The sequence below is a fragment of the Brevundimonas sp. UBA4553 genome (assembly GCF_002387245.1).
Taxonomy (GTDB): domain Bacteria; phylum Pseudomonadota; class Alphaproteobacteria; order Caulobacterales; family Caulobacteraceae; genus Brevundimonas.
Map to the genome: position 1 here is coordinate 53,366 of NZ_DGLD01000019.1, position 110,589 is coordinate 163,954.

Sequence of the window (110,589 nt, forward strand, 5' to 3'; positions counted from 1 at the left end):
GCGCAGCTTCGTGGAAGGCCAGGTCGCGCGACGCTGGCGACAGGGCCTGCCCGACGAGGTCCGCGTCGACGTGACCGCCGGGGCTCACGTGAGCGAGAACTGGATGCTGATGGCGCAAGGTTTCGGCGGCACGGCCGACGATGACGGCGCGCGGTGGCTGTCGGTGGAGGTCTCGGCGGTTCGGGATTTCGGCGCCTGGAGCCTGCAGGGCGGCTGGCGTCAGGCGGTCGCCGGGCGGGATACGCCGGCGGCTGGCGGGCCGGTCATCTCCGTGTGGCGGCGTTTCTGATCCGGTTGTCGCGACGGAAACCAAACGCTGCGTCGTTACAGATACTTTATTTGCGTAACGACCATGACCCGCTAAGCGGGACCGCTTGTTGTCGGGGAGACTGCGTCGCGTGTTCAAACGCCATTTTTTCATTATCGCGGCGGCGTGTCTGGTAGGGCTGATGGTCCTGGCGGCGGTCCTGAAGATCACGCTTCCTGACGACAGCAAGGGCGGCGCGGGCGGTCCGGGACGAGGCGGTCCGGGCGGCGGACGCGGTCAGGCCGTGGCCGAGGCGATCGCCACGCCACGCGAGTTTGCTGACCAGATCCGGGTTCTGGGCGTGGCGCGCAGCAAGCGCTCGGTCAACATCACCTCCAACACCACCGAACTGATCACCCGCGTCATGTTCGCGGATGGACAAAGGGTCGCAGCAGGCGCGCCGCTGGTCGAGCTTCAGGCGCGCGAGGAAGACGCCGACCTGATCCAGGCGCGGGCTCAACTGGCCCAGGCCCAGCGTGAATACGACCGCTTCAGGATCCTGGCGGAACGCGGCGTGGCGCCGCGCGTGACGGCTGAAACCGCCGAGACCGCATTGGAGACCGCCCGCGCCGCCGTCGCGGCCTCGGAGGCCCGTCGGGGCGATCGCGTGCTGCGCGCGCCCTTCGCCGGGGTGCTGGGCCTGACGACCGTGACGCCCGGCACGTTGATCTCGCCGGGATCGGTCATCACCACACTGGACGACACCAGCGCCATTCGCGTCGATTTCCCCGTGCCAGAGCGCTATCTGGGCGTGTTGCAGGTGGGGACGCCGCTGAGCGCCACGGCCGACGCCTATGCCGATGAGACCGTCTCGGGCCGCATCGCCTTGCTGGACACGCGGGTGAACGAGCAGACGCGTGCGGTCATCGCCCGCGCCGAGTTCGCCAATCCCGGCAATCGCATTCGCCCCGGCATGATGATGCGGGTCGCCGTCCATCAGGGCCGTCGCCAGAGTCTGTCGGTGCCCGAGGCCGCCGTTCAGTATGAAGGGCAGGGCGCCTTCGTCTATCGCATCGCGCGCGGCGAGAACGGCTCGACCGCCCAACGGGTCGAGGTGCAGGCGGGAGCCGTCGAGGGCGGCTACGTCGAAATCCTGTCGGGCCTGGACAACAACGATCGCGTGGTGGCGTCGGGCCTGAACCGCATCCAGCCCGGAGCGCCCGTGACGGTGGGCGGCGCCGGCGAGCAAAAGGGCGGCGCCCGCGCGCCTCAGGCGGCCCGCCCATGATGCTGTCCGATGTTTCGGTCCGTCGCCCCGTCTTCGCGGCGGTGGCGGCCATTGTCTTGTGCGTGATTGGTCTGGCGGCCTTCTTCTTCCTGCCGGTGCGCGAGTTGCCGGACGTCGATCCGCCGGTGGTGTCGGTCAGCACCAGCTACGCCGGGGCCTCGGCCGAGGTGATCGAGAGCCGGATCACCGAGCCGATCGAGCAGCAGATCGCCGGCATCCAGGGCGTCGAGCGCATCAACTCGACCAGCCGCGATGGTCGATCCAGCGTCAACATCGAGTTCTCGCTGGACCGCAATATCGACGACGCCGCCAACGACGTGCGCGATCGGGTGTCTCGCGTGCAGGGGCGCTTGCCGGATCAGGCCGATCCGCCCGAGGTGGCCAAGGCTGATTCCGACAGCCAGCCGATCATGATCATGTTCCTGCGCTCCACGACGATGAACCGTCTGGAGCTGACGGACTACGCCGATCGCTATCTGGTGGACCGTTTCGCCACCGTGCCGGGCGTGGCCCAAGTCAACATCTTCGGCGAGCAGCGCTACGCCATGCGGATATGGCTGGATGCGTCCGCCATGGCGGCGCGGGGTCTGACCGTCAACGACATTGAAACCGCGCTGACCAACCAGAACGTCGAACTGCCCGCCGGTTCGCTGGAGTCGACGCAGAAGGACTATACCGTCCGCGTGGCGCGCACCTATGCGCGGCCGGCCGACTTCGCCCAACTGCCGATCGGCACGCGCGGGTCTGCCTCCACGGCGACGGGCGCGCAGAGCTCCGGCACGCTGGCCGCCGCAACCACCGCCATGACCAATGGCGTGACCGGCGCCCTGCTGGGCAACGCCGCCTATGTGACGCGCCTGGGCGACATCGCCCGTATCGAGGAAGCGCCCGCCGAGGACCGCCGCCTGTTCCGTGGCAACGGCATCGACCAGATCGGTCTGGCCATCACGCGCCAAGCCCAGTCGAACGATCTGGCGATTTCCGAAGGCGCGCGCGCGCTGATGGAGCAGGTCACGCCGACCCTGCCGCCGGGCACGACATTGGAGGTCGGCTCCGACAACTCGGTCTTCACCTCGCACGCCATCGACGAAGTCTGGATCACCATCGGCATCTCGATGGCGCTGGTCGCCCTGGTCAACTTCATCTTCCTTGGCAGCCTGCGGGCGGCGATCATCCCTTCGGTGGTGGCGCCCATCTGTCTGCTGGCGACCTTCATTGTTCTGGCGCCGCTGGGCTTCTCGCTGAACCTGCTGACCCTGCTGGCCCTGGTGCTGGCGATCGGCCTGGTGGTCGATGACGCCATCGTGGTGGTCGAGAACATCCAGCGCCGTCTGGATCATGGCGAGCCGCCGCTGATCGCTGCGGAGCGTGGCGCGCGTCAGGTCTTCTTCGCCGTCGTGGCGACGACGGTGGTGCTGCTGTCGGTGTTCGCGCCGCTGCTGTTCCTGCCCGGATATGTGGGACGACTGTTCGTCGAGCTGGCGGCGGCGATCGCCGCGGCCGTGGCCTTCTCGGCCTTCCTGGCGCTGAGCCTGTCGCCCATGCTGGCCTCCAAGATCCTGAAACCCGCCCATAGCGGCGGCTGGGTGGCGCGCCGCGTGGATCGGGCGATGGACGCGCTGAAGAACTCCTACGCTAACTCGCTGAACGCGCTGCTGGGCCGTCGCATCGCCGTGGGCGGTGTGATCGGCCTGATCGTGCTGGTGGCGGCGGGGGCGACCGGCATCTTCCTGCACCTGCCCAACGAACTGGTGCCCAATGAGGATCGGGGGCGCGTGACGCTGCGTATCGCCGGCCCCGAGGGCGCGGGCTTCGACTACACCCGCAAGATCATGTTGGGGTTGGAGCCCATTCTGGCCGAGTACCGCGACAGCGGCGAGGCGGCCAACTTCCTGATCTCGGCCCCGGGTTTCGGCGGCTCGGGCTTCAGTTCCGGCAGCGCCGTCCTCAATCTTGCCGACTGGTCGGAACGCAGCCGGTCGGCCGACGAGATCGCCCAGGAACTGAACGGCAAGCTGAGAGGGCAGACCGACGCCCAGGTCAACGCCTCGACGCCCGGCGCCTTCCAGCGCGGCGGCGGCAATTCCAACTCGGTCGAGATGATCGTGACGGGATCCGAATACGGGCCGATCTACAACTGGCTGCAGCCGATCCTGACGGCGGCGCTGGAAAATCCGGGCCTGTCGCGGCCCCGCCTCAACTATGAGCCCAACGCCCCGCGTCTGCTGGTCGATGTCGATCCCCAGAAGGCGGCGGCTCTGGGCGTGTCGTCGCAGCAGATCGGTCGCGCGCTCGAGACCATGTTCGGGTCGCGCCGAGCCACCACCTACATCAAGGGCGGTCAGGAATACGACGTCATCCTGCAGACCGACCGCGACAATCGCCGCGGCGTGGCTGATCTCGAGGCGCTCTATGTCTCGACCGGCGCAGGCCAGTTGGTGCCGCTGTCGGCGGTGGTCACGACCCAGACATCGGGCGATACGCCTGACCGTCGTCGTCTGGACCGTCAGCGCGCCATCACTCTGCAGGCCGATCTCAATCCCGGCATGACGATCGACGACGCCGTCGCCTTCCTCAACGCCGAGGTGGCCAAGCAGCCGCAGGGCGTCGGAACCATTCGCTGGGGCGGCGCGGCGCGTGATCAGCAGGAGGCGGGCAGCGCCGTGGGCTGGGCCTTTGCTCTGGCCCTGCTGCTGGTCTTCCTGGTTCTGGCGGCCCAGTTCGAAAGCTGGATCACGCCGGCGGTCATCATGCTGACCGTGCCTCTGGCGGCGGCCGGCGGCCTGTTCGGCCTGTTGATGGCGGGCTCCAGCCTGAACATCTACAGCCAGATCGGCTTGATCATCCTGATCGGCGTGGCGGCCAAGAACGGCATCCTGATTGTGGAGTTCGCCAACCAGCTGCGCGATCAGGGACGGACGATCCGCGAGGCGATCATCGAATCCTCGTCGCTTCGCCTGCGGCCGATCATCATGACCTCGATCGCCACCGCCTTCGGCGCCCTGCCGCTGATGCTGTGGCAAGGCGCGGGCGCGGGCAGCCGCCAGACCATCGGCGTGGTTATCTTCACGGGGGCGATGTTCGCCACCATGCTGACGCTGTTCGTGGTGCCGGTGATCTATGGCGTTCTGGCGCGCTTCACCAAGTCGCCGGAATACACCGCGCGCAAGATCGAGGAGTGGGAAGCCCAGGAAATCGCCGACGGCAAGACGCCGGACATGACGCCCGGTTAGGTCTGTCCGAACGTGCGATCAGTAAGCGGGGGCCGTCGCAGGTGCGGCGGCCTTCGTCGTTTCCGGCTTGAAGCCCGTTTCCACCTTGAGGAAGGCGATGACGTCGCGGCGATCCGTGGCGTCGGGCAGGCCGGGGTAGGTCATCTTGTTGCCGGGCAGGAAGGTGCGCGGGTTCTGCAGCCAGTGATCCAGCTTGTCGGCGTCCCAGGTGAAACCGGCCGACCGCATGGCGTGAGAATAGCTGAACTTGGCGTCGGCGCCGGCCGCGCGGCCAAAGACGCCATAAAGGTTCGGGCCCGTCATGTTGGGACCGCCCGGCGTTATGGTGTGGCAGGAACGGCAACGGGCGAAGGCGCGTCGGCCATTCTCCAGATCACCGGCGTTGTAAGGGGCGGGCAGGGTCGCCAGCGCCGCGATCTTCTCGGCTTCGGTCGGGGCGGGCGGCGGCGGAGCCTTGGACGCCGTATCGGTCGTTGACGCGGCGTTGTCGCCGCAGCCCGAGACGCCCAGCGCGACGACGAAGGCGGTCAGGATTGAAACATTGCGCATAGTGGTCTCCATCGACTCCCTCCTTAGGCCGGACCGCCCCGCTTGCCGATGGGCATTTGGTCCCACGGCGATGCGCTATCGCTACTGGACGCGCAAGGCGCGCGACTGATAGTCGCTTTCGTAATATGTGAACGGCGTGAGTTGCCGTCGTAATGAGCGCCATGACCGACACCATCAAACTCAGCCAGGCCCGACGCGGCGATCGCGGCGTCATTGTTCAGGTCGGCGGCGACTGCCACCATCAGGAGCACGAGGCCGAACTGGAACGCCGCCTGCTGGAACTGGGGTTCGTGGAGGGCGCGCGGGTCGAACTGCTGCACGAAGGCCTTTTCGGACGCGATCCCATCGCCATCAAGGTCGACGACATGCGGGTGGCTCTGCGCCGGCACGAGGCCGCCAGTCTTACCGTTTGTCTGGATGCGGGAGCCCTCTGATGGACATGGCTGTTCGCACCGCCCGTATCGCCCTGGTCGGCAACCCGAACAGCGGCAAGACCGCGCTGTTCAACGCCCTGACCGGCGCCCATCAGAAGGTGGCCAACTACGCCGGCGTCACGGTCGAGCGCAAGGAGGGGCGCATCCACGCCGCCGACGGCCGCACCCTGTCGGTGCTGGACCTGCCGGGCACCTATTCCCTGCGTGCGCGCAGCCTGGACGAGGAAGTCACCCGCGACGCCGTTCTGGGCGCCCTGCCGGGCGAGAGCCCTCCGGACGTGGTGGTCTGCGTCGCCGACGCCACCAACCTGCGCCTGGTTCTGCGTCTGGCGCTTGAGCTGAAGCAGGTCGGCCGTCCGATGGTGCTGGCCCTCAATATGTACGACATCGCCCAGCGTCAGGGTCTGCGCATCGATTTGGAGAAGCTGTCCGCAGAGATCGGCGCGCCGGTCGTCACCACGGTGGCGACCCGCAAGCGCGGCATTGATGAACTGGTCGCCGCGGCTCAGGCTCAGGCGGATCTGGCGGTCGGCGAAACCCGCAGCCAGTGGCACGCCCCGTCCGCCGCCGAGATCCGGGCCGCGCATCGAGAGGCCCAGCGCATCGTCAAGGCCTGCGTTCGCCCGCCCGAGCGGCCGGACACGCTGACGGGCAAGATCGACAGCGTCCTGCTGCATCCGGTCGCCGGCCTGATCATCCTGCTGGGCATCCTGTTCGTCATGTTTCAGGCGGTCTTCACCTGGGCGACGCCTGCGATGGACGGCATCGAGGCCTTCTTCGCGCTGGTCGGCGGCTGGGTGGCGACCGTTTTGCCCGACGGGCTTGTGCAGAGCCTGATCGTCGACGGCCTGATCGGCGGGGTCGGCAGCGTGCTGGTCTTCCTGCCTCAGATCCTGATCATCTTCTTCTTCATCATCGTGCTGGAAGACTTCGGCTACATGGCCCGCGCGGCCTTCCTGATGGACAAGATCATGGGCGGAGCGGGGCTGCACGGCCGAGCCTTCATTCCCCTGTTGTCCAGCTTCGCCTGCGCCATCCCCGGCATCATGGCGACAAGGGTGATCGAGGCGAAGCGCGACCGGCTGACCACCATCCTGATCGCGCCGCTGATGACCTGTTCAGCGCGCATTCCGGTCTATGTCCTGATCATCGCCGCCTTCATTCCCAATGAAACGGTCTGGGGCTTTGTCAGCCTGCAGGGCCTGGTGATGTTCGGTCTCTACGCCAGCGGCATCATCAGCGCGCTTCTGGTCTCGGTGGTCATCCGCAAGGTCTTCTGGCGCGGCGCGGTCGAGCCCTTCATGATGGAACTGCCCGCCTACAAGACGCCCGATATCAAGAGCGTGCTGTTCAATCTGTGGCTGCGCGCCAAGATCTTCATGCGCCGGGCGGGCAAGATCATCCTGCCGTTGATGATCATCGTCTGGGCCCTTTCAACCTTCCCCTATCCGCCCGAGGGCGCGACGGGACCGGCCATCGACTATTCGTTCGCCGGCATGATCGGCAAGGCGCTTCAGCCGCTGTTCGCGCCCATCGGGTTCAGCTGGCAGATGGTGGTGGCTTTGGTGCCGGGCATGGCCGCGCGTGAAGTCGCTGTGGCGGTTCTGGGCACGGTCTACGCCGTCGCGGGGGCGGAAGAGAACGTGGGGGCTCTGGCCTCGGTTCTGTCGGCCGACTGGTCGCTGGCCACGGGTCTGGCCTTCCTCGCCTGGTATGTCTTCGCGCCTCAGTGCCTGCCGACCATCGGGGTCGTGCGCCGCGAGACCGGCTCGATGAAATGGACCCTGATCATGGTCGGCTACATGTTCGGTCTGGCCTACCTGGGCGCCTTCATCGTCTATCACACTGCGGTGGCGCTGGGCGGCGGCTGAGGCGTCCTCGGGGTCTTCACGCTGGCGGCCGCCTGGGTCGTCAGCGTCCGGTCGTCAGCTTGACGACAATGTGGGCGGTCGTATCGATAATGGCCTCGGCGGTGTCGGCGCGTCGCATCAGGGCGAAGCCCGCGGCGACGGATTCAACCAGATTGGCCGTCTCATAGGACGTCAGGCGCGGGTTTAGGCCTTCGGGGTGATAGCCGCTGGCGCGCGCCTGGGCGATGCGCCGTTCCAGGGCAAGGTGAAGCCGCCGTAGTCGCCGGATACGGCTTTCAGCGAAGGCAGGCTCGCCCTTGTCGGCCAGCATATGTTCGACGCGCAAGACCGGACCATGCTCGTCCCAGAGGGCCAGAACCTCGGTGACATAGGTGCGGATCGCCTCGAAGGCCCGGTCGCCCGACCAGTCTGCGTGGATATGCGAAGCCAGTCGCTGGAAGTCTTCGCCGGCTTCTTCGCACAACACCAGCAAGGCTTCCTCGACCGACTTGAAGTAGGTGTAGAAGGTCGGCGCCGAGACCAGGGCGGCCTGTGCGACGTCGGCCGCGCGGATTTCTCCCAGATGCCTCTGGTTCAGAAGGCTGCGCAAAGCGTAGAGGATGGCGCGGCGGGTGCGCGCTCCGCGTTTGCCGATCTTGTGGCCCAGCTTGTTGGTCGTCTCTGACATGGGAGAAGGTGGGGCGGCCGGAGGGATATCGCAGGCGGAAGACGCCCATGATTCCACGGTTGCAGGGGCGCAGGCCCCCTGGATCAGCGCGTTTCACAGTCTTTCGGACGTCGGTCAAGCTCAAGGCCGCCGCAGGCGTTAAACGGACAGGGTTCCGGTCCAGCCGCGCCCCCGCTCGCCTCAGAAGCCCATGGACACCACGACCGCCGCCATGGTGTGCCGATCGTCGGCTCCGGGGGCGCGCCGGAGTTGAGGTCTATCAGGTCAATCCCGGACACTTGTCAGACGGGAAGCGGTCAGGCGCAGAAGGTTGAGCCCGGGCGGGACCGGGGCGGGCCAGGCGACGGCGCGGTTCTCGCGGTTTTGGAGGAGGGTCAGCCTGGGCGCTTAACTGCGCCAGGGAGTGGTGCCGGTTGCAGGAATCGAACCCGCGACATCCAGTTTACAAAACTGGCGCTCTACCAACTGAGCTAAACCGGCGATGCGCGCCTTATGCTGGCGGAATCTCCTGGATGCAAGCACAGTCCGCGCATGCCGATGACGCCCTATCTCACGCCGGTCCTTCTTCTGGCCCTGTCCAACGTCTTCATGACCTTCGCGTGGTACGGACACCTGAAATTCGGGTCGAAACCGCTATGGATCGTGGTCATCCTGAGCTGGGGGATCGCCTTCTTCGAATACTGCCTGGCGGTGCCAGCGAACCGCATCGGTCATCAGGTCTATTCCGCTGCCGAGCTGAAGACCATGCAGGAGGTGATCACCCTGCTGGTCTTCGCTGCCTTCTCGGTGCTCTACCTCGGCGAGAAGCTGACCCTGAACCATCTGGTCGGCTTTGCGCTGATCGCCGGCGGGGCCTTCTTCATCTTCAAGGGGCCGCTCTGATTTAGTCCAGTTCAGCGGCGATCCGAGAGGCCAAGGCTTTCAGGTGCTCGACGTCAGCCATGGGCAAGTGGCCGTGGCCCTCCATGGCGCGGTCGGCCCATCGGGGGACGATGTGGAAATGCAGGTGGAAGACGGTCTGGCCGCCAGCCTCGCCGTTGAACTGCATTAGGCTGAAGCCCTCGGGTTTCAGGGCCTTTTCGACGGCGCGGGCTGTACGCTGAACCGCAGCGGTCAGCCTGGCGAGAACCTCTGGTTCCATGTCCAGCAGGGTGCGGGCCTTCGAGGTCTTGGACACCACGAGAACGTGGCCCTCGGACTGAGGAAAGACGTCCATGAAGGCCAGGACCTCGTCGTCCTCCCACACTTTCACGCTCGGAATCTCGCCGCGCAGGATCTTGGCGAAGATGTTGTCGGGGTCGTAGGCGCCGTGAAGGCTCATGGGAGGCTCCGTCAGAGGGTTCTCATCGAGGCTAGCAGGGCCGGGCGGATTTCGCACGGGAGCGAAACGCGATCTGGCGCGCTATATGGTCAAGGTTCAGGGAGACTGCGTTTCATGCTGCGTTTCATTGTTCAGGCGATCGTCACCGCTCTGGGGCTGTGGTTGTCCGCCAAGGTCGTGCCGGGGGTGGACTTCACCTCTACGGGATCATTGGTCGCGGCGGCGGTGATCCTGGGTCTGGTCAACGCCATCGTGCGGCCGATCATGGTGATCCGGACCCTGCCGCTGACCATCGTAACCCTGGGGCTGTTTCTGCTGGTGGTGAACGCGGCGATGATCGGTCTGACCGCCTGGTTCCTAGGCGGGTTCGCGGTCAACGGTCTTTGGGCCGGGATCGGGGCCGCCATCGTCACGGGCGTTGTCAGTTGGATCGCCGCCTCGGTGTTCGGCGAGGGCGAGCGTGCGCGTTAAATAAATCCGGGTAATATTGACGCAGATATAATATCCGGGTAAAACATCTTCATCTGTCTCGGAGATGATGATGACGACTGCAAGCTGCACCGCCTTCGCCGGAGATCGCCTGATCGCCAGCGGCTCGCCGGCCGTGGTGGCGTCCGCCGCCAAGGCGGCGCACGATAGCGGAGAGAGGGTGCTGGTCTTCGACAACGCTGACGCTCGCCCGGTGGAGTTCGACCTGCGCGGCGATCTGGCGACGGTCCTGGCGCGCCTGCCGTCAGAGCCGGTCGAGAAGCGCGGCCCGGGACGGCCCAGGCTGGGGGTGACAGCGCGGGAGGTGACCTTGTTGCCGCGGCACTGGAACTGGCTGACGTCTCAGCCGGGCGGCGCCTCTGTCGCGATGCGCAAACTGGTCGAGGCCGCCATGCGCGACGGCGAGGGCCCGGATCGCGTCCGTCGCAGCCGCGAAGCCGCCTATCGCTTCATGACAGCCATGGCGGGTGATCAACCCGCCTATGAGGAAGCGACGCGGATGCTGTTCGCCGGCGACTGGGTCGCCTTTGACGCGGCGATCGAGGCCTGGCCGTCAGACGTGCGCGATTACGCCCGGCGTCTGGCCGAGGAAAGCTGGCGCAACGGCCGGGGCAGGGCGGGCTAGCTCGGTCGGATGACCATGCAGGTCACGCGACGTTCGCCAAGGGCGTCGCAGGCGGCCTCGGCCGCCGCCTGGGTCATGCCGGTGAAGCGCGAGCGATACCAGCCGTTGGCGACCTGAACGTCGCGCTGAGCGTCGCTGAACTGGGTGCGGAAGCGACGGCTGACGTCGTTCAGCCAGTCCCGCGCCACTGATTCCTCGCGGAAGGCGCCGACCTGAACGGTCCAGCGACCGGCCGGCGCGGTTTCGCGTGCCGGCGCCCGAGCAGGCGCCGACGCAGTGCGACGGGTGGTCGAAGACGCGCCGCCATTCAGCGAGGCGGTCAGGCTTTCCGCCGTGCGTGGAGCCTCGGCGCGCTGGATCGGCGCCGTGGCGCGAGGCGTGGCCGCAGCCGCCCGGGCCGACGGCGGCGGCGTGACCTCGGTCGGCAGGCTGGCGGGCGGCGGCCCGGAAACATAGGCTACGGCGGTCGAGCTGACGCCCTCGCCGTCCTCGTCCGAAACAGAGGCGTATTCGACCGGCGGGTTGGGATCGGCGCTGATTCCGTAACCGCGCTGTTCGAAGAAGGTCTGGGCCACTTGAATCCGCTCGCCCTGACCGCGACGGCGCTGAACCTCGAAGCCGGTGTCCATCAGTTCGGCGACGTGCTCGTTGCGGCTCTTGGTCGAGCGACCGCCCATGACGATGGTGATGATCCGCTTGCCGTCACGCACCGAGGAGGCCGCCAGGTTGTAGCCGGAGGCGTTGGTGAAGCCGGTCTTGATGCCGTCATAGCCGCGCCCGGTGGCCAGCAGGCCGTTGGTGTTGCGGTAGTCGCGGCCGTTGTAGAACCAGTCGTGCAGGCCGAGGTAGCGATAGTATTGAGGATAGTCGCGCATCACCGCGCGGCTCAGAATCGACAGGTCGCGGGCGGTGGTCGCCTGGCGCGTGTCGGGTAGGCCGTTGGCGGTGGTGAAGCGGGTGTGATCCATGCCCAGTTCGCGGGCCTTGGCCGTCATGCGGGCCGTGAACTGGGCCTCGGATCCGCCGATGTGTTCGGCCAGCACCACCGCCATGTCATTGGCGCTGCGGACCGCCGTGGCCTTCATGGCGTCTTCCAGGCTGATCGACTGGCCGGCGGCCAGACCCAGCTTGGACGGGGGCTGCGAGGCCGCGCGGGGCGAGACCGTCAGGTTGTCGGTCAGCTTGACCTTGCCGGACTCCAGCGCCTCGAAGACCAGATACAGGGTCATGACCTTGGTGATCGAGGCCGGGTATCGCCGTGCGTCGGCGAAGCGGGAGAAGAGCACCTCTCCCGACGCAGCGTCGACCACGATGGAGGCGTAGCGCGAGTTGTCAGAGGACTGGGCCACCGGGGGCGGCGCGCCGAGGGCGGGCGTGAGGACCACGCCGCCCACAACGAGGGCGGCCAGGAAGCGACGGCTGAATGCTGCGTTCATGGTCAATCTACTAGCCTCGTCACTGTGGCGCGAAGACGACCGTGATCACCGCGCGTTACAAAGGCTAACATCGGCGGGTCGGGTTTCGAGAGGGTTAACAAGCCGTCAACGGAGTTGTGATCGGCTTGGCCGCATAAGGGTGATCGGCGTTCATATGTTGCGTCGCACAATTTTCACTTGAAGTCATTTCGCAGTTGCACCATATGACCCCTGTCGCGATGGACGCCGTTCGTCGTGAAACCCCTCATCGCTTCAGGAGAGTCCCCATGGCCGACGCCGCAGAGACTGTTAAGAAGACCGTCGAACAGACCACCGCCAAGGCCAAGGCCCAGGCCGAGAGCATCCAGGCCGCCGGCGCCAAGGCCTTCCGCGAAGGCGTGGACAAGTCGGTCGCCTCGCTGACCGAACTGAACGCCCACGGCAAGAAGAACCTGGAAGCCGTCGTCGAGTCGGCCGCTGCCGCCCAGAAGGGCGCCGAGGCTCTGTCGCAAGAGACGCTCGCCTTCTCGAAGAAGTCCTGGGAAGACGGCGTCGCCGCTGCCCAGTCGCTGAGCCAAGCGCGTTCGGTGCAGGAACTGGTCGAACTGCAGACCTCGTGGGCCAAGTCGGCCGCTGAAGCCTATCTGGCCCAGTTCGGCAAGACCACCGAGATCTTCACCGCTTCGGTGAAGGACAGCTTCAAGCCGATCAACGAGCGCGTCACCGCGACCGTCGAGAGCTTCCAGGCCGCCCGCTAAGCCTGACGCTTTTCAGTAGCGTAAAATCAGGCCCCGGCAGAACTGCCGGGGCCTTTTGCGTCCGGGGCTCAGGGTGCGCCGGGCGATATGGCGGCATGGTCGATGCTGAAGGCGCGGGCCAGCCGCCACTGGCCGTCCTCCAGCCGCCACAACATGGAGAAGCGGGCGCGACCGACCAGGGTTTCCGGCCCGTCTCCCTGACGTTCGTAAAAGAGGTGGCTGGCTTCCTCGACCGCGCCGACGCCGGGGATGGCGTAGACCTTCATCGTGCCCGGTACAAGTTCGCGGCGTGAGCGCCAGGCGTCGGGGGCCTTCCTGGCTTCGCAACCCTTGGCGTAGTCGGCGACGAAGGCGGTCCGCGTCGCCGTCAGCCCGCCCCGGTCGTGATAGAATTCGAGGTCGTCGGTGACCAGATCAGCCAGGGCCGCTGGATCGCAGCGGTCGAACATGGTGGTGAACAGGGCGGTGTCGCGCTCGGCGATGATCGGGGTCAGCGTCGCCTCATCCGGAATGACGACCACAGGGGCGGTTGTCTGGATCAGTGCGGCGATAAGTGCAGCGATCAGGGTCATGGAGGCGTCCAGCAGCGCGAAACCGAGCCGCATTGGTGCTGCCCCGACACGCCGGTGTCCCGTGAATCTTTGGTTAGCTGGGCCGCTCACGCAACGCGTGACTGGACGCCTCTACAAATCAGGCCATCATCACCTATCTGAGCTATCGACTCCCCCCGAAGACGGATGACTAATGCCTACCAGACGGCCAGGTGAACAAGGCGGAGGCGCAGGCGCCGCCGTCGTCACCGAGACAAAGCCGAAGCTTCAGCGGCCCTCGCTCTATCGAGTGCTGATCCTGAATGACGACTACACGCCCATGGAGTTCGTCATCTATGTGCTGGAACGGTTCTTCCAGAAGAGCCGGGAAGACGCGACCCGCATCATGCTGCATGTGCACCAGCATGGCGTCGGGGTTTGCGGCGTCTTCACCTACGAAGTGGCCGAAACCAAGGTCGCCCAGGTGGTCGAGACGGCGCGCCGTCACCAGCACCCTCTGCAATGCACGATGGAAAAAGACTGAGAGGATCTCCCATGCCCTCCTTTTCTCGTCCTCTCGAAGAGACCCTGCACCGCGCGGTCCACTATGCGAACGAGCGCCGGCACGAATATGCGACGCTTGAACACCTGCTGCTGGCCCTGATCGACGACACCGACGCCTCGGCGGTCATGACGGCCTGCAACGTCGATCTCGGCGCGCTGAAGACGGCGCTGACCCTCTATGTCGACAACGATCTGGCCGCCCTGGCCACGGCCGACGGCGACGACGCCAAGCCGACGGCGGGCTTCCAACGTGTGATCCAGCGCGCGGTCATCCATGTCCAGTCGTCGGGCAGAGAAGAGGTGACGGGCGCCAATGTCCTGGTGGCCATCTTCTCCGAGCGCGAAAGCCACGCCGCCTACTTCCTGCAAGAGCAGGACATGACGCGCTATGACGCCGTTAACTTCATCGCCCACGGCATCGCCAAGAAGCCTGGTGCGGCCGAGGCTCGTCCGGCCAAGGGTTCGCCCGAGGAGGCCGAGGACGCCGCTGCCGTCAAATCGGGCGGGGAGGCGCTGGAAGCCTATTGCGTGGACCTGAACGAGAAGGCGCGCAACGGTAAGATCGACCCCCTGATCGGCCGTCACGCCGAGGTCGAGCGCTCGATCCAGATCCTGTGCCGCCGGACCAAGAACAACCCGCTGCTGGTCGGCGATCCGGGCGTCGGCAAGACCGCCATCGCCGAGGGTCTGGCCCGCAAGATCGTCAACGGCGAGGTGCCCGAGGTCCTGAAGGACGCCACCATCTACAGCCTCGACATGGGGGCGCTGCTGGCCGGCACCCGGTATCGCGGGGACTTCGAAGAGCGGCTGAAACAGGTCGTCAAGGAACTGGAGACGCATGAGAATGCGGTCCTGTTCATCGACGAGATCCATACGGTGATCGGCGCCGGCGCGACTTCAGGCGGGGCGATGGACGCCTCCAATCTGCTGAAGCCGGCCTTGGCCTCGGGCAGCCTGCGCTGCATGGGCTCGACCACTTACAAGGAATATCGCCAGCACTTCGAGAAGGATCGCGCCCTGGTGCGTCGCTTCCAGAAGATCGACGTCAACGAGCCGACGATCGAGGACACGGTGAAGATCCTCAAGGGCCTGAAGACGACCTACGAGACCCACCACAAGCTGCGTTACACTGACGCCGCTATCCGCACGGCGGTGGACCTGTCGGCGCGCTACATCACCGACCGCAAGCTGCCGGACAAGGCGATCGACGTGATCGACGAGGCGGGGGCGTCGCAGATGCTGCTGCCGGAATCGAAGCGCAAGAAGGTTATCGGCCAGAAGGAGGTCGAGGCCGTCATCGCCAAGATGGCGCGCATCCCGCCGAAATCGGTGTCGAAGTCGGATACGGAGTCCCTGCGCGAGCTGGAATCCGATCTGAAGCGCGTGGTCTACGGCCAGGAGCAAGCCATCGACCAGGTCTCGGCCGCGATGAAGCTGGCGCGCGCGGGTCTGCGGGATCCGAACAAGCCCATCGGCGCCTTCCTGTTCAGCGGCCCGACCGGCGTCGGTAAGACGGAAGTGGCCAAGCAACTCGCGTCCACCCTGGGCATCGAGATGCAGCGCTTCGACATGTCGGAATACATGGAGCGCCATACGGTTAGCCGCCTGATCGGCGCCCCTCCGGGCTATGTCGGCCACGACCAGGGCGGCCTGCTGACCGACGCCGTCGATCAGCACCCGCACTCGGTGGTGCTGCTGGACGAGATCGAGAAGGCCCACCCCGACGTCTACAACATCCTGCTGCAGGTGATGGACAACGGGACCCTGACGGACGCGATCGGCAAGAAGGTCGACTTCAGGAACGTCATCCTGATCATGACCACCAACGCCGGGGCCGCCGACAACGCCCGCGCCTCCATCGGCTTTGGCCGAGGCAAGGTCGAGGGCGAGGACGACAAGGCCATCCAGCGTCTGTTCGCGCCGGAGTTCCGCAACCGTCTGGACGCCATCGTGGCCTTCAAGCCGCTGGGCGCCGAGACGATCCGCTCGGTGGTCGGCAAGTTCATGATGCAGCTGGACGCCCAACTGGCGGACCGCAACATCACCATCGAACTGACCGACGAGGCGACCGACTGGCTGGCCAAAAACGGCTTCGACGAACTGTATGGCGCACGGCCCCTGGCCCGCGTCATTCAGGAGCACATCAAGAAGCCGCTGGCCGACGACATCCTGTTCGGCCGCCTGACTCGCGGCGGACACGTCAAGGTCGAGTTGAAGGACGGCAAGATCGCCTTCGACATCACCCCGGCCAAGGGCGCGGCGGTGAAGGAAGCAGAAGAAGAAACGGCCTGATTTCAGGCTGAAAAACGGGTCGCTCCTCCCTCGTTCAGGCGGGGGAGGAGGTCCCGATCCAGAATCGACCGGGGGGCGATAATGAACAAACTCATTCTGGCGGGAGCCTTGGCTCTGGGGATGGCGCCGGCCGCCTATGCGGGAACCCCGTATCCCATCAAGGTGGAGTGTCCGCTCACCGGCGAAACCTTCACGCATACGGCGACGGCGTCCTATTCCACCTACGGAATGCATATGGACGGGATGCCGGTCGGGTCGTGGACGTTTCCGATGCCTGTGCCACAGTGTCCGGGCAGCCGTTTTCCGGTGACCAAGGAAGTCTATAGCGATGCGGAGAAGACTGCGCTTCGCGCTCTGGTGCTGACGCCCGAATACGCGGCGGTCCAGAACGAGGCATCCTACTATGTGATGGACTTTGTCATGGCCAAAACGGGCGAACAGACGCCTTAAAGCCATGTCTGGTTGTTGTTGCAGGCCACATGGCAGGTTCGATCGGATATGACGGCCTATGCCCGCTATGCTGCTGAGTTGGCGCCGGCGATGGACGCCGCCAGCGACCAGCTCAAATCGGAAGACCCCGAGAACTGGTATTTCTATCAGCTATCGACAGCCAACGTGCTTCGTCAGTCTGGCGACTTTGACGGGGCAGCCCAACGTTTGGCGGTGGTGGAGGCCGCGCCATCCGACCAGCCAATGATCAATAAATGGATCGAGCTGTCCCGCGCCATGATCGTGGCACGGGACAGCAGGTCCGAGGAAATCCCCAGAGAAGATTAGCGTTTGCGGCCCAGGCTGCTGAGCAGCACCGCCGCCCCGGCAAGGATGCCGGTGGTCAGCAGGGGTTTGCGGCGAGCGAAATCCAGACCCTTGCGGGCGGGATCGCGCAGGTCGGCGGGCGCCTTGTCGACGATACCGTCCAGGCCGTCGATGACGCGGCCATAGGCGTCCAGCGCCTTGCCCTTGACCTCGTTCAGCTTGCCTTCGACCTGCAGCTTGCTGTCGCCAGTCAGGCGGCCGAGGCCGTTCTGGGCCTTGCCCTGAAGTTCAGTTGCGGCGCCTTCGATACGTTGATCGGTCATGGTGATCCCTGATGTGAGGAGGAGACTCACCTCCCAAGCGCGTCGATCTGGCGAGAGTTCCCATCCGCGCCAAACTGTCCTGCACAAGTTCGGACCTCGCGCGGGATCTGCAAAAGCGGGATCCTGGCGAGGTGGAGGCGGCCACCCAGACGATGGTCGCGGGTCTGGCGGCGGCAGGTGATACGGACGCTGCGGTCGCAATCGCCCAGGCCTTCATCGCTTCCAATCCTGAGCATCCGGACATGTTGAACGCGGGGTGCTGGATGTTGGCGCTGGCGGGCGTCGGCCTGGCCCAGGCAGAAACCTGGTGCGATGCGGGTCTGGCGGCTCAACCCCTGTCGGGCGCCATCGCCGACAGCCGGGGACGTCTGCGGCTTCAGCAGGGGCGACATGAACAGGCGCTGGCTGATTTCGACTATGCGCTGAGCCGCGAGGCGGTCATGTCGCCGGCGCGTTACGGGCGTGGTCTGGCGCTCATATCTCTCGGGCGGGAAGCGGAGGGGCGCGACGATCTGGCTCTGGCGCAGGGGCAAAGCCCGAGCGTTGCACGCCTGTTCCGAACCTACGCCGGCGCGCGGTAGGGCGAGAGATCGAGGGTCATCGCCTGCATTTCCGCCTCGACCGCCGGTCTTTCGTTATCGAGGTAACGGGCGACCGGATCCCGCAGGGCCGGGTCGGCGATCCAGTGGGCGGAATAGACGGGTGAAGGCAGGTAGCCGCGCGCGATCTTGTGCTCGCCTTGCGCGCCGGCTTCTACGCGGGACAGGCCGCGCGCGATGGCGAAGTCGATGGCCTGGTAATAACAGAGCTCGAAATGAAGGAAGGGGACGTCCTCCAGCGCGCCCCACTGGCGGCCATAGAGGGCGTCGCGGCCGATGAAGTTCAGAGCCCCAGCGATGGGCGTCTCGTCCCGGAAGGCCATGACCAGGGCGATGCGGTCGGCCATGGTCGCGCCGACGCGGGCGAAGAAGTCGCGCGTCAGATAGGGTCGGCCCCATTTTCGGTCGCCGGTATCCATGTAGAAGGCGAAGAAGGCGTCCCAGTGGGCCTCGGTGATGTCGGCGCCGGTCAGGACGCGGATGTCGAGGCCAGCCTGGGCTTCGCGCCGTTCGCGACGGATGGTCTTCCTGCGGTTGGACGACAGGGCGGCCAGGAAGTCGTCGAAGGTCTGATAGCCCTCGTTGCGCCAGATGAACTGGATGTCGCGGCGAGGCAGCAGGCCCGCCTCGGTCATGGCGCGCCATTCCGGCTCGGTCGGGAAGTTGACATGCAGGGAGGAGACGCCGAGGCGCTCGACCAGGGTCAGGGCCCCTTGCAGCAGGGCCTCGCGTACGGTCGCGGCGTCGGCGCCCGGCGCGTTCAGAAAGCGCGGTCCGGTCGCGGGCGTGAACGGCACGGCGCCGAGAAGCTTGGGGTAGTAGCGGCCGCCGGCGCGCTGCCAGGCGTCGGCCCAGCTGTGGTCGAAGACGTATTCGCCCTGGCTGTTCCCCTTGAGATAGAGAGGCATGACGCCGATCACGGCGCCGTCTTCGTCATGCAGGGACAAGTGGCGCGCCGCCCAGCCCTGGGACGGGACGGCGCTGCCGGACGCCTCACAGGCGTGCAGGAAGTCGTAGGAGACGAAGGGATCGCCGGTCGGGGCGGCGCAGGCGTTCCACGCATCACGACCTATTGCGGCGATCCCGTCGTTAACCTGAAGCGTGAAGCTCACTTCACCTCGATGATGGCGTCGATTTCCACGGCGAAGCCGAGCGGGAGCTTGTAGACGCCGACGGCCGAACGGGCGTGCTTGCCTGCGTCGCCGAAGACCTGGACCATCAGGTCCGAGCAGCCGTTGATGACGGCGGGGATAGCGACGAAGTCCGGGCCGGCCTGGACGAAGGCGCCCAGCTTGACGATGCGGACGACGCGATCCAGGTCGCCGTCGACGGCGGCGTTGATCTGGGCCAGCAGGTTGATGCCGCACAGGCGGGCGGCCTCGGCGGCCTGCTCCGGGGTCACGTCCACGCCCACGGTGCCCTTGATGCCGCCATTGGCGTCGTTCGACAACTGGCCCGAGATCAGGACCTGGTTGCCGGACTGGACGTAGGAAACGTAGCTGGCGACGGGCTTGGCCGGCTCGGGCAGGGTGATGCCGAGTTCGGCGATGCGGGCGTGGATGCTCATGTCGGAGACTCCGTTGAGGGGTTCGAGCGGGGTTTAGCGCGCCGGACGGGCGGCGTCATCCAGGCTTCTTGAGCGCGCGGCCCGCGACCACGGCGGCGGCCCCGAATTTGGCCCTCAGGGCGTCGATGGCGGTCTCGGTCTTCAGGGCGCGAGTCTCGGCGGTGGCGAACAGGCCCGCAGGCGCGGCGCTGGCTTCGGCGATCTCGGCCAGGCCTATGCCGATCAGGCGATAGGGCTCGCCCAGTTCAGGTTTCAGCAGGTCACGTCCGGCGGAAAACAGCACTCGCGCCGTCTGCACCGGTTCGGCTAGGGTGATGCGGCGGGTGACGATCCTGAAGTCGGCCTTGCGCAGCTTCAGCACCACTACACGGCTGGCCACGCCGTCGCGCCGCGCCTTGGACGCCAGTTTCTCGCACAGGGGCCACAGCTCGGCCTCCAGATCTTCGGCGGAGGTCAGGTCGTCGTTGAAGGTGGTCTCGGCGCTCATGCCGCGCCGGTCGTGGTCCGGCCTGACGGGACGCGCGTCGCGGGCGTGGCTGAGATCGTAGAGGCGCAGGCCTGTCTCGCCGTATCTCCGGATCAGGTCCTTGACGTCGGCGGCGGCCAGATCTCCGACGGTGGCGAAGCCGTCGGAGCGCAGGGTGCGGCCGAACACCGGCCCCACGCCGGGCAGGATGTTGACCGGCCGCGAGGCGAGCAGGTCTTTCGCCTCAGCGGCGCCAATGACGGAAAAGCCGCGCGGCTTGTCCAGTTCCGAGGCGATCTTGGCCAGGAAGCGGTTGGGGGCCAGGCCGATGGAGACGGTCAGGCCTGTCTCGTCTTCGATCCACTTCTGTAGTCGGATGAGCTGAAAGGCGGGCGGGCCGCCATTCAGCCGCTCGGTGCCCGCCAGGTCGATCCAGGCTTCGTCCAGCGACAGCGTCTGAACCAGGGGCGTCAGCCTGCCGACCGCGCCGAAGATGCGCTCGCTCTCGGCCACGTATTTGCGGAAGTCCGGCTTGATGACGACCGCGTCGGGACAGGCCTTCAGCGCCTTGTACATGGGCATGGCCGAGCCGACGCCGTGCAGGCGCGCGACGTAGCATGCGGTCGAAACCACGCCGCGCTTTCCGCCGCCGACGATGACCGGCTTGTCGCGCAGTTCCGGTCGGTCGCGCTTTTCGACGGAGGCGTAGAAGGCGTCGCAATCCAGGTGGGCGATGGTCAGGTCGCCCAGCTCATCGTGGCTGACCACCCGGCGCGAGGCGCACGAAAGGCACCGGTCGACCTGGTGGTCGCCAGTCCACAGACAGTCCCGACAGACGGCCTTCACGGGCAAGTGGAACTCCGGTTGTTCAGCTTCACCTCAACTTAAGACTGCGTGCGTCACAGTGCATCCGAAGAAGGCGAAAAGCCCTGCGCACCAGCGCGATTTTATGGCGAAACGGCCGGGTGGCGGATGTCCAAGAAAGTCCTCATCGTCGAGGATAACGAGCTGAACATGAAGCTTTTTCATGATCTGCTCGATTCCCAGGGCTACGAGACCCTGCAGACCCGCGAAGGGCTGCAGGCGTTGGCGATCGCACGCCAGCATCGCCCCGACCTGATCCTGATGGACATCCAACTGCCCGAGATTTCCGGCCTGGAAGTCACCAAGTGGCTCAAGGACGACGAAGAGCTGAACCATATTCCGGTCATCGCCGTTACAGCCTTTGCCATGAAGGGCGACGAGGAGCGGATCAGGCAGGGTGGTTGCGAAGCCTATATTTCCAAGCCCATTTCGGTGGTGTCGTTCCTCGAGACGATCCGCAAGCATCTGGGGTAGGGCGTCATGAGCGCTCGCATTTTGGTGGTGGACGACGTCGAGACCAATGTCCGACTGCTCGAAGCCAAGCTGACGATAGAATACTACGACGCCCTGACCTGCGGCGACGGGCTGACGGCCATTGCTCTGGCGACGTCGGAGCAGCCCGATCTGATCCTGCTCGACGTCATGATGCCGGGGATGGATGGGTTCGAGACCTGTCGCCGGCTGAAGGACGATCCGAAGACACGGCATATCCCTGTGGTTCTGGTGACGGCTCTGGACGGGCGGCACGACCGCATCCGCGGCCTTGAAGCCGGCGCCGACGACTTTCTGACCAAGCCGCTGGACGACGTGATCCTGATGGCGCGGGTCAAGAGCCTGACGCGGCTGAAGATGGTCATGGACGAGCTGCGCGAGCGTGAGGAAAGCGGGCGTCGCGTCGGCGTGGACACCGCAGGCGTGGCTCGGTTGAAGGGCTCCGGCGGGCGGGTCCTGGTGGTGGACGACAACGCCCTGCAAGCCGCCAAGGTGGCGCAGGAGCTGGCGATCGAGCATCGCCCCGTCGTCGAGGCTGATCCGGTTGCTGCGCTTGAAGCGGCGCGGGGTCCGGTTGACCTGATGATCGTCAATGTCACGGCCGAGGGGTTTGACGGGCTGAGATTGATCGCGCAGGCGCGTTCCAAGGAGCCGACACGACGCTTGCCGATCCTCGCCCTGGTCGACGCCCAGGACCGGAGCCGTCTGCTCAAGGCCCTGGACCTCGGCGCCAGCGATATTCTGACCCGGCCGGTGGATCCCGAAGAACTTTCCGCGCGCGTTCGGACCCAGGTGCGCCGCAAACGTTACGGCGACTTCCTGCGCGAGAAGCTGGATCACAGCCTGGAGATGGCGGTGACCGACGCCCTGACCGGCCTGCACAATCGGCGCTATATGTCGAATCAGCTCCAGGCCCTGGTCGCGCGGACCAATCGCGGCGGGGAGCCCGTGGCGGTGCTGGTGCTGGACATCGATCACTTCAAGGCGGTCAACGACGGCTTCGGTCACGACGCCGGAGACGAGGTGCTGCGCGAGTTTTCCGTGCGGCTGGCGACGAACGTGCGCGCTGTGGACCTGCCCTGCCGATTCGGCGGCGAGGAGTTTGTTGTGGTCATGCCAGGCACGACGCTGGAGGACGCCCATCGCATCGCCGAGCGGATCAGGCGCGACGTTGGCGCCGCTCCTTTCCGCGTCATGGACGGCAAGGCGCACCTGAACATCACCGTCTCGGTCGGGGTGGCGGCGACCCTGGAGAACGACGACACGCCCGAGGCCCTGCTGAAACGGGCGGACGAGGGCGTCTACGAGGCCAAGGCGTCTGGCCGGAACAAGGTCGTGGCCCGCGCTGCCTAGATCGCCTTCCTGTTGAAGTCACAACGAAAAACGCCCGGCTGAAAAGCCGGGCGTTTCGAATTCTGCAGTCAAGCGAGCCGTAGGCCCGGGGCGATCGCCCCTTACTTGATCTTGCCTTCCTTGAACTCGACGTGCTTGCGCACGACCGGATCGTACTTCTTGACGACCATCTTTTCGGTCATCGTACGAGCGTTCTTCTTGGTCACGTAGAAGAAGCCGGTGTCAGCGGTGGAGTTCAGGCGGATCTTGATGGAAGCCGGTTTGGCCATCGGAATTACCTTTGCGACGGCGAAAGCCGCATGAAACGAGAGGCGCGGAACATACTCAGGCGGAGATCAAAGTCAACGCCCGCGATGTCGCGTTGAGGAAAGGCTCCTAACGGCTAGGGTGATCAAATGAAAGCCCTGACCTCGATCGCCCTTGCGGCCGCCGCCCTGACCCTGTCGTCCTTGCCTGCCTCGGCGCGGGCGGACACGGCCCAGGACGCCTTCTTCCACAACCTGAGCGCCCTGTGCGGCAAGCGGTTCGAGGGCAAGGTCGTCACGACCGACGCCGCCGATTCCGACTTCGCCAGCCAGAGATTGCTGATGCACGTGCGCGACTGCTCGGCCGAAGAGATCAGGATTCCCTTCTGGGTCGGCGCCGACCGGTCGCGCACCTGGGTGGTGACACGCACGGCGACCGGTCTGCGGTTGAAGCATGACCACCGTCATGACGACGGCACGACCGACGTGCTGCACTGGTACGGCGGCGACACGGCGGGCGCGGGCTCGGCCGAGCGGCAGGAATTTCCGGTGGACCAGGAATCGATCGACCTGTTCAACGCCAACAACGCGTCGGTTTCGACCACCAACGTCTGGGCGATGGAAGTCCACCCGCGGCGGATGTTCGCTTATGAGTTGCGCCGTCCGAACCGCCACTTCCGCGTCGAGTTCGACCTGACCAGACCGGTTGCTCAGTAAGGCGACGCCGGAGAACTGTCAGTCCTGATGATCGACGACGTGACGGCCGCGCACCATGCGCACGAAGGGCAGGGGGCGGTCGGGATAGGTCAGGCGCTCGGCCACCTCGCCCAGAACGAAGCGGGTGATGGCGGGCAGGTCCAGGCCCTGCGCCTGGTCCAGCGGCAGCCAGGCGATCTCGTCCAGCTCGCCAGAGCCTTCGATGCGATCGGGATCGCGCAGGGCCTCGACCGGAGCCATGAAGAAGCGGGCGTCGAAGCGACGCGTGCGCCCCGGCGGGGTGATGGCGCGGGCCACGTAGGACAGGACCGACAGGTCGGGCAGGGCGCCCGCCTGGCGATACTCGCGCCAAGGCCCGGCGACGGAGACTGACGGGGCGGGGCGTCCCAGAATCAGCCCGGTTTCCTCGAAGGTCTCGCGCACGGCGGTCAGGGCCAGGGCGCGGGCGCGGCGGGCGGGGGTCTCGGCCTCCAGCCGTCGAGCCACATCGGGCGACAGCGCGCCTGTCGAGGCGGCCGTGAAGTCGGAACGGTCGATGCGACCGCCGGGGAAGACCCACTTCGACGCCATGAAAACGTGGCCGGGCGCGCGCCGGCCCATCAGCACTTCGGGGGGCGATCCAGGCCGGTCGCCGCCGCGCGTCAGGATCAGGGTCGCGGCGTCCTTGGGTCTCTGGGCGCCGCCCGTGCGCGGGGCGTCCGCCAGATCCTGAGCGGCGTCGAAGGGGGCGGCGGGTTTCACCGCCGCTTGCCCTTGCGAACCCCCTTCAGCCCGCCCGAGGGTTTGGCGCCGTTGCGGGGCTTGGGACCGCCGGGGCGACCCTTGCCGCGTTTCGGAGGGCCGTCGCCACCGCGTCCCCGGATGCCGTAGCGCGGGGCCGGGGCGTTGGGGTCGCGCGGGTCCGGTTCGGAGATCATCTCCAGCACCAGACCGCCGGTGACCGGCGTGGCCTCCATCAGCTTGACCTCGACGCGACGGCCCAGGGTGAAGCGCTTGCCTGTGCGTTCGCCGACCAGGGCGTGGGCGCGGTCGTCGTGGGTGAAATACTCGCTGCCGAGCGTCGAGACCGGCACCAGGCCGTCGGCGCCCGTCTCGTCCAGCCGCACGAACAGGCCGAAGCGGGTCACCCCGGTGATGCGCCCGCTGAAGGTCGCGCCGACGTGGTCCTGCAGGAAGGCGGCGATATAGCGGTCCATGGCGTCGCGTTCGGCGGCCATGGAGCGGCGCTCTGTACTCGTCACCTGTTCGGCGATGGCGGTCAGCTCGGCGATCTCACGATCCGTCAGACCGTCCGAGCCCAGGTTCAGACCGCGGATCAGGCCCCGGTGAACGATCAGGTCGGAATAGCGCCGGATCGGCGAGGTGAAGTGGGCGTAACGGTCCAGATGCAGGCCGAAGTGGCCGACGTTGTCGGGTGAGTAGACCGCCTGCATCTGGGTGCGCAGGACCACCTCGTTGACCACCTCGGCGTGGGGGCCGTCGCGCATCTCATCCAGCAGCTTGTTGAACCGCTTGGTGGTCGGCGCCTCGCCCTTGTTCCAAGGCTTGGCTATGGTGTGCAGGAAGTCGGCCAGGTTGAAGATCTTCTCCTGGCTGGGCGCTTCGTGGACGCGATAGATCAGCGGCGTGCGCGTCTTCTCCAGCGTTTCGGCGGCGCAGACGTTGGCCTGGATCATCATCTCTTCGATCAGGCGGTGGGCCTCCAGCGACTTGCGCGGCTCGATGGCGGCGATGCCGCCGCCCGGGGCCATGATGACGCGGCGTTCCGGGCTTTCGATGGCCAGGGGGCTGCGGCGTTCGCGACCTTTCAGCATGGTCGAATAGGCGTTCCACAGCGGATAGAGGATGGCGTCCATGATCGGACCCGTCACATCATCCTGCTGGCCGTCGATGGCCGACTGGGCCTGCTCGTACGACAGCTTGGCCTGCGACCGCATCAGGCCGCGCATGAACTTGTGCCCGGTCTTCCTGCCGTCCTTGTCGAAGATCATGCGCACGGCCATGCAGGCGCGGTTCTCACCCTGCTTCAGGCTGCACAGGCCATTGGACAGGACTTCCGGCAGCATGGGCTCGACGCGGTCGGGGAAGTAGGTCGAGTTGCCCTTGTCGCGGGCCTCGCGGTCCAGAGCCGAGTTCGGGCGGACATAGGCGGCGACATCGGCGATGGCGACCCAGACGATCCAGCCGTCGGGGTTTTTGGGGTCCGTGTCCCGCTCGGCGTAGACGGCGTCGTCGTGGTCGCGCGCATCGGCCGGGTCGATGGTGATGAAGGGGATTTCGCGCAGGTCCTCACGGCCCTTCAGCGTCGGCAGGGCCTGGTCCTCGGCCTCCCGCTCCACCTGTTCCGAGAAGCCGGTGGGCAGGCCATGGGCGTGGATGGCGATAATCGAGGCGGCGCGCGGGTCATCCTCGCGGCCGATGGACTCCAGAATCTTGCCGCGCTTGGGGCCGTAGCGGTGATCGCCCTTTTCGATCGAAGCCAGAACCAGGTCGCCATCGCGCAGATCACCTGCCTGGGCGCTGGGGATCAGCAGCACGTCCTTGGAGCGCTTGTCGACCGGCTCGACGCGGGTTTCCCGCGCCGACTTGCGGATCACGCCCAGGACGCGGTTGGTCCCGGCGTCCAGCCGTTTGACCAGACGGGCTTCCCAGCCTTCGGCTCCGCGCGAGAACTTGACCAGAAGGCGGTCGCCCAGGCCGGGGGCGGGCGTCTTGCCCTCCCGGTCCGGCAGCAACAAAGCGCGCGGCGCATCCTCGCCGCCCTTGACCAGTTCGACGTAAAGTTCGCCGTCCGCGTCGCGATCCACCACGTCGGCCACGCCGACCGGGGGCAGGGCGCCGGCCTCGGAAAAGCCCTTGCGGCCGCGCTTGCCCAAGGCTCCCTCGGCCTCCAGCGTCTTCAGCATTTCGCGCAGCTGGCGGCGTTCGATCCCCTTCAAGCCGAAGGCGCGGGCGATGTCGGCCTTCTCGGCCTCGCCGGCTTCTCGCAGGAAGGCGATCAGGGTGTCTTTGTCGGGCAGGCCCGCAGCGGGGCGTTTCGGCGTCTTGGTCATTGCGTCCTATGTAATGCGCTTCGGGCCAAATGGGTGAAAACTTGCGTGAGTTGACCGCGAGGACCTCGACGCCCAGCTTCCGCCCCTGAACTCGCCTCAATCGGAGCTTTCCGCATGTCGATGTCCGACGCCCCTGTCATGTCCCGCCCCGTGGGGTCTTTGCTGGACCTGATCGGCAAGACGCCCATGGTTGAGGTGACGCGGATCGACACCGGCCCCTGCCGTCTGTTCCTGAAGCTGGAAAGCCAGAACCCCGGCGGATCCATCAAGGACCGCATCGCCCTGTCGATGATCGAGGCGGCGGAGAAGGCGGGTTGGCTGAAACCAGGCGGCACCATCGTGGAGGCCACCGCGGGCAATACCGGCCTGGCCCTGACGCTGGTCGGCAAACAGAAGGGCTACAACGTCCTGCTGGTCATCCCCGACAAGATGTCGAAGGAGAAGATCCAGCACCTGCGCGCCATGGGCGCCGACGTGCGCCTGACCCGTTCGGACGTGCCGCACGGCCACCCCGAATACTACACTGATATGGCCGAGCGTCTCGCCCAGCAGATTCCCGGCGGTTACTTCGTCAACCAGTTCGCCAACGACGCCAATACAGCGGCCCACTTCAAGACGACCGGCCCCGAAATCTACGAGCAGATGGAGAACCAGATCGACGCCTTCGTCGCCGGCATCGGCTCGGGCGGGACGATCACGGGCAACGCCCAGTATTTCAAGTCGCAGGGCTCGAACGCCAAGATCATCCTGGCCGACCCGGTCGGTTCGGCGCTGGCCGGCCTGATCAACGAGGGCGTGGCCGGGCCGGACGGCAGCTATTCGGTCGAAGGCATCGGCCAGAACTTCATGCCGGATACGGCCGACCCCGACCTGATCGACGTGGCCTATTCGATCCCGGACTCGGAGGCGATCGCCACGGTGCGCGAACTGCTGCTGAAGGAAGGCATTCTGGCCGGCTCCTCGTCGGGCACGCTGATCGCCACGGCCCTGCGCTGGTGCCGCGAGCAGACCGAGCCGAAGCGGGTCGTGACCTTCGTCTGCGACACTGGGGCCAAGTATCTGTCCAAGGTCTACAACGACGCATGGCTGGCCGATCAGGGGTTGAGCCAACGGGAGCTGCACGGCGACCTGTCGGACCTGATCACTCGCAAATACGCCAACGGCGACGTGGTGGTGATCGGCCCCGACGACACCCTGGACACCGCCTTCAAGCGGATGAAGGGCGACGGCGTGTCGCAACTGCCGGTCATTCAGGACGGGCGCCTGGTCGGCATTCTGGACGAGAGCGACATCGTCCACATCATGAACACCGATGAGATCACCCGTAAGGAACGCTTCGCCAAGCCGGTGTCCTCGGCCATGACGCGTGATCTGGACACGCTGCAGGTCAGCGAAACCCTGGACGCCCTGATCCCGATTTTCGACCGTGATCGCGTGGCCATCGTTCTGGACGGCGAGACCTTCGTCGGCCTGATCGCCCGCACCGACCTGATCAACCACCTCAGCCTGAACCGGTAAGCCCATGTCGGATCTGAAGAACAGCCAGGGTTTCTCGACCCGCGCCATCCATGCCGGCCAGAAGCCCGACCCGACGACGGGCGCGGTGATGACCCCGATCTACGCCACCTCGACCTATGCCCAGGAAAGCCCGGGCGTGAACAAGGGTTATGAGTATGCGCGCGGCAAGAACCCCACGCGCGAGGCATTCGAGGCCTGCATCGCCGATCTGGAAGACGGGGTTCAGGCCTTCGGCTTCGGTTCGGGCATGGCGGCGACCTCGACGGCGCTGGAACTGCTGGACGCCGGGTCGCACATCGTCACCGGCGACGACCTGTATGGCGGCTCGTGGCGGCTGTTCGAGCGGGTGCGTCGTCGCTCGATGGGGCTGGACTTCAGCTATATCGACCTGACCGATCTGGCCGCGGTCGAGGCGGCGATCACCGACAAGACGCGGATGCTGTGGGTCGAGACGCCTACCAATCCGCTGATGAAGCTGGCCGACATAGAGGCCCTGTCGAAGATCGCCAAGGCGCACAAGCTGATCCTGGTGGTCGACAACACCTTCGCCACGCCGTGGAGCCAGCAGCCGCTGGCCCTGGGCGCGGACGTGGTCATGCACTCGGCGACCAAGTACCTGAACGGCCACTCCGACATCGTTGGCGGGGTTCTGGTGGCCAAGGACGCCGAGATGGCGGCCCAGCTGAAGTTCCTGCAGAACTCGATCGGCGGGGTGATGGGGCCGTTCGACGCCTTCCTGGCCAACCGTGGGCTGAAGACCCTGGGCCTGCGCATGAAGGCGCATAATGAGAACGCTATGGCCGTCGCGCGCTGGCTGGAAGACCGGACGGGCGTGGCCAAGGTCATCTATCCTGGTTTGATCAGTCATCCCCAGCATGAGCTGGCCGCGCGCCAGATGAATGGCCGTTTCGGCGGCATGGTCACGGTGCTGATCGATGGCGACCTGGAGCGCACCCGGCGGGTGCTGGAGCGGGTCCAGATCTTCACCTTGGCCGAGTCCCTCGGCGGCGTGGAGAGCCTGGTGAACCACCCGGCCATCATGACCCACGCCAGCGTGCCGAAAGACGTGCGCGAGGCCGGCGGCGTCACCGACAACCTGATCCGCCTGTCGGTCGGGGTCGAGGACATCGACGACCTGATCGCTGACCTGGATCAGGCCCTGACCTGAAGCGCTTGGCCCGAAATCAGACCGTCTTGTCGGGCAAGGCGGTCTGATGGCCTGTGGCGGGGGGAAGTTTCTTTTTCGGGGCAGCGCGCTTGCGCGCCACGGGCGCCTTGGGCGCGGCGGCTATCTCTTCCAGACGGGCGTCGATCAGGGGAATGATGTCAGCCGCTGTAGTGATCTGAACCGGCGAGCCGTGCTCTATCAGCCGGGCGGCGTTGGCGCGCAGGCCCCTCAGGTCAGCTTCGTTCAGGGTCGGAATTTTATCGGCCAGGGAAGTCATGGGCGTCTCCAGATGGCGTCAGGGCCGGCGCGCATGCGGCCGGCCCCTCGCCGGATAGAAAGCGAGCGGCATTCAGCCGCCCGACAGGGCTGTGATCAGTCAGCAGCCTGAAGGCGGCCGGCGGACTCTTTACCGCTGCGGCTGTCGCGTTCGATTTCGTAGGAGACTTTCTGGTTTTCGTTCAGCGAACCGAGCGAAGAGGCCTCGACGGCCGTGGCGTGGACGAAGACGTCCTTGCCGCCATCATCGGGCTGGATGAAGCCGTAGCCCTTGGTGGAGTTGTACCATTTGACAGTGCCGGTAGCCATTTTCAGGACTCCCCGTTTGAGTGGCCGCAGGAAGGATATCCTGCTGGCCTGTCGGGTCTGAATGGGATCGGCTTTGGACCTCGGTGCGCGATGCAAAGGGGCAGCAGCGTTTCGCAGAGAGATCGACGGCATAGAGGTGGGCGCTTTGCCGCCCATTGGCAAGGGGAGGGCCTCAAAAGCCCAAGAGGTCGTCAGGAACGAAAACGGCGGCGACTGCCGAAGCTGTCGCCGCCGTTCGAAATCCGCACCGACTGAACGGTGCGAGAAATCAGCCTTCGGTCTTCAGTTGACCGGCCGATTCCTTGCCCGAGCGACGGTCGCGCTCGATTTCGTACGAGACCTTTTGGTTCTCGTCGAGGCCACGCAGGCCGGCAGCTTCGACAGCCGAGATGTGCACGAACACGTCTTTGCCGCCGTCATCCGGTTGGATGAAGCCGTAGCCCTTGGTGGAGTTGAACCATTTCACAGTGCCGGTAGCCATTTTCAGGACCTCCGCTAGTCGTTGGCCTCAGGGAACAGCCCCTTTGGCCTGTCGGGTCTGAATGGATCGGCCTAGTCCTCGGTGCGCAGAGCAAAGGGGCAGCAGCGTTACGCAGAGAGATCGACGGCGCTTAAAATGGACGGCAATCGTGTCCAGCGCAAGACCCCTTGGATCAGGCCTCTTCTTCTTCACCGACATCGGCGGCCGCGTCGCCGGCGCCGCCTTTGTAGTTTTCCTGGCAAAGCTTGCGCAGGGCGGCGGTGATTGTGCCGCCGTAGAGGCTGTCCTGAATGCGGTCATAGCCTTCGCCCTGCAGGGCCTGCTTGACGTCGCTTACGGTGCGGCAAGTCCCGCTTCCAGCCAGTTGATAAGCACGCTCTAGGGTCGTCGGACGGAAAGTCATGCCTATAACCTAGGGACTTTCCGTCGATTAGCCACCGCTGATCGGCAGAAAGTCAGAAGGCGAAATTGACCCCTGCGACCAGGGCGCCCTTGTACTGCTCGCCAGCGACGTCGGCGTCGGTGTCGTGCCAGCGCAGGTCCAACTCCACCTTGGGCGTCAGGGCGTAGGAACCGCCGACGTTCCAGCCGGTGTAATCGACGCTGTTGTCCTGATCGCGATAGCCGATCTCGGCCGAGACGTTCAGCTTGTTGGTGAAGTCCCAGCCGCCGCGCAGGGCGACCCAGGTGAAGGCCTCGGTCGAGCCGGTGCTGTCGGGCGAATACTGCAGCCGCAGGCGCGCGCTGGCGGGACCGATCGAGCGCTTCGTGTCGGCGGTGAACTCCCAGGCGTCGGCGTCATAGCCGGGGTCGGCGTCAAAGCGGTTCTTGTGGGCGACGTTGAGGTCGAAATCGAAGCCGGCGAACTCAGGCCGCAGACCCAGGGCCAGTTCGGATTCGAGGTTGGAGCCGCCAGCGTCGATGGTCTCCAGGCTACCCGACGCATAGAAGAGGCCGCTGGCGTTGGCCCACTCCACCCCCCCGTAGACGAAGGGATTTCCGTCAGACTTGGACGCGTCCTTGGAGCGGTTGTCGGTCGCGGCGCCGGCCGAGAACGACCACTTGCCGCCGCTGTCCTGGGCTTGTGCTTCGGAGGCCAGGACGGCCAGGGATGCGACGGCGAGAAGCGCGGCGGGGATGCGGTGCATGGAGAACCTCTTGAGCGATGGGCTCAGGCTCTAGGGACGCTTTTTGTCGAATTTATCACAGGCCTGTGAAAACTCGTCCGCCAACCGCGCGACAAGCTGAGCCGTTGTCGGGCTGTCGTGGATGGCGCCAGAGCCCTGACCGGCGGACCAGATGGTCTTCCACGCCTTGGCTTCCTCGCCCATGTCCAGCTTGTGTGCGGGCAGGGCGGCGGGGTCGATCTTGTTCTCGACCAGGGACGGGGTCAGGAAGTTGGCCGGGATGCCCGAGACGGCTGGCGTATAGGTGATGTCGGCCGAGCCGGAGGCGACGATCAGGTCCTTGTAATGTGGCTGGGCCTCGCTCTCGGTCGTGGCGATGAAGCGGGTGCCCATATAGGCGAAGTCGGCGCCCATCATCAGGGCCGCAGCCACGTCCTGACCGGTGGACAGGCAGCCCGCCAGGATGATGGTCCCGTCATAGAAGCTGCGGACCTCGTTGATCAGGGCGAAGGGGTTCACGACGCCCGCGTGCCCACCCGCGCCGTTGGCGACCAGGATCAGGCCGTCGACGCCCGCCTCGGCGGCTTTTCTCGCATGGCGGACGTTGGCGATGTCGTGGAAGACCACGCCGCCGTAGCCGTGCACCGCGTCCACCACGTCGCGCACGGCGCCCAGCGAGGTGATGATCAGCGGCACTTTTTCTTCCACCGAGACCATCATGTCGGCCATCAGGCGCGGATTGGTCGGGTGGACGATGTGGTTGACGCCAAAGGCGGCGGCGTTAGGCGTCAGCCGCGACTTGATCTCCCGAACCCAGTCCCGATAGCCCTCGGTGGTGCGCTGGTTCAGCGAGGGGAAGGTGCCGATCACGCCCGCATTGCAGGCCTCGACCACCAGATCCGGGCCGGACACCAGGAACATGGGCGAGGCGATGACCGGCAGCTTCAGGCCGGACTGCAGGGAAGCGGGAATGGCCACGGTCGTTTCCTGGAATGGTTTCTGCGGGTTGTTTTAAGGGACGCTAACCGGGTGTCGCGGGGGAAGGCAAACGCTGACTACCCGCGCATCCCCGCGGAGGCGGGGACCCAGTAGGAGCCTTACGCGCCGCGTTCGGATTGAGCGCCCTTTGATTTCCACGCCCCGCTTGCAGCCAAAGTACTGGGTCCCCGCCTCCGCGGGGATGAGCGGAAATGGGGGACTGAGGCGCGGAAGCAGAGCGCCGAAAAAACAGAGTCCAATTCGTCTGAATGGTCTGAAATTCCCTTCAGGCCCATCCGTCCGCGACCCGCATCCTACCACGGTGTGAAGGGGCGCCAGGTCGATTGTGGAAACGCCCGCGCGGCGGCAGGATTTTCTTTGGCGGGCCAAGCGCCTAAATGGCGGGCATGACGCACTATACCGACAGCCTGTCCCAGCTCGGCGCCCAGACCGCCGCCCCGACCAACCCGGAAGAGGCGGTGCTGGAACGCGTGCCCAATCCGCACGCCGACACGCTTTATGTGGCGCGCTTCACCGCGCCCGAGTTCACCAGCCTGTGCCCGGTGACGGGCCAGCCCGACTTCGCCCACATCGTCATCGACTATGTGCCGGGCGACTGGCTGGTCGAGTCCAAGAGCCTGAAGCTGTACCTGACCAGCTTCCGCAACCACGGCGCCTTCCACGAGGACTGCACCGTCGCCATCGGCAAGCGCCTGGCCGACCTGCTGCAACCAAAATGGCTGCGCATCGGCGGCTACTGGTACCCGCGCGGCGGCATCCCCATCGACGTCTTCTGGCAAACCGGCGCCCCCATCGAAGGCGTCTGGCTGCCGGATCAGGGGGTGGCGACCTATCGCGGGCGGGGGTGAGGGGGCTTCGCTGTTTCAGAGTGTTCGAAGTAATGCCTATCGTCGATCTATATTCGGCGAATGAAAAGACCGATTCCTGGCCAGAAGCATCATTGGTTTCCCAAGGCCATGGCGAAGGCGTGGGTGGATTCAGAAGGCCTAGTCTCGCGTACAAATAGTCGAGGCCTCACCAGCCGGAAGCACCCCAGCGCTATCGGGTATTCCCCTGACCACCACAACATCCTGTCGGACGGTGGTAGCCCGTGGGATGCGACATTCGAGCCAGATTTCGATACGGCAGATAACGCATTTCCTCGAGTGATCGAGTGGTTGACTGCAATCGCAGATGCCCACCCTAGTGGTGCTCGGATCAGCCCAGTTACCATTTCGTCTGCTATGCGTGCGTCGCTCGCGGAATGCTTGGCGTCGTTGGTCGTTCGGAGTCCAAGACTTCGTTATCTTTCCGAAAAGCACGTCGCCGAATTTCAGCTTCAGACAATTGGCTTCGAGGAGCCTCGTAATCTTCACCAAACTGCGGGTGAAAATCTGAGGCGCTGCCAAGAGCCGTTCGCACGAGATATCCGAACTGGAGGGAAGTTTGCTTTCCTGATCACACAGGAAGATCGTTTCGTGTTCGGGGATGGCTTCATGTCAAATATCAACCCGACTCCAGATCGGGGGTTGAATCCGATGGCTGTTACGGCCTTCACGCCACGGGTTGCGGTGCTTTGGTTTAGTCCGATGCAATACCCATTATACCCAGAAGGTGTGACGATTTCAGTGTCGAAGAACGAAGTGGAAACGTTCAACGACATCGTTCAGATTTATGCCAAGGACAGTCTTTTCCATTTAGGAAGTCCCCCAAAGCTTCACGAGGCTTTCCTACACAAGCAACATTACATTGTGACCTCCGAAGGTGCCAATCATTGCGCGCCCTTGGTGGAAGGTTGGAAATACGAAGCGCTTCAAGTTCGAGAGTGCCGATGAGGCACTTTTTGACGCAACCCGGGGATTTGGCTTGGAAGTCTGACAAGCTCACCCTCATCTCGCACCGTCATTTCTCTTAGCCTCCGCCCATGACCCCATCCTCCCGTCTCCCGCTCGAAGCCTGGGGCCGTCGTCTGATGACCCGCGCGGAGGCGTGGGCGGATCGGGGGCGGTGGCGGGGGTATGTCTATGAGTTCCTGTGGTTCGGGCTGAAGCAGGGGTGGGCCTGTCTGTTCGGCGGGGCCATGCTGGGGCTGCTGGTGGGAACGCATCTGCTGTGGCCGGTCGTCTGGCCGGAAGGCGGGGCGCCGCTGTCGCGCTACGACTTTCTGGTGGTCGGGGCGCTGGTAATTCAGGGGCTGATGCTGGCCTTCAGGCTGGAGAGCTGGGAGGAGGCGCGGGTCATCTTCCTGTTCCACATCGCCGGGACGATCATGGAGCTGTTCAAGACGCATCACGGGTCGTGGATCTATCCCGAGGACTCGCTGTTGCGGATCGGGGCGGTGCCGCTGTTCTCGGGCTTCATGTATGCGGCGGTGGGCAGCTATATCGCGCGGGTGCAGCGCATCTTCCATATCCGGGTGCGGAACTATCCGCCGCTGTGGACGACCTGGGTTCTGGCGGCGGCCATCTATGTCAACTTCTTCGCCCATCACTGGCTGCCGGACGTGCGGATCGCGCTGTTCGCGGCGACGGTGCTGCTGTTCGGGCGGGGCTGGTTCTACTTCACCGCGGACCGGCGGCGACGGGGGATGCCGCTGCTGCTGGGCTATGGGCTGGTGGCCCTGTTCATCTGGTTCGCCGAGAACCTGGGGACGTTCGCGCGGGCCTGGGTCTATCCGGGGCAGAGCGATGGCTGGGAGATGGTCAGCCTGAACAAGCTGGGGGCGTGGTTCCTGCTGATGATCATCTCCGTGGTGCTGGTGTCGCTGGTGCACCGGCCGGAGGAGGAGCCAAGGGGGTGAGCGTCCTTCTCCCGCAAGGGGAGAAGGAAGAGGTTATGCTCGCCGCTCGACCTTGTGGGCCATGTTGGGGCGGGGGCGTTCCAGCGGGGCTTCGGTCAGGGTTCCGAGGTGGATGAAGCCGGCGATGGTCTCGCCGTCCTGAACGCCGAACAGGGCGACGGCGGCGGGGTCGTAGGTGTACCAGTCGGTGATCCAGCTGGCTGAATAGCCTAGGGCGTCGGCGGCGTGTTCGATGTTCATGCAGACGGCGCCGGCGGACAGTTGCTGCTCCCAGACCGGGACCTTGTGGCCCTGGATCGGGGTCGAGACGACCATGATGGTCAGGGGCGGATTGGCCAGCTTGGCCAGGACGGCCAGGTCCTTGTCGATGCGGCTCTGGGTTTCGGCCAGGGCCGCGAGGGCCTCAGACAGGTCAGCGCGGCTCTGTGGGCCCAGCACCACGAAGCGCCAGGGAAAGAGCTTGCCGTGGTCCGGAGTGCGGGCGCCGAGATGCAGGATCTGCTCGACCTCGGCCTCGGACGGGCCGGGGGCGGCGAGAAGCTGGGCCGAGGCCGAGCGGCGGTTCGCCAGACGGGTCAGCATCTCATCCGAACGGACGGGCAGGGGCAGGGCGGCGTTGAGATCGGTCATGCCGTCTAGCTAGGATTTCGTCGCGCCCGGCGCCATAGCGGAGGGATGCACGATATTCCCGACATCAAGCCCCGCTGGGCCGAGGACCTGCCCGAGCCGCCGAAATGGCGGAGCCACGGGGACAGCCTGCTGGTGGACACGCCGTGGATGCAGGTGACGCGCCACCCCGCCACGGCGCCGACCGGGGCGGAGGCCGACTATCAGGTGGTGCGGCCGAAGAATGTGGGCACCGGGGTCCTGCCGCTGCATGACGACGGGACGGTGACGCTGGTGGGGCAGCATCGCTTCGCCCTGATGCGCTATTCCTGGGAGATGCCGGAGGGCGGGGCGCCGATGGATGAAGATCCCTTCGACGCCGTGCGTCGCGAACTGGCGGAAGAGGCGGGGCTGGCCGCCGCGCACTGGCGTGCGGCGCTGGACGTGGACCTGTCGAATTCCATCACCGACGAGCGGGCCATGACCTGGGTGGCCTGGGGATTGAGCGCGGTTCCGGTCGATCCGGACCCGACCGAGGTGATCGTCGTGGCGCGCGTGCCGTTCCGCGACCTGCTGGCCGAGATCGAGCGCGGAGCGGTGCGCGACGGCCTGACGGTGGCGACGGCCTATCGCGCCTACCATATGGCCCGGGAAGGCGAACTGCCCGCCGCGCTGGCGCAGGCCTTGCTGCGGGCGTAGGATCGCCGACTGAGAACGGAGGGCCGATGGCCAAGCTGGAAATCGTGCCGCAACATCCCGACCTGTGGGCGCAACTGCGCGCCGCAGCCGAGGACGCCGCGCGCGAGGAGCCGCGTCTGGCCTCGCAGCTGAACGCCGTGGTTCTGGCGCACGACGATCTTGCGGGCGCGCTGAGCTTCCAGATCGCGCGCAAGCTGGGCGACGCCGAGCTGGCGGCCATGTCGCTGCGCGAGGTGGCCCTGTCGGCATTTGCAGCCGATCCCGGCATCCTGGCGGCGGCGGAAGCCGATCTGAAGGCGGTGCAGGACCGCGATCCGGCGATCCGGTCGCTGCTGCAGCCCTTCATGTACTTCAAGGGGTTCCAGGCGCTTCAGGCCTGGCGCGTGGCCCATTGGCTGTGGGGACAGGGGCGCGACACCCTGGCCTTCCACTTCCAGAGCCGAATTTCGGAGCTGTTCCAGCTGGACATCCATCCGGCGGCGCGGATCGGCTCGGGCGTCTTCGTCGACCACGGCACCGGCATCGTCATCGGCGAGACGGCGGTGGTCGGCGACGAGGTGTCCATGCTCCACGCCGTGACCCTGGGCGGGACCGGCGCCGAGCGCGGCGACCGCCATCCCAAGATCGGGCGCGGGGTTCTGCTGGGCGCCGGGGCCAAGGTGCTGGGCAATATCGTGATCGGCGACTACGCCAAGGTGGCCTCGGGGTCGGTGGTGCTGAAGCCGGTGCCGGCGGGCTGCACCGTCGCCGGGGTGCCGGCCCGGGTCGTGGCCTGCCCGACCGATGCGACGCCCGCCCGGACCATGGACCACACCCTGGCCGACATCGCCTATGACTACGTGATCTGAGGCCCTCGCCTGTGGACGCCCGATACGCGGGCTTCCCATGCGGCGGCGTGTTCTTTAGGTTCCGCCGTCAACGACACCAACGAGGCTACCCCCGTGAAAGAATCTGATCTGAAGCGCGTCGAGACGCACCTGAAGCGCACCTTCAACCACGGCGGCATCAAGGTGAAGGCCCGCAAGGTCGCCGATTCCGCCGAAGTCTATGTCGATGACGAGTTCATCGGCGTGGTGTTCGAGGACGAAGACGAAGCCGGATCGTTCATGTTCGAGATGGCGATCCTGGCGGAAGACCTGCCGCAGGACTGAGGCCGGTTCTCCAGAGACTTCTGGGAACCACGCAATGAAAAGGCCGGAGGGGGCAACCCCTCCGGCCTTTGTCGTTTCAGGTCCTGAGCGCGCCTTAGAGGCCGAACAGGCGGGCGAAGAAGCCCTTCTTCTTTTCAGGCTGAGGCGCCGCAGCGACGGGCGCGGGCTGCGGTGCAGCGGGCTTGGGAGCCTCCACCGGCTTGGGCGCCGGAGCGGGAGCCGCAGCGACCGGAGCCGGGGCGACGGCGGGCTTGGGCGCTTCGACCGGCTTGGCGGCGGCCTTCGGCGTCGCCGGTTTAGGGGCGGCGGCCTTCTTGGGGGCGGCGGGTTTGGCGGCCGTCGATTTCGCGGCGGTCTTGGCCGGAGCCGTTTCTGGCTTGGCGGCCTTGGGCGAGGCGGCGGTGCTCTTTACCGCGGCGGCCTTTGCAGCCGGCTTGGCGACGGCCTTCGGCGCAGCCTTGGCGGCGGGCTTGGCCGTGGCCTTGGGAGCGGCGGCCTTCACCGCGGGCTTGGCGGGCGCCGCCTTGGGCGCGGCGGCTTTCGGCGCGGCCTTCGGTTTTGCAGCGGCCTTAGGCGCCGCAGCGCTCGACTTTGCCGCCGGTTTCGGCTTGGAAGCGGCAGGCGCCGCTTTCGGCGCAGCAGATTTCGACTCAGACGGTGCTTTAGCCATGGATACCCCGACCCCTAAATGGACACGGGCATTCCGCACGCCCGCACTCGTTGCGATTCGTCATCATAACGGTGTTTGAGAAATGTCCGAGTCCGCTCTTCAGGTAATCGCACGCGGCGAGCGCGAAGCCGCCGAGACCGCCGCCGCCGCGATCGACGCCAATCCCCTGCTGGAAGGCGCGACCTACTCGATCCTGGAAGAGGACGAGGACAAGGGCGTTTGGCGCATCGACGCCTTTCCCACGACGGAAGCGGAGGCCGAGGGCATCGCCGAGACCCTGCGCGCGACGCCGGGCCTGGAGGTGATCGTCGAGAAGCTGGCTGACGCCGACTGGCTGGCCATGAGCCTGTCCGGCCTGCCGCCGGTCGAGGCGGGACGCTTCTTCGTCTATGGCGCACACGATCAGGGCAAGATCCCCGAAGGCCGGATCAACTTGAAGATCGACGCGGGCGCCGCTTTCGGCACCGGCCACCATGGGACGACGGTCGGTTGTCTGGAAGCCTTCGACAATTTGCTGGCGACCGAGAGCTTCGAGAAGGTGCTGGACGTCGGCTGCGGCACGGGCGTGCTGGCCATCGCCGCGGCGAAGACGGGTTCGCCCATCGCGGTCGGCACCGACATCGACGAGCCCTCGGCCCGCATCGCCAACGAGAACGCCCAGATCAATGACGCCACCTGCGAGTTTTATTTCGCGGACGGTCTGAGCGACGCGCGCATCGCCCAGCACGCGCCCTACGACCTGGTCTTCGCCAACATCCTGGCCGCGCCCCTGGTGTTTCTGGCGCCCGAAATCGGCCAGGCGCTGAGGTCGGGCGGGGTGGCTATCCTGTCGGGTCTGTTGCGCACGCAGGAGGAGCGGGTGCTGGAAGCCTATCTGCCGCTGGGCTTCGTGGTCGAGCAGACCATCCATCACGATGCCTGGACGGCGCTGCAGCTGCGCAAGAAGTAATTTTCCTTCTCCCTTGCGGGAGAAGGTGGCTCGCGAAGCGAGACGGATGAGGGTTGCGGGACATTGAAAGTATCGCAGCCCTTCTTGCATTGAGATACCCCTCATCCGCCCCTTCGGGGCGCCTTCTCCCGCAAGGGGAGAAGGGTGTAAGGACCCCTCATGCGCCAGACATTCGACGAAACCACCGATCCGTCCTTCGGGGCCAAGCACCTGCCTCTGCTTCGCGCCGAGATGGTCAAGCAGGGCCTCGACGGTCTGCTGGTCCCGCACGAGGACGAGCATCAGAACGAATACCTGCCCGACGCCAGCGAGCGTCTGGCCTGGGTCAGCGGCTTCACCGGTTCGGCCGGGGCGGGCGTGGTGCTGATGGACCGGGCGGCGGTCTTCGTCGACGGCCGCTACACGGTTCAGGCCAAGGCCCAGACGGACGCTGCCCTGTTCGAGCGGGTGGAGCTGAACAGGCTGGCCGCCTGGCTGGAAGGCCTGAGCGCCGGTTCGGTGATCGGTTATGACCCGCGCCTGCACAGCCCCGACGCCCTGGCGACCCTGCGCGCGGCGGTCGAGAAGGCCGGAGCGACGCTGAAGGCGGTGGAGCCCAACCCCATCGATCTGGCCTGGGGCGACGCCCGTCCCGCCCAGCCGCAAGCGCCCGTCGTGCCGCACGAGGACCGCTATTCCGGCGAGGCCGCTGCGTCCAAGCGCGCAAGTATCGGCCAGGCTATCGCCGCCAAGGGCGCCGACGTGGCCGTACTGACCTCGCCGTCCTCGCTGGCCTGGCTATTCAACATTCGCGGCGGAGACGTGATCCGCACGCCTCTGCCGCTGGGGCAGGCGGTGGTGAAGGCTGACGGGACCGCCAAGGTCTTCCTCGACCCCGCCAAGATCACCAACGAACTGCCCGGCTGGCTGGGCGACGCCGTGATGCTGGAGGCGCCCGAGGCGCTGCCGGCCGCGCTGGACGCCCTGTCGGGTCAGAAGGTGCTGATCGACCCTGCCGTGTCCTCGGCCTGGTATTTCGACCGTCTGGAGGCTGCGGGCGCCGCCATTGTGCGCGGTATGGATCCCTGCGCCCTGCCGCGCGCCCAGAAGAATGACGTCGAGATCGAGGGCAGCCGTCAGGCGCACATCCGCGACGGCGCGGCCCTGACCCGCTTCCTGCACTGGGTGGACACGGTCGCGCAGAGGGAACTGCCGGACGAGCGGGCGGTGGTCGAGGCGCTGGAAGGGTTCCGCGAGGCGACAGGGATGCTGAAGGACCTGTCCTTCGACACCATCGCCGGGGTCGGGCCGAACGGCGCCCTGCCGCACTACAAGCCGGTCGGGGCCAAGATCCGGCCGATGGAGGCGGGCAGCCTGTTGCTGGTGGACGGCGGCGGTCAGTATCTGGACGGGACCACGGACGTGACCCGCACCATGGCCATAGGCGAGGGCACGGCCGATCAGCGCCGGATGTTCACCCTGGTCCTGAAGGGCCACATCGCCATGGCGGTGATCCGCTTCCCGGCCGGGACCTCCGGTCGCCAGCTGGACGCCATTGCGCGCCAGCCCCTGTGGAACGCGGGCTTCGACTTCGACCACGGCACGGGCCACGGCGTGGGGTCGTATCTCGGCGTCCACGAAGGACCGCAACGCATCGCCGGCTGGGGCACGGACCAGCCGCTGCTGACCGGCATGATCCTGTCGAACGAGCCGGGCTACTACCGCGAGGGCGAGTGGGGCATCCGTATCGAGACCCTGCAGGTCGTGACGGCCCCGGCCCAGGTTCCGGGCGGCGAGCGGCCGATGCACGGCTTCGAACAACTGACCCTGGCGCCGCTGGACCGCCGCCTGATCGACCTCGCCCTGCTGACGGCGGACGAGCGGGCCTATGTCGACGCCTATCACGCCGAGGTTCTGGCCAAGGTCGGGCCGCTGCTGGCCGACGGTGTGCAGAAGGACGAGGCGGCTCTGGCCTGGCTGAGGGCGCAGACCGCGCCCTTGACCTGAGGCGGGGCGGCGCCATCTGGTGAAGGTCGGCGCTGAAGCGTCGACCCCCTCACATCGGAAGGAAGGCGCTGATGAAGACGCGCAAGCTGGGCCGCGGCGGCCCCGAAGTCTCGGCCATCGGTCTGGGCTGCATGGGCATGAGCGCCTTTTACGGCGGCGCCAATGAAGGTCAGTCGATCGACGTGATCCACCGTGCGCTGAACCTGGGCGTGACCCTGTTCGACACAGCGGAAATCTATGGTCCCGAAACCAACGAGCGGCTGCTGGGCAAGGCGCTGAAGGGGCGACGGGACGAGGCCTTCATCGCCACCAAGTTCGGCATCAACTACAACGCCGACCGGACCGTACTGGCGGTCGATGGGTCGCCCGCCAATGTGCGTCGCGCGATCGAGGGCAGCCTGAGCCGTCTCGGCGTCGATCACGTGGACCTCTACTATTTGCACCGCGTCGATCCCGACACGCCGATCGAGGAGACGGTCGGGGCGATGGCCGAACTGGTGACCGAGGGGAAGGTGCGCTTCCTCGGCCTGTCCGAGGCGGCGCCCGCCACGATCCGCAAGGCCCATGCGGTCCACCCCATCACCGCCTTGGAGACCGAATATTCGCTTTGGAGCCGCGAACCGGAGGACGAAATCCTCGCCACCGTGCGCGAACTGGGCATCGGCTTCGTGCCCTACAGCCCGCTGGGGCGCGGCTTCCTGTCAGGCGAGATCAGGTCGATCGACGACCTGCCGGCCGATGATTTCCGCCGCTCCAACCCGCGTTTCATGGGAGAGAACTTCCAGAAGAACCTGGATCTGGTCGCGGCGGTTTCGGCCATCGCCGCCGACAAGGGGGTGACGGCTGCGCAGCTGGCTCTGGCCTGGGTGCTGGCGCAGGGCGAGGACCTGATCCCCATTCCGGGCACGCGCCGGGTGGCGACGTTGGAGCAGAACATCGCCGCGACCGAGATTGTGCTGACGCTGGAAGATCTGTCGCGGATCGAGGCGGTCTTCCCCAAGGGCGCGGCGTCCGGTGAACGCTATGCAGCCGCCGGACGGTCGGCGCTGAACCGCTGATGCGAAAACGCCTCCCTCGCGGTTGCGGGGGAGGCGTCTCGACTAGCGCTGCGCCTCGACTACTGGATGCGGGTCCAGGTCTGGGTCTTGCACAGGGGGGCGACGATGCAGCCGCGCAGGCGCAGGCTGTTGTCATTGGTCATGGTGATGGTGCCGCGATAGGTGCCGCCGTCCGCCGGGTTGTAGACCGAGCCGCCTCGCCATTCGGTCGGGCCGCCGGTGAAGCCGCTGAGCATGGGCAGGCCGCGCAGGGTGCGGTTGCGCTGGCTGGCGTCCTTGTTGTGCTCGTCGCGGGCGTTGGGCTGGGCGCGGATGTGGTCGGACGTCACCAGCGTGCCGCACAGAGCCTGACCGCAACGGGTGATGCGGACCTGGCCGCCGTTGGTCGGGGTCTGCCACAGGCCGGTCGGGTCGCCGGCGAAGGCAGGTGAGGCTAGAGCCGCAGCGACGACAGCCGCAGCCGCCAGGACGGAGAACTTCATCAGGCGTATTCCTTCACATGGATCGTTGAGCCGATCCCTTAAGCGAAGGGTGATCCCGGTTTCGGTCTGAAACAAGGCCCAAATTCATGACGTTCGCTCAATGATTACATGACCTTAGGTCAATATATGAGCGTGATGGCAGACTAAGGTGATGGATTTTCGCGGCTTTCCGCCGCCGTCAGGCCGCGCGTGGGCGGCGCGGACGAGAAGCGGCCGAGGAGCAGGGGCTGTAGCCGGCGACGTGCAGGCGACCGAGGCTGATGCCGGCGGCGGCCGCGAGCGTGCTGGCGCAGGCGGCGTCATGCAGGTGCAGCGTCTTCAGCGCCACCGAGGCGCAGGCGAAGGCGTCTTCGGCGGCGTCGTGGTGTTTGAACTGGATGCCCAGTTCGGCGCAGACATTGTTCAACTTGTGCGAGGCGAACTCGGGCCAGGTGATCTGGGCCAGTTTGACCGTGCAGAGATAGTCGAACTCGGGATAGGCGAGGCCGTAGTGGTCGCAGGTCCCGCGGATGACGCTGACGTCGAAGGCGGCGTTGTGGGCCAGGACGGTGCGGCCCTGCAGGCGCGGGGCGATGGCGGCTAGGACGGCGGGGAATTCCTCGGCGTCCTCGACCTGTTCCGGGCCGATGCCGTGGAAGGCGATGTTGAAGCTGGCGAAGCGCATGCCGGGCGGGCGGATGTAGTGGTGCTCGACGGATTCGATGACGCCATCGTTGATCCAGGCCAGGCCGATCGAGCAGGGGCTGGAGCGCTGCTCGTTGGCGGTTTCGAAGTCGATGGCGACGGCGTGCATCAGGCGGTCAGCTCCAGCCATTCGTCCTCGGTCAGGACGGCGACCCCGTGTTTCTCGGCGTCTTTCAGCTTGGACCCGGCGCCGGGACCGGCGACGACATAGTCGGTCTTCTTCGACACCGAACCCGAGACCTTGGCGCCCAGGCTTTCGGCGCGGGCCTTGGCCTCGTCGCGGGTGAAGCGTTCCAGCGACCCGGTGAAGACCACGGTCTTGCCCGCCACGGGGCTGTCGGTGGTGGGGGCCGCGACGTCCTCGACCTGGGCCAGTTCGGCCAACAGGGCGTCGACGACCTCGCGGTTGTGCGGTTCGTGGAAGAAATGGGCCAGGGCCTCGGCGGCGACGGGGCCGACGCCGGAGACGCCCGCGATCTGGTTGAGGATCTCGGACGGGCCTTCGGTGCGGGCGACGCGGGCCCAGCGGGTCAGGTCGGTCCAGCCGTCCGAGATTTCGGCCAGCGAGCGACGTGCGGGGGCGGCCATGCCGGGGAAGGCGAGGGCGATCTTCTGATCCATCGGCGCCTCCGGCCATGGATCCTCGGCGGGGGGCGTCGCCTCGGCCATCAGGCCCAGGACGCGGGTTGAGATGGCGTGGGTGGCGGCCAGCCGCTTCCAGTCGTCGCTGGCCAGACCCTCGGACGCAGCCATGCAGGCGTCACGGAAGGCGGTCCAGCTGCCGAAGGCGCGCGACAGGATCAGCGAGGTCTGTTCGCCGATGTCCGGCACGCCCAGGCCGAAGATCAGGCGGTCGAGACTGATGGTGCGGCGAGCGTCGATCCCGGCGATCAGGTTGCGGACGCTGGTCTCGCCATAGCCGTCCTCGGCCCTCAGCAGGGCCAGCTTCTGCTCGTCGCGGGCCAGGCGGAAGATGTCCGCCGGCTCCCTGATCCAGCCGCGCGCGTGGAAGGCGATCAGCTGTTTTTCTCCAAGCCCTTCAATGTCGAAGGCGCGGCGGCTGACAAAGTGCTTCAAGCGCTCGACGATCTGGGCGTCGCAGATCAGGCCGCCGGTGCAGCGGCGCTTGACCTCGTCGCCCTCGCGCACGGCCTCCGATCCGCAGACGGGGCAGACGTGGGGGAAGGCGAAGGGTTCGGCGCCTTCGAGGCGCAGGTTTTCGACCACGCCGACGATCTGGGGAATGACGTCGCCGGCGCGTTGCAGGATGACGGTGTCGCCGATGCGCACGTCCTTGCGGGCGATCTCGTCCTCGTTGTGCAGGGTGGCGTTGCGGACCACGACGCCGCCGACGGTGACCGGGTGCAGGCGGGCGACGGGGGTCAGGGAGCCGGTACGGCCGACCTGGATGTCGATGCCTTCCAGAACGGTCGTAGCCTGCTGCGCCGGGAACTTGTGGGCGATGGCCCAACGGGGACTGCGGGCGATGAATCCGAGGCGCTGCTGCCAGTCCAGTCGGTCGACCTTGTAGACCACGCCGTCGATGTCATAGCCGAGGCGGGCGCGGTCGGTTTCCAGTCCGCGATAGACCTCGATCAGGCCTACGGCGCCCTCGACGCGGGTCGAGCGCTCGTTGACCTGAAAGCCCCAGCTGCGGAAGGCCTCCAGCGCGCCGTGTTGCGTCTCCGCGAACGGGGCCGAGGTCTCGCCCCAGGCGTAGGCGAAGAAGGTCAGGGGGCGCAGGGCCGTGATCTTCGGGTCCTTCTGGCGCAGCGATCCGGCGGCGAAGTTGCGCGGGTTGGCGTAGGTGCGGCGGCCTTCGGCTTCGGCTGCGGCATTGAAGGCGTCGAAGGCGTCGTTGCGGGCGTAGACCTCGCCCCGGATCTCGATGACGTCGGGCCAGCCGGAGCCGCTCAGGGTCTGGGGGATGCTGGCCAGCGTGCGCAGGTTGGCGGTCACATCCTCGCCGGTCTTGCCGTCGCCGCGCGTGGCGCCCTGGACCAGAACGCCCTTCTCATAGCGCAGGCTGGCGGACAGGCCGTCGATCTTGGGCTCGGCGACGAAGGCGATGGGTTCGTCGCCCGGCAGTTTCAGGAAGCGGGCGATGCGGGCCACGAAGTCGCGCACCTCGCTCTCGTCGAAGGCGTTGTCCAGCGACAGCATGGGCACGCCGTGGCGGACCTCGGCGAACTGGCTGGAGACGGGAGCGCCGACCCGTTGCGAAGGGGAGACGGGGCTGGTCAGGGCCGGGAAGGCGGTCTCGATGGCGAGGGCGCGGCGCTTCAGGTCGTCGTAGTCGGCGTCGGAAATCTCGGGCGCAGCGTCGGCGTAGTAGAGGGCGTCGTGGCGCGCCAGTTCGGCAGACAACTGCGCCAACTCCTCGCGGGCCTGGTCTTCGGTCAGGGTTTCGACAGGAGTTTCGGACATGGGAATCGCGCGGTCAGCCTACATCAGTCGCGCTGTTTAGCACTGGCGGCGGCGGGATCGCAGCGTCCATGACAGAAACGTAATCTGACGAAGGCGACGACGCCCGCTAGCGTCCCGCCGACTGATTTCCCGGAGCCCTCCATGCGTCCTGTTCTCGCCAGCCTGACAGCCATCGCCGCCGCCCTGACGCTGGCCGCCTGCGAGACCACGACGCCGACCGAGACAGCGACCGCGCCTGCTGCGGCCTCGTCCGCCGATTACACCCAGTTGATGGACGACCTGCGCATCCTGTCGGCGGACGACATGCAGGGCCGCGACACCGGCTCGGAAGGCGGCGCCAAGGCGCGCGAATATATCGTCGGACGTCTGGAGGCGCTGGGCGTCCAGCCGTCGCCGATGGGGCGGCTGCAGCCGTGGGAAATGCAGGGGCGAACGCGCGAAGGGGTGAAGACCTTCAGCGGGACCAACATCATCGGCGTCATTCCCGGCACGCGCGTGTCGGACAAGTACATCGTGGTCACGGCCCACTACGACCACGTCGGCGTCAACGACGGCCAGGTCTTCAACGGCGCGGACGACAACGCCTCGGGCGTGGCGACCATGCTGGAGCTGGCCAAGAGGCTGAAGGCCAATCCGCCGGAGCACAGCGTCCTGATCGTCGCCCTCGACGGCGAGGAGCGGGGGCTTCTGGGGGCCAAGCATTTCGTCGAGGCGCCGCCGGTGCCGCTGTCGTCGATCTCGATGAACCTGAACTTCGACATGACGGCGCGCGCCGACAGCGACGGCAAGCTGTGGGTCACCGGCACCTATCAGCATCCCTATTTCCGCCCGCTGCTGGAGCGGATCGCGCCGCGCGGGACAGTCTCGCTGGCTTTCGGCAAGGACACGCCCGAGGACAAGGGCGCCGACAACTGGGTTGAAGCGTCGGATCACGCCGCCTTCCACCGTGCAGGCCTGCCCTTCCTCTATTTCGGCGTGAACTATCACCCCGATTATCACCGCCCGAGCGACGATTTCGAGAAGATCGTGCCGGCCACCTTCCAGTCTTCGACCGAACTGGCGATCGAAGGGTTCCGCGCGCTGGATCAGTGGCTGGATCAATGATGAAGCGAGCCCTGGCGGCGGCGACCCTGGTCGGGATGATGGCGCTGGCGGCCTGCGACCGGCCTGCGACCTCGCCTGAAGCGCCGGCGGCGAAGGCTGCGGCCTTCGCCCACGACCTGCCGGAAGATGTGTCCGGCTACTACATTCCGACCGAAGAGGTGCGGATCGACAACTGGCGGCTGCACCACGTCTTCATGGGCCAGGTTCCGGACTTCATCGCCTGGGAGGGCGGCGAGCGGCCGTCGGGCTTTGCACCGGTCATGATCGAGTTCGAGGACATGGTCGGGCCACCGCTGGAAAGCGGAAAACGGCGTCGATTGCGGCTGATCCCGGCGGCCTACGACGTCACCGAGGATCGGGTGCGGGTTCAAGCCTTGTCGGGGGGGCTGGGAGGCGTGTCGTTCGATGGAAAGCTCGACCAGGGCGCGCTGGCGACGGCGCGGCGCAATCTGGGAGACAGAGGCGTCGTCCTGAAGGGGACGCTCAAGGTCGGAAACCGGACCTTCAATAACGTGTCGATGCGGTGGTGGGCGGGGGACTGATCCCCCGCCGCTGATACCGATCCTTAGGCGACGGTCGCCTTGACGATCTTGCCCGGCGCGCGGGGCGGCTCGCCCTTGGGCAGGGCGTCGACGTGGTCCATGCCTTCGATCACTTCACCCCAGACGGTGTATTGCTTGTCGAGGAAGCGGGCGTCGTCGAAGCAGATGAAGAACTGCGAGTTGGCGCTGTTCGGATCCGAGGTGCGGGCCATCGAGCAGACGCCGCGGACGTGCGGCTCTGCGCTGAACTCGGCCTTCAGGTTGGGCTTCTTCGAGCCCGAGGTGCCGGTGCCGGTCGGGTCGCCGCCCTGGGCCATGAAGCCCGGGATGACGCGGTGGAAGACCACGCCGTCATAGAAGCCTTCCGAGGCCAGTTCGGAGATGCGCTCGACGTGGCCCGGGGCCAGGTCGGGGCGCAGCTTGATCACGACGTTGCGCTCTTCGCCGTCGCCGGTGTCGAGGGTGAAGGTCAGGGTTTGGTCGGCCATGAGGCTCTCCTTGCGGGGGTGTGAGCTAGAATTGTGCGCGGGTCATAGCGGCTGAACGCTGTCACGGCTATGTGGGAAGCATGAGTGACGACGAAAAGCCCTCCGACAAGCCCTCCGACAAGCCGCCGGAACGCCGCCGGATGGTTCGCCCGCCTACAGGCGGCACCGCCGCCGGGCGCGGCCTGGGCCAGAAGATGAGGACGGCCGACACCAAGTCCATGTCGAGCCAGCAGTGGATCAAGCGGCAGCTGTCGGACAAGTGGTCCGAGCGCGCGCGGGCCGAGGGCTGGCGCAGCCGGGCGGCCTTCAAGCTGCTGGAGATCGACGACCGCTTTCATCTGATCAAGAAGGGCTCGCGGGTCATCGACCTGGGCGCGGCGCCCGGCGGCTGGATCCAGGTGGCGCTGGATCGCGGCGCAGCGGCGGTGGCGGGCGTGGACCTGCTGATGATCGAGCCCGTGCCCGGCGCGACCCTGATCCAGGCCGACTTCACCCATCCGGGAGTGGACCAGCAGCTGATCGACGCGATCGGCGGGCGACCCGACCTGGTGCTGTCAGACATGGCGCATAACACGGTCGGCCACCGCAAGACGGACCACCTGAAGATCATCGCCCTGATCGAGATCGCCGCCGACTTCGCCATCCGCACATTGAAGCCGGGCGGAAACTTCGTGTCCAAGAACTTCCAGGGCGGCGACGCCGGCGGGGTTCTGGCGCGGCTGCGCGAGGAGTTCGAGACGGTGAAGTACGTGAAGCCGGAATCGAGCCGCAAGGGCAGCGCCGAGGTGTTTCTGGTGGCGCTGAACAAGAAGTAGGATTGGTCTTTCCGTCCCCTCGTGTTCATCTGGCGGGTGTCGCCTGCCGCGACGGACGGAGACGGACATGATCACAACAGTGATCGCCGCCTTGATCTTGGGCATGACCGCGAAGGAGCAGGCGTCGCCTGTTCCGGTTTCGGAACTGCGCGGTTTGAGCGTGTCCGATGCCGTCCGACGACTGGGGGCGACGCGCGATCCGGCGCCGGCTATCAGCATGATCGGACCGCAGGGGTGGGTCGATGTCTATCCCGTTCAGGCTCTGACGCCGCCTGCACCTCGTGGCCAGGTTTGCGACGTGCGGCTGGTTCCGCCCGAACGGGCCGACTATCCGGTTCAATTGTATAGACCGAACGCCTGGGCCGGGGCCTATCCGCGCACGGCCGCCGTCTATGTGGTCGCGCGCGACGGCAGGGTGGTCGAAGTGCTCAATCCGCCGATGCGTGCGCAGCCGCCGCGAGCCCAGGGCGAAAGCGCCGAACGCTACACAAGGCGACTGACGCTGGAGGGTCGTGATCCCTGGCTGTCCGTCGCGCCCGGCCGTCTGCCGCTGTCGGACCTGGACGGTTTTCTGGAAAGGCGCCCTGATCTTGCGACGCCTGCCGAGGCCGTGGTGAAGCGGGCCTGCCAGAGGGCGCCGATCATCCTGGCGAAACCGAGCACAGAACTGAGGGCGGATACGACGGGCGTGCTGCAAGGTCTGGCCCTGCTGCCTTTCGCCTGGCGTCTGCCGGCCCTGAACGAGCAGCGACGCGAGGCTCAGGTCCGGGGTTCGGCCCTGTTCGCGCGAATGAGGTTGGGGGAGGTCGTCCCAGGCGGTAGCGCCCGTTTCGCGGCCGAGAACCCCGGCGTGCGTAGCTATGTCGATGCCGAAGACCCGGCCTATGAGGTGCTGTCGATCGACATGGGGGCGGAAGCTAGCAACAATCTGGCGCGCATGAACGCCGCTGCCCTGGTCGGTGTGCGCGACGGGCGAGTCGTGTGGCTGGCGGACGGCGGGGCGGCCGCTGGCCTGGGCCTGCTAGACTCGATGTGCGTCGACGGCGCGCGGCGAGCAACCGACCATCGCCCAGGTTGCAGCAATACGGGCTATTTCTATCCCTGAACTACGGCCGGGCGTGTCGAGAGATCAGGCCGTCGCGGCTTCCGCCGCCCGACGCGCCTTCCTGGCCTCAATCCGCGTCCAGATGCGGTCATGCAGGGTGAAGAAGACGGTCTGCACCAGCGGCTCGACCATGCCGATGGCCAGGGCCAGACGCCAGTCGCGCGTCAGGGCGAACGCGACCAGAACCGCCACGGTGAAGTGCATCAGGCCGTAGGTGACGGTCTTGGCGGCGACCTGCTTCAGGTTGCGGGGCAGGGCGTGGATGTGACCGTGATGGCCGTGGTGATTGTGCGCCCGGTTCTGCTCGCGGGCGTTCATCAATTCCAGGCGCGCGGTGACGGCCTCGGCGGTTTCCTCGACCCCGGACAGCATCCGGCGCTGCTCGATGCGGTGCCACACCCGGTCGTGGATCGAATAGGCGAAGGTCTGGAAGATCGGCTCGACCAAGCCCACGGCGAGGGCGACCCGCCAGTCGCGCGTCAGGGCGAAGGCGACGAGGATGGCCACGATCAGGTGCATGAGGCCATAGCTCGCGATCTTTAGCGCGAGGCGACGGGCTGTGCTGATCAAGATGCGAACCATTATCGAAACATGTGGCGGCTGCGGCTCAGGTTCAAGGCAATTCCTCTTATTCCCCTGATAGCTCCTGCTTGGGGTTGCGGTTCCCCGCCATCGGGCGTTATACGCGGCCCGCAAAACGGAGACTCCCCATGGAGATACGCGAAGGCCTTACCTTCGACGATGTTTTGCTCGAACCCGGCCCGTCCGAGATCATGCCTGCAATGGCGAATGTCTCGACCCAGCTGACGCGCAGCATCAGACTGAACATCCCGCTGCTGTCGTCCGCCATGGACACGGTGACGGAAAGCCGTCTGGCCATCGCCATGGCCCAGGCCGGCGGTCTGGGCGTGCTTCACCGCAACATGACCATCGAGGAGCAGGCCGAACAGGTCCGCGCCGTCAAACGCTATGAAAGCGGCATGGTCATCAACCCGGTGACGGTTTCGCCGGACACGACCTTGGGCGAGGTCCGCCAGATCGTCGCCGCCAAGAAGATCACCGGCTTCCCGGTAGTCGATCCGGCCACGGGCAGACTGGTCGGGATGCTGACCCACCGCGACATGCGCTTCGAGAGCGATCCGTCGATCAAGGCTTCGGCCCTGATGACCACGGGCGACCTGATCACCGTCCGCGAAGGCGCGGGGCGTGAGGAAGCGTGGAACCTGCTGCGCACCCGCAAGATCGAACGCGTCATCGTCGTTGACGAGGATTATCGCGCGGTCGGCCTGATCACGATGAAGGATATCGAGAAGGCCCAGGCCTTCCCCATGGCCGCCAAGGACGAGCAGGGCCGCCTTCTGGTCGGCGCCGCCTCGACGGTCGGCGACGCGGGTTACGAGCGCGCCATGGCACTGGCCGAAGCCGGCGTCGACGTGGTGGTGATCGACACCGCCCACGGCCATTCGGCCTCGGTGGCCCAGGTGGTCGAGCGCATCAAGCGCGAGAACAATCGCCTGCAGATCATCGCGGGCAATGTCGCCACTTATGACGCCACCCGCGCCCTGATCGATGCAGGCGCTGACGCCGTGAAGGTGGGCATCGGCCCGGGCAGCATCTGCACCACCCGGATCGTCGCCGGCGTGGGCGTGCCGCAACTGACGGCCATCATGGATTCCGCTCGCGCCGCCAAGGGCACGGGCGCCACGGTCATCGCCGACGGGGGCATCAAGTACTCGGGTGATATGGCCAAGGCCATCGCGGCCGGCGCCAGCGTCGCCATGATGGGTTCGATGTTCGCCGGCACGGATGAATCGCCCGGCGAGGTCTTCCTGTACCAGGGCCGCAGCTACAAGTCGTATCGCGGCATGGGCTCGGTCGGCGCCATGGGTGCGGGCTCGGCGGATCGCTACTTCCAGAAGGAAGTCTCGTCCGAGAAGCTGGTGCCGGAAGGCATCGAGGGCCAGACCGCCTACAAGGGTCCGATCGCCCCGGTCATCCACCAGATGGTCGGCGGCCTGCGCGCCTCCATGGGCTACGTCGGCGGCGCCACCATTCCTGACTTCCAAGAGCGCGCCCGTTTCGTGCGCATCACCAATGCGGGCCTGCGCGAAAGCCATGTCCACGACGTGATGATCACGCGCGAAGCGCCGAACTATCGTCAGGGCTGATCCTGATCCTGATCCGCTCCCGATCTTCGGACCGGGAGCGGTTTCATCGTTTTGAGCGGATGCGGAGGGGTAAGGCGTGACGACTGAACTGACCTATCTGGCGGCGGTGCTGGTGCTGGCCCTGGTGCAGATCTTTCTGCCCGCTGGCGCGCGAACCCTCGAGTTCGGCTCCAGATGGAACGCCGGCCCTCGGGATCAGACGCCGGTATCGACGAACCCGCTGACCGGTCGCCTCGAAAGAGCCCAGTCGAACCTGTACGAGACCCTTCCGCTCTTCATCGGGGCCGTCCTGATCGCCCACGTGACGGGGGCGGAAAGCGCCCTGACCCTATGGGGCGCCGCTTTCTATTTCTGGGCGCGTGTCGCCTATATTCCGCTCTACGCCCTTGGCGTGCCCTACATCCGGTCGCTGGTCTGGCTGGTCTCGCTTGCGGGACTGATCATGATCCTGGCGGCCCCGTTCATCTGATCCGAGACCCGATTGACCCCTGCAGCCCGCCTCGCCGCCGCCGCCTCCGTCCTCGACAGCATCGCCCACAGCCGCCAGCCGGCCGAGGTGGTGCTGAAGGCCTGGAGCGCGGCCAACCGCTATGCGGGGTCCAAGGATCGTCGCGCCATCGCCGACCGCGTCTACAAGGTGATCCGTGCGCGTGGGCGTCTGGTCTGGGCCATGGGCGGGCGTGAGGATGGCCGCGCCCTGGTCATCGGCTCGCTGTCGCTGATCGACGGTCTGCCGCTGGACGACATCGACCTGCTACACTCGGGAGAGGGCTATGGCCCGCGTCCGTTGTCCAAGCAGGAGCGCGGCCGCATCACCTCGGCTCCCGGCGAACTACCCGGCTGGGTCGCCGCGGGCCTGCCCGAGTTCGTGGTCGAGGACTTCAAGATCACCTTCGGCGACCGTTGGAGCGAGGAAGCTCACGAGCTGATGGCGCCGCGCGCGCCGATCGACCTGCGCGTCAACCTGGCCAAGACCACGGTCGCGGGGGTAGAGGCTGAACTGGTCGAGGGGGGCCTGTCGCCCGAGCGCACGCCGTGGTCGGCGGCGGGACTGCGCCTGTCGGCCGAACCGCCGCCGAACGTTCAGGCGCTGGAGGCCTTCAAGCAGGGCCATATCGAAATTCAGGACGAAGGCAGTCAGGTCGCCTGCTGGCTAACCGGCGTCGCGCCCGGCATGACCGTCGTCGACTATTGCGCTGGCGGCGGCGGCAAGACCCTGGGTCTGGCCATGTTGGGTCAGCCGGTCGCGCCCCGGGCTGCAACAGCTGAGGTCGAGGCCGCGCCGGTGGCCACCTGGTCGCCGGTCGGCGGAGACGGGCAGGGCGCTGCGCCCAAGCCCAAGGCCAGACCGGTCGTCGAGATGGGCATCCGCCTGTTCGCCTATGACGTGGTGCAGAAGCGCCTGGACAACATCCGTCCGCGCCTGGCCCGCGCCGGCGTCGCCGCCGATCTGCGCCTGCTGGGCCAGAACGGCGGAGGTGTCGAGGATCTGGTCCGCCAGGCCGATGTGGTTCTGGTCGATGCGCCGTGCAGCGGTTCGGGCACCTGGCGTCGCCGACCGGAGGACGCCTGGCGTCTGAAGCCCGCCGAGGTCGAGCGCCTGCACGCGTTGCAGGTCCAGATCCTGGGCCGGGCCGCCGAACTGGTGAAGCCGGGCGGACGTCTGGTCTTCGTCACCTGCTCCATGCTGCGCGGCGAGAATGAAGCGACCGCCGACGCTTTTGAGGAAAACCACCCCGAGTTCGCCCCTGTTCCTGTGGCCGAGGCGCTGACCGGCGCCAACCTGACTGATGCGGCCCGCGAGCGTCTGGGCGTCCTGGCTGAAGGCGGTCATCGCCTGCGTCTGTCGCCTGCCTCGACCGGCACCGACGGCTTCTTCGCCGCCGTCTACGAGCGGACGGCGTGAGCGACGGCCGTTCCAAAGAAATCTACGGCCTGACGGTTCTACCCGTCATGGCGGCGCCGGCTGAGTACGGCGACGCCCTTCAGGCGCGGATCACGCCGCTGATGACCGGGATCGGCCCGGTCGAGGCGGCCATCGCCCTGACGGCGGCCCTGACGCGGCTGGAAGCGGACGACGCCCTGCCGGACCTGATCGTGTCGCTGGGCTCGTGCGGGTCGCGCGACCTGGAGCACGCGGCGGTCTATCAGGCCTCGTCCGTCAGTTATCGCGACATGGACGCCAGTCCGCTTGGCTTTGAGAAGGGCAAGACGCCTCTGCTCGACCTTCCCGGCGTCCTACCGCTGCCATGCCCCATCCCCGGCGTGCCGACGGCAACCTTGTCGACCGGCGCCAATGTCGTGTCAGGCGCAGCCTATGACGTCATCGACGCCGAGATGGTGGACATGGAGACCTTCGCCCTGTTGCGCGTCGCCCAGACGTTCGGCGTGCCGCTGATCGCCCTGCGCGGCGTCAGCGACGGCAAGAGCGAGCTGTCGCAATTGACTGACTGGACCGATTACCTGCATCTGGTCGACGCCAACCTGGCCGAGGTCTGGGACCGTCTGGCCGAGGTGCTGACGACCCAGGGTCTGGCCGCACTGGCTGATGTTCCCGCGTCGCGACTTGATCCCGACGTCTTCACCCGTCAAGAACCCGCCCCATCAACGCCCGCTTCGGATTCTGAGCCCTCATGACCGCGCCCCACACGCATGACGCCGTGCTGATCGTCGATTTCGGCAGTCAAGTGACCCAGTTGATCGCGCGCCGCCTGCGCGAAGCCGGTGTCTATTGCGAGATCCATCCGTTCAACAAGGCGGGTGAGGCGCTGAAGACGGTGGCGCCCAAGGCCATCATCCTGTCGGGCGGCCCCAACTCGACCACCGACGCCGACAGCCCCAAGGCCGACCACGCCCTGTTCGAGGCCGGGGTGCCGGTGCTGGGCATCTGCTATGGCGAGCAGACCATCTGCGCCGAGCTGGGCGGCAAGGTCGAGAGCGGCCACCATCGCGAGTTCGGCCGCGCCGAGATCGTGATCACCCGCGAGAGCCCGCTGTTCGCCGGCATCGGCGCCGTCGATCACCGCGAGACTGTCTGGATGAGCCACGGCGACCGCGTCACCGCCATCCCCGAAGGCTTCCACGTCATCGCCACCTCGGAAGGCGCGCCCTACGCCGCCATCGCCAATGAGGAGCGCAAGATCTATGGCGTGCAGTTCCACCCGGAGGTGATGCACACCCCGCGCGGCGCCGTGATCCTGAAGAACTTTACTCACGGCATCGCCGGCCTGACCGGCGACTGGACCATGGCCGCCTATCGCGACGAACAGATCGCCAAGATCCGCGAGCAGGTTGGTTCGGCCAAGGTGGTCTGCGGTCTGTCGGGCGGGGTGGACTCGTCCGTCGCCGCCGTCCTGATCCACGAAGCCATCGGCGATCAACTGACCTGCGTCTTCGTCGACACCGGACTGCTTCGCAAGGACGAGGCGACCCAGGTCACCACCCTGTTCCGCGAGCACTACAACATCCCGCTGGTGCACGTTGATGCATCTAAGGAATTTCTCGGCGAGCTGGCCGGGATTTCGGACCCGGAGACCAAGCGCAAGACCATCGGCCGCGTCTTCATCGAGATCTTCGACCGCGAGGCTGGCAAGATCGAAGGCGCAGAATTCCTGGCCCAAGGGACCCTCTATCCCGACGTGATCGAGAGCGTTTCGGCCTCGGGCGGCCCGTCGGCGGTGATCAAGAGCCACCACAATGTCGGCGGCCTGCCGGACTTCATGAAGCTGAAGCTGGTCGAGCCGCTGCGCGAACTGTTCAAGGACGAGGTCCGCGCCCTGGGCCGTGAACTGGGCCTGACCGACGCCTTCGTCGGACGCCACCCCTTCCCGGGGCCGGGCCTGGCCATCCGCATCCCTGGCGAGATCACGCCGGAAGCGGTCGCGACGCTGCAGGACGCCGACGCCATCTATCTGGAAGAAATCCGCAAGGCTGGTCTCTACGACGATATCTGGCAGGCCTTCGCCGTCCTGCTTCCGGTCAAGACGGTCGGCGTCATGGGCGACGCCCGGACCTATGAAAAGGTCCTGGCCCTGCGCGCGGTCACCTCGACCGACGGCATGACCGCCGACTTCTACCAGTTCCCCTGGGACATCCTGGCCAAGACCGCCACGCGCATCATCAACGAGGTCCGCGGCGTCAACCGCGTCGTTTACGATGTGACCTCCAAACCCCCCGGCACCATCGAGTGGGAATAGTCCCGACCCTTCGGTAGCATTCGGTATCGCTTCCGAAGCCGCCTCTAAAGGGCTGACAACATTGTGAATTCTGTCGAGACCCTTCGGAGCCATTCGGAGGGTCTTTTTTCGTTTTGTCGGACTGCCCGACGGTACGCCGCTGCATTGATCTGGCGGACTCGGGCTCATACCGTCCTGACATCGGGCCAAGCCCTGACGGTATTCATTTCCAGCAAGTCTCTGAAATGGATGATAAAAAGCTGTCTTGGCGCGCCCGAATTCGAGGACCGACAGCCAGAGGCGATTATACCGTGCTAACCGACACCGCACTGAAGAATTTGCGTCCGAAAGCAAGGGCTTACAAGAGTACCGACAGGGACGGTATGTACGTCTATGTCTCGACGGGCGGCGCGATCTCATTCCGCTACGACTATCGGTTCAACGGCCGTCGAGAGACCTTGACGCTCGGGCGTTACGGCAGCGCCGGATTGACGCTGGCCCAAGCCCGTGAGCGGCTGATCGAGGTGAAGAAGGCGATCGCGGACGGGGTGTCGCCCGCGGTTGAAAAGCAGCGCGCCAAACGTCGCCTGAAGGAAGCTCACGATTTCGCACAGGTCGCCCAGGGCTGGATGGACCGCGCGCCGATGGCGGACAGCACCCGCGACATGCGCCGGGCGATTTTCAATCGGGACATCCTGCCGAAGTGGAAGAACCGCCTGCTGAGCGAGATCACACCCGACGATCTGCGGGCCCACTGCAAGGCGATTGTGGATCGCGGGGCGCCCGCCACGGCGATCCATGTCCGGGATATCGTCAAACAGATCTACGGCTGGGCCATCCTCCACGGCGAGAAGATCGACAATCCTGCGGATGACGTGGGTCCGGCTTCGATCGCGACCTTCCGACCGCGCGACCGCTCGCTCACCCCCGCCGAAATCCGGATCATGCTGATGCTTCTGGGTGAGGTGGCGACCCTGCCAACCATCAGGCTCGGCCTGAAGTTCATCCTGCTCAGCATGGTTCGAAAGAGCGAACTTCAGGACGGGGTATGGACCGAGGTGGATTTCGACAATGCGGTCTGGTCGATCCCGGCGGCGCGCATGAAGCGCTCACGCCCTCACAACGTCTACCTCTCCACCCAAATGCTGGACATCCTGGTCGCCCTGAAGACCTGCGCCGGCAACTCGAAATACATCCTGCCGTCGCGCTACGACGCCGATGCGCCGATGTCGCGGGCGACCTTCAACCGCGTCACCAGTGCGATCGCTGAGAAGGCCGGTAAGGGTGATCTCCCGCTCGAACCCTTCACCGTCCACGACTTGCGGCGGACGGCCTCGACCCTGCTGCACGAGATGGGCTTCAACTCGGACTGGATCGAGAAAGGGCTCGCTCACGAAGAGCGATCTTCGCGAGGCGTCTACAACAAGGCGGAGTTCGAGACCCAGCGCCGCCACATGGCGCAGGAATGGTCGAACGCCGTGGACGCCTGGGAAGCGGGCCGCGCCTACACGCCGGTTCTGACCGTGTCAGAGGTCAGCGCACCGCGTTTTGATCCGAAATTTTGAAATGCGTCGGGATGCCAGCAGAAAATGCAGGGACAAGGACATGATCGACGCGCGGGATAAGGCTGCCGCCACCAAGCGCACGGCCGTCCGGCCGGGACTGCGCAAGCGGTCGCCGGACCTGTTGGGACTGTAGGCCATGGCCGGGCCGTATTTTCCGCCGCTGGAAGTCGCGGGGCAGACGCTCGCGTTCGACCATCTCGAGCCCTTCGTGCTGGAGATGGCCACCCAGTCGCGTCCGAACGGCGTGAAGATCGATGTCCGGTTTAGCAACCACTGCTTCAGTGAAACCTTCGACGCCGCCCAGCACGACGAAACTGCGGTCGCGGTCTGGGATGGTCCGAGGCGGCGCGTCTTCTGTCCGATCCGCTATGGGCTGTCGCAGGCGCTCCCGCATATCCTGAAGGGTCTGCCGACGGCGCACGTCTATCAGACCCCGGAGGCGAACTTCCTGCGGATCGGTGTGCGCAACGACGGCGGAGCAGGGGACTACAGGGTTTTCTTCCGGGTCAAGCGCGGCGCCGACGCGGGCGTCGATCTCAAGCTCTTCGTGGAAAGCGCCTACAGCCCGGAGCCGGCGCAGGCGCTCGCTATTGCGCACATGAGCAAGGTTCGCTTCGCCGTTCTGATCGACAAGACGCTGAAGGGCGAAAAGCTGAAGTTCCACCGGAGAAGATAAGGGCGCCCGGAGGCGCCCTTATCAGAAGTCACTCGGTAGCCGCTTCCGGGATCGAAATCCCTATCTCGCTCACGCGTGGACCTCCGAAGAGGCGGGTGAGGCTGTTTCAACCGATCTGGCCTCGGGACGACATATAGCTCGCGGGGGTGAAGAAATCAATTATCGGCCCTGGAAGCCCGTGTCCCGTCCCCCTTGCCTCCGCCATCCCCGGCTGAAGCAGTCGATAATCCGCTCGCCGTTTTCTAAAGCGAGGCGCGGCTTACAGGTGCGGTCGGGAGGCGCCCGGCCCATCGTGGACGGGGCGTGATCGGCGCAGGCGCACATCCGGAGCCTTGGCCGGCGTGACGGGGGTGCGGCGGCGTTTCTCCAGCCAGGTCTGCACCTCCGACAGATCCCAGACCACGCATCGCGGCGTCAGCCGGAAGCGTCTGGGGAACTCCCCGCGCTGCTCCATCTCCCAGATGGTGCTGTCTGCGAGCGGCACCATCTGGCGCAGTTCCGGTTTCTTGATCGTCCGTGGCAGGGGCGAATGGGTCTGTCCCATGATGCATCTCCTCGTTCGGGTCGATTCGAACCGAAAGATGCCGCAGGGAAAACACGCAGGCCCGCGGTGTTGGTCTTACGGTTCTCAGCACCGTCTGCGCAGACGTCGTCTGATGACGCCCGGTCGCTTAGTCGACGGGTCACCGATCCCAGTCACTCCGCCGCGGTCATCCCGCACCGCAGGATGGGCGCCGCCTTCTTCAGGCTCCTTCCTCGCTGCAACTGGGTATCGTGGCCAGTGACCGATAAGCTCCGGTTCTTAGCGGTCGACTTTGACGACGGAATGCACGGTTCGTCGGGCTTGCAGAGCTAAGGGCTCCGCCCTCGCGCGCGCCAGGGTGAAGCGGCTGCGCCGCCGGACCGGCCGGTCTCCCCGACCTTCCGCGCCGACGATCGTCATCATAGCCGCAATCAGGGTCAGGCTTGTGCAGGTCGGGTGATCCCCCTCCGGCCGGTCCGCCCTGGCCCTTGCTACCCCGGTCTCGCCGACGGGCAGGGTTTCAGGCGCGCAGTTCGCGTGCCTGCAACCCAAGCCCAAAGGAGGCAGACATGACTGCTCAATCCACCGAAACCGTCGCGACTGAAGCGACCGCGCCACAACACGGCGCGGAACTCATCGTGCCGCTTAATCGGCTCAAGGCCTCGCCGAAGAACGCGAGGAAGACGCCGCATGCGCCCGCGACCATCGAGGCCCTCGCGGCCTCCATCAAGGCCAAGGGGGTGTTGCAGCCGCCCGTGATCGAGATCGAGCGGACCGAGGAGGGCGAACCTACGGGAAATTACCTAGTGACGATTGGCGAGGGGCGCCGTCAGGGGCTTCGGCTGCTGGCCAAGCGCAAGGCGATCAAGCGGACCCATCCGGTGCGCGTGATCGTGGACGCCGAGAACGACGCCCACGAGATCAGCCTCGACGAGAACATGACGCGCGAGGCCATGCATCCCGCCGATCAGTTCGAGGCCTTCCAGCGGCTGGCCGTCGAGAAGGGCTACGGCCCCGAGGAGATCGGGGCCCGGTTTGGGGTGTCCGTCCATGTCGTGCGTCAGCGTCTCCGGCTCGGGTCAGCGGCCCCGGAGTTGATGTCGGCCTACCGGGCCGGGACGCTGGCGCTGGACCAACTGACCGCCTTCTGCGTCAGCGAGGATCAGGACCGGCAGCGGCAGGTGCTGGAGCAGGTCGGCCCCCACACCCCGGCCTACGCCATCCGGCGCGCCATGACCGAGGCCAAGGTGAGCGTCGGCGATCGGCGCGTCCGCTTCGTCGGCGTCGAAACCTACGAGGCCGAAGGCGGCGGCATCGTCCGGGATTTGTTCACCGAGGACGGCGGCGGCTGGCTGGAAGACGTGGTCCTGCTGGATCGACTGGTCGGGGAAAAGCTGGCCGGGCTGGCCGATGAGGCGCGCGAGCGGGAGGGCTGGAAATGGGCGGAGCCCGCCCTGGACTATCCGGACGTCTCGGCCTTCGGACGGGTCTATCCGGTGGCTGTCGAACGGTCGGAGGCGGACGCCGCCGAAATCACGGCCCTGTCGGAGGAGTATGACCGGATCGTCTCCGAAGCGGGCGCGGAGGGGCTGTCGCCCGAAGCGGACGCGCGGCTGGAGGAGATCGACAAGGCCTTGCAGGCCTTCGGCCCTGACTTCGACTACGCCGCCGAAGCCAAGACGCGAGCTGGCGTCATGGTGATGCTCGGCCACGACGGATTGGCCCGCTTCGAGCGCGGACTCGTCCGCGCCGAGGACGCGGTGACGCCGACCCCGGAGGAGGCGGACATCGAGGGCAACGGTGGCGACGCAGACGCCGAGCAGGGCGGGAGCGCACCGGAGCCGGAAGAGGTCGGGAGCGCCCTGTCCGACCGGTTGGTCATCGACCTTACGGCCCACAAGACCATGGGCCTGCGCGACGCGGTGCAGGCCGATGTGGGCGTAGCGTTGGCGACCGTGGTTCATGCCTTGGCGCTGCAGGTCTTCTATCCGGGATATGGCCTCTGGACGCCGCTTCAGCTTCGACTGTCCGTCAGCGGTCTGGAGCGGCTGGCGCCGGGCGTGGACGACGGTCCTGCCGGTCGGCGGGTTCGCGACCGGTGCGAGGCGTGGGGCGCGCGACTGCCCGAGCGCGCCGAGGACCTGTGGGGCGTGGTGTTCGGGTTGGCTCCATCGGACCAGTTGGACCTGATGGCCTGCTGCGCTGGGGTCGGCCTCTACGCCGTGCGGGACCCATACGACCGGCGACCCGGCGCCTTGGCGCAGGCCGAGGCGCTGGCGACGGTGGTCGGCCTCGACATGACCGGGACGTGGTCGGCGACGGCGGCCAGCTACTTCACGCGGGTGCCGAAGACGCGGGTGCTGGAGGCGGTGACGGAGGCCGTCAACGTGGAGGAGGCGGGCCGCATCGCCGGGTTCAAGAAGGTTGACATGGCCGAGGCGGCGGAACGGCTGGTGGAGGGCAAGGGGTGGTTGCCCCCGGTCCTGCGGACGGTGTCCGATGCGGCGGAGCCGGAGGACGAAAGCGCGGACGAACCGCGCGATGACGACGCCTATGCGTTCGCGGCGGAATAGCCGTTGTTCAGAGACTGAAAACTTGCCGCGCGCCCTTTGGGGGCGCGCGGCTTTTTCGTGGGCGCCGCCGTGCGGCGGTGAAGACCACCGTTGGCACGGGACAACGCTCGCTCGGGAGGCGGACAGGTTGAAGACGGCGTATTCAGCCTTGCCGTGTGCGCCCGTATCGCGGAGACTCCCGCCATGAAGAAAAGCCTCGATCATCTGCCGCTGCGCAAACAGGCCGAACTCCGTCAGGTGGTCGAGACCGTGCGCGCAGCGTTCGAGGAGGCCATCTCGACCCGCCGCGCCGCGCGGCTCAAGGACGGCAAGATTCTCAAGGTCATCCTCTACGGCAGCTATGCGCGCGGCGACTGGGTTCATGACCCTGTCGGACGCTACTTCTCGGATTTCGACCTGCTGATCGTGGTCGATCATGAAGACCTGACCGACGGCGAATTCTGGCACGAGGCCGAAAACCGGACCATGCCTATCGGGCCTGACATCCGCACTCCAGTCAGCCTAATCGTCCATTCGCTCGACGACGTAAACGAGCAACTGGATCGCGGGCGCTACTTCTTCGCCGACATCATACGCGAGGGCGTGCTGCTCTACGACACGCCGGGCGCCAAGCTGCACAAGCCGGCGGACCTCAAGGCGCGGGTCGCGCTGGAGGAGGCTGAGCGGCACTATGCGAAGTGGATGTCTAGTTCAGCTGAGTTTCAGGCAGGAGCCGGTTTCTACATAGAGCGAGGCAGTTCGAACTTGGCAGCGTTCTCGCTGCATCAAGCGTCAGAACATCGCAGCCTTGACCCGACAGCAGTTTGACCCGCTCGGTCAAAGCGTTCGCCCAGCGCTCCACGGCATCGACATGGTCTATGACGCCGAGATGGCCGGCCGGGCGCGCAAGGTCCGCGCCACGGGGCTGCTCACGGGGCAAGGCGGTGACGCCGTCTTCTTCCAGTCACCCGACCCCCTGGTCGTGGCGGACAGGTTCCGGCGCGAGGGCCTGAGAGGTTTGAACCCGGGTTATGTGGCGTCCGTGGCGCGGTGGACCCGGCACTCCGTCTGGACCATCGCCAGACATAGTCTTTTTCCGAAGCCGCGCCCGCCCGCCACGACGCGACGCCATCGGTGGGTCGAAGGGGCGGAGGCGCTGCCGCCCGCCAAGGCGCGCCAGGTTCTGCAACTCGCCAACTGCCAAACCTTCTGGAGCGACTGCCTGCGCGCCCGCTCGGCGACCCTCCTGCATCCGCTGCTGACGCAGCCGGTCATGGAGCATTGCCTCGCCATCCCCACGGACTGTCTCACACGCGGCGCACGGGATCGCGGCCTGGCCAGGATCGCGTTTGAAGACCGGTTGCCGCCGTCGATCACTGAGCGGCGCGACAAGGGAGATCTTAGCCGCTTCTATGCTTCGGTCGTGCGCCAGAGCGTGGATGTTGTGACCGACCTGCTCGTCGAGGGACGGTTGGCGGAAAAGGGTTTGATCAGTACCGACGACTTCGACAAAGCCCTCTCCGATGCGCACCTAATCTGGGATCCCGCGACCAACCGTTTTCTCATCCTCGGTGCGATCGAGGTTTGGGCGCGAAGCTGGGAGGGGCGTCTCGATCGGGTGAGACGGGCCAAGGTAGCGGTTGAACCAGTCGAGAATGCGTAGGTGCAGGTCTCTGATGTTCGCAGGACTGGCGAATTCGTGGCTCTGCCCGAAGTAGGTGACCAGCTCCGCCTCGCGATTGAGACGGTAGAGGGCGCCGAAGATCGAATCGAAGCGCGATCCGTCGAAGTCGCTTTGGATAAGCAGGATGGGCGTGCGGATCCGATCCACTGCATAAAGCGGGCTGCGCTCGACGTAGCGGTTCGGATTGGTCCCCAAGGGCACGCCAAGGCCACCCTGTCCGCCCTCGAGCCACCCGCTCTGAATGGCCACGCCCGCTTCCCCGCTCAACTGTGAATACAGGCGTGGCTCATAGGCTTCGCTGAGGTCGCCATAGCCGTTTGAGGCGATGATCGCCTTGAAGTCATCCGTCTGCGTCGCGGCGCGAAGGACGCCGTATCCGCCGAAGCTGTGACCGACCAAGGCCGCGCGCGTGGCGTCGCAGCGGTCTGCCGCGCAGCCCATCTGGACGATCGAGACGAGCTCAGGTCCTAGGTGATCGAGGTCCGAGGTGGGTGAGGCCTGCTGCGGCAAGCTGGGCATGAGCACGGCGTAGCCAGCCGCTGAAAGGATGGCCGGATTGATGTGCAGCTTGAGGGTGCCCGGCAGGAGTCGTCCGGGCGGCGTTGGGAAGGTCTGGCCGGGATAGGCGATCACGACCACCGGCGGAGGACTGGACGTCGGGACGGCGGGTAACAGTAACCAGCTGCGCAGCGGCTGCCCCTCCGAACCCGTGTGTTCGATCGGCACGACAGCGCCCCAGCTGCGGCGATCGAGGTCGTCATTGACGGAGGCCAGCTCGACCGCTCCGGTGTCGGTTCGCAGGCGGACCTGCGTCGCACCGCCCGGCGAACGGCGGCGGGTGACGACGAAGGTGTCGTCCGGGCTTGCCGCGACGACGGTCTCGTCGTCGGCAAGGGCGCCGAAGCAGTGCGCCGGACCGCTGGATCGTCGCAAACAGTCCTGCGCGTTTAGCAGGACAGATTGGCCGAGCCGCTCGGGCGCTGGATTTTGCGTGGCCCGCGCGCCGAGATCGCTCGCCGTCCCGGCATCGACGAGCCGTCCCTGGAGGTCGGCGGGAGAGGGCTCTCCTCTGAGAGGCGTCAGGCCTGTCTGTCGCGCGAGGAAGGTTGCGCCGTCGAAGCGGACCAGGGCTTCGCCGTCCTCGACCTGGGCAAAGATCCGGCGTCGTCCGCTACGATCGTTTGTCAGCCAGGCTTTCGAGCCGTCGGCCAGACGAACCTGAACGACAGGGCGATCGTCGTCCCAACTGGCCCGGGCGATGGGGATCGTCTGGCTATCGCCGTCGATCCACGGTGTGGCCGTGTCCAGGTCGATCGCCTGCGCGGAGCCGCTGTGATCAAGCAGCCAGAACCGCCCGGCCTCGAAACGGCCCCCGGGCTGTCTCGCGAACGCGATCAGCCGGTCCGAGCGCGGCGACCATGTCATCAGGTGCGATGTAAAATCCTGATCGGGCAAAGGCTCGACAGACGATCCCGTTTCAAGGTCGGCCAGGAGGATGCGCCGAACCCGTTTCGGCGTTCCGGTGAAGAGCACCGTGTCCAGGCCGTACTGGATGTCTGCGCCGTCAAGCAGAGCCGCTGCCGTCTGCCCGTCCGGCGACAGCGAGACGTCGATGATGGCGCCTTCGACGAGGAGGGTCTCGCGCCCCGTTGTGAGATCGACTCGAAGGAGTTGAAGCGGCGTGCCTTTGTCCCGGGTGTCGCGCGCCGCCCCACTCGAGATGGAAATCGACGATGGCGAATGTCCGGCCTCGGCCCGCCGCCAGAGTTCGGTCTGCTTCACGACCGACTGGGCGTAGACCCCGATGATGTAGGGCAACACACCATTTCGCCGGGCGACGACCAGGAGCTCGCTTTCCGAGCGCCAGACGACGGTTTCACCAAAGCGCGCCGGCTCCGGTGACAGGTCGAGCCACCGCATCGCGCCGGTGGCCAGCGTCATCACCCCCAGGCTCCAGCCGGTCTCGGAGAGCCGATAGACCACCATCTGCGCGCCGCTTGGCGAGAATGGCCCCGACACGAAGCCCTTCGAATGGCCCGGATCCTCAAGGCTTTGACGAAGGACGCCGTCTGTCGCGGAGAAGACCTGCAGCCGGCTCAAAAGCGTCTCGGTGTAGAAGTCGTATTTGTAGGTGCTCGCGCTGTTCCAGGGTGCCTGTCGCTCCAGGACGATCCAGCGGCTGTCCGGCGATATGCGGACATTGCCGATGCCTTCTTGCCCGACCAGGTCGTCGATCGTGAAGGGGGGAAGGCCGCCGGGCTGGGCGGGCGTCTGACACAAGGTCGGGCTCGCGGCGACCAGAAGGGTCGCCGCGGCCACAAGGCCGAGGAACGGTTTCATCACCAGGCCCGCGTCAACTGGATGGAGATGAATCGGCCAAGAACATTGGTGTTTGCGGCGTCGTAGGCGACGCCCTCGGGGGCGTCGTAGAAGGGCGGATCGGTGTTGAGAAGGTTCTGCACGTTCACCGTCAGCGTCGTCCCTTCGAGCGGTCCGCGCATCGGCGCGTAGCGAATCTGGACGTCAGCTGTCGTCCATGAGCCGATGGGGCGACCCGTAACGTCAGGGTAGCCCCCGACGTAGTTGACCGCCGCCGAGGCGCCCCAGTCGCGACGGGTCCAGCTTGCCGACGCCCGCGCCCGCAGATCGACGGGCAGGTTGGGACCATTGATGCCGGACTGAACGGGCGCGGTCGGGGTCGCGCGGGTATCGAACCGGTCGAGATAGGTCAGGTTGGCGTCGAGCTCGAACGCATGGTCGCCGACGTCGAAGGCGTAGCCGAGATTGGCGTCGATCCCTTCGAGCAGCACGCTGGACGTGTTCACAAACCGGGCATCGACGATGGCGCCGTAGGCCTCGGCGGGGAACAGATCGGCAAGCGCTGTCGTCGGCAGGTCCAGCAACGCCTGCATGTCGGCGCGGTCCTGCGCGTTGTTGATCGGATCGATGATGCGAACGAAGGCCGACAGGGCGGGGTTGGTGAGGGCGGTGGTGAGGGCCGTGAAGGCGGGCTGACCGATCTGGTTGTCGAAATCGATCCGGAACAGATTGAGGCCCACGCGAAGGCCGGGAAGAACCACTGGCCGATAGTCTCCGCCAAGCGTCCAGCTCTTGGCCTGCTCGGGCTCAAGGTCGGGATTGCCGCCGTAGAGAATTTCGGCAAGCACCTGCTGCGATCCGCGCGGGAGGAACGTCGGGCTCTGGTCCGCCGTCTCGTTCAGTTCGCGCAGCGCCGGCGCCCGAAAGGACTCGCCGTAGTTGGCGCGCAGTATCAGTTCGGAATAGGGCTGCCACAGAACCCCGACCTTGGGGCTGGTCGTTTGACCGGCGTCGGAATAATTCTCGAACCGACCGGCGATCGATAGCTCAAGCCTCTCGAATCCAGCGCGGCGGTTTGCGGCACTGAAGAGGGGGATGCGGACTTCCGCGAAGGCGGACGCCACCTCGCGGTCGAAGGCGACGGGGACGCCGACCGACGGCGCTACGCCTGATGTGAAGCTTGTGTCCTGACGTTCGAAGGTCTCGCGGCGGAAGGCGACGCCCGCGGCCAGTTTGGCGTCCCCGGCGGGAAGGGTGAACAGGGACCCGTCCGCCAGGGCATTGACGGACGAAACCGTCGTCTCCCCGACCCCGCGCGCCCAGCCGGAGCCAATGAACGCCAAGGCTGCCGGCGAGCTGTTCGAGCCGTCGGCGAAGGGATTGAAGTATCCATCGCGCGGTGCGCTGTAGGCGGTCGCCGGATTATCGGCGATCGCGCCGAGCGCCTCGCGCAGGAAGGTAGAGTTCAGCTGATTGCTGCTTGAGTTTTCACCGTGTTCGCGCGCGTAGGCGGCGTAAGTGTCCAGCCGCCAGCTTCCTGCCAGATCGATCTTGGCCCCGATCGAACCGCCCAGGCTTTCGGCGCGGCCTTCGATCCTCGGATTGCCGAGATCGCGGCCGAAATTATAGGCGATGATGTGTGATGTCGCGCCTGTCGGAGACACAAAATAGGGGTTAGCTGCGGTCACGGTGAAGGTCGTTGGAAACCCTTGAGACACCGCCTCAAACTCGCGCAGGCCATAGCGAACATCGGCGTTGACCGAGACGCGGTCGCCGAGGTCCTGATTGAGGACCAGATAGGCGCTGTGTCGGTTTTGCTCCGGCAGGACGTTCAGGCCCTCGCGGTGATTGTAGAGATTGCCCTGACCGACGATGAAGTCACTCGGGCTCAGGCCTTCGCCATTCTGCCCACTGGGGATGGCGTAGGTGGGGACATAGCCGCCGGCTGCGGCGTCGAAGACGACGATGTTGCCGGGGTTGCTGAAGATGCGACGCCGGTCGGATCCTCCGAACCGCCGCAAGTCCGCGTCGTTCGCCCGGTCCCGCTCGGATGCCGCCAGGCGGCTGCGGTCATTGTATTCATAGGTGCCCAGGACCGAGCCTGACGACCACCGGCTCCCTACGGTGTGGGCAATCTGGAGCTCATCGCTCGCCCCATCCGAGGTGACGCCGTACCGGACCCGCGTCTCGGCGCCGTCATAGTCCTCACGCAGGATGATGTTGACCACGCCGCCCACGGCATCCGCTCCGTACAGCGCTGACGCACCATCGAGCAGCACGTCGATGCGGGCCACGGCGCTGGTCGGTATTGTGGAGACATCGGCGAAGTCGCCCTTGTTTCCTGTGCCCGCCATTCGTCGGCCGTTGACCAGAACGAGAGTCGCATCGCTGCCCAAGCCGCGCAGATTGACGCCCGAGGCGTAAAAGCTGTTCGTACCCGTCCGGTCGCCGCCGTTGCTCATTGCGGCATCGTTACCGGTGCCGCCAAAATTCTGGGGCAGGGCGGCAAGCGCTTGGGCAACTGTTCCATGCCCCTGTCGGTCGATATCGCCCCGGGTCACGGTGATGACTGGCGACGGGCCGTCAGCGACGCCGCGGATCAAACTGCCAGTGACGATCACCTCGTCGATCTCAATCGCCTCATCTGCTGCCTCCGCCCGGACGGAAGGATCAAAGACGACCAGAGTGTTCGGGCTCGTGCGCCGCGCCCTCAGGCCCGTGCCCTGCAGTAGCGCGGTCAGCGCCTGATCGGTCCGCAGCGCGCCGCTGACGCCCGGAGACTGACGGCCGGCTACGAGGTCGGTGGAATAGAGGATTTGCTCGCCGCTCTGCGCCGCGAACAGCGGAAGAGTGGTTTCTAGCGGGCCGGCCGGGACGCGGAACTGGACGGCAGGGGATTGCGCCTGGGCGACGACAGGCATTGCCGCCGCGACAGCGAGTGCTCCGAAAGCAGACGAACAGAGACCGATACGCATAATAATCCCCCGAAATGGATATCCGCACAGACGCGGTTCGGGGAAGAGACGAAGGGGCGCGGCAAAACCCCTCAGCGCGCGCTCATAATTTTCGCGGGGGCGTCACGAATGACGATCTGACCGGAAGCCGTGCGGTCGGCGACGACCGGATAGAGCTCGGTCAGCGCGGACACGAAGCCCTCGACATCGCCCGTGTTGAAAGCGCCGCTGACAGCGATATCGGCGATGGCGGGCGCATCCAGGACGACCTTGGACGCGGTGTAGCGATTGACCTCGGCCACAGCGGCTTCGACGGTGTCGCCGGCGAAGATGAGGCGGCCGGATGTCCAGCTGGTCTCCGACGCCGCATCCACCGACCGGACGGCTGGACGAGGCGAGGCGGTGACAATCTGCTGGCCCGGGGCGAGGGACCATCGCGGCGTGGCTTGCCCCCGGTCTACGACATCGACCTTGCCTTCGACGAGCGTCACCTGCGCGCCGCCGCCCGCGCGGCGGACGTCAAACCGGGTTCCCACGGCGGTGACGTCGGTCGCGCCGGCGCGAACAACGAAGGGGCGGGCAGGATCGCCCTCCACATCGAAGAAGGCCTGGCCGCTCGCCAGCTCTACAGCACGGCGACGGCCGGTGAGCCTGACGGTGATGCGAGACTCGGTGTCCAGGGTAACCTTTGACCCATCGGCCAGGACGACGATCCGCCGTTCGCCCAGCCCGGTTTCATAGGACAGAGGACGGGCAGACCACATTGTCACGCCGACAACCACGGCGGCGACGGCCGCCACGGCGCCGATCGGTAAAAGGCCTTTGGCGAGGCGGCCCTGCAGTTTGCGCGAGGCGTCGGCGCGTGCGCGGGCCCCTGCAGTCAAGGCGGCGATATCGGCGTCGCCCTTGAGGCTCCCGGCCGCCTCCCACATCGTTTCTATCCGGGCATAGGCTTCAGCGTTCGCAGGAGTGCGGCGCCATTGACTGAAAGCAGTGATGTCCGAAGCCGCCACCCGCTTCTGGTTGAGGGTGGCGAACCACGACGCGGCCTCGCGTCGTCTTACGTCCAGGTCATTATCGGCAGTCATCGTTCGTGCCTTAGACGTCCAGTTGGGCCATGCAGTGCTCAACAGCCTTGGCCATCCGCCGTTCAACCGTAGCCAGGCTGATCCCGTGGGCCAGAGCAATCTCCGGATATGTCATACCGTCAAACCGGCTCAAGACGAAGACGTCCCGATACAGCGGCGGCATGGTCAGGAGAACCTGCTTGAGGTGAAGCCGGTCGACAGGCGCGTCGGCCGCTGTGACCCACATAGGAATCGCCCCCTGCATCGCCCGGTCCCGCAGCGCCATCCGGCGTCGCTCGTCGCGAACCAGGTTTAGCGCGACGCGAAGAAGCAGAGCCTTGGGGTGGCGGATATCTTCGAGGAGATAGGGAGCCAGGCGAAGATAGGTTTCCTGCACCACATCGGCGGCTTCATCGGCGCCCACACGTCCGCGCAGCCGTCTTCCCAACCACCCCGAATAGCGTCGGTAGAGCCCATTCAGGCTCGCCGCAGCGCCCGGATCCATCTCCTTCACATCGCTCAAGGCGACCTCCCGCCGGTTTTCAGGAGGCAGGAATCCGAGAGCGCGCCCGCCTCGACCGGGCGCACACAGGGGTGCGCCGCGGTCACCAGCGGACGGACGCCGCGCGTCGAGGCGCGGTCGTAAAGATTGAGCTTCGCACAGGGGATTCCCGGCCCCTGTCGACGCAAGCGCCGACGGCCGACAATGAATCAAAGCGAGTCCCGGTGCAAGGCGGAGGGGTCGGGCGAGGAATCCTCTGCGAAGAGGCCCGCTACTTCAGGGTGAAACGCCGCCTCCGCCGCTGACGGACCCCGGCTCAAGTTGCGCCCGTATCTGACGGCGCCCGACGCCGGACTGTGTAAGCGGTCGCCAAAGCAGGGGCAATCAGTCTCTGGCGCTGGCTTCGATCCTGAGGGGCGGCGGGTCCGACGTCGATTCTCCGCAACTTTCTTGCGGAGAATGCGCAACTCCCCTGTGTTGCTCGTGGCCGCTGGTCCGTTCAGCCTTCACCGGTCAATCGCGAGTGAAATCATGGCTCCGAACCTCCAACCGAATGTCGGCTCTCGAGTATTCGCCTTGAGCCCGCGAGAGCTGGAGTGCCTTTTGTGGGTCAGTCGCGGCAAGAGTTCGGGAGATATCGGCGCCATCCTCGGATTGTCGCCGCGCACGGTCGACAGCTACCTTGAGAAGGTGTGCTCGAAGCTGCGCGTGCGCACCCGGATAGAGGCCGTCGCGGTCGGGGTGGGGGCTGGGGTTATCGAACCGGAGTGACATCGTTGGTCACACGCGATACGCGAGTTTTCCGATGAGAATCGGAGCATGATTGCGCGCCTGAACGGTGATCAGGTCGCTTATGCCCGGAGACGTCGTCCAAGCTTTCGCCGGGGAGATCGCATCACGCGATGTGCGTCGCCTCGAATCCTATCTGTCGGAGCAGGTCGCGGCCCAGTTCGACATCGCGGGCGAACTCGTCGGACGTACAGCGCTTCTCGGCTTCTGGCGTCGGCTTTTCCAAAGCTATTCTCTGTTCGAACTTCACATCCTCAAGTCCGTCACCCAGGGCGAGTTGGTCATCGCCGAAAGCCTCTATCTGCTGGCCGCGAACCGTGGCCTCGTCATGAACGTCCGCGTCATCAACGTTTTCGAGGTTGAGAAGGGCGTGATCACTCGGTGGCGCGATCACGCCGATCTGGCCGAGGTGCCTCTGGCGGAGAAGGATCGTTGGCGTCGCCTCAGCGCCGCCCGTTGGTGAGGAGGGGAGGGGGCGGGCCGGGAACTTCTGTGTGAAGCTCGACGTCTTCACCCGTGATCGCCGCCGACGCAGAACGTCCCCTGGCTCAAGATCAAAGGCTATCCGGTCGAGGCCCGCCGGGGACCATCTTAGCCGGAGTAGGAACCAAGCCAAACCCTTGAGTGCGGTGCGCGCGCCAGAGCTTGCGGGCGTGCGCCGACGCCGCTCGAACGCCGCCAGTGATCGGTCCACCCTCTGACCCGCGGAACGCAGGACGAGGCTTGACAGGCCGGGGCGTTCGCGCCCGTTAGGGGGGGGGGCAGTGCGAAGTCAGGATCCGGGATGAACACGTCTGAACTTCGCGACGGCCTCGAAGCCCGACAGGTCTGGATCTATTTCGCCGCCGTGATCGTCGCGACGGCCATTGGGTTCGTGATCCCGGGCACGGCGGTGCTGGAATCGGCGATCAATCCGGCGCTGGCCCTGATGCTGTTCGTCACCTTCCTGCAGGTGCCCGTCGCCGCCCTCGGCCGGGCGCTTCAGGAATTGCGGTTCATGGGCGCCTTGCTGGCCGTGAACTTCATCGCCGTGCCTCTGCTTGTCCTGGGCCTGGTGCAGTTCCTGCCGGCCGATCCCCTGATCCGTCTCGGCGTGCTGATGGTGCTGCTCTGTCCCTGCATCGACTATGTCGTGACCTTCGCTCATCTGGGTCGAGCGGATGCCCGGTTGCTCCTGGCCTCGACACCGGTGCTGCTGATTGCCCAGATGGCGCTCTTGCCCATCTATCTGCGTCTGTTCCTCGGCGCCGAGGCGGCGGCCTATGTGCAGCCAGGTCCGTTCATCCACGCCTTCGTCTGGCTGATCGCCATCCCGTTCGTTCTGGCGGCGCTGGTCCAGACCTGGGCGGCCCGCAGCAAAACGGGCGAGCGAGTCTCGTCTGGTCTCGGCCTGGCGCCGGTGCCGGCCACGGCCTTGGTGCTCTTCATCGTCGTCGCCGCGGTCATGCCGCAACTCGGACAGACCCTCGACCGGACCCTGAGTGTCGTGCCGGTCTATGTCGCCTTCTCCGTGCTGGCGCCGCTCATCGGATGGGCCGTCTCGCGGCTCGCAGGGCTGACGCCGGAAGCCGGCCGCGCCGTCGCCTTCAGCGCCGGGACCCGCAACTCGCTCGTGGTCCTGCCGCTGGCCCTGGTCGTGCCCGGCGCCATCCCCCTGGTCCCGGCCATCATCGTCACCCAGACTCTGATCGAGCTCCTGGCGGAGTTGGTCTACATCCGCGGCATCCCCGGGCTGGGACGTCGGTCAGCCTGATCAGGGGAACGCTAAAGCTTGATTGTTTCCATAGTTCGACTAATTCAGAACTATGGAAACGGAAGCCTCGATTCTCGCTCTCGCCGCCTTGGCGCAGTCTACGCGGCTGGAGGCGTTTCGTCTCCTCGTGCGCCACGAACCCGGCGGTTTGCCGGCCGGTGAGATCTCGAACCATCTGGCCATCCCGGCCAATACACTGTCGTCCCATCTCGGCGTTCTGACCCGCGCGGGGCTGATCAGGTCGGAGCGGCGCAGCCGCTCGATCATTTACCGGGCCGACCTGGACCGGTTCCGCGGGCTGGTCCTGTTCCTGCTTAAGGACTGCTGCGAGGGGAGGGCGGGCCTGTGTCAGCCCTTGCTGGCCGAATTCGCACCCTGCCGCCCCTGAGGATCCCATGGACGTCGTCATCTATCACAACCCCGCCAGCGGGACGTCGCGCAACGCGCTTGAGCTGATCTGCCATGTCGGCATGGAGCCGCACGTCGTCGAGTATCTGAAGACCCCGCCGTCGCGGGCCATGATCGCCTGGCTGGCCGAACGCACCAGCGCGCCGCTGCGCGACCTGTTACGCGAAAAGGGCACGCCCTTCGCCGAACTGGGCCTCGGTGATCCAGGCCTCAGGGACGATCAACTGCTCGACGCGATCGAGGCCCATCCGATACTTCTCAACCGCCCGATCGTCGTCAGTCCCCTGGGCGTTCGACTCTGCCGGCCATCGGAGGCCGTGCTCGATCTTTTGCCCGACGACGATCTCAAACCCTTTACCAAGGAGGACGGCGAGGTCGTCATCGACGCCGCCGGCCAGCGGGTGAAGCGATGATCGACACCCCCGTGACGACTACGTCGCCGCGTCGCCTGTCCTTCCTCGACCGCTGGCTGACGCTGTGGATCTTCGTGGCCATGGGTCTCGGCGTGGCTCTGGGGACGCTGGCGCCGGGTCTGCCCGCCTGGATCAATAGCCTCTCGATCGGCACGACCAACATCCCAATCGCCGTCGGTCTCATCCTGATGATGTACCCGCCGCTGGCCAGGGTCCGGTACGAGGCGCTGCCGCGTGTCTTCGCCGACAAGCGGGTGCTGGCCCTGTCGCTGTTCCAGAATTGGGTGCTGGGCCCGGTGCTGATGTTCGCGCTGGCGGTGATCTTTCTGCGCGATCAGCCGGAATACATGACCGGCGTCATCCTGATCGGACTGGCGCGCTGCATCGCCATGGTGCTGGTGTGGAACCAGCTGGCGCGGGGCGATAACCAGTATGTCGCCGGTCTCGTCGCCTTCAACTCGATCTTCCAGATCCTGTTCTTCAGCCTCTACGCCTGGATCTTCCTCACCGTCCTGCCGCCCCTGTTCGGCCTGCAGGGCAGTGTGGTGGACGTCAGCGTCTGGACCATCGCCGGGGCGGTCCTGGTCTACCTCGGTCTTCCCTTCCTGGCCGGCTTCCTGACCCGTCGCAGCCTGATCGCCCGCCGGGGCGCCGATTGGTACGAGCGGCGCTTTCTGCCGCGCATCGGACCGATCACCCTGATCGCCCTGCTGTTCACCATCGTGGTCATGTTCAGCCTCAAGGGCGGGGAGGTGGTGGCCCTGCCGCTGGACGCCCTGCGCATCGCCATTCCGCTGACGATCTACTTCCTTGTGATGTTCGTGGTCAGCTTCCTCATGGGCAAGCTGATCGAGACCGACTATCCGCGCACCACCGCCCTGGCCTTCACCGCGGCCTCGAACAATTTCGAACTGGCCATTGCCGTCGCCATCGCGGCCTTCGGCCTGACCTCGCCGGTCGCCTTTGCGGCCGTCATCGGCCCGTTGGTCGAGGTGCCAGTGCTGATCCTGCTGGTGTCAGTTGCGCTGTGGATGGGACGCCGCTGGTTCCCGGATACGGCTCCGCCGGCGGACGCGGCCTGATGGTCGTCCTGCATCTCCTGGACGCGGATGACGTCGGCCTGATCGCGGCCCTGCGCGGCGCGGGTCTGCCCGAGCCTGGCGCTGGTCGATACTTCGCCGCCCACGAACACGGCGGCATCGCCGGCTATGTCGGCCTGGAAGGGGAGGGGCAGGATCTCCTGCTGCGCTCCCTGGTCGTGCTCGCCGACCTGAAGGCCCAAGGGATCGGGAGCCGCATACTGACCGCCGTCGAGGCCATGGCGAGCGATCTGGGTAGCGAACGGCTTCACCTGCTCACCACGACGGCCGAGCTATTCTTCGCCCGGCGTGCTTTCGTCTCCGCCGAACGGGCGTCCGCGCCCCTTGCGATCCGGCAAACCCGCGAGTTCGCGGACGTCTGCCCGGCGTCAGCGGCCTATCTCATCAAGGACCTCTGATGACTTTCGCCCGCCTGCGGCCGCTGCCGGATCCGGATCACCTGCCGGCTCTGGATGCAGCCTATCTGTCCGCCGACCCCGCCCGGGGGCTAGGTCCGACCGATCCCGCGCCGCGGATCCTTCTCTTGTATGGATCGCTGCGCGAGCGGTCGTATTCGCGGCTCTGTGTCGAGGAGGCGGCCCGTCTGCTGCAGCGAATGGGATGCGAGACCCGCATCTTCGACCCCTCCGACCTGCCCCTGCCGGGCGCGCCCGGCGACGACGACCACCCGGCGGTGCGCGAGCTGCGCGAGCACGCTTTCTGGTCGGAGGGCATGGTCTGGTGCAGTCCGGAACGGCATGGCCAGGTCTCCGGCCTGATGAAGCTGCAGATCGACCATCTGCCGCTCAGCCTGGGCGGCCTGCGCCCGACCCAGGGCCGCACCCTGGCGGTGATGCAGGTGTCGGGCGGGTCGCAGAGCTTCAACGCCGTCAACACCCTGCGCCTGCTGGGCCGCTGGATGCGGATGATCACCATCCCAAACCAGTCCAGCGTGGCCAAGGCCTTCCAGGAGTTCGACGAGGCCGGCCGGATGAAGCCCTCGGCCTACTATGAGCGGATCGTCGATGTGATGGAGGAATTGGTGCGCTTCACCATCCTCACCCGGCCGCACGCGGCCCAGCTGGTGGACCGCTATTCCGAGCGCAAGGCGGCCGGGATTCCCCTCGACGCCGCCTCCGATCTGTCGGGGATCGTCATCGCGCGCCAGGCGTGACCTCCCCTCGACCACGCGAACACGCCTCGCATTCCTCCCGCCTTAATACGGACCTTGACGCCATGGCCGCGGCGGCCGCCGAGCATCGCGATGGCCGTAACTCGCCAGAAGTGGCGAAAGGCTATTCTCCGGGTGACGTTCTCATCCTGACGAACCTCCAGGCCCTTGCCGCGCTTAGCAAGGGGGACCAGGCGCGGGCCGTCCGGCCGAGAACAGTAATGCCCGAAGCGGAATAGGAGCAGGACGTGCCTCGCAACGCAGCCGATTTCCTGTCGATTTACCAGCAAGGCTTCGTGAGGTCGCTGCGTGCCGTCCCGTTTGCAGGATCGCGGATCCGGCGTTCAATCTGGAGCAGACCCTGAGGCTCGCCCGTGAGGGGAACGAGGCCGGGACCGCGTTGATGGTTTTCCCGGAGCTCGGCCTGTCGGGCTATTCCATCGACGACCTGTTTCTGCAGCGGGCGTTGCTGGACGAGGTCGAGCGGCAACTCGTGAACCTCGTGGCCGAAAGCCGCGATCTCCACCCGGTCATACTGGTCGGCGCGCCCCTCCGTCGTGAGGGACGTCTGTACAATTGTGCGGTGGCTATCCACCGGGGGCGGATCCTTGGCGTGGTGCCAAAGGGCCATCTGCCCAACTACCGCGAGTTCTATGAAAAGCGATGGTTCGCCTCCGGGCGGGATGTGGAAGGCGAGATTACGATCGGGGGCGAGACCGTTCCATTCGGAATGGATCTGCTGTTCCAGGCCGACGACGTCGATGGCCTGATCTTTCATGTCGAAATTTGCGAGGATGTGTGGGCGCCCGCGCCGCCCAGCGACTTCGCCGCGCTCGCCGGCGCGCTGATTCTGACGAACCTGTCCGCAAGCAACATCGTGGTGGGAAAGGCGGACACGCGGCGAAGACTTTGCGAGCTGCAGTCCGGCCGCTGTTGGGCGGCCTACATCTACTCCGCGGCCGGGTATGGAGAATCGACGACCGACCTGGCCTGGGACGGACAGGCCTGTATCTACGAGCTGGGGGCGCAGCTCGCGGAGACCGAGCGCTTCAGCCTGGGGTCCCAGATGGCCGTCGCGGACATAGACGTGGAACGGCTGCAGCTGGAACGTATGCGTACCGGCACCTTTAACGAGGCCGCGATCGCCAACGGGATGCCCGACCGGCGCTTTCGCCGGGTGACCTTCCATCTTGATCCGCCAGTTCACAACCTCGGCCTGCGACGACGCATCGACCGTTTTCCCTTTGTGCCCAACGATCCCTCCCGCCTCGACCAGGACTGCTACGAGGCGTTCAACATACAGTTGAGCGGGCTGGCCAAGAGGCTTGAGGCGACCGGAACAGCCAAGATCTGCATCGGCGTGTCCGGAGGGCTGGATTCCGCGCACGCCTTGATCGTCGCGGCCAAGGTCTTCGATCTGCTTGGACGTCCGCGCACGGACATTCTCGGGATCACAATGCCCGGCTTCGGCACGAGCGCGAGGACCAAGTCTAACGCCTACGCCTTGATGAACGGGCTCGGCGTGACCGTCGAGGAAATCGACATCAAGCCGCTCGCCCAGCAGATGCTGCAGGACCTGCGCCATCCGTTCGCGAGGGGCGAACCTGTGTACGACACGACGTTCGAGAATGTGCAGGCCGGGCTCCGGACAGATCTCCTGTTCAGGGCCGCCAATCAGCGAAACGGCATGGTGCTCGGCACCGGCAACATGTCCGAGCTTGCGCTTGGCTGGTGCACATACGGCGTTGGCGACCAGATGAGCCACTACAACGTCAACGGCTCGCTCCCGAAAACCCTCATTCAACACCTCGTCCGTTGGACAGCGGCGAACCGCCTGTTCGACCCCGCGGTGTCCGACGTCCTGCTCGACATCCTGGCGACAACGATTTCACCGGAGCTCATCCCGCAGACGGCCGAGGGCGAGTCGCAGAGCACCGAAGGCAAGATCGGCCCCTACGAGCTCCACGACTTCTGGATCTACTATCTCACCCGGTTCGGGCTGCGGCCCTCCAAGATCGCCTTCCTGGCCTTGCACGCCTGGCAGGACGCCGCCGCCGGGAATTGGCCGCCGGGCTTTCCGGACGAGCAAAAGCGGGCCTACCCCATCGGGTCTATTCGCAGCTGGCTGGAGGTGTTCCTGCAGCGCTTTTTCGCCAATCAGTTCAAGCGCTCGGCCCTGCCGAACGGACCCAAGGTCACGACAGGCGGTTCTCTGTCGCCGCGGGGCGACTGGCGCATGCCCTCGGACGCTCATGGCCAGGTCTGGATCGACGAGCTGCATCGCAACGTGCCGGAGGTTCTTGATCCCGCAAGCGACGACATTCCAACGAAAGAGCCCGATGTGCTGCCCGCCGGAGGCAAACCCATCGTCCGATAAGGCCGTCGCCCGGCTGCGAACTCCGGGGTCGGAGGGGCGGTTCAGGAACCGGAAGCCGGCGCCTGCCCATCCGGCGCCCGGCGGGGCGGAAGATTAGGTGAAGGGCTGGCGACCCTAGCCGATGTCCGCCGGCCGCGCGCCCTTCGGCGCCGCATGCCGGGAGAAGCCGACCACGAGGATGGCGATCGTCAGCAGCTGAACGGCGACGCCTTCGACCGTCGGGTAGAGGCCGAGGATTTCGATCCGGGGGATCCAGGCCAGCGGGTGGACATCGAGCCAGCCTGCCTCCTGCAACGCCGCCACCCCCTTCCCGACGAGGACGACCGACAGGATGGCCATGAGGATCGAGCTCAGGGAGAAGAACCGGCCGATCGGCAGGCGCTTGCTGTAGGCCAGCAGGGCCCAGGCCACTATGGCCAGGATGACCACCGCCGTCAGGGCGCCGGCCAGCATGCCGAGGTGGCCGCCTTGGCTCCAGATCGCCGCATAGAAGAGGATGGTCTCGAACACCTCCCGGTAGACCACGACGAAAGACAGCAGGAACAGGAACCAGGCCGACCGTTTCGACAGCGCGTGGGAGAGCTTGTCGCGGATATAGGTCTGCCAGGCGTCGGCGTGCGACTTGCCGTGCATCCAGATGCCCACCGAGACGAGCACGACGGCGGCCAGAAGCGAACCGAACCCTTCGGTCAGTTCCCGGCTGGCACCGCTGATGGAGATGAAGAAGGTCGCGGCCGCCCAGGTGGCCCCGCCGGCGACCAGCGCGGCGACCCAGCCGCCGTGGACGTAGCGCAGCACCTCGGGCCGTTCGGCCTTCCTGAGGAAGGCGATCATCGCCACCACGATGAGCAGGGCCTCTAGGCCTTCGCGCAGCAGGATGGTGAAGGCGCCGAGGAAGCTGGCGAGATTGTCCGCCTCCTGGGGCGCGAGGGCCCGCTCGGCCGTGTCCAGCAGGGCGTTCGCACGAGCGACCCGACCGGCGACCTCCTGGGCGGGCGCACCCCGGCTGATAGAGACGCGCAGCTCGGTCATGGCGGTCTCGACCCGGCGCAGCAGGGCGCTGTCCCGGGCGCCGAGGGCCGGCTCGATCGGCTCGACGCCGTCGAGGTAGGCGGACAGCGCCGCGTCGGTGGCGGCCTTGCGATCGCCCCGTCGATAGGCGGCCTCGCTCTCCGCCAGGCGCGTCCGCGCCAGGGTCAGCGTCGATCCGGCCGGGCGCGCCGCGGCCTCGGGATGACGTCGCAGATAGGCGGTCAGGGCCCGCGCCCGGGGTTCGCCGAGGCGGGTGGCCAGCTCGGCCGGCGTGGTCTGGGTGAGGGCGGCCAGGTCGGGAAAGGCCGCGCGGACCGCCGGATCGCCGTCCCACAGGCGCTTGCCCTCGGCGGCTTCGGCGTCGGTGAAGGCGAAGCGGCCGACATAGAAGGCCAGCGCCCAGCGGTCCTCGGCCGGCAGGTGCGAGAAGCTGGCCATCGCCGTGCCCTCCAGCCCCTGGTCGATCACCTGATACAGCCCGAAGACGCTGCGCTGGCGCGCGCGCTCCACGTCGGCGAAGGCGATCGCCGGCGGATCGAGCCCTTCGGCGCCGGGGCCGTCGGCGCGCCCGGTCACGCCGTGGCAGACCGCGCACTGCTCGGCGTAGAGGGCGGCGCCGCGGGCCAGGTCGGGCGGGAACGAGGGCGCCAGCGGGCTCGGATAGGCCGTCAGCACCGCGCCGGCCAGGGCCTTGGCCCGGGCGCCGACGACGGCCGGATCCGCCTTGTCCCGGATGGCCGCCTGCAGGCCCTCTGCGTCGCGCATCAGGGCGGCCTTGGCCGGGTTGGCCGGCAGGGCGTCCAGACGCGTCCGGATCTGGGTGCTGAACTCGATCATCTCGCCGTATTCGGCCGGATTGACGATCTCGCCGTCGGCCACTGCGCCGGCGTAGTCGACCGCCACATAATCCAGCAGCCGCCAGGCGACCTGGGCCTCCGAGGCGGACGGCGCCTGGGCGAGGGCCGGGGCGGCCAACCCTAGGGCGAACAGCAGGGTGAGCAGACGGAGCAGAGGACGCATGGGAGACCTAGTTGTGAGCGGCTCGCAATAGCATTCAAGCGACGCCGCTGTCGCGTCTAAACCGCGGACGCGCCCGGGCCCGCAGAGGCGGCCGCGATCGCGGCTGCCGTCGGGTCAGACTTCGTAACGCGCGGCCGTCAGAGGTGGATCGTGCGCTCGGCTACCGCCAGGCAGGCTTCGCGCAGGGCTTCCGGCAGGGTCGGATGGGCGTGGCTTGTGCGCGCCAGATCCTCGGCCGCCGCGCCGAACTGCATGGCGGCGACCGCTTCATGGATCAACCCGCCGGCCTCAGGGCCCAGGATGTGCACGCCGAGGATCTTGTCCGTCGCGGCGTCGGCCAGAACCTTGACCAGACCGTTCTTCTCCAGACGCGCCTTGGCCATGGCGTTGGCGGAGAAGGGGAAGCGCCCCACGCGGTAGGCCACGCCGGCCGCCTTGAGGTCGTCCTCGGTGCGGCCGACCGAAGCCAGTTCCGGCCAGGTATAGACGACCGCCGGAATCGTTCCGTAGTCCACATGGCCCGCGCCCCCCGCCAGGCGTTCGGCCAGGGCGATCCCTTCCTCCTCCGCCTTGTGGGCCAGCATGGCGCCGCCGATGACGTCGCCGATGGCGTAGACCCCGTCGGCGCTGGTCCGGAACCCTTCGTCCACCGGAATAAAGCCCCTGCGGTCGGGCGCAATGCCGACCGTTTCCAGATCGAGCCTGGCGGTTGCGGGCCGTCGGCCGATGGAGACCAGCACGACATCGGCCTTGATGGTTCCTCGCGCGCCATCGCCCATGGGCTCGACGTCGAGGACGACGTCGTCGCCCTCCATCCGCGATCCGACCACCTTATGCCCAAGGCAGAACTGGAAGCCCTGGGCCTCGAGCACCTTGTGCAGCGCCGCCGACATCTCCGAGTCGACGCCGGAGGCGATCCGGTCGAGCACCTCGATGACCGTGACCTCGCTGCCGAGCCGACGCCAGACCGACCCCAGCTCCAGTCCGACGTAGCCGCCGCCGATCACCGCTAGATGGCGCGGCGCCGCCGTCAGGCTCAGGGCGCCGGCGGAGGTGACGATCCGCCGCTCGTCGATGGGCAGGTCGGGCAAGGTCGCCGCTTCCGATCCGCTGGCGATGACCACCGCCTTGCTGGCCTGCACCTCGAAAGCGCCGTCCGCGGCGCGCACCTCCACCCGGTCGCGCGCCAGCAGCCGCCCGCGGCCCTGGAAGCGGGCGACCTTGTGCTTGCGCAGGAGGTAGGCGACCCCTTCGCCAAGCTCGGTCACCATCTTGCCCTTGTGCCGCATGACACCGTCAAGATCGGCCCGCACATTGTCGACCATGACGCCGAACGCTTCGAGATTGCGCGCCATCTCCAGCCGCTCGGTGGCCTGGAGCAGCGCCTTGGACGGAATGCACCCGATGTTCAGGCAGGTCCCCCCGAGCAGTTCGCGGTCGTTGATGACCGCCACCGACAGGCGGAGCTGGCTCGCCCGGATCGCACACGGGTATCCGCCCGGCCCGCCGCCGATGATCACCAGGTCGTAGGAGGTCGTCGAACGGCTCATGGCGTCAGCCTTTGCTGCGAGTGGATGGGAGAGAAGGGCCCCGGCCAGCCCGAGGAAGCGGCATCAGGCGCCCCCCTCATTGAGGGCCGCGTCGCGCGTCTCCATTCGGAACCCGCTTCCGGGGAGGGCCGGCAGGCGGCGGAAGTCGATCTCCAGATCCTGATCCGGCAGCCGGTAGTTCAGGTCGGCGAGCAGGCCGACGGCGCGCTCCATCAGCTCCACGACGATCCCTTCGCCAGGGCAACGGTGACCGGTCGCCGCATCCCCACCGCCCTGGGGGATGAGACCGAACGGATCTCCGGAGCCGTCGCTGAACCGCTCCGGCCGGAACGCCTCGGGATCAGTCCAGTGTGCGGGATCGTGATTGGAGCCATAGAGGTCGAGGACCACCTGACGGCCCTCCGGGAAGACCAGGTCGCGCCAGCGAAACGGCGCGCGCACACGCCCGATCACTGCCGGGAAGAACGGATAGAAGCGTCGGACTTCCTGGACGAAGGCGCGGCGACGTCCGGCGTCGGCGTCGGCCAGACGGGCCGCATCCGGGTGAGCCTGCATCGCGTGCGCCACAAACACGATGTAGACCGAGGTCGCGACAGTCGGCCGCAATACATTGGCCAGTTCGACCGCCGCCGTGTGGATCGGCAACGGTTCGCCGTCCGCGGCGCGGGTCCAGGCCCAGGCGTGGGCGGCCGTGTCCGGATCCGGCGACAGACGGCCGGCGCGAATGTCTTCAATGATCGAGCCCAGCCAGGCGTCGACGCGGCGACGCGCGTGCCTCGACCACAGATGCCGGGGGCCCCGCGATCCCGCCGCGTCGAACAGCGCCCTCAGGTGACGGACCCGTTTCGCCTCTTCGTGCGGCTCGAGCGGCACGCCGGCCCAGGCGCAGACGGCCCGCGTTAGCACCGGCTGCAAGGCGTCATACAGCACGATGTCGTCCTCGCCGGCCCATTCGACGGCCGCGCGCCGCCACTCCGCTTCGAACAGTTCGCCCAGTCGCGCGACACGGGCTGGCGACATCAGGGACATGAACACGCCCTTGCGGGCGCGGTGGGCCTCGCCGTCCAGCCCCTGGACGCCGCCCTCGCCGAGCAGCGTGCGGCGGACCGGCGCCGGCATGGCGCCCGCCCGCACGATGCGGGTCTCGTCATAGAAGATCCGCGCCGCCTCGCGGCCTCTCAGACAGGTCGTCTCCTTCAGCGCCAGGCGGGTCTCGACGACGTCGGCGCCGGCCTGCTCGAACAGGTGGGAAAGGCGCCGATAAGGGTCTGTCAGCAGGGCCAGGGTCTGGTCGCCGTGTCGCGAGGTCGGCCGATGCGTCATCGAAATCCTCCAGAAGGACGGGCGGTCCGCGACGGGAGCCGCCAATCGCCTCCAAACGTCGCGGTGGGCTAATGGCTCCGGGGTCTTTGCGCCTTCCGGATCTTCCACAGGGTCAAAGCGGCGCGGATGGATCGTGCAACGCCTCGATCACCTTGCAGGCGGAGACCCGGCCCCCGGCGCATTCCGTCGTCATCCGCGACAGTTCGCGCTGGAGGGCGCGGAGCCGGGCGATCTTCTGTTTCACATCGGCGAGATGACGTTCGGCCAGGGTGCTGGCCTCGGCGCAGGGTCGATCGGGGTGATCCGACAGATCAAGCAAGGAGCGGATCGAATCCAGATCGAAGCCCAGCTGGCGGGCATGCCGGATGAATGACAGGCGGCGCTCCGCCGCGTCGTCATACATGCGCCGGTCGCTGGCGGTGCGCGGCGGCGGCGGAAGCAAGCCGATTTCTTCATAGAAGCGGATGGTCGGAACCTTGACGCCCGTGGCGGCGGCCAGTTTGCCGATGGGGCGCAACCCGGACGAGGCGGGAGAGGGGAGGGGCATCGCGTCAGCTCGTAACGGCGGGTGAAAGGCATCTGGGGCGGGGAGGGATCATCGGCCCAGCCCCATCAGGACGACGGCGATGCCGAAGGCGGCAATCGTGGAGGCGCCGGTGAGCGCCATGCCGAAGGCCGGGGCCGCCGCGCCCTGCGCGTAACCCAGGGCGAAGAAACCCCGACCAACCAGATAAAGAGGGACCAACACCGGCAGCAGGATCATCTCCTCGCCGCGCAGCACGGTGGCGAGCACCAGGTGGGCGCTCACCGCCAGAACGGTCTGTTCAAGCGAGTTCTGTAGCACGGCGGCGGGTAGGGCGAGCCTGGCGCCGGGCGCCGCATCGGCGGACCCGGCCGGTCGGCGTCGGACCGGAACCGGATGCTGGCCACCACCCTCAAACACCCCGCGAGCCACAGGAAGACCGGGAGATTCGCCTGCAGGGCATAGGCCAGCCTATCGGCCGTCGCCATGTCGCGCGCCGCGCCGAGAAGGGGCGGGGAAAGCCGCAGCCAGGCGGAGGCCGCCGCTGAGGCGGTGATGAGAATCGCCGGCGCCGAGCGGACGGCGATCGCCCTCTGTTCGGCGGGAAGCCTCATCGCGCCGCCCGTCCCAGGGTCGAGGACGCCGCGCGGCTGTCCGAGCCCCGGACGGTGAGGAGGAGCAGCGCGACGCCGCAGACAATGGCCGCATCGGCGAGGTTGAAGGTCGGCCAGTGCGCCGCCCCCCAATGAAGATCGATAAAATCGGTGACCGCGCCAAAGCGTAGCCGGTCGACGAGGTTCCCGATCGCTCCACCGGCGATGAGGCCTGCGGCGGCCGCCGTCACGGCGCTGCGCGTGCGCCAGATCCACGCCAGCAGGGCGCCGATGATCAGGGAGGCCACGGCGCTCAGCGCCCAGCGGCCGACGGCGCCTGAGCCGGCGAACAGGCCGAAGGTGACGCCGGGGTTGAACCCGAGACGCAGCGCGAGAAACGGCGTGAGGTTGATCGGAGCGTCCAGCTGAGCGCGCGCCGCGGCCTTGGCGGCCTGATCCACGACGGCGATCAGCGCCGCGAGCGCGAAGGCGATCGTCTGCAGGCGGCCGGGAACGCGTCGCGTCGGGTGCATGGTGATCATGAAGCCTCCAATGGATTTCAACTGATTTTGGGCCCTCTAGTTACTAGAGGATCAAGCTGGTTTTATCTGACAGGCGTTTCTTTCATGGAAGCCATGCATTCTCGGCATGATCGTCTAGCCATTGGGAGATGCATGCTTCTCGCGAAAGGGTAATCCGATGACTGAACCCCCTCTCGTCCTGTGCACTTCCTCGCCCGGCTGCAGTTGCGGCGTGGCCTCCAGGTTCGACAGCGCCACCCCGCCTACCGGCGCATCATGATCGCGGTGATCGCCGTCAACTGCGCCGCCTTTATGGCCATAGCCAGCGGCGTGTCCCTGCAAGGCTCGGCGCCCCCTGGGCGCCAATGTGCTCAACTTCCTGGCCGACGCGCCACCTACGGCATCAGCCTGGCCGTGATCGGACGTTCGGTCGCCGTGCAGTCCGGGGCGGCCAATGGCCAAGGCGCCAGCCTCGTTGCGTTGGTGCTGTTATTCCTCAGCTACGCGATCTCGCGAGCCACCTCCGGGGCGCCGTCCCGTGGCATCACCGGACTGGGCCCTCTGGGCTTCTTCGCCAACGCCCTGGCCGGCTTACTGCTGGTAAGCCACTGCGCAGGCGACGCCAACGTCCGCTCGCTCTGGCTATGCGCGCGCAACGACCTTACCCAGAGCCTGGCGTCGCGGCGACCGGCGGAGCGGTCTGGCTGACCGGTTCACGATGGCCCGACCTGATAGCGGGAGCGCTACTCGGGTGAAGATTGCGCATTCTGCAATCTCGATCCACCTGCAGACGCAGCGAAAGAATCGGACGCGATCAGCGTGCGCTCGCTTAAAGATCGCTCGACGTTGCTGAATAGGTCGAGATGGCCGACGACGCGCCACTCTCGGCCTTGCATGTCGACTTTCCCTCTCCCTCACCGCGGATTGGTGGTCACTCGAAACAGTCGCAGCCCCCGAACACTGTAACAGATTGCTTGATCGCCCGAATGAAAGTATCCACCACGCGATGGCGTGGCCAATTGCGACATGGGCAAGACTGATACTGGCGGTGACCCTGGTCTCCGCCGTGTTTTTCGTCGCCCCGATCGCTGACGCCGCGACCTGCGTCCCGGAGACGGCATCGGCTCACGCCATGGTCGTTGAAGATGCGGGCGATGGCGACCAGGTCGACCCTGGCGCTGGGCACGGAGTCTGCACCCACGGCCACTGCCACCACAACGGAACTGCCCGTGCGGATGTCGCCGACCACATCGCGATGCAGATCCACGCGCGGCCTGTTCACGCCTTCCCCTCGAGTGATTTTCCGTCGTCGATCTCTCCCGACGGCCTGAAGCGCCCTCCCAGAGTCTGACCGGACGTCTGCGCCGCCGTGCGCGCGAACTCGTGTCAAATTTCTGGAAGATGAATCATGCCTCCCTCATATCGCAGGCCGCCGCGTTTCGCGGTCGGCTGCGCGTTGGCCGCATTCGCGGCCGTGCTGGCCAGTCCCGCTTGGGCTGACCCCGCGCCGTCCTTCGCCGAGCTGCTCGCCCAGCTGGGTCAAACCCCGGCCACCCTTGAAGCCGGCGCCCTGTCGGACGCCGCCGAAGCACGTGTCCGCCAGGCCCGTGCGAGGCCTAATCCGACGATCGCTCTCGACGCCGAGAACGCTTTCGGCACGGGGCCCTTCTCGGGCTACGCCAATGCCGAAACCACCTTGTCGATCAGCCAGGACCTCGAGCTGTGGGGACGTCGGACCGCGCGGGTCAATGTCGCCCGCGCGGAAGCCGGAACCGCGGCGCTGCAGCGGGATCTCGCCATCATCGACGCCGCCGGAAGGCTCGCTCAGGTCTATGCCGATGCGGAAGCCGCCCAAAGGCGGGCTGCTCTCGCGGAGGAAAGCCTCACCCTGACCATCGCCGATGCGAGGGCCGCCCTTGTTCTTGTCGAGGAAGGCCGTGAGCCGCTGCTGCGCGGCATCCAGGGGGAAAGCGAAGCGGCTGCGGCGCGTGCCTCTCGCGATGAAGCCGTCGCGGAGCGCGACGCGGCCTTCGCGCGGCTGACCGCAGTCGCCATGCTGGCGGCTCCGGTCACGACGATCGACACCAGCCTGCTGGACCTCGCACCTGCCGCGACCTTCGCTCCCCCGGCGGAGGCGCCGCCCGTTCGCGTCGCCGAGGCTCAGCGCGCGGCCGCCGAACGCAGGATCGATGTGGAGCGGATCCGCTCGCGCCCGGACATCAACGCCAGCGTTGGTGTCCGTCGCTACGAGATGGAGGACGCGACGGCGCTGACGTTCGGCGTCAGCATGCCGCTGCCCCTGTTCGACCGCAACCGCGGGAACATCGACGCGGCGCAGGCCGACTTCCGGGCTGCGGATGCGCGGCTCCTGGGCGCCCGCCAGGAGGCCCAGGCCGATCGCGCCGCGGCGCGGGCGCGCCTCGCCGCCTCCGTGAGCCGGGTCTCCGCCGCCGATGCGGGGGTGGCGTCTGCCGAGGAGGCCTACCGTCTGTCGCGGATCGGATCCGAAGCGGGGCGCATCTCCCAACTCGAGCTGCGGGTCACCCGTGCAGCCCTGATCTCTGCCCGAACTTCGGCCGTCGATGCGCGCCTTGCACGCGTCCAGGCCGAGATTGAACTTGCGCGCCAGGACGGCCGCGCCCCCTTCCAAGGAGCCCAATGATGCGCAAGCGCACATCCAACAAGACGTTGCTGATCGGCGGCGCCGCCGCCGTCGTTCTGCTTGGCGGAGGCGGGCTGTTCCTGCTCACGCGCGGGCCGGACGCCGCTCCAGCCGCCGCCGAGGGTGAGGCGGGTCACGCTGAAGAAGAGGGCGCCCACGCCGAGGGCGAAGCCGGCCACGAAGGCGAGGCCGAAGCGCCGGAAGGCTTCGTCGCTCTGAGCGCGGCCCAGGCCCAGGCCGCCAACCTGATCGTGGTCGGCGTCGGTCGGGGAGGGGGCGCCGAAACCCGGCTCTCCGGGCGGGTCGAGCCCATGGTCGACGCGCGCGCCGCTGTGGCGGCGTCCGTCGGCGGGCGGGTCGAGCGGGTTCTCGTAGCTCCGGGCCAGTCGGTCCGGATCGGTCAGCCCCTGGCGAGCGTCGTCAGCGGTGAAGCGGCGACGTTCCGCGCGGACGCAGACGCGGCGGCCGCCGAAACTGAAGTGGCGCGCCAGGCTTATCAACGCAACCGCAATCTGGCGGACCAGGGCGTTGTCGCCCGACAGGAGGTCGAGGCGTCCCGCGCGCAACTGCTCAGCGCCGAAGCCGGCGCCCGCGCGGCTCGCGCGCGGTCCAGCGCGGCGGGCTCGCCCAACGCTTCGGGCCGCCTCAGCGTCACCAGCCCCATCACCGGAGTCGTGACCAGCGTCCAGGTCGGACCGGGCGGCTTCGTCGCCCCTGGCGGCGTTGTCGCCGAGGTCACCAACCCGGCCAGGGTTGAGCTCGTCTTCAACGCGCCGCCTGCTTTGGCCGCCAATGTAAGGGCCGGGGCGCCTCTGCGGGTCAGCAGCCCCAGCGGCGACTTCGACGCCATCGTCACCGGCGTTGCCGCAGGCGCGGGCGGCGAAAGCGGCGCCACGGTCATTCGGGCCCGGCCGACGGGCTCTGTCCTCCCGCCGGCCGGTTCCGCCGTCACGGGGGCGATCGTGACGGGCGAGACGACCGGCGGTCTCACCGTGCCGACCGAGTCCGTCCAGACCGTCGACGGCAACACCGTCGTCTTCGTTCAGGTCCCGAACGGCTTCCAGGCCCGTCCGGTGCTCGCCGGTCGTCAGGCCGGGGGGCGGACTGAAATCCTGCGTGGCCTCACCGGGGCTGAACGGGTCGCCGGCACGAACGCCTTCCTCCTCAAAGCCGAGCTCGCCAAGGGCGAGGCCGAGCACGGTCACTAGGGGCGCACCGCATGTTCAAATTCATCATCGAACTCTCGGTCAAATTCCGATGGTTCGTGGTTCTCGCCACGGCGCTTGTCGCGGCCTACGGACTCCTCGAGCTGACACGGCTTCCCATCGACGCCGTGCCGGATATCACCAATCGCCAGGTCCAGGTGACCACGGTCGCTCCGGCGCTCGCGCCTGAACAGATCGAACGACAGGTCACCTACCCGATTGAAACCGCCATGGCCGGCATTCCCGGCCTGACCACGACCCGATCCCTCAGCCGAAACGGCTTCAGCCAGGTCACGGTCATCTTTACCGACCAGACCGACATCTATTTCGCGCGCCAGCAGGTCGCCGAACGGCTCGCGGGCGCCCGGGAGGCCATGCCTGACGGGGTGGAGCCGACCATGGCCCCGATCACCACGGGCCTCGGTGAAGTGCTGATGTGGACGATCGACTACAAGCCATTCAACAGTCAGAACCTCGCCAAGCCTGGCGAGCCGGGCTGGCAGGCGGGCGGAGCCTATCTGACGCCCGAAGGCGATCTGCTTTCGACCCCGCAGCAGCGCGCCACCTATCTGCGCACCGTGCAGGACTGGATCGTCGCGCCGCAAATGCGGACCGCCCCCGGTCTCGCCGGCGTCGACACCGTCGGCGGCTATGTGAAGGAGTATGCGGTCCGTCCGGACGCGGCGCGCCTTTCCGCCTACGGCCTGGGCATGGGCGACCTTATCCAGGCCCTCGATCGCGCCAACACTCAGGCCGGCGCAGGCTATATCCAGCGCGCTGGCGAAGCTCTGACGGTCCGCACCGACGCCTTGGCCTCCACCGTGGAAGATCTGGCTCAGGCGCCGGTCGTCAACCGGAACGGCCTGATCGTGCGGGTCGCCGATGTCGCCACGGTCGAGATCGGCCAGGCTCCGCGCCTGGGCGGCGCCAGCCGTGACGGCCACGAGGCCGTGCTCGGAACGGCGCTGATGATCGCGGGCGGCAACAGCCGCACCGTGGCCCAGGCGGCCGGGGAGCGACTCGATGAGGTTCGCAAGACTCTGCCCGCAGGGATCGAGGCGGTGACGGTCCTTGACCGTAGCGCCCTAGTCAACTCGACCATCTCGACCGTGGCCCGCAACCTCACCGAGGGCGCCCTTCTGGTCATCGTCGTGCTGTTCCTGCTGCTCGGAAACATTCGTGCGGCCAGCATCACGGCCCTGATGATCCCGATCAGCTTCCTGTTCGCCGTCATCGGCATGAATAGGTTTGGCATCAGTGGAAACCTGATGAGCTTGGGCGCGCTGGACTTCGGCCTTCTGGTCGATGGGGCGGTCATCGTCGTCGAAAGCACCCTGCTGATGCTATCGCAGCGGCGGATCGATCTGGGACGGGCCCTGACCCGTCGGGAACGCCTCGATGTCGCCGTGGCCGCAGCTCGCAAGATGGTCAAGCCGGCCGCCTTCGGTCAGCTGATTATCCTGCTGGTCTTCACGCCCCTGCTGATGCTTGAGGGGGTGGAGGGCAAGACCTTCGTCCCCATGGGGGCGACGGTGATGCTGGCCTTGGTCGGGGCCTTCATCTTCTCCTTCACCTTCGTTCCGGCCATGACGGCCCTGCTGGTGCGGGATCCCAAGAAGGTCGAGACCGACGAACACGGCCACGCCCACGAACACGAAACCTTCCTGCTCCGCCACGCGCGGCGTTGGATCCAGCCGGCCATCCGCGCCGCCGTCGATCGTCCGAAGATCGTCCTGATCTCGGCGCTCGGCGCGGTCGTCGTCGGTGGTCTGGCCTTTTCGTCCCTCGGGCGGGAGTTCATCCCTACCCTGGACGAAGGCGACATCGCCATGCAGGCGCTGCGTGTTCCCTCGGCGTCGCTGGAACAGTCGCTCGCCATGCAGATGGCGTTGGAACGGGTCATCACCGCCCAGCCGGAAGTCGAGACCATGTTCTCCAGGACCGGCACCGCCGAGGCGGCCGTCGACCCGATGCCGCCCAACATTTCGGACAGCGTCATCGTTCTGAAGGACCGCATGGACTGGCCGGATTCAGGTCTCGAGAAGGAAGCCTTGCTCGAGCGGTTCGAAGAGCTCGCCAACCAACAGATCGGGAATAATTTCGAGTTCAGCCAACCCATCGAGCTCCGCTTCAACGAACTCATTTCCGGGGTCCGGACCGACCTCGCGGTCATGGTCTACGGCGATGACTTCGACACCATGCAGCGGGTCGCTGATGAGGTGGCCGGCGTACTGCGGCAGACCACCGGCTCCGCCGACGTTCGCGTCGAACAAGCGTCGGGCTTGCCGACGCTCACGGTCAGCGTCGATCGGTTCGCGGCGGCCAGCTACGGCCTGTCCGCAGCCGACGTTTCTGAAGCGGTCTCGGCCGCCATCGGCGGCGCGGAGGCCGGCCGGATTTTCGAGGGCGACCGTCGCTTCGACGTCGTCGTCCGTCTTCCGGACGATGCGCGCAACGATCCGGCGGCGCTCGCGGCCCTGCCGATCGTCTCTTCGACAGGCGTAACCGTGCCGCTGTCTTCGGTAGCCCGTATCCAAAGCGCCGAGGGGCCGAACCAGATCAGCCGCAACGACGGTAGCCGACGGATGGTGGTCCAGGCCAACGTTCGCGGCCGGGATCTGGGCGGCTTCGTCACCGACGCACAAACCAAGGTGGACCAAATCCAGCTCCCGCCGGGCGTCCGCCTGACCTGGGGCGGTCAGTTCGAGAACCTCAAACGGGCCGAACAACGGCTGGGCCTGGTTATTCCGATCGTCTTCGTCCTGATCGGTGTGCTGCTGTTTATGGCTCTGGGGTCGTTCTCCGAGGCTGGGCTGGTCTTCGCCTGCGTGCCCTTGGCCTTGATCGGCGGCGCCTTGGCGCTTCTCATGCGAGGGATGCCGTTCTCGGTGTCTGCGGCCGTTGGCTTCATCGCCGTCTCGGGTGTGGCGACCCTGAACGGACTTGTTTTGATGCAGGCCATTCGCGAGCGATTGCAGGCGGGGCTCGCGCCCCGGGACGCGGCGATCGAAGGGGCGTCCAGCCGATTGCGTGCGGTGTTGACGACAGCCTTGGTCGCCATTGTCGGCTTCATCCCGATGGCGCTCGCCCACGGCGCGGGGGCCGAGGTTCAGAAGCCTCTGGCGACGGTCGTCATCGGCGGCCTTCTGACCGCGACGGCCCTGACCCTGCTGGTCCTGCCGACCTTCGCGGCCAAGGCGGTGCGTCATCGCAAGGACGAGGGGGTTGAGGATTGATTGCTCGCACTCAGGATGACCGTCAGCAGCGACGCACGTTGCTGACGGTTCTCGCGCTCAACGCGGGCCTGGCATTAGCGCTCGGGATCGGCGGCTTGTCCGCCGATTCCAGCGCTCTGCTGGCCAATGCAGTGGACAACGCCTCGGACGCTGCTGTCTATCTGATCAGCTTTCTCGCGATCGGTCGGCCTGGTTCGTGGAAGCGGGGGGCGGCGCGCCTCTCGGGCGTCATGCTCCTTATCTTCGGCGCTGGCGTCCTTCTGGACGCGGGTCGTCGATTCCTCATCGGGACCGAACCGATCGGCCCGACCATGATGGGACTCTCGGTCGTCGCAGCGATCATCAACCTGATCTGCCTGCAGTTGATCCGCCGTCAGCACAGCGGCGACGTCAACATGAAGGCTGCCGAGACGTTCAGCTTTAACGACTTCGCCTCCAACGGGGGAATCCTCGTCGCCGGGGCCCTGGTGCTCTGGCTCGGCCAGGCGTGGCCGGACCTCGTCGTCGGCGTCCTCGTGGCCGCCATCGCGTTGAAGGGCGGCGTGGATATCCTGCGCGATGCGGCTAAGGATCGTCCGGCTGAGGGGGAGGGGCAATGATGCCGCTCGAGCCCTCCGACAGCGTCTCCAAGCCCGCAAGCCCCGCTTTGTCCGGCTCCTCGCCCCCTGATGACGCCTGTCGATCAGCGGTCGATATCCAATCCGTTCAACGATGGCGCAAGGCGGGCATTCTCGTCGGGGGCCTGCTTCTTGTCGTCTGCGCGGCGCTCGTCACATCCTGGCCCTTGCTCGAACATCCTGTCGAGCATCTGGGCCTGATCGCCATCATGGTTTGCATCATCGGTCGGGCCTGGTGTTCCCTTTACATCGGTGGCCGGAAGAAACAGGAGATCATATCCGCAGGACCGTATTCGGTCAGCCGCAATCCGCTGTACGTCTTCAGCTTCATCGGCGCGTTTGGCATCGGCGCCCAGTCCGGCAGCCTTAGCGTCGGTTTGGTCTTCGGATTAGCCTGCTGGGTGGTGTTTCGCATCGTGGTCGGCCGCGAAGAACGCTTCCTCTCCGACGCCTTTGGACACGACTACCAAGCTTACCGTGAGCGCACCCCTCGGTTCCTGCCCAAGCTCTCCCTATGGCGCGACGAGGCGGAAATCATGATCCGGCCGGTATTCTTCGTCCGCACGGTGCGCGACGGCTTCGTCTTTCTCCTAGCGCTTCCGCTTTTCGAAGCGATTGAGCAGCTCCAGCGGCTCGGGGGCTTTAATGCCGTCGTGCCCGTGCCCTGAGGTCGGGAGAACCGGGATGACCACCTGCGAGCGGATCGCGCTGGAACCCGCTGGCCCGGCGCGCCTTCGCCCGTGTCGCTATCCCGCCCCCTCGATCGCGGCGGTCGCCGCAAGCAGCCGCGATTCCCAACCCGCAACGGGACCCTATTTATGACCAGCACAACACTGCCGGACCATCTCCACACCAAGTCCGAGGAGCACGATCACGGTGGCGTTCTAGGCTCCAATACGGAGCTGATCTTCGCCCTGACAAGTGGCCTTGCTCTGGGCCTTGGATTCGCCCTCGAGAAACTCGCAACGGGCCTTCCCGCTTGGATTCCCCTCGCCCTCTTCCTGATCGCCTACATCTTCGGCGGCTTTTTTACGGTGCGAGAAGCGTTCGAGAACCTCCGCCAGAAGCGCTTCGAGATCGATACCTTGATGCTCGTCGCAGCCGCAGGTGCGGCGGCGCTCGGGGCCTGGGCCGAAGGCGCTCTCCTGCTGTTTCTGTTCAGCATCGGCCACGCGCTCGAACACTACGCCATGGGCCGCGCCAAACGCGCGATCGAGGCCCTGGCCGAGCTTGCCCCCCGGACAGCCCATGTGCGACGCGACGGGCAGGTCGTCGAATTGCCTGTCGAAGATTTGGTCGTCGGCGACACCGTGGTGGTGCGTCCAAACGAACGACTGCCCGCTGATGGCTTTGTCGTGGTCGGCACCACAAGCATCAACCAAGCCCCCGTGACCGGCGAAAGCATGCCTGTCGACAAGCAGCCCGTCGCGGACCCCGAGGCGGCGCGGGCGAGACCGGCCCAGGTCGGATCGCCGTCTCTCGTCTTCGCGGGCACCATCAATGGCTCAGGCGCCATCGAGATTGAGACGACCCGCACATCGAGCGACACCACCCTGGCCAAGGTGGTTCGGATGGTGAGTGAGGCCGAGACGCAGAAGTCGCCGACCCAGCGCTTCACGGACAGGTTCGAACGCATCTTCGTGCCTGTGGTGCTGGCGCTCGCCTTTGTCCTGCTGTTCGCCTGGGTCGTCGTCGATGAGCCGTTCCGCGACAGCTTCTATCGCGCCATGGCCGTGCTGGTCGCCGCGAGTCCTTGCGCGCTCGCCATCGCCACCCCGAGCGCCGTCCTCTCGGGCGTCGCCCGTGCGGCGCGCGCCGGTGTCCTGATCAAGGGCGGCGCGCCGTTGGAGAACCTCGGCTCGCTCAACGCCATCGCCTTCGACAAGACCGGCACCCTGACCGAGGGACGGCCGCGGATCACCGACGTCATGACGGTGCGCGGGACGAAGGAGGGCGATCTTCTGGCGGTCGCTGTGGCGGTCGAACGGCTCAGCGACCACCCGTTGGCGGAGGCCATCGCGCGCGACGGTGGCGCACGCTTGCGCGATACGATCATCCCGGCCGCGATCGACCTCAAGAGCCTGACGGGCAAGGGCGTGACCGCCCAGCTGCACGGCGAGACGATCTGGATAGGGAAGCCGGAGATGTTCGGCGTCGACGGCGTAGCGCCGCTCGGCGACGAAACAACCTCTGTCGTCGCTCAGTTGCGACTGCAGGGGCGAACCCTGATGGTGGTGCGACGCGGCACGCGCGATCTCGGTGTCATTGGGCTTCTTGATACGCCTCGCCCAGCAGCGCGGCCGACGCTGACCGCTCTTCGCGCCCTCGGCATCGGGCGAATGATCATGATCTCGGGCGATCACCAGAAGGCCGCACAGGCGATCGCCGGACAGGTCGGCCTGACAGAGGCTTGGGGCGACCTCATGCCCGAGGACAAGGTCGACGCCATCAAACGCCTTCGCGCTGACGGCAAGATTGCCATGGTCGGCGACGGGGTGAACGACGCCCCGGCCATGGCCACGGCGACCGTCGGTATCGCGATGGGCGCGGCTGGCTCCGATGTTGCGCTTGAGACCGCCGACGTCGCCTTGATGTCCGACGACCTGTCGCAGCTGCCCTTCACCGTCGGTCTCAGCCGACAGACGCGGCGCATCATTCTCCAGAATCTCTACGTCAGTCTCGGAATCGTCGCCTTCCTTGTGCCGGCGACGATCCTCGGCCTTGGCATCGGCCCTGCCGTGGCGCTCCACGAGGGGTCGACCCTGCTGGTGGTGTTCAACGCTCTGCGCCTGCTCGGCTACCGCGACCGAACGGCGCCCATCCTTCCCAGTGCAATCCCGGCCGCCCCCGTGGCCCCGCCGGCTCTCTCAAGGACATCGTCATGAAGCGTTTCGGATGGATTTCCGTCATCGCCGTCTTTCTCGCCCTGTCGGCCTTCGCCTTCGGGATGATCTCGCGGCAAACCCGCGAGGTCCCTGCGGCGCCGTCGGCGGCTGACTCTCGCCCGAGCGACACCGAGGCAAGCCACGCTGGCGAGACCACGGACAGCCCATCGACTCGCGCCTATCGCGAGGCCAGCGCGAAGATGCACCAGGCCATGAGCATCAACTACACGGGCGACGCCGACATCGACTTCCTGCGCGGAATGATCGCCCACCACGAGGGTGCGCTCGCAATGGCCAAGGTCGCCGTCGAGCATGGCGAAGCCCGCGACGTGCGTAATCTGGCCGATGAGATCATTGCGGCCCAGGAATCCGAAATTGTCCGGATGAGAATCCTTCTTGCGCGCCATGAGGACACGCCCGCGCCCAACGCAAGGCCCTGACGCATGGCCGGCAAACGCTTCACCGTGCGCGGCCGGAGCATTCGTTGGCGGGAAGGCCGCTATCGCCAACGAGGTAGGCGGCGGCTCCAGGCGCGCCCGCTGAAGCCACGGCCCGTGCTCGATACGCTCGTCGCCATCGGGGTCAGCCTGTTCGCAGGAGGCCTGGTCTTCTGCATGGCCCTTCTGCTGCTGGGCGCACACAAGGTGCCGCTGCATTTTGGTTACGGGGCCATTCTGGGCGGCGTGATCGGCTGCTCGTTTGTGTTTGGACCCCGCGATAGGCCCGGACTGATGGTCGTCGGAGGCTTGGTCGTCGTTTGGGTTTTGGGAACGGCCGTCCTCTACGCTTCGCGAGACCAGATCGTCCTGCGTCCACATGAGCACCGCAGCGCCGCCGCCAAGTCTGCGCCACGGAAGGCTGACTGAATGCCCGAAGCCGCGCTGACCGAGCCATCGCCTCGCCCCGTCCGGATCGCGCGCGGCGGCTGGCTGGACGCGCTGCGTTTTATCGTAGGGGCGCTGATCATCCTCTACCATTTCCGCGAGGCCGCGCCTGTGCCTCTCGGACAACTGCATCCAGTCTTCGAGCGCGGCTATCTGCTCACCGACTTCTTCATCATCGACTCCGGCTATGTCCTGGCCCGCATCTACGGTGATCGCCTCGCGTCCGGACAGGCCTCGCTGCGCGCCTATGCGCGCCAGCGCCTGCTGCGGGTCATTCCGGCCCACCTGGCGGTCAGCCTCGTCCTGGTGCTGCTCGTCGGCGGCGCCGCCCTGGCCGGGATCGCGCCCAGCAATCCGCGCTGGTTCGACTGGTCGCAGCTGCCGGCCCAGGTGCTGCTGCTCCAGGCCTGGGGCGTGCCGGGCGGGCAGGGGTGGAACGCCCCGACCTGGACGCTCTCGGCCCTGATTGCCTGCTACCTCCTGCTGCCCTGGATCTGCCGGGCCCTGTGGCGCTGGCCGCCGATCGCTGTCGTGATCGGCGCGGCCCTCCTCGTCGTCGTCGCCGATGTCGCGGCCTCGCTCTGGCTCGGGGATCCGATCTACCGCCTGCCGATGCGCCACGGCATTCTCCGCGCCATGCCGCTCTTCCTGCTCGGAGTCGCGGCGGCCTTCTACGGTTCGCGGGTCTGTGTCGCGCCGCACCGGGCCAGGGCGATCGGCCTCGCCGCCGCCTTCGCGCTCGTGGGGCTGCAGGCCTTCGGCGCCTTCAGCCTGGTGTCGCTCGGCCTGATGACCGTGATCATCTGGGCCGCCGGCGCCGTGCCGGTGCGCAGTCCTTCACGGCTGATCGAGCATCTGGCCCTAATGTCGTTCTCGATGTTCCTCACGAATGAGGTGAGCCGCATCGTCTGGTTCGGCCTGCTCGACGCCCTTGGACAGGAGGCGTGGTCGTCCGGCGTTCGCTGGGTCCTGTGGGCGATCGGCTTGGTCGGGGCGTTCGTGGCCGCCGCCGTGTTTCGCTACGGCTTCGACCGACCGGTCCAGACCTGGCTTAGTCCGTCCCGACGGGGGGGGGGGACCCGAATGTCGGCCGCCGCCACCAAACAGGCCATGGAATGGGCCGCGGGCCCCGGCGTCGCCGCGGCCGGGCGCCCGGGCCAGGCCGCCATCGACCCGCCCCGGGCTTGATCAGGGGCGCGGCTCAGTGCTTGTGGGCCCGGACCCCCGCGGCCGCCCCCGGCTCTGTCTGGGGGGCCGGATCCCGGGCCGCGCCGGGGCGCTGCGGGCGGCAGGCCGGACACAGACCCTGGCCTTCGAGCGTGATCCGTTCGATCTCGTAGCCCGCCGCTGTCGCGGCCGCGCCCAGCGACGCCATGCCGGACGAAGGAATCTGGCGACAGAAGCCGCAACAGTCGCACAGAAGAAAAACCGCAGGCGAACCGAGGCGTTCGGGATCGCAGGCCACATAGGCCTTAAGGCTGGAAAGACGATGAACCAGACCGCGGGTCTCGAGGAACTGCAGCGCCCGATAGACGGTCGCCGGCGTCGCGACGCGGGCCTCCCGGTGATACGTCGCCACGAGATCATAGGCCTTGGCCGGAGCGCCCGCGACGAGCAGGAGCTCCAGCACCCTGCGCCGGGGGCGCGTCAGCTTGTCCCCGGCGGCGGCGACGCTGGCGGCGGCTGCGTCCAGGGCGCGTTCCACCTGTGCGGCCGTCGGCGGCGCGGTCTCCCGGTCATGCGGACAAGGCGAGGTCATCAAGGGGCTGGGCTCGCCTCCGGGGTTCGTCGGACGGCGCCCTCCACTCCAACCGAACGGCGCGCTCATTTTTTAGCTTGCATCTACAGTCGCTGGAGGAGGTAGCCTTGCCCTATAGAGATCACAAGGAACAGACATGACGGCGCAAACTCTCGAAAGCCGATACCGGGTCACCGGGATGGATTGCGCCAGCTGCGGCCGCAAGATCGACACGGCGATCCGCAGGCTGCCGGGCGTCGAGGACGTCTCGGTGGCGGTGCAGACCGGCGTGCTCAAGATCCGGCATGGCGGAGACCTCGCCGACGAGGCGGTCCTGCAGCAACTGCGCAACCTCGGCTACAGCGGAGAAGCGGCCGCGCCGACGTCCGGAGCCGTCGCTGCGGCGGCGGGCCCACCTCCGGCGGCCGCCCGGGCCGGGGGCGCCCCGTGGTGGTGGACCGGCAAGGCCCGCCTCACCGCGCTCTGCGGCCTGGCGCTGTTGTCCGCCTATGGACTGGGCACGCTGTTCCCCTCCCTGGAACGATACGCCTTCCTCGCCGCCCTGGCCGTGGGGCTCATTCCGATCGCGTCGCGCGCTTTTTCGGCGGCGCGCCACGGCACGCCCTTCTCCATCGAAATGCTGATGACCATCGCCGCCGTCGGCGCCGTCTTCATCGGGGCCGCGGAAGAGGCCGCCGCCGTCGTTTTGCTGTTCCTCGTCGGCGAGATGCTCGAAGGGGTGGCGGCTGGTCGCGCGCGCAAGAGCATCCAGGGGCTCGCCGCCCTCGTGCCCAAGACCGCCTTCGTCGAGGTGGACGGCGTGACCACGGAGGTCGCCGCCGAGACCGTGGCGGTGGGCGCGATCATCCTCGTCCGGCCCGGAGACCGCGTTCCGGCGGACGGCGAGATCATCGAGGGCGCGGGAGACCTCGACGAGGCCCCGGTGACGGGCGAGAGCGTGCCCAAGCGCAAGGTCGAGGGCGATCCTGTGTTCGCCGGCACGATCAACGGCGGCAGCGTCCTGCGAGTGCGCGTGACGGCCTCAGCCTCGGACAACACCATCGCCCGGGTGGTGCGTCTCGTCGAGGAGGCGCAGGAATCGAAATCGCCGACCGAACGGTTCATCGACCGCTTCTCGAAAATCTACACGCCGGGCGTGCTCGTGTTCGCCGCCCTCGTCGCGGTCACGCCGCCGCTGCTGTTCGGCGGGACGTGGAGCGAATGGGTCTACAAGGGCCTCGCCGTGCTGCTGATCGGCTGCCCCTGCGCCCTCGTCATCTCCACGCCGGCCGCCATCGCCGCCGGCCTGTCGGCGGGGGCCCGGCGCGGCCTGCTCATGAAGGGCGGGGCCGTGCTGGAGACGCTGGGCAAGATCACGGCGATCGCCTTCGACAAGACGGGGACCCTGACCGCCGGCAAGCCCGTCGTCACCGACGTCGTCGCCGGAACGCGGGATGCCTCCGCCCTGCTGACCCTAGCGGCCGCGCTGGAAACGGGATCGAGCCATCCGCTCGCCCTCGCCATCCTCGCCCGAGCTGAGGCGGACAAGATCACGGCGCCGCCGGCCTCGGCCACCCAGGCCATTCCGGGGGAGGGCGTGGAAGGCGAGGTCGGCGGCGAACGCATATTCCTCGGCTCGCCGCAGGCCGCGGCCCGACGCGCCCCGATCACGCCGGCCCAGGACGCGGCCATCGCCGCCCTGAACGCCGAGGGCAAGACGGTTTCCGTCCTTGTCGTCGGGGATGGCGTCGCCGGGTTCCTCGCCATGCGCGACGAGGCGCGGCCCGACGCAGTCCAGGGTCTGGCCGACCTGAAGGCGCGGGGCATCCGGACCATCATGCTGACGGGCGACAACCGCCGCACGGCGGAGGCGGTCGCCGCCGGCCTGGGCATCGAGCCCCGGGCCGAACTGCTGCCGCAGGACAAGCTAGTCATCGTCAAGGCGCTGCAGGCCGAGGGGCTGGTGGTCGCCAAGGTCGGGGACGGCATCAACGACGCCCCGGCCCTGGCCCAGGCGGATGTCGGCATCGCCATGGGCGGCGGCACCGACGTGGCCCTGGAGACGGCGGACGCCGCCGTCCTGCACGGCCGGGTCAGGGACATTCCCGACATGATCGCCTTGTCCCGCGGAGTGATGGGCAATATCGGGGAAAACATCACCATCGCCTTGGGCTTGAAGGCGGTGTTCCTGGTCACCACCGTGATCGGGGTGACGGGCCTGTGGCCCGCCATCCTCGCTGACACCGGAGCCACGGTCCTGGTCACCGCCAATGCCATGCGCCTGCTGCGCTGGACGCCGCGTCGTCAACCGTCGTGACTGCCGGCGGTGCGCCTTCTCAGGCCCCGTTGTGGCGACCGAACACGCGGGTCGAACCGTCGTTGAGGATCAGGACGGTCGCATAGGGTTCGCGCCCGGCGGCCTCCATGCCCGGCGAGCCCGCCGGCATGCCGGGCGCGCTTAGTGCGCGGGCGGCGGGGCGTTCGCCGAGCAGCCGCTCGACATCGCTCGACGGAACATGGCCCTCGATGGCGTAGGCGCCGACCACCGCTGTGTGGCACGAGGCGAGGCGGTCCGGAATGCCATGCCGGGCCCGGATCGGGGCGAGATCCTCGCGCTCGACGACCTCGACGATCCAGCCCGCCTGGCGCATGTGGGCGATCCAGCCGCCGCAGCAGCCGCACCATGGCGTCTTGTAGGCGATCATCCGTTTCGGGGGCGCGGCGAGGGCCGGGCCGGGCACGGCGACCAGGGGCAGGCCGAACACGAGGGTCCGGCGGGACAAGCGCGGGCGAGTTTGAACCAAAGTGAGCGCTCCTTGGGAGTCCAAATCCCACCATGGCGGGCGCGGGCCGGTTTGGCGACGGGCGCAGTTGTCGCGCCCTGACCTGACGTCGCCCAGGCGTGGAGCGCCGGCTAAGCCCGCCCATATCGCAGCGGAACCTCTGGTAGAAGGCCCGCACCCGCCCGGGCAGGACACAGCCCCCTGCTCGGCCGGCGCGGCCAAGCGAATCCGTTCGCCTGAGGCGCCCGGGGTCTCGCAACCATGCCTTCGCTGACGTATCGCGACCGTACGAGGCCGGTCACGCAAGCGCTGATCCCCGCGGAATGGTCATGGGCGACGGGATTGAGGAGCCGGCGGAAGCCGGAGGCGAAGCGTCCGCTGCGGCTAACGTGGCGTCGAGAGCTAGCCCGCAGACGCTTGCGGGGCCCCGAAGGCGCCAAAAACTGCATGTGAGCGGCAACGGCCTCCGCCCGGCCGTATAAGGCGCAACACGGCGCGCGCGACCAACAGGCTGACTTTTCGCGCGGGCCCGCTCGCGAAGACGAGCCTTCGGCCCTCGAGGGCAGCGAGGACGAGGCCGGCCCGGCGCGCCCGGGCCGACGCATTACGTCCCTGGCTCAAGACCAGCGCCTCTCTGTTCCGGAGCCCGCCGACCCCACAATCTCGGTTGCGCCGCCGATTGTAGATGAACTCTCGCGGGCAAGTGCGGAGATCCAAATCGCAAGCGGTTCAGTGATCCGTGGTCGAATGCATGTGAGCTTGAGGTCGCCGGCCGGCCCCTGATGTCTGGTCCACCGCATTTCCACATGATCTCGGCTCGGCGAAGTACGGGTTTGACGAGGTCGGGAGGCGTCGCCGTTCGGAACATCTTCCCGGCGCCGGGGTTGGATCCAGATCACCCGAGGGAGCCTCCGATGCAAATCCAACCAATGATCAGCACCCACCCCGACGTACGCGGCAGCGTGAACGACAGCCTCATTCGCGCGATCGAAGCGGGCTACGGCTGCGCCGCCGTATGCCGCATCTGCGCTGACGCCTGCCTGGCCGAGGAGATGGTCAGGGACCTGACCCAGTGCATCCGGCTCGATCTCGACTGCGCCGATGTCTGTCTGGCTACGGCCGGGCTCGCCGTGCGGCGCGCCGGCAGCAACGAGGCCTTGATAAAGCGCATGCTCGAGACCTGCGCCGAGGCTTGCGCCGACTGCGCCATCGAGTGCGAGAAGCACGCCGAGATGCACGAGCATTGCCGTATCTGCGCCGAAGAATGCCGGCGTTGCGAAGATGCTTGCCGCGAGGCGGCCGCGTCGATCAGGCCTTCACGGCACTGAGGCTGACCGCTGTCATCGGCACAGGGTCGTAGCTTCGACGCTAGCTCGAGCCCAGCTCATCAATCACCGGGCACCTAACCCGCCCGCCTTCACTGCAGTCGGCCACAGCCTGCCTCAGCACTTTCCGTAGCCTCTGCAGATCCTCGATCTTGGCGTCCACGCTGGCGATGTGGTCTTGGGCCATGTCGCGGACTTCGCAGCACGCCTGAACGCCCGGCTCGCTCAGCGCGATCAGGCGCCGAATGGCGTCGATGCCGAAGCCCAGTTCGCGCGACCGGCGGATGAAGCGCAGGCGCTGGGCGTGTTCCGGCTCGTAGCTGCGGTGGCCGCCCTCGGTCCGGGCCGGCGCGGGCATCAACCCGATACGTTCGTAGTAGCGCACCGTTTCCAGGTTCACCCCGGCGCTGTCAGCGAGGCGCCCGATCGTCAAACTTCGTGCGGACATGGCTCTTGATCCTGTAGCGGCTACGGGTTGTAGCCTGTAGCAGAAATCGAACGGGAGGTCCCATGGCCATCGATTACGACCGGCCCCGCATGCCCGAGGTCGCCGTCAGCGCCTCGGCCGCCCTCGGCGGTGTCGCCTCGGTGTTCGCCTGGGCCGCGTGCTGTGTGTTGCCTCTGGCTCTGTCCGTGGCGGGCGTATCCTTCGCCGGCGCCGCGGTCATCGCGGGTGCGCGGAACTGGCTGACGCTTCTGGCCGCCGTCATCCTGGCCGCGGGCTGGCTGCTGCATTGGCGTCGCCTGCGGATGTGTCGGAAAGACGGGGCCTGCCGCCACCCTTCGCGGCTCGCCTTCTGGCTGCTGGTGATCGCCAGTCTGCTGATCGTCCTTTCCATGGCCTGGCAGCCGTACATCGAGCCGTGGGTCATGCCGCGACTGGCGGCCATGCGATGACCCCGGCCATCGTTCTGGATTCGACGCTGACCTGCCCGGATTGCGGTCATGTTGCGACGGAGACCATGCCCACCGACGCCTGCATCTGGTTTTACGATTGTCTCGGCTGCGGCATGAAGCTGAAGCCCCTACCCGGCGACTGCTGCGTGTTCTGCTCCTATGCCGACGTGCCGTGTCCGCCGATCCAGGTAGATGGCAAGGGGTGTTGCGGCTAGGCTACGGCGGCATTGCTGCATTCCCGGAGTTCGCCGTGACCGACCACGCCACGCCCAACCTACCGTCGCGGGATTTCGAAGTTACGTCCCAGTTCTACACTCGACTGGGCTTCGACCAGGACTGGCGCGACAAAGGCTGGATGATCCTGAAAAGAGGCGGTTTGACGCTGGAGTTCTTCCCGCATCCGGAGGTGGATCCGCTGACCAGCAACTTCGGCTGCTGCCTGCGGCTGGACGACCTGGACGGGTTTTACGCAGGGTGCGTCGTTTCAGGATTGCCGGAAACCTGCTGGGGCCACCCCCGCCTGCACGCGCCGAAGCTTGAGGAGTCGGGACTGCGGATCGGCGCGCTCATCGACCCGGATGGAAACTTGATCCGCCTGATTCAGAACTGAGGCGTCCGGCGGCTCCCCCACGGGAAACCGCCGGAAACCATCGATGCGACGATCAGTTGTGGTCGGCGTGGCCCTGAGGCGCGGGCGCATCCGACGGCACCGGGGCGGGCGGCGCCGGTTCGGCCGGGGCGGGCTCGGTCTTCATCTCGTCGCAGCACGTCATCGCGGCGTCCGCGGCCATGTCCTTGCAGCACTCGCAGCCCTCGGCGGCGAGGGCCGCGCCCGCGCTCAGGGTCAGGATCGCGCCGGCGGCGGCCAGCAGGTTGGAAACCCTCATCGTCGTTCTCCTAGTGAACCATGAAGCTGACGGAGCCGGACATCTTGTGGCCGTCCGGGCCTTCGGCGGTCCAGGCGGCCGTGTAGTTGCCCGGCGCGAGGCGCGGAAGAGCCACGCCGACGGTGGCGGCGGCCGGCGCGGCGGGGACAGTGACGTCGACCGGAGCCTGCCCCTCGGCGGAGAGGGCGACGGTCTTGAGGACCATGGCGTGGGGGAAGGTGACGCTGAACCGCTCGGGCGAACCCTGGGTCATCGCGCCATTCGCAGGAACGGTCGTGATGCCGGATTGGGGCGCTGCGGCCTGGGCCGGCATAGCGTGACCCGCATGCGGGTCCTGGGCGGCGGCGGCGCCGGCGAACGCGAGGGCGGCGGTGACAACGAGAGTGCGGATCATCATGGGGTGGTCTCCTTCGGTTAGAACCAGGCCTTGAGGCCGACGACGAAGCGGGTGTCGTCGGTCTCGCCGCCTCGGGCCTCGATGTAGTCGGCGGTATCGCCGAACGCGCGGCTCCACTCGATGCCGACATAGGGGGCGAACTCCTTGCGGAATTCGTAGCGCAGTCGCAGGCCCGCCTCGATCGAGGACAGGCCCGAACCGATCTCCAGTTCCGGAATGTCGCTGGCTGAAGCGTCGATTTCGAGGCGGGGCTGAAGGATCAGGCGCTGGGTGATGCGCTGGTCGTATTCGGCCTCGACGCGGGCGGTCAGGTCGCCGTCGGTCGACAGGAAGGCGGCGGCGTCGACTTCCCACCAATGGGGCGCCAGGCCCTGCAGGCCGAGGACCAGATGCGTGGTGTCCTCGCCGTCGGGCCGGAAGTCCTGACGCACGCCGGCCTGAACGTCCCAGAAGGGCGTGACCGCGCGGCTGTAGAGCGCCTGGACTTCAGCCTCCTCGAGCTCGCCGCCGAAGTCGCCTTCGCCCTCGGACTTCCACCAGAAGCGATTGATGTCGCCGCCCGTCCAGCCCTGGACGTCCCAGAGGTAGGTCTCGCCGTCGTCGCCGAAGCCGGCTTCGAGGCGATCGAGAATGACGGCCGTGGTGCGGACGTCGCCGTTTTCGTGAATCAGGGTCCGGCGAGAGGCGGCCATGGCCTCGGCGCCGAAGACGAGATCGGCGGCGTGGGCAGGGCCGGCCAGGGCGGCGGCCGGGAGCGGGTCCTCCGGAGGACGGCCGGGATTGTCGGAGCTGGTCGCCACATCGGGCGGCCCCATGCTCATGGTCGACATGTCATGCCCGGCGTGAGGGTCGGTCTGCGCGGGCGACATGGCCGACATGTCGTGGCCCACGTGCGGATCAGCCTGGCCGGGCGTCGCCGCCGGCATCTGGTGTCCCGCGTGCGGGTCTACGGGCGCGGGCTGCGCCGGCATCTGGTGGCCTGCATGCGGATCCGCGGCGGGCGGCGTCTGCGCGGGCGGCATGACGTGACCGGCGTGCGGATCCTGCGCCGGTCGGGCCGGCGCCTGTGGCGTGGGCCGCGGTGCTGGCGCGGGGCGCGTCGGCGCCGCGGTCGCCGGCATCGTGTGGCCCGCGTGAGGGTCCTGGGCCTGGGCGCTGAAGGCGCTGGCGGCGAGCACCAGCGGGGCGAGGGCGACGGCGAGGCGGTTCATGACGCAGCTCCGTCCATGGGCCGCACCGTCACAACATTGAACATGCCGGCGTGCATGTGCATCAGCATGTGGCAGTGGAAGGCCCAATCACCGGGCGCGTCGGCGGTCAGATCGAAGGTCACCTTGCCGCCGGGCGCGACGTTGACCGTGTGCTTGAGGGGCTGGTGCCCGGCCGGTCCGCCGGTCACCAGTTCAAAGAAATGACCATGCAGATGGATCGGGTGGGCCATCATGGTGTCGTTGACCAGGGTCACCCGCACCCGCTCGTTGCGCTCGAAGCGGATCGGTTCGACCAGTTCGCTGAACTTTCGGCCGTCGAAGCCCCACATGAACCGCTCCATGTTGCCGGTCAGGTGGATCTCCATCGTCCGAGACGGGGGGCGCGGGTCCTTGTTCGGCTGGAGCGACACCAGGTCGGTGTAGACGAGGACGCGATGATCGACGGTCGTGAGACCGATCGGACGCTCACCCAGACGGTTGGCGGGGTCCATGGCGATCGCATCGACGCCGACGCCCACCGCCATGTCGGGCGGAGCGTTCTCGGGATCGCGCATGTTCATGCCCGACATGGACATCCCGGCCATCTCGCCGGCTGCGGGCGCGTTCTGGGTCGGAGCGGCGTGGTCCATGCCGGACATCGCGTCATGGTCCATACCGGACATGTCGCCCATCGCGCCGTGATCCATTCCGCCCATGCCCATGTCGCGCATGGTGAGGTTCGGGACCTCGCGCAGGGGAGGGACCTCGGCGGTCATGCCCAGGCGCGGCGCCAGGGTTGCCCGGCCCATGCCGGACCGGTCGATGGCTTCGGAGACGATGGTGTAGGCGCGGTCCTCGGTCGGCTGGACGATGACGTCGTAGGTCTCGGCGACTGAAATCTGGAACTCGTCCGTCTCGACCGGGCGCACGTTCTCGCCGTCGGCCTGCACCACGGTCATCGGCAAGCCCGGGATGCGAACGTTGAAGATGGACATGGCCGAGGCGTTGATGATGCGCAGCCGCACCCGCTCGCCGGGCCGGAACAGGCCGGTCCAGTTCTCCTGCGGCCCATGGCCGTTGATCAGATAGGTGTAGGTCGATCCGCTGACGTCGAGGATGTCGCGCGGGTCCATCCGCATCTGGCCCCACATGCGCCGTTCCTCCAGGCTCATGCGGTCGCTGCCGTCCATGAGCCCCGCCAGCGTGGTGCGCTGCTGGTTGAAGTAGCCCGGGCTCTTCTTCAGCTTGGCCAGGATTTCGTGCGGATGCATGAAACTCCAGTCCGACAGGACCAGCACATGCTCGCGCTCGTAGGCGACCGGATCGGCGTTCGCCGGGTCGATGACGATCGGACCGTAGTGGCCCATCGCCTCCTGAAGGTTGGAGTGGCTGTGATACCAGAAGGTGCCCGACTGCTTGATCGGGAACTCGTAGACGAAGGTTTCACGCGCCCGGATGCCGGGGAAGCTGATGCCGGGCACGCCGTCCATCTGGAACGGGACGAGCAGGCCGTGCCAGTGGATCGAGGTGTCCTCGTCCAGGGTGTTGGCGACTGATAGCCGGACGTTCTGACCTTCCCTAAGGCGTAGAAGCGGCGCCGGCAGAACGCCGTTGATGGTCACCGCATGGCCGGTGCGGCTGCCCACGGTGAAGGGCGTGTGTCCGACGGTCAGGTCGATGTTCGGTCCCGTCAGCGTCGGAAGATCCGCCCGCAGTCCCGCCGATTCTGTTTGCGCCCAGGCGGGGAGCAAACCCTGCAGGCCCAGCAGCCCGCCGCCGGCGGCTGCGCCACGGAGAAGCGTTCGGCGATCGAGGCGGAGCGTGGACATAGGCGAGAAATTCCTTGGTCGGGCTATTCGGCCGTTCGTTCAGATACGCAGCCGGGCGGCGTACCCCTTGCGTCAGGACGCCACAGACGTCGGGTTCGCAGCTTGCGCACCTTCCCATCATGGCGAGGTCAAGCGTCTCCGCCGGAAGCCTGGCCCAGAGCCGCCGTCAAGATCTTGCGGGCGCGGGCGACGCGGGTCTCGACCGCCTTGGGCGTAATGCCGAGGATCGAGGCGATCTCGGCGTGAGACCGTCCCTCGAGCGTGGCGAGCAGAAGCGGCCCCTTCAGGGCGTCGGGAAGGTCCCGCAAGGCGCGTTGCAGAGCTTGGGCCCTGCGCTGATCGTCCAGCCGGGTCTCGGGTGAGGGCGCATCGTCGCCCACCGCCGCCGCCTCGGGCGCTTCCAGGCCCATGACGCCGCGCACGACCCGGCGCACCGCGCGCCGCCGACCCCAATCGCGACATTTGTTGAGAGCGATGGAGCGCAGCCAGACGTCGAACGGCCGCGCCGGATCATACCGCCGCAGGGCGAGCCAGGCGGACGCATAGCTTTCCTGAAGCACGTCATGCGCTTCGGACTCATCGCCGACATAGCGGCGCACGAACCGGTAGAGATCTGCCTTTGTGGCGGCCATCAAGGCGGTGAAGGCGGCCCGGTCTCCGGTCGCCGCACGGGCCTCGATGCTCTGCTCGGCACCCACGCGCGCCGCTTAGCCGGCGTCGTCGTGCAGGGCCTCGACGACGGCGGCGTCGAACACCTCGGCCTGCGCCGGGCTCAGGACGGATCGCATCTCGAACACGTGGGTGATCGTCGCCTTCTGCAGATCGCCCATGGCCGCGTGGAAATGATCGACCGCGGCCTGGACCTGGGGCGTGTCGCCGTCACTGGCGGCGATAGCGGCCGCCAGTTCGCGATTGGCCGCGCGGACTTCCGCTTCGAGCGCCGGCCGCTGAGCGGCGAACCGGGCTTCGACCACGTCGAGCCGTCGATCCTGCTCAGGGCTCAGGTCGAGTTTCTTATGGACGACGCTGTGCAGGCTTGGCGGCTGCCGCTCCCGCATGACCCAGGTCGCGCTCGCCCAGGTCGCCGCGCCGCTGGCCAGCGCGGCCAGGATGGCCGTGATAACGATCGACTTCCAGGCGGCCCTCATCCCCGAACGTCCAGGCCGGAGAGAGGCGACAAGCCCGCCGAGACCGTGAAAATCCGCATCTCGGACGGCTCCGGCCGTGGAGCCATGAGCATTAGCCCTCCGTTCGCGACGCCAATCACCAGAGCGAGCGCAACGGCGGCGACCCGAACCTGACCCATGCGGGCACGCTCCCTGCGTTCGCCGATCCGCACCCAGACCGCGTCTTCCATGCCGACCAGCCGGCCGGCGTCGCCCGGCCCGACCGCTGCGATCAACTCATTCATGTCGTCAGTCATTGCGCACCTGCGTCACGCCCCACTTGCCATACGCGCCGGCCTTCCGGTCCCCTCACGAGGGGACGAGCCGTCGCCCGCGTAGATACCAGAGACGACCGGGACGCGCCCTGTCGTCCGGGGAAAAGACGTGAGCGACAGAGCAGGGCCCAGGCGGGTTCCATTCCCCGACGTGCTCGATCCGCTCACGGGCGTGAGGTTCTTTCTCGCCCTCGGCGTCGTGCTGTTCCACTTCCAGCTCTACTGGACCCTCCCGGCGGAGAGCGCGGGCTTGTTGAACCGCGCGCGCCTGGGCGTGGATGTCTTCTTCATCCTGTCGGGCTTCATCCTGACCCACGTCTACCTGCAGGGAGACCGGGCCCCGAACTACGGTCGATTCCTGGCGGCGCGCCTGGCCCGGATCTATCCGGCTCACCTGTTCATCCTCCTGGCCATGCTTGGGCTGGTGCTGATCGCGCCTGTGTTCGGCGTCGGGCTGGAGCCTGGCCGGTTTAATCCCGTCGACTTCGCGGGCACCCTTCTGCTCGTACAGGCGTGGTTCCCGCGCGAGAGCATGGCGCTCTGGAACGGACCGGCCTGGTCGCTGTCGGCGGAGTGGTTCGCCTATCTGGCCTTCCCCGCCTATGCCGCCCTCGCGCTCCGGCTGCGGGCCAGGCCGTGGGTCCTGATTGCACTCGCCATGCTGTTTTTCGTCGCTTTGGACGCCTTCTACCGCGCCTGGTTCGGCCGGATGCTGCCTCGCGCCGAGGACAGCCTCGGGATCCTGCGCATCATTCCCGAATTCCTCTACGGCATTGGCCTCTACTATCTCGGTCAGCGCTGGACGCCTTCGCCGCGAATGTCCCTCATGGGCGCCCTGGTCGCCACGACCCTGCTGCTGACGCTCATGCAGATCGGCGCCGACGACCGGGTCATCGTGGCGGCGGCCGGTCCCTTCATCCTGTCGCTCGCCCTGTTGGCCAAGGCTCCGGTCCGGACCTTCCTGTCTCACCCCGTCCTTCTGTTCGCCGGCGAAGCGTCGTTCGCCCTCTATCTCGTCCACATCCCCATCCTGATGGTGTGGCGCAATGCGGCGCAGGCGTTCTCCGGCTGGGGTGCGGACTATCGAATGGGCCTGGTCGAACTGGCCGCCATGCTTGTGTTGACGCTCGCCGCCGCGGCCGCCATCCATGTCTTCGTCGAGCAGCCTGGCCGACGGTGGTTGCGGGCGCGGCTGGCGCCGCAGCGCGCCGACCCTGTCGAGGCGCAGCGATCCGTCCACAGCGATCAGGGAGAACCCTTTTGAATCCCGCCAATCTGAACCGTCGTCTACTCATGGGCGCGGCCGTCTTCATCGGCATGGGCGGGTCCGCCTGCGCCCAGACCCGTCCGTCCAGAAACCTCACGGTCTTCAAGACGCCCACCTGCGCCTGCTGCGACGCCTGGATCGCGCACATGCGCCAGGCGGGCTTCACCACCACCATCACCGTCCTTCCAAGCCTTCAATCGGTCCGGAGCAGCCGGGGCATGCCGGACGCGCTCGCCTCCTGTCATACCGGTCTGATCGATGGCTATCTGGTCGAGGGTCATGTGCCGGCCCCGGACGTCATTCGACTGCTGACCGAGAGACCGGCGGCGGTGGGCGTCGCGGTCCCGGGCATGCCGCTCGGTTCGCCCGGCATGGAGACGCCGCAGGGGCGCAAGGAGCCCTACGACACCCTGCTGGTGCTTCGCTCGGGCGCGACCCGCGTGTTCGCCCGCCACAACCCGCCGGCCT

Annotated in this window: 114 protein-coding genes, 1 tRNA gene and 1 pseudogene (2 of these 116 only partly in view); 68 read left to right on the plus strand and 48 right to left on the minus strand. The window is 66.9% G+C overall.

Annotated features, from left to right (window positions below; translation table 11 throughout):
- The 3 genes from B4A39_RS12655 to B4A39_RS12665 form a co-directional block, all read left to right on the plus strand.
- Positions 1–289: the end of a hypothetical protein gene (locus tag B4A39_RS12655; protein WP_292036906.1), read on the plus strand. Its footprint begins 461 nt before the window's first position; only the last 289 of its 750 coding nucleotides appear in the window; its start codon lies beyond the left edge, outside the window; its stop codon occupies positions 287–289.
- A 109-nt stretch (positions 290–398) separates the two neighbouring features.
- A complete protein-coding gene (locus B4A39_RS12660; protein ID WP_292036907.1) occupies positions 399–1,535 on the plus strand; it encodes an efflux RND transporter periplasmic adaptor subunit in 1,137 nt (378 codons plus the stop codon).
- On the plus strand, positions 1,535–4,768 hold the full coding sequence (locus tag B4A39_RS12665; protein WP_292037346.1) for an efflux RND transporter permease subunit: 3,234 nt from the start codon (positions 1,535–1,537) through the stop codon (positions 4,766–4,768). Before B4A39_RS12660 ends, B4A39_RS12665 begins: the two co-directional genes overlap by 1 nt.
- A gap of 18 nt (positions 4,769–4,786) precedes the next feature.
- Here B4A39_RS12665 and B4A39_RS12670 read toward each other — a convergent pair whose 3' ends face one another.
- Entirely contained in the window at positions 4,787–5,329 is a 543-nt protein-coding gene (locus B4A39_RS12670; RefSeq protein WP_292036908.1) for a c-type cytochrome, read from the minus strand.
- A gap of 149 nt (positions 5,330–5,478) precedes the next feature.
- Here B4A39_RS12670 and B4A39_RS12675 point away from each other — a divergent pair, with 149 nt between their 5' ends.
- Both B4A39_RS12675 and feoB read left to right on the plus strand, forming a co-directional pair.
- A complete protein-coding gene (locus B4A39_RS12675; RefSeq protein WP_292036909.1) occupies positions 5,479–5,751 on the plus strand; it encodes a FeoA family protein in 273 nt (90 codons plus the stop codon).
- Positions 5,751–7,622, plus strand: coding sequence for a ferrous iron transporter B (gene feoB, locus B4A39_RS12680; protein ID WP_292036910.1), 1,872 nt, complete (start codon positions 5,751–5,753; stop codon positions 7,620–7,622). Before B4A39_RS12675 ends, feoB begins: the two co-directional genes overlap by 1 nt.
- A 40-nt stretch (positions 7,623–7,662) precedes the next feature.
- Here the strand turns inward: feoB and B4A39_RS12685 are convergent, their stop codons facing one another.
- Both B4A39_RS12685 and B4A39_RS12690 read right to left on the minus strand, forming a co-directional pair.
- Positions 7,663–8,289 (minus strand): TetR/AcrR family transcriptional regulator, encoded by a 627-nt coding sequence (locus tag B4A39_RS12685; RefSeq protein ID WP_292036911.1) that lies wholly within the window; start codon positions 8,287–8,289, stop codon positions 7,663–7,665.
- Positions 8,290–8,693: 404 nt separating this feature from the next.
- A tRNA-Thr gene (locus B4A39_RS12690) sits at positions 8,694–8,769 on the minus strand.
- Positions 8,770–8,820: 51 nt separating this feature from the next.
- Here B4A39_RS12690 and B4A39_RS12695 point away from each other — a divergent pair.
- Entirely contained in the window at positions 8,821–9,171 is a 351-nt protein-coding gene (locus tag B4A39_RS12695) for a DMT family protein (RefSeq protein WP_292036912.1), read from the plus strand.
- A 1-nt stretch (position 9,172) separates the two neighbouring features.
- Here the strand turns inward: B4A39_RS12695 and B4A39_RS12700 are convergent, their stop codons facing one another.
- Entirely contained in the window at positions 9,173–9,610 is a 438-nt protein-coding gene (locus B4A39_RS12700; RefSeq protein ID WP_292036913.1) for an HIT family protein, read from the minus strand.
- A gap of 114 nt (positions 9,611–9,724) precedes the next feature.
- Here B4A39_RS12700 and B4A39_RS12705 point away from each other — a divergent pair, with 114 nt between their 5' ends.
- Together B4A39_RS12705 and B4A39_RS12710 are read left to right on the plus strand one after the other, a co-directional pair.
- Positions 9,725–10,081 (plus strand): phage holin family protein, encoded by a 357-nt coding sequence (locus B4A39_RS12705; protein ID WP_292036914.1) that lies wholly within the window; start codon positions 9,725–9,727, stop codon positions 10,079–10,081.
- A gap of 67 nt (positions 10,082–10,148) precedes the next feature.
- A complete protein-coding gene (locus B4A39_RS12710) occupies positions 10,149–10,724 on the plus strand; it encodes a DUF2239 family protein (RefSeq protein WP_292036915.1) in 576 nt (191 codons plus the stop codon).
- Here the strand turns inward: B4A39_RS12710 and B4A39_RS12715 are convergent.
- Positions 10,721–12,160: a D-alanyl-D-alanine carboxypeptidase family protein gene (locus B4A39_RS12715; RefSeq protein ID WP_292036916.1), complete on the minus strand. Its 1,440-nt coding sequence runs from the start codon at positions 12,158–12,160 to the stop codon at positions 10,721–10,723. The two genes, B4A39_RS12710 and B4A39_RS12715, sit on opposite strands and share 4 nt — an antisense overlap.
- A 266-nt stretch (positions 12,161–12,426) precedes the next feature.
- Between B4A39_RS12715 and B4A39_RS12720 the strand changes: the two genes are divergently transcribed.
- Positions 12,427–12,897 (plus strand): phasin family protein, encoded by a 471-nt coding sequence (locus B4A39_RS12720; protein WP_292036917.1) that lies wholly within the window; start codon positions 12,427–12,429, stop codon positions 12,895–12,897.
- A 68-nt stretch (positions 12,898–12,965) separates the two neighbouring features.
- Here B4A39_RS12720 and B4A39_RS12725 read toward each other — a convergent pair whose 3' ends face one another.
- On the minus strand, positions 12,966–13,502 hold the full coding sequence (locus B4A39_RS12725) for a nuclear transport factor 2 family protein (protein ID WP_292036918.1): 537 nt from the start codon (positions 13,500–13,502) through the stop codon (positions 12,966–12,968).
- Between the two features lie 139 nt (positions 13,503–13,641).
- Here B4A39_RS12725 and clpS point away from each other — a divergent pair, with 139 nt between their 5' ends.
- From clpS to B4A39_RS12745, 4 genes are all read left to right on the plus strand, one after another.
- On the plus strand, positions 13,642–13,971 hold the full coding sequence (clpS, locus tag B4A39_RS12730; RefSeq protein ID WP_105564763.1) for an ATP-dependent Clp protease adapter ClpS: 330 nt from the start codon (positions 13,642–13,644) through the stop codon (positions 13,969–13,971).
- Between the two features lie 11 nt (positions 13,972–13,982).
- A complete protein-coding gene (gene clpA / locus B4A39_RS12735) occupies positions 13,983–16,283 on the plus strand; it encodes an ATP-dependent Clp protease ATP-binding subunit ClpA (protein ID WP_292036919.1) in 2,301 nt (766 codons plus the stop codon).
- Between the two features lie 81 nt (positions 16,284–16,364).
- Positions 16,365–16,733, plus strand: coding sequence for a hypothetical protein (locus B4A39_RS12740; protein WP_292036920.1), 369 nt, complete (start codon positions 16,365–16,367; stop codon positions 16,731–16,733).
- A gap of 48 nt (positions 16,734–16,781) precedes the next feature.
- Positions 16,782–17,060: a hypothetical protein gene (locus B4A39_RS12745; protein WP_292036921.1), complete on the plus strand. Its 279-nt coding sequence runs from the start codon at positions 16,782–16,784 to the stop codon at positions 17,058–17,060.
- Here the strand turns inward: B4A39_RS12745 and B4A39_RS12750 are convergent.
- On the minus strand, positions 17,057–17,362 hold the full coding sequence (locus tag B4A39_RS12750) for a CsbD family protein (RefSeq protein ID WP_292036922.1): 306 nt from the start codon (positions 17,360–17,362) through the stop codon (positions 17,057–17,059). The genes B4A39_RS12745 and B4A39_RS12750 overlap by 4 nt on opposite strands.
- 131 nt (positions 17,363–17,493) lie before the next feature.
- Here B4A39_RS12750 and B4A39_RS12755 point away from each other — a divergent pair, with 131 nt between their 5' ends.
- Positions 17,494–17,943 carry a tetratricopeptide repeat protein gene (locus B4A39_RS12755; protein WP_292036923.1) on the plus strand — a complete coding sequence of 150 codons (450 nt, stop codon included), beginning with the start codon at positions 17,494–17,496 and terminating at the stop codon, positions 17,941–17,943.
- Here B4A39_RS12755 and B4A39_RS12760 read toward each other — a convergent pair.
- The 3 genes from B4A39_RS12760 to B4A39_RS12770 are packed head-to-tail and all read right to left on the minus strand — an operon-like array spanning position 17,925 to position 20,840.
- Positions 17,925–19,073, minus strand: a complete 1,149-nt coding sequence (locus tag B4A39_RS12760; RefSeq protein ID WP_292036924.1) for a GNAT family N-acetyltransferase — start codon at positions 19,071–19,073, stop codon at positions 17,925–17,927. The genes B4A39_RS12755 and B4A39_RS12760 overlap by 19 nt on opposite strands.
- Positions 19,070–19,528 (minus strand): RidA family protein, encoded by a 459-nt coding sequence (locus tag B4A39_RS12765; RefSeq protein ID WP_292036925.1) that lies wholly within the window; start codon positions 19,526–19,528, stop codon positions 19,070–19,072. Before B4A39_RS12765 ends, B4A39_RS12760 begins: the two co-directional genes overlap by 4 nt.
- A gap of 55 nt (positions 19,529–19,583) precedes the next feature.
- Entirely contained in the window at positions 19,584–20,840 is a 1,257-nt protein-coding gene (locus tag B4A39_RS12770; RefSeq protein ID WP_409449563.1) for a DNA polymerase IV, read from the minus strand.
- Positions 20,841–20,966: 126 nt separating this feature from the next.
- Here B4A39_RS12770 and B4A39_RS12775 point away from each other — a divergent pair, with 126 nt between their 5' ends.
- Positions 20,967–21,332 (plus strand): response regulator, encoded by a 366-nt coding sequence (locus B4A39_RS12775; protein ID WP_184273318.1) that lies wholly within the window; start codon positions 20,967–20,969, stop codon positions 21,330–21,332.
- Between the two features lie 6 nt (positions 21,333–21,338).
- A complete protein-coding gene (locus tag B4A39_RS12780; protein ID WP_292036927.1) occupies positions 21,339–22,703 on the plus strand; it encodes a PleD family two-component system response regulator in 1,365 nt (454 codons plus the stop codon).
- Between the two features lie 101 nt (positions 22,704–22,804).
- On the opposite strand, the gene rpmG is transcribed toward B4A39_RS12780, so the two are convergent.
- Complete coding sequence (gene rpmG / locus B4A39_RS12785; protein WP_003164451.1) at positions 22,805–22,972, minus strand: 50S ribosomal protein L33; 168 nt, start codon at positions 22,970–22,972, stop codon at positions 22,805–22,807.
- Positions 22,973–23,098: 126 nt separating this feature from the next.
- On the opposite strand from rpmG, the gene B4A39_RS12790 reads away from it, so the two are divergent.
- Positions 23,099–23,665: a hypothetical protein gene (locus tag B4A39_RS12790; protein ID WP_292036928.1), complete on the plus strand. Its 567-nt coding sequence runs from the start codon at positions 23,099–23,101 to the stop codon at positions 23,663–23,665.
- Between the two features lie 18 nt (positions 23,666–23,683).
- Here the strand turns inward: B4A39_RS12790 and B4A39_RS12795 are convergent, their stop codons facing one another.
- Complete coding sequence (locus tag B4A39_RS12795; RefSeq protein ID WP_292036929.1) at positions 23,684–24,406, minus strand: NUDIX hydrolase; 723 nt, start codon at positions 24,404–24,406, stop codon at positions 23,684–23,686.
- Positions 24,403–26,718, minus strand: a complete 2,316-nt coding sequence (gene rnr / locus B4A39_RS12800) for a ribonuclease R (protein WP_292036930.1) — start codon at positions 26,716–26,718, stop codon at positions 24,403–24,405. The genes B4A39_RS12795 and rnr overlap by 4 nt, the downstream gene beginning before the upstream one ends.
- A 114-nt stretch (positions 26,719–26,832) precedes the next feature.
- Between rnr and B4A39_RS12805 the strand changes: the two genes are divergently transcribed.
- Together B4A39_RS12805 and B4A39_RS12810 are read left to right on the plus strand one after the other, a co-directional pair.
- Positions 26,833–28,236, plus strand: coding sequence for a cystathionine beta-synthase (locus B4A39_RS12805; RefSeq protein WP_292036931.1), 1,404 nt, complete (start codon positions 26,833–26,835; stop codon positions 28,234–28,236).
- A gap of 4 nt (positions 28,237–28,240) precedes the next feature.
- Positions 28,241–29,404: a cystathionine gamma-synthase gene (locus B4A39_RS12810; protein ID WP_292036932.1), complete on the plus strand. Its 1,164-nt coding sequence runs from the start codon at positions 28,241–28,243 to the stop codon at positions 29,402–29,404.
- Between the two features lie 16 nt (positions 29,405–29,420).
- Here the strand turns inward: B4A39_RS12810 and B4A39_RS12815 are convergent, their stop codons facing one another.
- From B4A39_RS12815 to B4A39_RS12840, 6 genes are all read right to left on the minus strand, one after another.
- Positions 29,421–29,681 (minus strand): hypothetical protein, encoded by a 261-nt coding sequence (locus tag B4A39_RS12815; RefSeq protein ID WP_292036933.1) that lies wholly within the window; start codon positions 29,679–29,681, stop codon positions 29,421–29,423.
- Positions 29,682–29,776: 95 nt separating this feature from the next.
- Positions 29,777–29,989: a cold-shock protein gene (locus tag B4A39_RS12820; protein WP_184272626.1), complete on the minus strand. Its 213-nt coding sequence runs from the start codon at positions 29,987–29,989 to the stop codon at positions 29,777–29,779.
- A gap of 268 nt (positions 29,990–30,257) precedes the next feature.
- Complete coding sequence (locus tag B4A39_RS12825) at positions 30,258–30,470, minus strand: cold-shock protein (RefSeq protein ID WP_003167329.1); 213 nt, start codon at positions 30,468–30,470, stop codon at positions 30,258–30,260.
- Between the two features lie 172 nt (positions 30,471–30,642).
- Positions 30,643–30,873, minus strand: coding sequence for a hypothetical protein (locus B4A39_RS12830; protein WP_292036935.1), 231 nt, complete (start codon positions 30,871–30,873; stop codon positions 30,643–30,645).
- 52 nt (positions 30,874–30,925) lie between these two features.
- Positions 30,926–31,618, minus strand: coding sequence for a TorF family putative porin (locus tag B4A39_RS12835; RefSeq protein ID WP_292036936.1), 693 nt, complete (start codon positions 31,616–31,618; stop codon positions 30,926–30,928).
- Positions 31,619–31,648: 30 nt separating this feature from the next.
- A complete protein-coding gene (locus B4A39_RS12840) occupies positions 31,649–32,575 on the minus strand; it encodes an NAD(P)H-dependent flavin oxidoreductase (RefSeq protein ID WP_292036937.1) in 927 nt (308 codons plus the stop codon).
- A gap of 407 nt (positions 32,576–32,982) precedes the next feature.
- On the opposite strand from B4A39_RS12840, the gene queF reads away from it, so the two are divergent.
- The 3 genes from queF (at position 32,983) to B4A39_RS12855 (ending at position 35,375) form a co-directional block, all read left to right on the plus strand.
- Positions 32,983–33,444: a preQ(1) synthase gene (gene queF, locus B4A39_RS12845; RefSeq protein ID WP_207826552.1), complete on the plus strand. Its 462-nt coding sequence runs from the start codon at positions 32,983–32,985 to the stop codon at positions 33,442–33,444.
- Between the two features lie 60 nt (positions 33,445–33,504).
- Positions 33,505–34,410 carry a hypothetical protein gene (locus B4A39_RS12850; RefSeq protein WP_292036938.1) on the plus strand — a complete coding sequence of 302 codons (906 nt, stop codon included), beginning with the start codon at positions 33,505–33,507 and terminating at the stop codon, positions 34,408–34,410.
- An 89-nt stretch (positions 34,411–34,499) separates the two neighbouring features.
- Complete coding sequence (locus tag B4A39_RS12855) at positions 34,500–35,375, plus strand: DUF817 domain-containing protein (RefSeq protein WP_292036939.1); 876 nt, start codon at positions 34,500–34,502, stop codon at positions 35,373–35,375.
- A 33-nt stretch (positions 35,376–35,408) separates the two neighbouring features.
- On the opposite strand, the gene B4A39_RS12860 is transcribed toward B4A39_RS12855, so the two are convergent.
- On the minus strand, positions 35,409–36,005 hold the full coding sequence (locus B4A39_RS12860) for a nitroreductase family protein (protein WP_292036940.1): 597 nt from the start codon (positions 36,003–36,005) through the stop codon (positions 35,409–35,411).
- 45 nt (positions 36,006–36,050) lie between these two features.
- On the opposite strand from B4A39_RS12860, the gene B4A39_RS12865 reads away from it, so the two are divergent.
- The 3 genes from B4A39_RS12865 (at position 36,051) to B4A39_RS12875 (ending at position 37,831) form a co-directional block, all read left to right on the plus strand.
- Complete coding sequence (locus tag B4A39_RS12865) at positions 36,051–36,680, plus strand: NUDIX domain-containing protein (RefSeq protein WP_292036941.1); 630 nt, start codon at positions 36,051–36,053, stop codon at positions 36,678–36,680.
- Between the two features lie 26 nt (positions 36,681–36,706).
- Positions 36,707–37,528 (plus strand): serine O-acetyltransferase, encoded by an 822-nt coding sequence (cysE, locus tag B4A39_RS12870; protein ID WP_292036942.1) that lies wholly within the window; start codon positions 36,707–36,709, stop codon positions 37,526–37,528.
- A gap of 93 nt (positions 37,529–37,621) precedes the next feature.
- Positions 37,622–37,831 carry a DUF3126 family protein gene (locus B4A39_RS12875; RefSeq protein ID WP_105564438.1) on the plus strand — a complete coding sequence of 70 codons (210 nt, stop codon included), beginning with the start codon at positions 37,622–37,624 and terminating at the stop codon, positions 37,829–37,831.
- A 94-nt stretch (positions 37,832–37,925) separates the two neighbouring features.
- Here B4A39_RS12875 and B4A39_RS12880 read toward each other — a convergent pair whose 3' ends face one another.
- A complete protein-coding gene (locus B4A39_RS12880; protein ID WP_292036943.1) occupies positions 37,926–38,501 on the minus strand; it encodes a hypothetical protein in 576 nt (191 codons plus the stop codon).
- Positions 38,502–38,583: 82 nt separating this feature from the next.
- On the opposite strand from B4A39_RS12880, the gene B4A39_RS12885 reads away from it, so the two are divergent.
- The 3 genes from B4A39_RS12885 (at position 38,584) to B4A39_RS12895 (ending at position 42,494) form a co-directional block, all read left to right on the plus strand.
- On the plus strand, positions 38,584–39,450 hold the full coding sequence (locus B4A39_RS12885) for a 50S ribosomal protein L11 methyltransferase (RefSeq protein ID WP_292036944.1): 867 nt from the start codon (positions 38,584–38,586) through the stop codon (positions 39,448–39,450).
- A gap of 159 nt (positions 39,451–39,609) precedes the next feature.
- Positions 39,610–41,436: an aminopeptidase P family protein gene (locus B4A39_RS12890; RefSeq protein WP_292036945.1), complete on the plus strand. Its 1,827-nt coding sequence runs from the start codon at positions 39,610–39,612 to the stop codon at positions 41,434–41,436.
- 71 nt (positions 41,437–41,507) lie between these two features.
- Complete coding sequence (locus B4A39_RS12895) at positions 41,508–42,494, plus strand: aldo/keto reductase (RefSeq protein WP_292036946.1); 987 nt, start codon at positions 41,508–41,510, stop codon at positions 42,492–42,494.
- 59 nt (positions 42,495–42,553) lie between these two features.
- On the opposite strand, the gene B4A39_RS12900 is transcribed toward B4A39_RS12895, so the two are convergent.
- The 3 genes from B4A39_RS12900 to ligA form a co-directional block, all read right to left on the minus strand.
- Positions 42,554–42,976, minus strand: coding sequence for a DUF2147 domain-containing protein (locus B4A39_RS12900; RefSeq protein ID WP_292036947.1), 423 nt, complete (start codon positions 42,974–42,976; stop codon positions 42,554–42,556).
- A gap of 178 nt (positions 42,977–43,154) precedes the next feature.
- Positions 43,155–43,790 (minus strand): 3'-5' exonuclease, encoded by a 636-nt coding sequence (locus B4A39_RS12905; protein WP_292036948.1) that lies wholly within the window; start codon positions 43,788–43,790, stop codon positions 43,155–43,157.
- Entirely contained in the window at positions 43,769–46,087 is a 2,319-nt protein-coding gene (ligA, locus tag B4A39_RS12910; RefSeq protein ID WP_292036949.1) for an NAD-dependent DNA ligase LigA, read from the minus strand. The genes B4A39_RS12905 and ligA overlap by 22 nt, the downstream gene beginning before the upstream one ends.
- A 141-nt stretch (positions 46,088–46,228) precedes the next feature.
- Here ligA and B4A39_RS12915 point away from each other — a divergent pair, with 141 nt between their 5' ends.
- On the plus strand, positions 46,229–47,191 hold the full coding sequence (locus tag B4A39_RS12915) for a M28 family peptidase (protein WP_292036950.1): 963 nt from the start codon (positions 46,229–46,231) through the stop codon (positions 47,189–47,191).
- Positions 47,191–47,733 carry a hypothetical protein gene (locus tag B4A39_RS12920; RefSeq protein WP_292036951.1) on the plus strand — a complete coding sequence of 181 codons (543 nt, stop codon included), beginning with the start codon at positions 47,191–47,193 and terminating at the stop codon, positions 47,731–47,733. The genes B4A39_RS12915 and B4A39_RS12920 overlap by 1 nt, the downstream gene beginning before the upstream one ends.
- A 23-nt stretch (positions 47,734–47,756) precedes the next feature.
- Here the strand turns inward: B4A39_RS12920 and B4A39_RS12925 are convergent, their stop codons facing one another.
- Positions 47,757–48,221 carry a peptidylprolyl isomerase gene (locus tag B4A39_RS12925; RefSeq protein ID WP_292036953.1) on the minus strand — a complete coding sequence of 155 codons (465 nt, stop codon included), beginning with the start codon at positions 48,219–48,221 and terminating at the stop codon, positions 47,757–47,759.
- 80 nt (positions 48,222–48,301) lie between these two features.
- Here B4A39_RS12925 and B4A39_RS12930 point away from each other — a divergent pair, with 80 nt between their 5' ends.
- Positions 48,302–49,036: an RlmE family RNA methyltransferase gene (locus tag B4A39_RS12930; protein WP_292036954.1), complete on the plus strand. Its 735-nt coding sequence runs from the start codon at positions 48,302–48,304 to the stop codon at positions 49,034–49,036.
- 67 nt (positions 49,037–49,103) lie between these two features.
- Complete coding sequence (locus B4A39_RS12935) at positions 49,104–50,141, plus strand: hypothetical protein (RefSeq protein ID WP_292036955.1); 1,038 nt, start codon at positions 49,104–49,106, stop codon at positions 50,139–50,141.
- 24 nt (positions 50,142–50,165) lie between these two features.
- Here B4A39_RS12935 and B4A39_RS12940 read toward each other — a convergent pair whose 3' ends face one another.
- A complete protein-coding gene (locus B4A39_RS12940; protein WP_292036956.1) occupies positions 50,166–50,711 on the minus strand; it encodes a DUF2061 domain-containing protein in 546 nt (181 codons plus the stop codon).
- A gap of 140 nt (positions 50,712–50,851) precedes the next feature.
- Between B4A39_RS12940 and guaB the strand changes: the two genes are divergently transcribed.
- From guaB to B4A39_RS12975, 7 genes are all read left to right on the plus strand, one after another.
- Positions 50,852–52,309, plus strand: coding sequence for an IMP dehydrogenase (gene guaB / locus B4A39_RS12945; RefSeq protein WP_292036957.1), 1,458 nt, complete (start codon positions 50,852–50,854; stop codon positions 52,307–52,309).
- A gap of 76 nt (positions 52,310–52,385) precedes the next feature.
- Positions 52,386–52,778: an MAPEG family protein gene (locus tag B4A39_RS12950; RefSeq protein ID WP_292036958.1), complete on the plus strand. Its 393-nt coding sequence runs from the start codon at positions 52,386–52,388 to the stop codon at positions 52,776–52,778.
- Between the two features lie 12 nt (positions 52,779–52,790).
- Positions 52,791–54,215 carry an RsmB/NOP family class I SAM-dependent RNA methyltransferase gene (locus B4A39_RS12955; RefSeq protein WP_292036959.1) on the plus strand — a complete coding sequence of 475 codons (1,425 nt, stop codon included), beginning with the start codon at positions 52,791–52,793 and terminating at the stop codon, positions 54,213–54,215.
- A complete protein-coding gene (locus tag B4A39_RS12960; protein WP_292036960.1) occupies positions 54,212–54,946 on the plus strand; it encodes a 5'-methylthioadenosine/S-adenosylhomocysteine nucleosidase in 735 nt (244 codons plus the stop codon). Before B4A39_RS12955 ends, B4A39_RS12960 begins: the two co-directional genes overlap by 4 nt.
- Complete coding sequence (gene guaA, locus B4A39_RS12965; RefSeq protein WP_292036961.1) at positions 54,943–56,505, plus strand: glutamine-hydrolyzing GMP synthase; 1,563 nt, start codon at positions 54,943–54,945, stop codon at positions 56,503–56,505. Before B4A39_RS12960 ends, guaA begins: the two co-directional genes overlap by 4 nt.
- Positions 56,506–56,795: 290 nt before the next feature.
- Positions 56,796–58,049 (plus strand): tyrosine-type recombinase/integrase, encoded by a 1,254-nt coding sequence (locus B4A39_RS12970; RefSeq protein WP_292036962.1) that lies wholly within the window; start codon positions 56,796–56,798, stop codon positions 58,047–58,049.
- Between the two features lie 136 nt (positions 58,050–58,185).
- Positions 58,186–58,725, plus strand: a complete 540-nt coding sequence (locus tag B4A39_RS12975; protein WP_292036963.1) for a hypothetical protein — start codon at positions 58,186–58,188, stop codon at positions 58,723–58,725.
- Positions 58,726–58,984: 259 nt separating this feature from the next.
- On the opposite strand, the gene B4A39_RS12980 is transcribed toward B4A39_RS12975, so the two are convergent.
- On the minus strand, positions 58,985–59,269 hold the full coding sequence (locus tag B4A39_RS12980) for a helix-turn-helix transcriptional regulator (RefSeq protein WP_008260373.1): 285 nt from the start codon (positions 59,267–59,269) through the stop codon (positions 58,985–58,987).
- Between the two features lie 548 nt (positions 59,270–59,817).
- On the opposite strand from B4A39_RS12980, the gene B4A39_RS12985 reads away from it, so the two are divergent.
- The 3 genes and pseudogenes from B4A39_RS12985 to B4A39_RS12995 form a co-directional block, all read left to right on the plus strand.
- The gene (locus B4A39_RS12985) at positions 59,818–61,821 is read left to right on the plus strand and encodes a ParB/RepB/Spo0J family partition protein (protein ID WP_292036964.1); all 2,004 of its coding nucleotides are present in this window, start codon (positions 59,818–59,820) and stop codon (positions 61,819–61,821) included.
- Positions 61,822–62,004: 183 nt separating this feature from the next.
- Positions 62,005–62,628 carry a nucleotidyltransferase domain-containing protein gene (locus tag B4A39_RS12990; RefSeq protein ID WP_292036965.1) on the plus strand — a complete coding sequence of 208 codons (624 nt, stop codon included), beginning with the start codon at positions 62,005–62,007 and terminating at the stop codon, positions 62,626–62,628.
- Between the two features lie 61 nt (positions 62,629–62,689).
- Positions 62,690–63,322: pseudogene (locus B4A39_RS12995) on the plus strand (asparagine synthase-related protein); the annotation flags it as partial.
- Positions 63,323–63,331: 9 nt separating this feature from the next.
- Here the strand turns inward: B4A39_RS12995 and B4A39_RS13000 are convergent.
- From B4A39_RS13000 to B4A39_RS13015, 4 genes are all read right to left on the minus strand, one after another.
- Entirely contained in the window at positions 63,332–65,824 is a 2,493-nt protein-coding gene (locus tag B4A39_RS13000; RefSeq protein ID WP_292036966.1) for a S9 family peptidase, read from the minus strand.
- Positions 65,824–68,724, minus strand: coding sequence for a TonB-dependent receptor (locus tag B4A39_RS13005; RefSeq protein ID WP_292036967.1), 2,901 nt, complete (start codon positions 68,722–68,724; stop codon positions 65,824–65,826). The genes B4A39_RS13000 and B4A39_RS13005 overlap by 1 nt, the downstream gene beginning before the upstream one ends.
- A 125-nt stretch (positions 68,725–68,849) precedes the next feature.
- Positions 68,850–69,845, minus strand: coding sequence for a FecR family protein (locus tag B4A39_RS13010; RefSeq protein ID WP_292036968.1), 996 nt, complete (start codon positions 69,843–69,845; stop codon positions 68,850–68,852).
- Positions 69,846–69,855: 10 nt separating this feature from the next.
- Complete coding sequence (locus tag B4A39_RS13015; RefSeq protein ID WP_244093384.1) at positions 69,856–70,338, minus strand: RNA polymerase sigma factor; 483 nt, start codon at positions 70,336–70,338, stop codon at positions 69,856–69,858.
- Between the two features lie 447 nt (positions 70,339–70,785).
- Between B4A39_RS13015 and B4A39_RS13020 the strand changes: the two genes are divergently transcribed.
- The 9 genes from B4A39_RS13020 (at position 70,786) to B4A39_RS13060 (ending at position 78,316) form a co-directional block, all read left to right on the plus strand.
- On the plus strand, positions 70,786–71,097 hold the full coding sequence (locus B4A39_RS13020) for a helix-turn-helix domain-containing protein (protein WP_292036969.1): 312 nt from the start codon (positions 70,786–70,788) through the stop codon (positions 71,095–71,097).
- Between the two features lie 82 nt (positions 71,098–71,179).
- Positions 71,180–71,578: a nuclear transport factor 2 family protein gene (locus tag B4A39_RS13025; RefSeq protein WP_292036970.1), complete on the plus strand. Its 399-nt coding sequence runs from the start codon at positions 71,180–71,182 to the stop codon at positions 71,576–71,578.
- A gap of 321 nt (positions 71,579–71,899) precedes the next feature.
- Entirely contained in the window at positions 71,900–72,868 is a 969-nt protein-coding gene (locus tag B4A39_RS13030) for an arsenic resistance protein (RefSeq protein ID WP_292036971.1), read from the plus strand.
- 52 nt (positions 72,869–72,920) lie between these two features.
- A complete protein-coding gene (locus B4A39_RS13035; protein ID WP_292036972.1) occupies positions 72,921–73,256 on the plus strand; it encodes an ArsR/SmtB family transcription factor in 336 nt (111 codons plus the stop codon).
- Positions 73,257–73,263: 7 nt separating this feature from the next.
- Entirely contained in the window at positions 73,264–73,689 is a 426-nt protein-coding gene (gene arsC / locus B4A39_RS13040; protein WP_292036973.1) for an arsenate reductase (glutaredoxin), read from the plus strand.
- Positions 73,686–74,771: an ACR3 family arsenite efflux transporter gene (gene arsB, locus B4A39_RS13045; RefSeq protein WP_134581263.1), complete on the plus strand. Its 1,086-nt coding sequence runs from the start codon at positions 73,686–73,688 to the stop codon at positions 74,769–74,771. Before arsC ends, arsB begins: the two co-directional genes overlap by 4 nt.
- The gene (locus B4A39_RS13050; RefSeq protein ID WP_134581262.1) at positions 74,771–75,187 is read left to right on the plus strand and encodes a GNAT family N-acetyltransferase; all 417 of its coding nucleotides are present in this window, start codon (positions 74,771–74,773) and stop codon (positions 75,185–75,187) included. Before arsB ends, B4A39_RS13050 begins: the two co-directional genes overlap by 1 nt.
- Positions 75,187–75,942 carry an arsenical resistance protein ArsH gene (arsH, locus tag B4A39_RS13055; protein WP_134581261.1) on the plus strand — a complete coding sequence of 252 codons (756 nt, stop codon included), beginning with the start codon at positions 75,187–75,189 and terminating at the stop codon, positions 75,940–75,942. Before B4A39_RS13050 ends, arsH begins: the two co-directional genes overlap by 1 nt.
- 346 nt (positions 75,943–76,288) lie before the next feature.
- Positions 76,289–78,316 carry an NAD(+) synthase gene (locus B4A39_RS13060; protein ID WP_292037347.1) on the plus strand — a complete coding sequence of 676 codons (2,028 nt, stop codon included), beginning with the start codon at positions 76,289–76,291 and terminating at the stop codon, positions 78,314–78,316.
- Between the two features lie 114 nt (positions 78,317–78,430).
- Here B4A39_RS13060 and B4A39_RS13065 read toward each other — a convergent pair whose 3' ends face one another.
- From B4A39_RS13065 to lspA, 6 genes are all read right to left on the minus strand, one after another.
- The gene (locus B4A39_RS13065) at positions 78,431–80,368 is read right to left on the minus strand and encodes a cytochrome c/FTR1 family iron permease (protein WP_292036974.1); all 1,938 of its coding nucleotides are present in this window, start codon (positions 80,366–80,368) and stop codon (positions 78,431–78,433) included.
- A gap of 137 nt (positions 80,369–80,505) precedes the next feature.
- Complete coding sequence (gene lpdA, locus B4A39_RS13070; protein ID WP_292036975.1) at positions 80,506–81,918, minus strand: dihydrolipoyl dehydrogenase; 1,413 nt, start codon at positions 81,916–81,918, stop codon at positions 80,506–80,508.
- A gap of 63 nt (positions 81,919–81,981) precedes the next feature.
- Positions 81,982–83,241, minus strand: coding sequence for a cytochrome P450 (locus tag B4A39_RS13075; protein ID WP_008261169.1), 1,260 nt, complete (start codon positions 83,239–83,241; stop codon positions 81,982–81,984).
- 112 nt (positions 83,242–83,353) lie between these two features.
- Positions 83,354–83,758 (minus strand): MerR family transcriptional regulator, encoded by a 405-nt coding sequence (locus B4A39_RS13080; protein WP_008263014.1) that lies wholly within the window; start codon positions 83,756–83,758, stop codon positions 83,354–83,356.
- 78 nt (positions 83,759–83,836) lie between these two features.
- Positions 83,837–84,184 carry an MAPEG family protein gene (locus B4A39_RS13085; RefSeq protein WP_153923203.1) on the minus strand — a complete coding sequence of 116 codons (348 nt, stop codon included), beginning with the start codon at positions 84,182–84,184 and terminating at the stop codon, positions 83,837–83,839.
- A gap of 190 nt (positions 84,185–84,374) precedes the next feature.
- Entirely contained in the window at positions 84,375–84,899 is a 525-nt protein-coding gene (gene lspA / locus B4A39_RS13090) for a signal peptidase II (RefSeq protein ID WP_008258720.1), read from the minus strand.
- 204 nt (positions 84,900–85,103) lie between these two features.
- Here lspA and B4A39_RS13095 point away from each other — a divergent pair, with 204 nt between their 5' ends.
- The gene (locus B4A39_RS13095) at positions 85,104–85,586 is read left to right on the plus strand and encodes a hypothetical protein (protein ID WP_146756750.1); all 483 of its coding nucleotides are present in this window, start codon (positions 85,104–85,106) and stop codon (positions 85,584–85,586) included.
- Positions 85,587–85,809: 223 nt separating this feature from the next.
- Here the strand turns inward: B4A39_RS13095 and B4A39_RS13100 are convergent, their stop codons facing one another.
- Entirely contained in the window at positions 85,810–86,145 is a 336-nt protein-coding gene (locus tag B4A39_RS13100; protein WP_162790673.1) for a hypothetical protein, read from the minus strand.
- Positions 86,146–86,334: 189 nt separating this feature from the next.
- On the opposite strand from B4A39_RS13100, the gene B4A39_RS13105 reads away from it, so the two are divergent.
- The 9 genes from B4A39_RS13105 to B4A39_RS13145 all read left to right on the plus strand — a co-directional run bounded on the left by B4A39_RS13105 (position 86,335) and on the right by B4A39_RS13145 (position 97,555).
- Complete coding sequence (locus tag B4A39_RS13105) at positions 86,335–87,540, plus strand: TolC family protein (protein ID WP_292036977.1); 1,206 nt, start codon at positions 86,335–86,337, stop codon at positions 87,538–87,540.
- The gene (locus tag B4A39_RS13110; protein WP_040349349.1) at positions 87,540–88,748 is read left to right on the plus strand and encodes an efflux RND transporter periplasmic adaptor subunit; all 1,209 of its coding nucleotides are present in this window, start codon (positions 87,540–87,542) and stop codon (positions 88,746–88,748) included. The genes B4A39_RS13105 and B4A39_RS13110 overlap by 1 nt, the downstream gene beginning before the upstream one ends.
- A gap of 11 nt (positions 88,749–88,759) precedes the next feature.
- Positions 88,760–91,981 (plus strand): efflux RND transporter permease subunit, encoded by a 3,222-nt coding sequence (locus B4A39_RS13115; protein WP_114818248.1) that lies wholly within the window; start codon positions 88,760–88,762, stop codon positions 91,979–91,981.
- The gene (locus tag B4A39_RS13120) at positions 91,978–92,580 is read left to right on the plus strand and encodes a cation transporter (RefSeq protein ID WP_040349350.1); all 603 of its coding nucleotides are present in this window, start codon (positions 91,978–91,980) and stop codon (positions 92,578–92,580) included. The genes B4A39_RS13115 and B4A39_RS13120 overlap by 4 nt, the downstream gene beginning before the upstream one ends.
- Positions 92,577–93,266 carry a methyltransferase family protein gene (locus B4A39_RS13125; RefSeq protein WP_008264189.1) on the plus strand — a complete coding sequence of 230 codons (690 nt, stop codon included), beginning with the start codon at positions 92,577–92,579 and terminating at the stop codon, positions 93,264–93,266. The genes B4A39_RS13120 and B4A39_RS13125 overlap by 4 nt, the downstream gene beginning before the upstream one ends.
- A gap of 150 nt (positions 93,267–93,416) precedes the next feature.
- Positions 93,417–95,483 (plus strand): heavy metal translocating P-type ATPase, encoded by a 2,067-nt coding sequence (locus B4A39_RS13130; RefSeq protein WP_088582519.1) that lies wholly within the window; start codon positions 93,417–93,419, stop codon positions 95,481–95,483.
- Entirely contained in the window at positions 95,480–95,923 is a 444-nt protein-coding gene (gene copM, locus B4A39_RS13135; RefSeq protein WP_114818249.1) for a CopM family metallochaperone, read from the plus strand. Before B4A39_RS13130 ends, copM begins: the two co-directional genes overlap by 4 nt.
- Positions 95,924–95,926: 3 nt before the next feature.
- Complete coding sequence (locus B4A39_RS13140) at positions 95,927–96,349, plus strand: hypothetical protein (RefSeq protein WP_112863181.1); 423 nt, start codon at positions 95,927–95,929, stop codon at positions 96,347–96,349.
- Positions 96,350–97,555: an acyltransferase family protein gene (locus B4A39_RS13145; RefSeq protein ID WP_228184632.1), complete on the plus strand. Its 1,206-nt coding sequence runs from the start codon at positions 96,350–96,352 to the stop codon at positions 97,553–97,555.
- Positions 97,556–97,568: 13 nt separating this feature from the next.
- Here B4A39_RS13145 and B4A39_RS13150 read toward each other — a convergent pair whose 3' ends face one another.
- Positions 97,569–98,072: a Fur family transcriptional regulator gene (locus B4A39_RS13150; protein WP_228184633.1), complete on the minus strand. Its 504-nt coding sequence runs from the start codon at positions 98,070–98,072 to the stop codon at positions 97,569–97,571.
- Between the two features lie 190 nt (positions 98,073–98,262).
- Here B4A39_RS13150 and B4A39_RS13155 point away from each other — a divergent pair, with 190 nt between their 5' ends.
- Positions 98,263–100,422: a heavy metal translocating P-type ATPase gene (locus tag B4A39_RS13155; protein WP_114818250.1), complete on the plus strand. Its 2,160-nt coding sequence runs from the start codon at positions 98,263–98,265 to the stop codon at positions 100,420–100,422.
- 19 nt (positions 100,423–100,441) lie between these two features.
- Here the strand turns inward: B4A39_RS13155 and B4A39_RS13160 are convergent, their stop codons facing one another.
- Positions 100,442–100,870: a DUF411 domain-containing protein gene (locus B4A39_RS13160; protein ID WP_008263799.1), complete on the minus strand. Its 429-nt coding sequence runs from the start codon at positions 100,868–100,870 to the stop codon at positions 100,442–100,444.
- A 932-nt stretch (positions 100,871–101,802) separates the two neighbouring features.
- On the opposite strand from B4A39_RS13160, the gene B4A39_RS13165 reads away from it, so the two are divergent.
- Positions 101,803–102,216 carry a four-helix bundle copper-binding protein gene (locus B4A39_RS13165; protein ID WP_040349354.1) on the plus strand — a complete coding sequence of 138 codons (414 nt, stop codon included), beginning with the start codon at positions 101,803–101,805 and terminating at the stop codon, positions 102,214–102,216.
- A gap of 40 nt (positions 102,217–102,256) precedes the next feature.
- On the opposite strand, the gene B4A39_RS13170 is transcribed toward B4A39_RS13165, so the two are convergent.
- Complete coding sequence (locus B4A39_RS13170; RefSeq protein WP_040349355.1) at positions 102,257–102,661, minus strand: MerR family transcriptional regulator; 405 nt, start codon at positions 102,659–102,661, stop codon at positions 102,257–102,259.
- A 62-nt stretch (positions 102,662–102,723) separates the two neighbouring features.
- On the opposite strand from B4A39_RS13170, the gene B4A39_RS13175 reads away from it, so the two are divergent.
- From B4A39_RS13175 to B4A39_RS13185, 3 genes are read left to right on the plus strand one after another with little or no spacing between them, the layout of a single operon-like run.
- A complete protein-coding gene (locus B4A39_RS13175; RefSeq protein ID WP_114818252.1) occupies positions 102,724–103,110 on the plus strand; it encodes an MFS transporter permease in 387 nt (128 codons plus the stop codon).
- A complete protein-coding gene (locus B4A39_RS13180; protein WP_114818253.1) occupies positions 103,107–103,325 on the plus strand; it encodes a GDCCVxC domain-containing (seleno)protein in 219 nt (72 codons plus the stop codon). Before B4A39_RS13175 ends, B4A39_RS13180 begins: the two co-directional genes overlap by 4 nt.
- Positions 103,326–103,360: 35 nt before the next feature.
- Complete coding sequence (locus tag B4A39_RS13185) at positions 103,361–103,720, plus strand: bleomycin resistance protein (protein WP_228184634.1); 360 nt, start codon at positions 103,361–103,363, stop codon at positions 103,718–103,720.
- A gap of 52 nt (positions 103,721–103,772) precedes the next feature.
- On the opposite strand, the gene B4A39_RS13190 is transcribed toward B4A39_RS13185, so the two are convergent.
- From B4A39_RS13190 to B4A39_RS13220, 7 genes are all read right to left on the minus strand, one after another.
- The gene (locus B4A39_RS13190) at positions 103,773–103,997 is read right to left on the minus strand and encodes an ammonium transporter family protein (RefSeq protein ID WP_292036985.1); all 225 of its coding nucleotides are present in this window, start codon (positions 103,995–103,997) and stop codon (positions 103,773–103,775) included.
- A 10-nt stretch (positions 103,998–104,007) separates the two neighbouring features.
- On the minus strand, positions 104,008–104,394 hold the full coding sequence (locus B4A39_RS13195) for a copper resistance protein CopC (protein WP_245159507.1): 387 nt from the start codon (positions 104,392–104,394) through the stop codon (positions 104,008–104,010).
- A gap of 17 nt (positions 104,395–104,411) precedes the next feature.
- On the minus strand, positions 104,412–105,605 hold the full coding sequence (locus B4A39_RS13200) for a copper resistance protein B (RefSeq protein ID WP_292036987.1): 1,194 nt from the start codon (positions 105,603–105,605) through the stop codon (positions 104,412–104,414).
- Positions 105,602–107,413: a copper resistance system multicopper oxidase gene (locus B4A39_RS13205; RefSeq protein ID WP_292036988.1), complete on the minus strand. Its 1,812-nt coding sequence runs from the start codon at positions 107,411–107,413 to the stop codon at positions 105,602–105,604. Before B4A39_RS13205 ends, B4A39_RS13200 begins: the two co-directional genes overlap by 4 nt.
- Positions 107,414–107,541: 128 nt before the next feature.
- A complete protein-coding gene (locus tag B4A39_RS13210) occupies positions 107,542–108,111 on the minus strand; it encodes an RNA polymerase sigma factor (protein WP_292036989.1) in 570 nt (189 codons plus the stop codon).
- Between the two features lie 9 nt (positions 108,112–108,120).
- Positions 108,121–108,561, minus strand: a complete 441-nt coding sequence (locus tag B4A39_RS13215) for a Spy/CpxP family protein refolding chaperone (RefSeq protein WP_292036990.1) — start codon at positions 108,559–108,561, stop codon at positions 108,121–108,123.
- Positions 108,558–108,836, minus strand: coding sequence for a hypothetical protein (locus B4A39_RS13220; protein ID WP_040349357.1), 279 nt, complete (start codon positions 108,834–108,836; stop codon positions 108,558–108,560). Before B4A39_RS13220 ends, B4A39_RS13215 begins: the two co-directional genes overlap by 4 nt.
- Before the next feature lie 190 nt (positions 108,837–109,026).
- Between B4A39_RS13220 and B4A39_RS13225 the strand changes: the two genes are divergently transcribed.
- On the plus strand, positions 109,027–110,118 hold the full coding sequence (locus B4A39_RS13225) for an acyltransferase family protein (protein ID WP_240893533.1): 1,092 nt from the start codon (positions 109,027–109,029) through the stop codon (positions 110,116–110,118).
- On the plus strand, positions 110,115–110,589 hold the 5' portion of the coding sequence (locus B4A39_RS13230) for a DUF411 domain-containing protein (RefSeq protein ID WP_084375403.1). Its footprint extends 2 nt past the window's final position; 475 of the gene's 477 nt are visible here — the first part of the coding sequence; the start codon lies at positions 110,115–110,117; only part of the stop codon is in view: it crosses the right edge, with 1 base visible at position 110,589. The genes B4A39_RS13225 and B4A39_RS13230 overlap by 4 nt, the downstream gene beginning before the upstream one ends.

Coding starts and splice junctions, on each gene's coding strand:
- B4A39_RS12665 (WP_292037346.1), top strand. CDS start 1,535: ATGCTGTCCGATGTTTCGGTCCGTCGCCCCGTCTTCGCGGCGGTGGCG.
- B4A39_RS12670 (WP_292036908.1), bottom strand. CDS start 5,329: ATGGAGACCACTATGCGCAATGTTTCAATCCTGACCGCCTTCGTCGTC.
- B4A39_RS12675 (WP_292036909.1), top strand. CDS start 5,479: ATGACCGACACCATCAAACTCAGCCAGGCCCGACGCGGCGATCGCGGC.
- feoB (WP_292036910.1), top strand. CDS start 5,751: ATGGACATGGCTGTTCGCACCGCCCGTATCGCCCTGGTCGGCAACCCG.
- B4A39_RS12685 (WP_292036911.1), bottom strand. CDS start 8,289: ATGTCAGAGACGACCAACAAGCTGGGCCACAAGATCGGCAAACGCGGA.
- B4A39_RS12695 (WP_292036912.1), top strand. CDS start 8,821: ATGCCGATGACGCCCTATCTCACGCCGGTCCTTCTTCTGGCCCTGTCC.
- B4A39_RS12700 (WP_292036913.1), bottom strand. CDS start 9,610: ATGAGCCTTCACGGCGCCTACGACCCCGACAACATCTTCGCCAAGATC.
- B4A39_RS12705 (WP_292036914.1), top strand. CDS start 9,725: ATGCTGCGTTTCATTGTTCAGGCGATCGTCACCGCTCTGGGGCTGTGG.
- B4A39_RS12710 (WP_292036915.1), top strand. CDS start 10,149: ATGATGACGACTGCAAGCTGCACCGCCTTCGCCGGAGATCGCCTGATC.
- B4A39_RS12715 (WP_292036916.1), bottom strand. CDS start 12,160: ATGAACGCAGCATTCAGCCGTCGCTTCCTGGCCGCCCTCGTTGTGGGC.
- B4A39_RS12720 (WP_292036917.1), top strand. CDS start 12,427: ATGGCCGACGCCGCAGAGACTGTTAAGAAGACCGTCGAACAGACCACC.
- B4A39_RS12725 (WP_292036918.1), bottom strand. CDS start 13,502: ATGCGGCTCGGTTTCGCGCTGCTGGACGCCTCCATGACCCTGATCGCT.
- clpS (WP_105564763.1), top strand. CDS start 13,642: ATGCCTACCAGACGGCCAGGTGAACAAGGCGGAGGCGCAGGCGCCGCC.
- clpA (WP_292036919.1), top strand. CDS start 13,983: ATGCCCTCCTTTTCTCGTCCTCTCGAAGAGACCCTGCACCGCGCGGTC.
- B4A39_RS12740 (WP_292036920.1), top strand. CDS start 16,365: ATGAACAAACTCATTCTGGCGGGAGCCTTGGCTCTGGGGATGGCGCCG.
- B4A39_RS12745 (WP_292036921.1), top strand. CDS start 16,782: ATGACGGCCTATGCCCGCTATGCTGCTGAGTTGGCGCCGGCGATGGAC.
- B4A39_RS12750 (WP_292036922.1), bottom strand. CDS start 17,362: ATGACCGATCAACGTATCGAAGGCGCCGCAACTGAACTTCAGGGCAAG.
- B4A39_RS12765 (WP_292036925.1), bottom strand. CDS start 19,528: ATGAGCATCCACGCCCGCATCGCCGAACTCGGCATCACCCTGCCCGAG.
- B4A39_RS12775 (WP_184273318.1), top strand. CDS start 20,967: ATGTCCAAGAAAGTCCTCATCGTCGAGGATAACGAGCTGAACATGAAG.
- B4A39_RS12780 (WP_292036927.1), top strand. CDS start 21,339: ATGAGCGCTCGCATTTTGGTGGTGGACGACGTCGAGACCAATGTCCGA.
- rpmG (WP_003164451.1), bottom strand. CDS start 22,972: ATGGCCAAACCGGCTTCCATCAAGATCCGCCTGAACTCCACCGCTGAC.
- B4A39_RS12790 (WP_292036928.1), top strand. CDS start 23,099: ATGAAAGCCCTGACCTCGATCGCCCTTGCGGCCGCCGCCCTGACCCTG.
- rnr (WP_292036930.1), bottom strand. CDS start 26,718: ATGACCAAGACGCCGAAACGCCCCGCTGCGGGCCTGCCCGACAAAGAC.
- B4A39_RS12805 (WP_292036931.1), top strand. CDS start 26,833: ATGTCGATGTCCGACGCCCCTGTCATGTCCCGCCCCGTGGGGTCTTTG.
- B4A39_RS12810 (WP_292036932.1), top strand. CDS start 28,241: ATGTCGGATCTGAAGAACAGCCAGGGTTTCTCGACCCGCGCCATCCAT.
- B4A39_RS12815 (WP_292036933.1), bottom strand. CDS start 29,681: ATGACTTCCCTGGCCGATAAAATTCCGACCCTGAACGAAGCTGACCTG.
- B4A39_RS12820 (WP_184272626.1), bottom strand. CDS start 29,989: ATGGCTACCGGCACTGTCAAATGGTACAACTCCACCAAGGGCTACGGC.
- B4A39_RS12825 (WP_003167329.1), bottom strand. CDS start 30,470: ATGGCTACCGGCACTGTGAAATGGTTCAACTCCACCAAGGGCTACGGC.
- B4A39_RS12830 (WP_292036935.1), bottom strand. CDS start 30,873: ATGACTTTCCGTCCGACGACCCTAGAGCGTGCTTATCAACTGGCTGGA.
- B4A39_RS12835 (WP_292036936.1), bottom strand. CDS start 31,618: ATGCACCGCATCCCCGCCGCGCTTCTCGCCGTCGCATCCCTGGCCGTC.
- queF (WP_207826552.1), top strand. CDS start 32,983: ATGACGCACTATACCGACAGCCTGTCCCAGCTCGGCGCCCAGACCGCC.
- B4A39_RS12850 (WP_292036938.1), top strand. CDS start 33,505: ATGAAAAGACCGATTCCTGGCCAGAAGCATCATTGGTTTCCCAAGGCC.
- B4A39_RS12855 (WP_292036939.1), top strand. CDS start 34,500: ATGACCCCATCCTCCCGTCTCCCGCTCGAAGCCTGGGGCCGTCGTCTG.
- B4A39_RS12860 (WP_292036940.1), bottom strand. CDS start 36,005: ATGACCGATCTCAACGCCGCCCTGCCCCTGCCCGTCCGTTCGGATGAG.
- B4A39_RS12865 (WP_292036941.1), top strand. CDS start 36,051: ATGCACGATATTCCCGACATCAAGCCCCGCTGGGCCGAGGACCTGCCC.
- cysE (WP_292036942.1), top strand. CDS start 36,707: ATGGCCAAGCTGGAAATCGTGCCGCAACATCCCGACCTGTGGGCGCAA.
- B4A39_RS12880 (WP_292036943.1), bottom strand. CDS start 38,501: ATGGCTAAAGCACCGTCTGAGTCGAAATCTGCTGCGCCGAAAGCGGCG.
- B4A39_RS12885 (WP_292036944.1), top strand. CDS start 38,584: ATGTCCGAGTCCGCTCTTCAGGTAATCGCACGCGGCGAGCGCGAAGCC.
- B4A39_RS12890 (WP_292036945.1), top strand. CDS start 39,610: ATGCGCCAGACATTCGACGAAACCACCGATCCGTCCTTCGGGGCCAAG.
- B4A39_RS12895 (WP_292036946.1), top strand. CDS start 41,508: ATGAAGACGCGCAAGCTGGGCCGCGGCGGCCCCGAAGTCTCGGCCATC.
- B4A39_RS12900 (WP_292036947.1), bottom strand. CDS start 42,976: ATGAAGTTCTCCGTCCTGGCGGCTGCGGCTGTCGTCGCTGCGGCTCTA.
- B4A39_RS12905 (WP_292036948.1), bottom strand. CDS start 43,790: ATGGCTGGAGCTGACCGCCTGATGCACGCCGTCGCCATCGACTTCGAA.
- ligA (WP_292036949.1), bottom strand. CDS start 46,087: ATGTCCGAAACTCCTGTCGAAACCCTGACCGAAGACCAGGCCCGCGAG.
- B4A39_RS12915 (WP_292036950.1), top strand. CDS start 46,229: ATGCGTCCTGTTCTCGCCAGCCTGACAGCCATCGCCGCCGCCCTGACG.
- B4A39_RS12920 (WP_292036951.1), top strand. CDS start 47,191: ATGAAGCGAGCCCTGGCGGCGGCGACCCTGGTCGGGATGATGGCGCTG.
- B4A39_RS12925 (WP_292036953.1), bottom strand. CDS start 48,221: ATGGCCGACCAAACCCTGACCTTCACCCTCGACACCGGCGACGGCGAA.
- B4A39_RS12930 (WP_292036954.1), top strand. CDS start 48,302: ATGAGTGACGACGAAAAGCCCTCCGACAAGCCCTCCGACAAGCCGCCG.
- B4A39_RS12935 (WP_292036955.1), top strand. CDS start 49,104: ATGATCACAACAGTGATCGCCGCCTTGATCTTGGGCATGACCGCGAAG.
- guaB (WP_292036957.1), top strand. CDS start 50,852: ATGGAGATACGCGAAGGCCTTACCTTCGACGATGTTTTGCTCGAACCC.
- guaA (WP_292036961.1), top strand. CDS start 54,943: ATGACCGCGCCCCACACGCATGACGCCGTGCTGATCGTCGATTTCGGC.
- B4A39_RS12975 (WP_292036963.1), top strand. CDS start 58,186: ATGGCCGGGCCGTATTTTCCGCCGCTGGAAGTCGCGGGGCAGACGCTC.
- B4A39_RS12980 (WP_008260373.1), bottom strand. CDS start 59,269: ATGGGACAGACCCATTCGCCCCTGCCACGGACGATCAAGAAACCGGAA.
- B4A39_RS12985 (WP_292036964.1), top strand. CDS start 59,818: ATGACTGCTCAATCCACCGAAACCGTCGCGACTGAAGCGACCGCGCCA.
- B4A39_RS12990 (WP_292036965.1), top strand. CDS start 62,005: ATGAAGAAAAGCCTCGATCATCTGCCGCTGCGCAAACAGGCCGAACTC.
- B4A39_RS13000 (WP_292036966.1), bottom strand. CDS start 65,824: ATGAAACCGTTCCTCGGCCTTGTGGCCGCGGCGACCCTTCTGGTCGCC.
- B4A39_RS13005 (WP_292036967.1), bottom strand. CDS start 68,724: ATGCCTGTCGTCGCCCAGGCGCAATCCCCTGCCGTCCAGTTCCGCGTC.
- B4A39_RS13010 (WP_292036968.1), bottom strand. CDS start 69,845: ATGACTGCCGATAATGACCTGGACGTAAGACGACGCGAGGCCGCGTCG.
- B4A39_RS13020 (WP_292036969.1), top strand. CDS start 70,786: ATGCGCAACTCCCCTGTGTTGCTCGTGGCCGCTGGTCCGTTCAGCCTT.
- B4A39_RS13025 (WP_292036970.1), top strand. CDS start 71,180: ATGCCCGGAGACGTCGTCCAAGCTTTCGCCGGGGAGATCGCATCACGC.
- B4A39_RS13030 (WP_292036971.1), top strand. CDS start 71,900: ATGAACACGTCTGAACTTCGCGACGGCCTCGAAGCCCGACAGGTCTGG.
- B4A39_RS13035 (WP_292036972.1), top strand. CDS start 72,921: ATGGAAACGGAAGCCTCGATTCTCGCTCTCGCCGCCTTGGCGCAGTCT.
- arsC (WP_292036973.1), top strand. CDS start 73,264: ATGGACGTCGTCATCTATCACAACCCCGCCAGCGGGACGTCGCGCAAC.
- arsB (WP_134581263.1), top strand. CDS start 73,686: ATGATCGACACCCCCGTGACGACTACGTCGCCGCGTCGCCTGTCCTTC.
- B4A39_RS13050 (WP_134581262.1), top strand. CDS start 74,771: ATGGTCGTCCTGCATCTCCTGGACGCGGATGACGTCGGCCTGATCGCG.
- arsH (WP_134581261.1), top strand. CDS start 75,187: ATGACTTTCGCCCGCCTGCGGCCGCTGCCGGATCCGGATCACCTGCCG.
- B4A39_RS13065 (WP_292036974.1), bottom strand. CDS start 80,368: ATGCGTCCTCTGCTCCGTCTGCTCACCCTGCTGTTCGCCCTAGGGTTG.
- lpdA (WP_292036975.1), bottom strand. CDS start 81,918: ATGAGCCGTTCGACGACCTCCTACGACCTGGTGATCATCGGCGGCGGG.
- B4A39_RS13075 (WP_008261169.1), bottom strand. CDS start 83,241: ATGACGCATCGGCCGACCTCGCGACACGGCGACCAGACCCTGGCCCTG.
- lspA (WP_008258720.1), bottom strand. CDS start 84,899: ATGATCACCATGCACCCGACGCGACGCGTTCCCGGCCGCCTGCAGACG.
- B4A39_RS13110 (WP_040349349.1), top strand. CDS start 87,540: ATGCGCAAGCGCACATCCAACAAGACGTTGCTGATCGGCGGCGCCGCC.
- B4A39_RS13115 (WP_114818248.1), top strand. CDS start 88,760: ATGTTCAAATTCATCATCGAACTCTCGGTCAAATTCCGATGGTTCGTG.
- B4A39_RS13125 (WP_008264189.1), top strand. CDS start 92,577: ATGATGCCGCTCGAGCCCTCCGACAGCGTCTCCAAGCCCGCAAGCCCC.
- B4A39_RS13130 (WP_088582519.1), top strand. CDS start 93,417: ATGACCAGCACAACACTGCCGGACCATCTCCACACCAAGTCCGAGGAG.
- copM (WP_114818249.1), top strand. CDS start 95,480: ATGAAGCGTTTCGGATGGATTTCCGTCATCGCCGTCTTTCTCGCCCTG.
- B4A39_RS13140 (WP_112863181.1), top strand. CDS start 95,927: ATGGCCGGCAAACGCTTCACCGTGCGCGGCCGGAGCATTCGTTGGCGG.
- B4A39_RS13145 (WP_228184632.1), top strand. CDS start 96,350: ATGCCCGAAGCCGCGCTGACCGAGCCATCGCCTCGCCCCGTCCGGATC.
- B4A39_RS13155 (WP_114818250.1), top strand. CDS start 98,263: ATGACGGCGCAAACTCTCGAAAGCCGATACCGGGTCACCGGGATGGAT.
- B4A39_RS13165 (WP_040349354.1), top strand. CDS start 101,803: ATGCAAATCCAACCAATGATCAGCACCCACCCCGACGTACGCGGCAGC.
- B4A39_RS13170 (WP_040349355.1), bottom strand. CDS start 102,661: ATGTCCGCACGAAGTTTGACGATCGGGCGCCTCGCTGACAGCGCCGGG.
- B4A39_RS13175 (WP_114818252.1), top strand. CDS start 102,724: ATGGCCATCGATTACGACCGGCCCCGCATGCCCGAGGTCGCCGTCAGC.
- B4A39_RS13180 (WP_114818253.1), top strand. CDS start 103,107: ATGACCCCGGCCATCGTTCTGGATTCGACGCTGACCTGCCCGGATTGC.
- B4A39_RS13190 (WP_292036985.1), bottom strand. CDS start 103,997: ATGAGGGTTTCCAACCTGCTGGCCGCCGCCGGCGCGATCCTGACCCTG.
- B4A39_RS13195 (WP_245159507.1), bottom strand. CDS start 104,394: ATGATGATCCGCACTCTCGTTGTCACCGCCGCCCTCGCGTTCGCCGGC.
- B4A39_RS13200 (WP_292036987.1), bottom strand. CDS start 105,605: ATGAACCGCCTCGCCGTCGCCCTCGCCCCGCTGGTGCTCGCCGCCAGC.
- B4A39_RS13205 (WP_292036988.1), bottom strand. CDS start 107,413: ATGTCCACGCTCCGCCTCGATCGCCGAACGCTTCTCCGTGGCGCAGCC.
- B4A39_RS13215 (WP_292036990.1), bottom strand. CDS start 108,561: ATGAGGGCCGCCTGGAAGTCGATCGTTATCACGGCCATCCTGGCCGCG.
- B4A39_RS13220 (WP_040349357.1), bottom strand. CDS start 108,836: ATGACTGACGACATGAATGAGTTGATCGCAGCGGTCGGGCCGGGCGAC.